This window comes from Bradyrhizobium sp. BWA-3-5, from assembly GCF_032917985.1.
Classification (GTDB): Bacteria; Pseudomonadota; Alphaproteobacteria; order Rhizobiales; family Xanthobacteraceae; genus Bradyrhizobium.
Genome location: NZ_CP136626.1, coordinates 3722997 through 3835204, shown reverse-complemented (window position 1 = coordinate 3835204; position 112208 = coordinate 3722997). Strand labels below are relative to the sequence as shown.

Here is a 112208-nt window from a genome sequence, read left to right as displayed (position 1 = left end):
GCGGGCGGTGTTTTCCGACGACGCCCTGCTCAGCGCCTATGTGCAGGCCGAAGTGGCGCTTGCGGTGGCCCAGGGCGAAACCGGCGTCATTCCGCGCGAAGCCGCCGAGGCGATTGCGCGACAGGCCCCGGCGATCGTGCTCGATCGCGGGCAGCTGAAGAGCGACACCGAAAATGTCGGCTATCCCATTGTCGGCCTGGTCCGTCAGCTCTCGCAGGCGCTCGGCGAGCCCGGCCGCTACCTGCATTGGGGCGCGACCACCCAGGACATCATGGATACCGCGACCGTGCTGCAACTGCGCGAGGCGGTCACCCTAATCGAGGCCCAGTTCGCCGAGGTCATGGATACGCTCGCCGGTCTCGCCCGCCTACATCGCGATACGCCGATGGCGGGACGGACTCATCTGCAGCAGGCCCTGCCTGTTACCTTCGGCCACAAGGCGGCGATCTGGCTGTCGGCGCTGCAGCGCTCGGCTGATCGGCTCGCGCAGGCCAAGCCGCGTGCGCTGCAGGCGCAGCTCGGCGGGGCGGCGGGCACGCTGGCCTCGCTCGGCGATCGCGGACTGGATGTGCGTGCGGCCTACGCCCGCGCGCTCGGCCTCACCGAGCCCGACATCACCTGGCACGTCGCCCGCGACGGGCTGGTCGAGATGGTGCAGACGCTGGCAGTGATCTGCGGCGCGCTCGGCAAGATCGGCTACGACGTCATGATTTTGATGGCGACCGAGATCGGCGAGGTGTTCGAGCCGTTCTCCTCGCATCGCGGCGCGTCCTCGACCATGCCGCAGAAGCGCAATCCGATCTCCTCGGAGATCCTGCTGGCCAACGCCAAGGCTTCGCGCGACGCCGCTTCGCTGATGCTGGATGCAATGGTGCAGGATCTCGAGCGCGCTACCGGACCCTGGCATTGCGAATGGCTCTCTTTACCCCAGGCCTGCATGCTGACCGCCGGCTCGCTGGCGCAGGCGCAGTTCATGCTGTCAGGCCTGATCGTCGAGCCGGCGGCGATGAAGAAGAACCTTAATTCCACGCGCGGTCTGATCGTCGCCGAGGCCGTCATGATGGGGCTCGCGCCCGCGCTCGGCCGCCAGAACGCCCATGACGAGGTCTACGCCGCCTGCCGCGACGCCTTCGAGCATGGTGACGGACTGCTCGATGCGCTGCTGCGGCGTCCTGCCATCGCATCCGCGCTGCCGCGCGACCAGCTCGCCGCGCTGTGCGAACCATCCAACTATCTCGGAACGGCCGCGGAGATGGTCGACCGCGTGCTGGCCCGTCAGGCCAAGCGGTAAGTCAACGAGATTTCCCGGATATCTCTCCGCTCATCCGGGCTTCTCGCTTTGTCATCCCGGCTTCAACGCGCGCGCCCCCCCGAAACCGCGGCACGACCGCCCACGGGACGCCATTTTCCCGTTGCTGGCTTAGGCCGATGCGATAGCTTATCGGCGACTTGGGGCAGGCAATGAAAGCTGGCGACAGACCAACCAGATCGAAGAGCCGTGCGACGGCCACGGCAAAGCGCCGCCGTTTGTCCAAGGCCGCGCCCGCCTCCAGCCCTGCGAAAAAGAAGGCGGCAAAAGCCGAAACGTCCGGCACATCGGAGGTTGAACAGCTTAGGCTCGAACTGCAGGAAGCCAGGGAGCGGCAGGCCGCAACCGCCGAGGTTTTGAGCCTGATTTCGGACTCGCCGACCGGCATCCAGCCGGTGTTCGACAGGATCATCAAGAACGCCGCCCGGCTTTGCCACAGCGTGCTCAGCGCCATCTATCGCCGGGAGGGCGATCATGTTCATCTGGTCGCATACGACCAGTTCTCCCCGGAATCGATCGCCGCGGTGGAGAAGGCCTACCCTGCTCCGCTCACCAGCGGCAACCTGATTTCGGTCGCCATCCGCGAGCGCCGCGTCGTGCACGAGCCGGATGTGCTCGTCTCCGGCGGGTATAGCGAGCTGCAGAGAACATCGGGCTATCGCAGCATCCTCGTCGTGCCGATGCTGCGCGACGACGTCGCGATCGGTGCCATCGCCGTGATGCGCCTCGAGCCGAAACTGTTTCCCAAGGCGCAGGTCGAGCTTCTGAAGACCTTTGCCGGCCAGGCGGTGATTGCCATCGAAAACACGCGGCTGTTCACCGAGCTGCAGGCGCGCACGACGCAGCTGTCGCAATCGCTCGAAGATCTCCGCGCCGCTCAGGACGGCCTCATACAAACCGAGAAGCTCGCCGCGCTGGGAAGGCTGGTGGCCGGCGTCGCTCACGAGCTCAACACCCCCGTCGGCACCAGCCTGACGGTCGCCTCCGCCTTCATCAACAAGGCGGACCGGTTCGAAGCCGATGTCGCGAGCGGTGGCGTGCGCCGTTCGAGCCTGACCGAGTTCATTGCGTCAAGCCGGGAGGCGGCATCGCAGGTCATGATCAACCTCAATCACGCAATCGACCTGATCCAGTCGTTCAAGCAGGTTGCGACCGATCGCAACATTTCGGACCGGCGCGGCTTCGATCTGGCAGAGGTGACCGAACAGGTCGTGAAGGGATTGCGGTTCGGGCTGCGCCGCAATCTCGTGGTCAACGTCGCATGCGAGCCTGATCTGGCCATGAACAGCTATCCCGGTCCCTACGGCCAGGTGCTCACGAACCTGGTGATCAATTCCGCGGTGCATGCCTATCCCGACGGTGCGCATGGCGCCGTCCACATTGCGGCCCAGGCGTCGGGCAAGCACAATGTCGAAGTGCTGTTTTCAGACGACGGCTGCGGCATGAGCCCGGAGGTCAGGCGCCAGGTCTTCGATCCGTTTTTCACCACAAGGCGCGACCAGGGCAGCACCGGCCTTGGGCTGCACATCGTCCACAACATCGTGACCAATCGCCTGGGCGGCCGGATCAATCTGGAAACCAGGCCAGGCTCGGGAACGAAATTCCGCATCGTCATGCCCCGCGAAGCGCCGCTGGCGGCTACGGAGTGATATCCGCGCTACGGCGGCCTTAGCCGCCGTTCCCGTTCTCGCCGTTCTCGTCTTCCGAGATATGCTCGACCGACACGACGTGCTCGTCATCGGCGGTATCGAACACGATGACGCCCTGTGTCGAGCGGCCGGCGATGCGGATGTCCTCGACCGGGCAGCGGATCAGCTGGCCCTTGTCGGTGACCAGCATGATCTGGTCGCTGTGCTCGACTGGGAATGACGCCACCAGCTTGCCGTTGCGGTTGTTGACGCTCATCGCCACGATGCCTTTGCCGCCGCGGCCGGTGGTGCGGTACTCGTACGACGAGGTGCGCTTGCCGTAGCCGTTGACGGACACCGTCAGCACCACTTGCTCCTGCGCCGACATCTCCGCGTAGCGTTCCTGCGAGAGCTGCAGCGAGCCCGTGCTCTCCTCGCCCTCACCCTCGACCGGCTCTTCCGCCGCGGTCTCGCCGGCCACCGCGCGGCGCATCTTGAAGTAAGCCGCCCGCTCGTCGGAGGAGGTCTCGACATGGCGCAGGATCGCCAGCGAGATCAGCCTGTCGTTTTCCGCCAAGGCGATGCCGCGCACGCCCATCGAAGTGCGGCCGGTGAAGACGCGCACGTCGGTGACGGGGAAGCGGATGCACTGGCCGCCGGCCGCCGTCAGCAGCACGTCGTCGCGCTCGGTGCAGATCTGCACGTCGACGATCGCCTCGCCCTCGCCGAGCTTCATGGCAATGATGCCGGAGCGGCGCACATCGACGAAGTCGGACAGCTTGTTGCGGCGGACCGTGCCGCCGGTGGTGGCGAACATGACGTCGAGATTGGCCCAGGAGGATTCATCCTCCGGCAGCGGCATGATGGTGGTGATGCGCTCGCCCTGCTCCAGTGGCAGGATGTTGATCATCGCCTTGCCGCGCGCGTTCGGCGCCGCCATCGGCAGCCGCCAGACCTTTTCCTTGTAGACTTGGCCCTTCGAGGAGAAGAACAGCACCGGCGTATGCGTCGAGGCGACGAACAGCCGCGAGACAAAATCCTCGTCGCGGGTCTGCATCCCCGCGCGGCCCTTGCCGCCGCGCCGTTGGGCGCGATAGGCCGAGAGCGGCACGCGCTTGACGTAGCCGGCATGCGAGACGGTGACCACCATGTCCTCGCGCTGGATCAGGTCCTCGTCCTCGACTTCGCCTTCCTGCTCGATGATGACGGTCCTGCGCGGGGTGGCGAACTTCTGTTTCACCTCGGCCAGTTCGGTCTTCACGATCGCCTGAACGCGGGCGCGTGACCGCAGGATGTCGAGATAATCGGCGATCTCTGCCGCGAGCTTGTCGAGGTCATCGGAAATCTCATCCCGCCCCAGTGCGGTCAGCCGCTGGAGCCGCAGGTCGAGGATGGCCTTGGCCTGCTCCATCGACAGCCGGATCGTACCATCGGCGTTGATGCGGTGCCTCGGATCGTCGATCAGCGTGATCATCGCCTCGACGTCCCGCGCCGGCCAGTCGCGCGACATCAGCGTATCGCGCGCGGTGTTCGGATCTGGCGAGGTTCTGATAACGCGGATCATTTCGTCGATATTGGCGACCGCGATCGCAAGGCCGACCAGGATATGGGCGCGGTCACGCGCCTTGTTGAGCCGGAACTTGGTCCGCCGGGTCACCACCTGCTCGCGGAAGGCGACGAAGATGGTGAGTAGGTCCTTCAGGGTCATCGTCTGCGGACGACCGGAATCCAACGCCAGCATGTTGGCGGGGAAATTCGCCTGCAACGGCGTGAACCGATAGAGCTGGTTGAGCACTACATCGGGCACGGTTTCGCGCTTCAGCTCGATGACGACGCGATAGCCGTCGCGGTCGGACTCATCGCGGAGGTCGCCAATGCCCTCGATCTTTTTCTCTTTCACCAGATCGGCAATGCGCTCGACCATCGTCGCCTTGTTCACCTGGTAGGGAATTTCGGTGATGATGATCGCTTCGCGGTCCTTGCGGACCGTATCGATCGTGACCTTTCCGCGCATCACGATCGAGCCACGGCCGAGATGATAGGCGGAACGGATGCCCTGACGGCCGAGAATAATGCCGCCGGTCGGGAAATCCGGGCCGGGCACGATGTTGATGAGATCGTCGATCGTGAGCGCTGGATTGTCGATCAGCGCGACGCAGGCATCGATGACCTCGCCGAGATTGTGCGGCGGGATGTTGGTTGCCATGCCGACCGCGATGCCGCCGGCGCCATTGACCAGAAGATTCGGGAACTTGGCGGGTAGAACCGACGGTTCCTTCTCGGAATTGTCATAGTTCGGCTGGAAGTCGACCGTCTCTTCGTTGATATCGCCGATCACTTCCTGCGCCGACCGGGTCAGGCGCGCTTCGGTATATCGATAAGCCGCCGGAGGATCGCCGTCGATCGAGCCGAAATTGCCCTGCCCGTCGATCAGCGGTACGCGCATGGAAAAATCCTGCGCCATCCGCACCATCGCGTCGTAGATCGATTGATCGCCGTGCGGATGATATTTACCGATCACATCACCGACGACGCGCGCGGACTTGACGTATTTCTTGTCCGGCGTGTGTCCCTGCTCATGCATCGAATAGAGAATGCGGCGGTGCACGGGCTTGAGGCCGTCGCGCGCATCCGGCAGCGCGCGCGCCACGATCACGCTCATGGCGTAATCGAGGTAGGAGCGCTTCATCTCGTCGAGGATGGAAACGGGACGGATGTCGGAGGGCTCCGGCGGCTCGCCGGGCTTGTCGTCTTCGTTATCGGCCAAAGGGGGAATCCAGTCAGTTCTCAGTCGGGAATCATATAGCGCATCGAAGGCCCGATCACCACCCCGGAGCCTTCGGGCGAAGCTGTTTTTCCGCTCGTTTTTTCATGGACTTAACGCATCGCGAGACGATTTTCCGGAGGCTGCCGAGATAGCCATTTCCGGACCGCAATAACCGGATCGGAACGGTGTCTCATTACCTCCATCTCAGGAGCCGAAAACTACCGCATGCATGATCCGCCCGGGCAGGAAGGTGAACGCGCCGGCGATGATCAGCGCGCCGAAGAAGATCGACGTCATCGCCTTCTTGTGGCCGCTGACATTGTGCCGGCGCGCATGTAGCACCGCCAGCGCCAGCATGACCGGCACGAAGACCGACAGGATATGGATCGGACTGAACGGCCCGACCAGGCGGATCTCGTGGATCCAGAGCGAACTGATCGCAACCGCTGCCATCAGCATCACCCAGATCCAGGCCGAGCGTCCTGTGCGGCAGCGTTCCCTTTGGGGCGGCGAACTGCACAATGCCGAGCGCGAACGCCGCGATGGCGGCGAAGGCGTGCAGCGGGATCGTTCCGGGGGCCTCCAGCAGCGGTGCGAGGCTCATGGCGGCGCTCCATCTCGAGTTGGCGATCGAGACGGGGCGCAGTTAATCACTGGCGCGCGGCAGATCGCAGCGCGCCTGCATCCTTCAAGACGCCGCTTCGCGGCGCCTCGGATGATGCTGTTCAGCGCGGTAAACAGCGATAGATTTAGAATGGGATGTCGTCGTCCATGTCGCTGTTGCGGCTGCCCGCCGCGACGGCCCGCCGGGGCGCGGAGCTAGCCGGGCCGCTGGAGCCGAAATCGCCGGCATCGTCGGAGCCGAAGCCGCCTCCCCCACCGCCGCCGCGGCCGTCGAGCATGGTCAGCGTCGAGTTGAAGCCCTGCAGCACGACCTCGGTCGAGTATTTCTCGACGCCGCTCTGGTCGGTCCATTTGCGCGTCTGCAGCGCGCCCTCGATGTAAACCTTGGCGCCCTTTTTCAGATACTGCTCGGCGACCTTGCAGAGGCCCTCATTGAAGATCACGACGCGGTGCCACTCGGTCTTTTCCTTGCGCTCGCCGGTCGCCTTGTCGCGCCAGGTCTCGGACGTTGCAATGCTCAGATTGGCGACCGGCCGCCCGTCCTGGGTCCGCCGGATTTCCGGATCCTTGCCGAGGTTGCCGACCAGAATCACCTTGTTCACACTTCCCGCCATCACAGCTCTCCACTCGATATCGCCGGCAAAAATCACTGCTCCGGCCGCGGCCGTTTCAATTTCTTGACCTGTCGCTTGTCTGACTTCCGCGTCCGCTTCTCGGACCTTTCGGGCCGACCCTATACGCTCGCAGGCCCCGCTGACCCCGCGATCCCTTCGCAAGCCGGCGGTTATCCACATATAGCATCGGCCACGCGAATGTTCCAGCTTTGTTCCACTTGTCCGTTCGGAACACAACGACGCAACCTCGGAGCGAACCACGGGAACCCACGGGGAACCGAAATGAACTCGAAATGGAACCCCGAAAGTTCCCGCCAAAGTTCCAATTTTCTCTAACAAATCATTATCTTGGTTCCATTACACTTGGTTTTCCTGTGTGTCATTTCGGAGACGCCATTTCTGAGCGAGTCACGATAAATACAACCCACCGGCGCGGCGCTCGCGCCCTTGGGGAAACGCTTCGGGACCAACGGAAGCGTGCAATCTGGAGATAGCCATGAAGAAGGTTTGGTTAGGTACAGTTGCTCTTATCGCGTTCGCTGCGCCCGCAGCGGCCGCCGACCTGGCTGCGCGCCCTTACACCAAGGCGCCGCCGCCTGCGATCGCCGCGGTCTATGACTGGAGCGGCTTCTACATCGGTGCCAACGGCGGCTGGGGCTCGAGCCGCAAGTGCTGGGATCTCACCGACGCCGGCCTGGGCCCCATCGTTGCCTTCCCCGAAGGCTGCCACGATGCAACCGGCGGCACCGCCGGCGGCCAGCTCGGTTATCGCTGGCAGACCGGCACCTGGGTGTTCGGTCTGGAAGGCCAGGGCAACTGGGCCGACTTCAGGGGCAGCAATGTCAGCCTGTTCGATCCGACACTCCGCAACGAGTCGCGCATCGACGCCTTCGGCCTGATCACGGGCCAGATCGGTTGGGCCGCGAATAACGTTTTGTTCTACGTCAAGGGCGGTGCGGCCGTTACAGCGGATCGCTTCCGCATCCGTGATGCTGCCACGGGTTTCGTGGTTGCCACCACTGGTGACGACACCCGCTGGGGTGCAGCGGTCGGTGCGGGCCTCGAATTCGGCTTTGCCCCCAACTGGTCGGCCGGCGTTGAATACAACCACCTGTTCATGCAGGACCGCAGCCACGACTTCACCACAGCGGCTGGCGTCTTCTTCGGCACTGACCGCATCCGCCAGGATGTCGATCTCGTCACAGTTCGTGTGAACTACCGCTGGGGTGGCCCTGTTATCGCGAAATACTGACCTGCTGCAGTACTCGGGAATACGAAAAGGCCGGCGTTACGCCGGCCTTTTTGCTTGGTTGTAATTGGGTTCCATCACTACCCGCAACGGTTGCATATTACCTACATTTGCCGCGGATGTGGTTTTTGGGAGACAGGAATCCGGCGCGGCCTCGGCTATACGCAGGAGCAACCTCAAATTGACGGCTGAGGGAGTTGCGTTCGAGAGCCGCGAAAGGAAAAGAAAAGTGAAAAAGATTCTGCTGACGACCACTGGCTTGATCGCGCTTGGGATGGCGCCCGCGATCGCCGCCGATCTTGCCGCGCGGCCCTACACCAAAGCGCCACCGATGGCAGTTGCAGCGTATAACTGGAGCGGCTTCTACATCGGCGCGAACGGCGGATGGGGCACGAGCCACAACTGTTCGACCAACACCGCAGTCCTCGGCATTCCGGTGGCACCGACTTCCTTGGGCTGCCATGACGCCGATGGCGGCACGGTCGGTGGTCAGATCGGCTATCGATGGCAGACCGGAAACTGGGTGTTCGGCATCGAAGCGCAGGGCAACTGGGCCGACTTCAACGGTTCGAACACCTTTGCGCCGCTCTCCAGCAACCACACCAAGATCGACGCATTCGGTCTGTTCACCGGCCAGGTTGGCTACGCCGCCAACAACGTCCTGTTCTACGTCAAGGGTGGTGCTGCGGTCACCGACAACCGCTACGAAGGTGTGTTCGCCGGCGTCGTGATCGACCGCGCCGAGGAGACCCGCTGGGGTGGCACGGTTGGTGCCGGCGTCGAATACGCCTTCGCGCCGAACTGGTCATTCGGCGTCGAGTATAACCACCTGTTCATGGGCACCAACAACTACAACTTCCGCAGCGTTATCGGTGGCATCAACACCCGCAACGATGACATCAAGCAGGACGCTGACCTCCTCACCGCTCGCATCAACTACAAGTTCGGCAGCTACTGATCTCTGCATCAGGAGAGTTCCCGACTGGGAAAAGGCCGGCCTTGCGCCGGCCTTTTTTATGCGTTCCTGCTGACGACTGCTGCCAAAATATTGATGGCACAAAACAATCCGTTGATGATTCGCGCGCGGCACTGGAAATTTCTTACCGTTCTTCCTATGTTCCGACTTTCAATCATCGGCGCCTGATCCCGGTTTCCTGCCTGGCCATGCGCGCCCAACTTGGTGCGCGACCTGCGCGCCTGGAAATGCCGATATGGATGAAGTGCTAAGGGCGAAGCGCCAACAGACCGCCGGCTCCGCATCGCGTGCGATCACCATTCGCGGAGCGCGCGAGCATAATCTCAAGAACGTCGATCTCGAGATTCCCCGCGACAAGCTCGTCGTGTTCACCGGCCTCTCAGGCTCCGGCAAATCTTCGCTCGCCTTCGATACCATCTATGCCGAGGGCCAGCGCCGCTATGTCGAATCGCTCTCGGCTTATGCGCGCCAGTTCCTGGAGATGATGCAGAAGCCGGACGTCGACCAGATCGACGGCCTGTCGCCAGCGATCTCGATCGAACAGAAGACGACGTCGAAGAATCCGCGCTCCACTGTCGGTACCGTCACCGAGATCTACGACTATATGCGCCTCTTATGGGCGCGCGTCGGCGTGCCCTATTCGCCAGCCACGGGACTGCCGATCGAAAGCCAGGTGGTCTCGCAGATGGTCGACCGCGTGCTGGCGCTGCCCGAAGGCACCCGCCTCTATCTGCTGGCGCCCGTCGTGCGCGGCCGCAAGGGCGAGTACAAGAAGGAGCTCGCCGAATGGCTCAAGAAGGGCTTTCAGCGCGTCAAGATCGACGGCACTTTTCATGAGCTGTCGGACGCGCCCGTTCTCGACAAGAAATTCCCGCACGACATCGATGTGGTCGTCGACCGCATCGTGGTGCGTCCCGATCTCGGCCAGCGTCTTGCCGAAAGCTTTGAGACCGCGCTGAAGCTCGCCGAAGGTCTTGCAGTGATCGAATATGCCGACGCGCCGGCGGCGACGGAAGAGAAGAAGTCCGACAAGAAGACCGCCAAGATCCACGACAAGAGCGGGCCCGAGCGCATCCTGTTCTCGGAGAAATTCGCCTGTCCGGTATCGGGCTTCACGATCCCCGAGATCGAGCCGCGGCTGTTCTCGTTCAACAATCCCTATGGCGCCTGCCCGGCCTGCGGCGGCCTCGGCGTCGAGCAGCATATCGACGAGGACCTCGTCATCCCCGACAAGGAGGTGACCTTGCGCAAGGGCGCGATCGCGCCCTGGGCCAAATCGTCCTCGCCCTATTACATCCAGACGCTGACCGCGCTGGGAAAATTCTACAAGTTCACGCTCGACACCAAGTGGAAGGACCTGCCGAAGAAGACGCAAGCCGCGCTGCTGCATGGCTCCGGCGACGACGAGATCAAGTTCTCCTACGAGGACGGCGTCCGCTCCTACGACACCAAAAAACCGTTCGAGGGCGTCATTACCAATCTCGAGCGCCGCTACCGCGAGACCGAGAGCGAGTGGGCGCGCGAGGAGCTCGCCAAATATTTCTCCGACATTCCCTGCGCGGCGTGCTGTGGCCACCGCCTCAAGCCGGAGGCGCTCTGCGTCAAGATCGGCGGCAAGCATATCGGCGAGATTTCCGAACTGTCGGTGAAGCGTGCCGGCGAATGGTTCGAGAGCGTGCCGAAGGCGTTAAACGCGCAGCAGAACGAGATCGCCGGGCGCGTCTTGAAGGAGATCCGCGAGCGGCTGTCCTTCCTGCTCGACGTCGGGCTGAACTATCTGACGCTCTCGCGCTCCTCCGGTACCCTCTCCGGCGGCGAAAGCCAGCGCATCCGCCTGGCCTCTCAGATCGGCTCGGGGCTGACGGGCGTGCTCTACGTGCTGGACGAGCCCTCGATCGGCCTGCACCAGCGCGACAATGCGCGGCTATTGGAGACGCTGAAGCGGCTGCGCGACCTCGGCAACACCGTGATCGTGGTCGAGCATGACGAGGACGCCATTCGCCTCGCCGACTACGTGCTCGACATCGGCCCCGGCGCCGGCATGCATGGCGGCCACATCGTCGCGCAGGGCACGCCCGCCGATATCATGAAGAATCCGAAATCGCTGACCGGCAAATACCTCACCGGCGAATTGTCGGTGCCGATTCCCGAGCGCCGGCCGCCGAACCACCGGCGGACCATCAAAGTCGTCAACGCCCGCGGCAACAATCTGAAAAACGTCTCGGCGGAAATTCCGCTCGGGCTGTTTACCTGCGTCACCGGCGTTTCCGGCGGCGGCAAGTCGACGCTCTTGATCGATACGCTCTACCGCGCCATCGCCCGCAAGCTCAACAATGCCAGCGAAGGCGCCGCGCCGCACGATCGCATCGAGGGGCTGGAGCACATCGACAAGATCATCGACATCGACCAGTCGCCGATCGGCCGCACTCCGCGCTCGAACCCGGCGACCTACACCGGCGCCTTCACGCCGATCCGCGAATGGTTCGCCGGCCTGCCGGAAGCCAAGGCGCGCGGCTACGAGCCCGGCCGCTTCTCCTTCAACGTCAAGGGCGGCCGCTGCGAGGCCTGCCAGGGCGACGGTGTCATCAAGATCGAGATGCACTTTCTGCCCGATGTCTACGTCACTTGCGACACCTGCAAGGGCAAGCGCTACAACCGCGAGACGCTGGAAGTCCTGTTCAAGGGCAAGTCGATATCAGATGTGCTCGACATGACGGTGGAAGAAGCCGCCGAATTCTTCAAGGCCGTTCCCCGCGTCCGCGAAACCTTCAAGACGCTGCACCGCGTCGGCCTGGATTACATCCATGTCGGCCAGCAGGCGACGACCCTCTCCGGCGGCGAAGCCCAGCGCGTCAAGCTCGCCAAGGAGCTCTCAAAGCGCGCCACCGGCCGCACGCTCTACATCCTCGACGAGCCGACCACCGGCCTGCACTTCCACGACGTCGCCAAACTCTTGGAGGTGCTGCACGAGCTGGTCGCCCAGGGCAACACAGTCGTCGTCATCGAGCACAACCTCGAAGTCATCAAGACCGCCGACTGGGTCATCGATCTCGGCCCCGAAGGCGGCGACGGCGGCGGCGAAATCGTTGCGTGGGGCCCGCCGGAGGATATCGTGAAAGCGCCGCGTAGCTACACCGGCAAATTCCTGGCGCCGGTGCTGAAGAAGGCGGATGGCAAGCCAAGGAAGAGCGCGGGGGCGAGTGAGGCGGCGGAGTGAGAACGCACGCTCCAAAGGAACGTCGGGCGGATTAGCGACACGTAATCCGCCACTTATCCTACACCCCCCAATAATGCGGATGCGGCCGCGACCGGTCGCCCCAGTCGAACGCGTCATCGTCCAGCTCGGACGGCCCTGCCCGCAGGTCCTCCACCGTCACGTCAGTCTGGTACGCCTGCCGCGCGGCATCGAACCGCAGCGCGTCCCACCGGATCGGACAATGATGGTGGCTGCCGAGCAGCCCGCCGGTCTTGATGACGGCGTAGGCGACCGTTCCGCTGGTCTTGTCGAGCATCAGGCGTTCGATCGAGCCGAGCCTTGTGTCGCGGCAGTAGACGCTGACATGCTCGACGCGGTCACTGGGCACCAGGGTATGCGGCATGGCGACCTCCCTGTCTTCCGTTGTTCGCCGATATCTTATCACAGTCGGCCCCGGCGTGGTTCGCTCGCCGTGCGACAACTTGCCGGACCCGTTGGCTCCACCAAGGGTCCCCCGCGGCTCACTCCGCGATCGCTGCGTCCACGAATCCCTTCGGGTCCTCGCAAAACTCCCGCATGACCTTGTAATGGTCGGTATCCTTCAGCGTCACCGGCTCCAGCCCGTATTTCGTCAGCCGCAGCAGCGTCGCGTTCGGATAGGCCATCAGCATGGGCGAATGCGTGGCCATGATGATCTGGCAATGGCCGATGTCCTCCATCCCGCCGCATCAGCTTCAGAAACTCGATCTGGCGTCCCGGCGACAGCGCGGACTCCGGTTCGTCGAAGATGAAGATGCCCTGGCGTTGGCAGCGTTCCTCGAAGAAACGCAAAAAGCCTTCGCCGTGAGAATGCGATAGGAAGTCGGGTGGCGGGCCGCCTCCCGCCGGATATTGCTGGGCCATCTGGTCCAGGTAGCGGGCGACTGAGAAAAAGCTTTCGGCGCGGAAAAACCAGCCATTAGTGATTTTGGGCAGCCAGCTCGCCCGCAACGCGCTCGACAATTGGCCCCCCATTTTTTCCAGCGCCCATGAGTGATCGACCGGCATGTAGCCCTTGCCACCCCCGGCCTCGTCATAGCCCGCCAGCGCCGCGATGCCCTCCAGCAGGGTCGATTTGCCGGTGCCGTTCTCGCCGACGATGATGGTAATGGCGCGCTCGAAGCGCAGGTCGAAATCGTCGCGCAGTAGCGGCAGGCAGAACGGGTAGGTCTCGCGGTCGATGATGCGCGAAGACTCGAGCCAGACGCGCTTGAGATAGGGCGCCGGCATATTGATCGGCCGATTGCGTTTGAAAGCCATGTGTCAGATCTCTGGGTCAGATCTCCGGGTCAAATCTCACGGAAACAAAGCCGTTCGTTCTGGTTATACAGGGAATACCATACAATCCTAAATCGTACGCGCCAATGCCGAGCGATACCTACACCCTCTTCCGCAACGCCGTCCTCGGCGCGCAGCAGGTGGTCTGCCTCTATGACGGCCGCCGGCGCGAGCTGTGTCCCCACATCATCGGCACCAGCAAGAGCGGCGAAGAGGTCGTGCTGGCCTGGCAGTTCGCCGGCGAAAGCTCAGGCCCCTTGCCGCAATGGCGCTGCCTGAAGCTGGCGGGCGTCAGCGAGGCATTTGCGCGCGAGGGCCGCTGGCACGAGGGCCGATCGCATCGCTCGGCGCAGACCTGCGTCAGCAATATCGATCTCGACATGAATATTCACGTTCGCAAGCGGCGGTGATCGGTCAATGCGCGTTCACGCGACCCGTTGGCTCGCACTGACACGGATCGGCCGCAGCACGTCAAACAGCTCACATCGACGACGACAAACAGCGATCAACGAAACGCAATCGCCTCTCCTCTCGCGCATATCGCGAACGCGTTTCACGCCACAGCTCGCCGCACTGCCGTCGAAATAGCAACCTGCCGACGTCAATCAGCGGACGCGCTTCGGTCCAATTTTTGCCGGCATGGATGTCGTATAGTTAATCAGCGAACGACGTTGTCACACCCACGCAAATGTCGCTTGCAGACCAGTCTTTTGGGCGCGTTCGCGTCCGCTTCCAAGAACGTTACGTCACCATGCCGGCTCAATCGGTCCATGATGGGGCTCGCAGGGGATCAAACGAGTATTCAACTACAGGGGATAAAATATGAAACAACTACTTCTAGCTGGTGTGGCCCTTTCGGTCGCGACCGCTGCCTCGGCTGCCGACCTGCCGGCGCGGCCCTACGCCAAGGCGCCCCCGGCAGCGGTGGTTGCGGCGTACAATTGGTCCGGCTTCTATCTCGGCGCGATGGGCGGCTATGGTTGGGAGACCGGCGCTGGCAGCGGCGGCTTTGGCGGCGGCACGGTCGGCTACAACTGGCAGCTTCCTGGCAGTCAGTTCGTGTTTGGTGTCGAAGTCGACGCCGCAGGTGCCAGCATCAAGGACAGCTTCACCGAGGACGTCGGCGGCGGCCTCCTGGTCGCGCAGGAAACCAAGATCAATTCATTCGGCAGCGTGACCGGCCGCGCCGGCTTCGCCATCGATGCCGCCCTCCTCTACGCCAAGGGCGGTTATGCGTGGGCCAACAGAAAATGGTCCATCTCGGACGGCGTCGTGACGTTCTCGGACAGCCAGACTCATTCCGGCTACACCATCGGCGGCGGCCTCGAGTACATGTTCGCGCCGAACTGGTCGGCCAAGGGCGAATACATGTTCACCAGCCTCGGCAGCGAGGCCTACAATTTCGGCGGCCCTCCGCTGGTAGACTCCGGCACCATCGACTTTCACACCATCAAGGTCGGCGTGAACTATCACTTCAGGTGAGAATGGTAGCTGCATAGGATGGGCAAGGCGCAAGCCTGCCCACCCTTCAACAGCCAACGATAAAGTGGGCGGGCACGACGCGTTGCGCCGTTGCCCGCCCACTGATTCATAACACCTCCAGCACCAGCTCCATCGTCATTAGCACCGGATTATCGCCGCGCATCAGCCGCCCTTCGGCGATGCCGCCGAGATAATCGACCAGCGCGATATCGAGCTCCGCCCGCAGCGTGCCGTCGGCACCGGGCGCGATGCGGCCAGCCTTGATCGCCAGTTCGGTCGCAAACGGCACCACGGTCCGGCCGTCGGTGAAATGCGCGCCAATGGTGGAGCCGACCCCGCCGTGAATCCGCGCGCGCAGGATTCCATGCTGCCGGCAGAAGGTCTCCAGCGCGGCCGCAAAATCCTGATTCGGCCGCAGCCGCAGCGCAAAGGCCCGATGGTCGGCCTTCACATCCGTCGCGGCGCGCGCGACAGGCCCGAACAATTTGAAATTGGTCTCGCTATCAGGCTCCGCGACAAACATCGCGCCGTCGATGCCGAACGCCTCCACCGCAAACGATTCGGCGACGATGCTCTCCTCGGGCAGAATGTGGCCGCCATGCAGATGGCCATCGGTCTCGGTCCACAGCCCATGGCAGTGGAAGAACGGCGCGCCGTCGCGCTCGCCGAGCGTCATCGCGCCACACGTCAGCCGCGTGATGCCGGCCGGCCGGAAGGTGTCGCTGTAGAACGCCGCATTCGCGCCGGTCTTCGACAGCGCGGGCATCACGTAGGCAAGCGGCCCCAGCGCCCCTCCCCGCATGCTTAAGACGCCGCCCGAGAAACCGGCTTCGGCAAAGCCGCGGCGCGCAGCTTCCAAGAGCGGCAGGCCGGCCTGCAGCGTGAATGAGAACGCGCGGCCGCGCGCCTTGACCCATTGAATGCGTTCGGGCACGGGCGCGCCCGGCTGCGCGATGCTGCGCATCGGCTCAGCTACCCGATTTGGAAATGAGCTCAAGCTGCCCTCGCGCTTCCAGTTCATCGCGGACCAGCCGCTTCGGAATCTTGCCATAGCCGGACTTCGGCAGCGCCTCCCAGAAGAAGAAGCGCTTTGGCATCTTGTAACGCGGCACCTTCGGCGCCAGGAACGCGGCGAGCTCCGCTTCGCTCACCGCGGCAGCGCCTTCGCGCGCGACGCAGACGGCGACGCCGACCTCGCCCCAGAACGGGTCGGGCACGCCGAGAACGGCGACCTCGCCGATCGCCGGATGGGTGAGAATCTTCTCCTCGACCTCGCGCGGATAAATGTTGGAGCCGCCGGAGATATACATGTCGGAGGCGCGGCCGGTGATGTAGACAAACCCTTCCTCATCCATGTGGCCGAGATCTCCGGTCCGGAACCAGCCGTCGCGAAACGCTTTCGCGTTGGCCTCGGGATTGTCGTAATAGCCGGCGAACACGGCGGGCCCGATCACGCAGATCTCGCCGGTCTCGAACGGTTTCAGTTCGCGCCCGTCGTCGCCCTGGATCGAGACCTGCATGCCCGTGCGTTCGAAGCCGCAGGTCCCGATGCGCGCCTGCGGGCCATCCTCCGTGTCGTGCAGGATGGCCGGCATCACCGTGATGTTGCCGGTGACTTCGCCGAGCCCGAAATACTGCACCAGCACCTTGCCGAGCTTGTTCAACGCCGCCTTCTGATCCTCGCGGTACATCGGCGCGCCGGCATATATCACGAAGCGCAGCGAGGAGTGGTCGTATTTGTCGACCGCCGGATGCTCGACCATCATCTTCAAGATGGTCGGGACTGTGAACAGGTTGCTGACGCGATGCGTCTCGATCAGCCGGAACGCTTCGGCGATGTCGAACTTTTCCGTCGGCAGCAGGATGGTCGGCACACCGCGCGCCGCCTGCACGAGCTGGTGCACGCCGGCGCCGTGCGACAGCGGTGCGACCACGAGCGAAGCATCAGTCTCCATCGTGCCCGGCATCAAATCGGCGAGATGATTGGTCACCACAAAAGCCATCTGGCCGTGGGTGAGCACCGCCGCCTTGGAGCGGCCCGTGGTGCCCGAAGTAAAGAAGAACCAGCAGGGGTCGTCATAGTCGACCGCCGCATTCTCGACCCTGACGCCGGCTTGCGCCGCGATGACATCGCTCACCGCGCGCTCGCCGAGCGAGCCGTCGCCGATCCGCCAGGTGAATTCGAGCGCCGGATTGGCGGCTGCCGCGGCATGATCGGGAAAATCGCCGTGACACAAAAACGCCTTGGCGCCGGAGGCGCTGGCAAGATAGGCGACCTCGTCCGGCATCAGGCGGAAATTGGTCGGCACCCACACCGCGCCGAGACGAAAGGCCGCGAACATCGACCAGAACATTTCGTCGCAATTCTTGGAATGAACCAGGATGCGGTCGCCCTTGACCACCCCACGCGCGGCGAGGCCGGCCGCCAGCGCCGAGACGGCGGCATCGATCTCGCGCCAGGTCCAGGATTTGTCGCTCCAGATGAAGCCGGTGCGGTCACCATGACGGCGGGCATTCTGGGTTAGTAGATGGCCTAAGTTCATCACCCGGCGCGACATCCGCGCCAGGCCGCCGCGCGGAATCGGAATAGTCACGGTTTCAGTCACAGGGAGCCAACCATTACGCTTGAAAGACAGACACCCAATGACGATAGCAGAAAGCGCCACGCCTGCTCAAATCCGTAAGCCGGGCGTTTTCCGTCATGATAATTGTGCGGCTGCTACAACCCAACTGACCCGCTTGCGTAAGCCCTCACGCAAAACGATTTGAAGGAAGCCAAATGATTGCCCGCCGAATGCTGATTTTATCAGGCGCAGCCGCCGTGCTGGCCGCGATCCTGCCGCGTCACACCGGCGCAGCGGATGATCCCACCGCCATCCTGACCGCAATCTATACCCGCGTGATCAAGGGCAAGGGCGATGGTGGCGGAACGTTTGTGATCGAGAACAAGGCGGCGCGGGCAAAATACCTGTCGCACGCGCTGGTCACACTCTGGAACAAGGCGGATGCCCGCACGCGCAAGGGCGATGGCGGGCCGATCGGCTTCGACCCCGTCACGAACTCGCAGGATCCCGACGTCAAATCGTACAAGATCGCTGCCGAGAAGCAGACGGCCGCCAAAGCGACCATGGCCGTCACCATCGAGGCTCGCCAACCGGATGCGCGCGCCAACGCGGCCGACAAGACCATCCGCTACGATTTCGTCCTCGAAGGCGGCCAATGGAAGATCGACGACATCAAGGGTGCCGTCGACGGCAGCCCATGGTCGGTCCGGGCCCTGCTCGTCGATTCCTTCAAATACTAGGCACAGGTCCTTGGTAGTTGGCCCCCGCCGGCCACGCTGCGTGGGCCGGCGGGAAACCCACCGCTATTGTGGATGGTTGGCCAGATCCTGATCGCTCAGGCGCCAATCCTGCCAGAGCTGAAGCGCACCCAGGAGAGCGACGATTGCGCCGAGGGCGATGTGCCAGGCGCGGAGCATCTCGTCGCCCGCATAACCGAGGACGAATGGCGAAGCCATCAGCCAGAGACCGAGCGCGATCTCGCCCACCTCTTCCCAGCGCTGCAATGCTACATATTCAAGCTGGGCCAGACCGAACACCAGCATGCCAACCACGAACGTGTTGAGGATCATGGTGCTGCGCTCGGCGTCCATGACGTCGTGACTGGAAAAGGGAAACCACGGCGATACCACGATCAGCACGCCCAGCAGCATGCCGAACCAGTCTTCCCATGTGCGATGCTTACTGAAGAAATTAAAGCCGGACATTGTAGACCTCCCCTCGAAAAAGAAGGCATACGTCGGCGGCCGCGATCACTGCATTTCCGATATCGAGCCAGACCCGGCCGCCTCGGCGGCGTATGTCATCCCAAAGACGTAGGAACCCTGCATCGCCTTGCAAGGCCAGCCGTAAAGAGATCGCGAGGAGAAATTCCCGTGGGCGCCCTATTGCGCCGCACCACGCCGCTGCAGGGCTCCGCGCGCGGTCGACAGGTCTGGATTGAGTTCCTGCGCCCTGCGGAAATCGGCAATCGCGCCCGCCTTGTCGCCGGCCTGCATCCTGCCCAGGCCGCGGTTATTCCAGGAATAGGCATCGGCCGGATCGTATTGCAGCGCCTTGTCGTAATCGGCGAGGCCGCCCTTGATGTCATCCTGATAGAACCGGATGAGGGCGCGGTTGCGATAGCCCCGTGCATCTGATGGGCGCGATCCGCGATCCGGATCGCTTCGCCATAGTCCGCCGCAGCGTGGGCAAGCTGTTCGCCGTGGCGATAGACGGTGCCGCGGTTGATATAGGCCGGCACATGGTCAGCCAGGTCGGGACATGCATGGCCAATCCCCGGCATTCAAGTTCCCCATTCGTCGCCGGTTTGCATCGAGGGGTTCATGTCCCTACATGAGAGGGTGAATCATCCGGGAATCGCCGCATGGCCGCCGTTCGCGACAACAAGGCTCAAAACCGCTTCGAACTCGACGTCGAGGGCACCGTCGCGTTTGCAAACTACCGTGTGACGCCGTCGGCGGTGATCATCACCCATACCGAGACGCCCCGCGCGCTGCGCGGCCGCGGCATCGCTTCCGAACTGATCAAAGGGGCGCTCGAGCTGATCCGCGCCGACGGACGCAAAGTCATCGCCGGCTGCGGGTTCGTCGTGGATTACCTGCACCGGAATCCGGAGTTTGCTGATCTGACGGCGTGAGTTGACAAACCGTCATTCCGGGCGCGCGTTAGCGCGAACTACGATGCGCAATTGCGCATCGGAGAATCTCGAGATTGTCAGGTGCGCAACTGCGCACCATAGTTCGACGCTTTGCGTCGCCCCGGAATGACGTGCGTAGCTGAACGGCAGATCTTACGTAATCCGGATCGACATATCCGGCAGACCCTCGATCTTGCACAGGATCACGTCACCCTTCACGACCGGGCCAACATTCTCCGGCGTTCCCGAATAGATGATGTCGCCCGCCTTGAGCTCGAAGGCTTCCGACAATTTGGAAATCTGCTCGGCCACGCTCCAGATCATGTTTTGCAGGTTGGAGTTCTGCTTGACCGTGCCGTTCACCGCCAGCGAGATCGCGCCCTTGGTGAAATGTCCGGTCTTGACTGCCGGATGGATCGGCCCGAGCACGGCGGAGCGATCAAAGCTCTTGCCGATCTCCCACGGCTTCTTCTCGTCGCCCATCGCCCGCTGTAGATCGCGCCGCGTCATGTCGAGGCCGAGCGCGTAGCCGTAGACATGATCGAGCGCCTGCTCCGGCGAGATGCTGGTGCCGCCCGATTTCAGCGCCGCCACCAGCTCCACCTCGTAATGATAGTTCTTGGTCAGCGAAGGATACGGATGATCCGCGACGGTGCCGATCGCGACATTCTGGATCGCATCGGTCGGCTTCTGAAAGAAGAACGGTGGCTCGCGGTTCGGATCCGATCCCATTTCGCGCGCATGGGCGGCATAGTTGCGGCCGATGCAATAGATGCGCCGCACCGGAAACACGTCGGTCTCGCCGACGATTGGTATGGTCGTCGTGCCAACCGGGAAAATCGATTTCGGGCCGGCCTGTGCCGCGGCCGTCTCGCTTTGGACGGCCGTCCCGGCCAGCGCCAGCGCGCCCGTGGCCAGAATGGTCCTGCGATCGACGTTGCTCATGGGTATCCTCCTCAAGTCTTCTTGCCGGCCCGTATCTACAGCGTTTTTCCTGTGAAGGGGATAGCGTTTGACGTTGCTGCATTGCAATCCGCAAAGAAAAAGCCCGCATCGCTGCGGGCCTTCGCAAGTGAGAGCCGAGGCAAGCGTCAGTGCTTGATGTCAGGCGGCAGCTTGCCGCCATTGGCGGCCAGCTTGGTCATGACTTGCTTGTGCAGCCAGATGTTCATACTCGCGGAATCATTGGTGTCGCCGGTATAGCCGAGCTCCTTCGCCAGATCCTTGCGCGCGCCCAGGCTGGAATCGATGTCGAGCGCCTTCATCAGGTCGACGATCGAGGTGCGCCACGCCAGCTTCTCGCCCTTGGCGGCCACGGCCTTGTCGAGAATCGGCGCGACGTCGACCGTCGCGGCGGCCGGCGCAGCGGCAGCTCCCCCGGATGCTTCTCCCCCTGCGGCTGTCCCGCCGCCGGCCGGCGCGGCATCCGCCTTGCTGCCGAAGATCGCGCTCATGATTTTTCCGAAAATGCTCATCGATCGCTCCCAATAACCTGAGGATGGAGTTAAGTCCCGGCGGCACTGTTTGTTCACAGCACCACGGTCCGCATCGCCTGCAAGTCTAACCAGCCAAGCGAATCTTGCCAATGAAACATTCACCGAAGCGTGAGTGCGTTTGGCGCTGTTGTGGGGTGCTGTTTGGGAGTACGCTGCTGTCACAGTTCGCGACATGGCCAGTTCCGATTCCCTGTCTTCGCGTCTGGCCCGATCGTGATCGTTTTATGAAAGGTCGCATCAGCGTCTTTCAATAGGGGCGCAATGCGGCCGCGAGGGAGACAGCGACCATGGCCACCTATCACGGCAATGTCACATCGATGGCGCAGAGCGGACCTGATGCCGCTCACGCCCCAGTTATCCGAACCATTGGCTTGTCAGAGCTCCATCGGGCACTGCAGCGCGGCTGGGAAGATTTCAAGGCGGTGCCCACCCACGCGATTATCTTGTGCATCATTTATCCCGTGCTCGGATTGATGCTGGCGCGTGCCGTACTTGGCTATTCAGTAATACCGCTGCTGTTTCCGCTGGCCGCCGGCTTTGCCCTGATCGGCCCGTTTGCTGCGGTCGGCCTCTACGAGATGAGCCGGCGCCGTGAGCGCGGCGAACCGGCAACCGCCTGGGACGCGCTCGAAGTCGTGCGCTCGCCGTCGTTCAGCGCCATGCTCGGGCTCGGCGCACTGCTGCTGGCGCTGTTCGTGACCTGGGTGGCTACCGCGCAAGCACTTTACATCGCCGCGTTCGGCTATGAGGGCGCCACCGGCATTTACAATTTCGCCGAACGCGTGCTGACGACGTCGCAGGGTTGGTGGCTGATCGTGGTCGGCTGTGGCGTGGGCTTCGTGTTTGCGCTCGTCGCGCTCTGCATCAGCGTCGTTTCGTTCCCGCTGATGCTCGACCGTCATGCCGGCGTCGGTGATGCAATGGTCACGTCACTGCGCGCGGTCGCAAGCAATCCCGTACCGATGGCAGCCTGGGGTCTGATCGTCGCCGTCCTGCTGGCCGTCGGAACGCTGCCGTTCTTCCTCGGCCTTGCCGTGGTCATCCCCCTGCTCGGGCATGCCACCTGGCACCTCTATCGGGAAACGATCGAGCCAGAACTCAATCCGCGGCCGCTTCCGCCCCGGCCGCACCGTGAGCGCAAGCCGGCCGCCGATTTCCCGGCCAACTTGTTCCCGTGGCGGCAAAAAGATAGCGCATAGGCGCATGGAACCCTGATCGCTCAGCCGCCGGTTCGAAGTCCGACCGGCGGCTTTGCTGTTCACTGCTCACTAACGATGAATTGAGCATGTTCGGCGGAATGCTACCTAGCGCGACGAAATCAGCCTTGTTTTGGCCGATCTTGCTTCGAACATTCGACGCAGCGTTGACACTAACGTTGGACATATCGATTGTGGAGCGAACGGCACGATGACTTCTCGCCTATCCTTGCGCGCTCTGGCTGTGGGCGCCCTGCTGTTGACCTCCGCAGCACCTGCGCTCGCCGCGCCCTGCGGCACGGGTCCGTTCGAAACGTGGCTGGAAGATTTCAAGAAGGAAGCCGCCGCCAAGGGAATTTCGGCCTCCGCGATCCAGGCTGGCCTCTCCGGCGTCACGCTCGACAAGAGCGTGCTGGCCCGCGATCAATCGCAAAAGGTTTTCAGCCAGAGCTTTGAGGAATTCTCCGGTCGTATGGTGCCGCCAAGGATGACGCGCGGCTCCAACATGCTCAAGCAGTACGGCTCCGTGCTCGGCCGCATCGAGCAGACCTACGGCGTGCCGGGTGAGGTGCTGGTGGCGATCTGGGGCCTGGAAACCGATTTCGGCGTCAACATCGGAAAATTCTCGACGCTGCGTGCGCTGGCGACGCTGGCCTATGATTGCCGCCGCGGCGACATGTTCAAGGCCGAGCTGATGGATGCGCTGCGCATCGTCGAGCGCGGCGATATCGCGCCGCAGGATTTGCGCGGCGCATGGGCCGGCGAAATCGGCCAGACCCAGTTCATGCCTTCCTCCTACGTCAAATTCGCGGTCGACTTCGACGGTAACGGCCGCCGCGATCTATTGCGCAGCGCGCCGGACGTGCTGGCCTCGACCGCCAACTTCCTCGCCAGCCACGGCTGGCAACGCGGCAAGGACTGGGAGCCCGGCAGCCCCAATTTTGCGGTGATCAAGGAGTGGAACAAGAGCGAGGTCTACGCCAGGACGATCGCCTCCTTCGCCACGCAGCTTGCGCGAGCCCCTTAAGCCGCGACGCAAGGGGCCGGCCGCTGCGACCGGCCCCTTGTCACCATATCTATTTCGTCGCGCTCGCCTGCATCGCCTTGCTCAGATGCGCCGCGCAGGCGCCGGCCTTGCCGCTCAGCATCGCGTCCTGGGCCGCCGCGATTTCCTTTTGCGCGGCGATCTTGCCCTCGCCATCCGCCATGGTCTCGATCATCGTTTCCGTCTTGCTCAGATTATCGCCGCTGCAGGCCGCTTTGACTCGCGCGGCGTCGGCGGGAGAAACGGTATACGCCAGGGCTGCGATGGCAGCAGCTGCGAGTAATTTGTTGAGCATGGGTAACTCCCTTTTTGTTTTTTGCGCAGACGGCGCCATTGCCGCTGCAGCGACGATTGTTCGCCGAAGCGGAGGAACTTTGAGAATGAACTTCGCGCGAGGTTGGCAGCGTGGCGCGCAACGCCCTTATGCGGAATCTCGTTTTTTCATTACGGTCCCGTAAGGAGGCGCGCGAGGCCCATCGCCATCACTGTCACGTGCGGGCAAATTCATTCGACGCAGCAACAACTCGGCGATCAACGCGCCGTGCTTCGACGCAGCGAAGATTGACCAGCCTGCGATCAAAAGCGTCTCGCCGCCACACATTCGCTCGCGGTCGATTCAGAGCCCGACATGCCTGTTCGTCTCGCCGCGCGGGCACGCGATGCAGCGGCCACTAAGTGGGTGCGGCCATTACCGCTAGGGTCGATCCAGCAGAATCCGAAATTGCCACACCTCCTAATGATGAATACATGTTCATTTTTATTGGATTAAGTGCATGCGATTCGCGCATAAGAAAGTTCCAAAACGGCACCCCCCTGAGCACGTTTTGCCTTCGACGGGTGGCTCCGGTCCTAGGCGGAACCATTCTGAAGCATGACCTATGGAATCCACGGTTAATCGGAGACTTACGTCTAACCCCACAATATTACGGCATTATTTCCGTCACCTGAATGGTTCATGGGATTCGAGCCCGCTTATAGGTGGACGGCGCCAAAACGTTAATCGCATCTTACCATCGCCATGCATTCAAGGCTTAGCTGCATCGCAACATCGGAACTTCTGCACTGCAAAATCTAAGCTATATTCATTTCAACGATGACGCCGTCCTCCAAAGGCTGAATCGTAACTACAAGGAGACTACCATGTTGCTCTCGCTCATCCGCATGATCCAGGCGTTCCGGGATTATCAGCGCAATGTCAGCGAACTTTCGCAGCTCAGCGATCGCGAGCTGGCCGATATCGGCCTCGATCGTTCGGACATTCCGCGCGTTGCCGCAGGAACCTATAACGGCTGACCCTGTTCAGCCGCCTGATGAACGGATAACGCCCGCTCCGTAGCGGGCGTTCTCGTTTGTGCGCATCAAATCCAAAGCGCGCTTCTTGAAATCGTCATGGCAGGTGCGCTTGGTGCGAAAACGCGCTAAACGCTGCGCACATGATTTCCTCCACACCCCAAACTGATACCGTCCATGTGATTGGCGGCGGCCTCGCCGGCTCGGAAGCGGCCTGGCAGGTCGCCAATGCGGGCGTTCGCGTCGTCCTGCATGAGATGCGCCCGCTCCGGATGACCGAAGCGCACCGCACCGAAGGTCTCGCCGAACTGGTTTGCTCCAACTCGTTCCGCTCGGACGATGCCGCCAACAACGCCGTAGGGCTGCTGCATGCCGAGATGCGCCGGCTCGGTTCGCTGATCATGCGCTCGGCCGATGCCAACCAGGTGCCCGCCGGCGGGGCGCTGGCGGTCGACCGCGACGGATTCTCCGCCGCCGTCACCAAGGCGCTCCACGACCATCCCCGGATCGAGATCGACCGCAGCGAGATCGCCGGGCTTCCCCCCGCCGAATGGGGCAATGTCATCGTCGCGACCGGTCCCCTCACCTCGGCCCCGCTGGCCGAGGCCATCCGCGGGCTGACGGATGAGAACGCGCTCGCCTTTTTCGATGCGATCGCGCCGATCGTGCACAAGGACTCCATCGACATGTCGGTGGCGTGGTTTCAGTCGCGCTACGACAAGGTTGGGCCCGGCGGCACCGGTGCCGATTATATCAACTGCCCGATGATGAAAGAGCAGTATGACGCGTTCGTCGCGGCGCTCTTGGCCGGCGACAAGGTCGACTTCAAGGAGTGGGAGACCAACACGCCCTATTTCGACGGCTGCCTGCCGGTCGAGGTGATGGCCGAGCGCGGCCCCGAGACGCTGCGCCACGGGCCGATGAAGCCAGTCGGGCTGACCAACCCCCACAACCCAACTGTGAAGCCCTACGCCATCGTCCAGCTGCGGCAGGACAACAAGCTTGGCACGCTCTACAACATGGTCGGATTCCAGACCAAGCTGAACTACGGCGCGCAGCAGCGCGTGTTTCGCACCATCCCGGGCCTGGAGAGCGCCGAATTCGCCCGGCTCGGCGGCCTGCATCGCAACACCTTCCTGAACTCGCCAAAGCTCCTCGATGGGCAGTTGCGCCTGCGCGCGCAGCCGCGGCTGCGCTTTGCCGGCCAGATGACCGGCTGCGAGGGCTATGTGGAATCCGCCAGCGTCGGCCTGATCGCCGGGCTCTATGCCGCGGCCAATGCGCGGACGCAGTCGCTCGAACCGCCGCCGGTCACCACCGCGCTGGGCTCGCTGCTCGGCCACATCACCGGCGGCCATATCGAAATGATCGAGGCCGGCACGCGTTCGTTCCAGCCGATGAACATCAATTTCGGCCTATTTCCGCCGCTTGCCAGCGCGCCGACCAAAAAGGCCGACGGCACGCGGCTGCGTGGCAACGAGAAATCGGTCGCGAAGAAACAGGCGCTCAGCGCCCGCGCGCTTTCCGATCTCGATCGCTGGATCGCGGATCATCTGCGCGTCGCGGCGGCGGCGTAATCCCATGGGCTTGCCGAAAGACGACGCCGCCACGCTGTCGGCGCGATGGACCGAAGGCGTACTGCTCAAGCGTGACGTGTTCTCGACCGTCGAGCGCGGCCGTTTTCGCGATGAGACCGGCGAGGTCGACGCGGTGCTGCGCCGGCTCGACCAGGTGCCGGTCTGGTCCTATCCGCTGGCGCGTCATCTGTTTGCCCGCGAGCGCCGCGCGCTGACGCTGGCGCGCGATCTCGATGCCGGCCCGAAACTGCTGTGGGCGGGGCAACGAGCGCTGGTGCGCGGCTTCATCGATGGAGTCGCGCTGCACCTGGCAAAGCCGCATGGCGACCTCGCCTATTTCCGCTCCGCCAAGGCGGCGCTGCGCAGGCTGCACCGCGCCGGCATCTGCCACAACGATCTCGCCAAGGAGCAGAACTGGCTGGTAGGCCGCGACGGCCGAGCCTATGTGACCGACTTTCAACTCGCCGCCTGCTTCAAGACCCGCAGCCACCTGTTCCGGATCGCGGCCTATGAGGATCTGCGGCACCTCTTGAAGCACAAGCGCAGCTATGCGCCACAGGCGCTGACGCCGATGGAGCGCAAGATCCTGGCACGCAAATCCTTTGTCGCCAGCCTCTGGCTCAAGACCGGCAAGAAGGTCTATCAGGCTATCACCCGCGGCCTGTTCAATTTCACCGATCGCGAAGGCGGTGGCCGCCGGTTGGTCAACGACGCGCCGGTCCTGATCGAACTGATCCGGAAAAATCCCGAGGTGCGCGACACCGCCATCGTGGCTTTCGCCGACCGCCGGACAGGCGTGGGATTGTATGCTTTTGTCGAGGCCGACGATGTCGCATTGGAAAAGCAGTTGCGCAGCGAGCTTGGCGCAGCCAAGGGCACCAGAGCGCCGGAGCACATCCAGGTGGTGCACGCGCTGCCGCGCGACGCCGCCGGCAAGCCGCGCACGGAGATATTGCAGCTCGTTGCGATGAACCAGGTCGACCTGATCGAGCCGCTGATCACCAGCGACCTCGATCGCGCGTTCATGAAGGACATTCTGGAGAGCCGCAAGAATTTGCGGGACCGCTTCAATTTCGAGAGCAGCGAGTTGAACTCGCAGTCAAACTGACTTTCGTGTCCGGGGCGCGACGCAGCGCCCTTCGCGCTGCGTCGCAGAACCGGGATCCATCTCACGACAACGTGGACCCCGGATCAGCAGCGCACTACGTCGCAAGTGCGACGCGCTGCGCAGCATCCGGGGAACGCCAGAAACATCGCTTACCCGCCAAACACTTTCGTGCGCGAGGCGCGCCACAGCGTCCACAGGATCCGCAGCCGCGACGTTGCATGCGGCACGAACGGGTCGGCATCGGCGCGCGACATGCGCTTCAGATCGCGATCGACCAGCGCCAGCGGCAGGAATACCGGCCGCACCTGCGGCGGCACATGCGCGAGCAGCTCGAAGGCCGTGCGGAGATGGTTTCGTGCCTCGCTGATCAGCTGGTCGACCGCGGCGCGTGTGTTCGGCGTCTGCTTGCCCGAATAGACCTGCTCGACCCCACTGCCATGCTGTTGCAGCAATTGCAGCGGCAGGAATAGCTGACGCCGCGCGGCGTCCAGCGGCAGCGTCGCGACCACCTGCGCAATGCCCTGGGCGAGGCCGGCATGGCGGGCGAGATGGTCGATCGCGACCGAGGGTGGTGCCGCGATCCGCGCGCCGAGCGAGAACAGCGCAGCAGCGGTATCGGTGATATAACCCTCCAGCGCCGCCATTGACGGCATCGGGTCGTTGTAGAGGTCGAACTGATGCTCCTCGATCAGCCGCGATAGCGGCGCGACTGGGAGGCGGAATTCGCCGATCGTCTGTAGCAATTCGGCCGCGACCGGATTGCCCTCGACGCCGCCATGGCCGGCGCCATCAAGCATGTCGGTCCACCATTGCAGCCGCATCTCGCCCGGCAGCGGCTGGCTGACCTGCTCGCGCACCCGCGAGATCTCGACGTTGAAGGCGTAGACCGACAGCAGCGCGCGGCGCTGGGCTGCCGGCAGAAACAGCGTCGACGCATAGCGGATGAAGTCGTGCGTCCGCACCAGATCGGCGCAGAATGTGGCGGAAGCTTTCGACGTCGCGGTCATGGCACCGCGATCAATGCCGCCGCAACGCGCCGCCGCTCGCCCAGCATGATGTTATAGGTGCGGATCGCAGGCCCGGTCTGCATCGCATCGAGCACCACGCGCACAGCGCGCAGCGCCTCACGCAGGCCGCGCGGCGGCACCCAGACCTCGGTGCCGGTGCCGACGATCAGTGTGTCGATGGCGTTGGCTGCCTTGAACACCTGCGAGAGCGAATATTCGTCGATCTCGGCGGGCCTCGTCACCGGCCAGGCCCAGATGCCGTCCGGCAGGCACATCAGCGAGCCGCGATGCGACATGTCGGCGAAGGCGAAGCCGCCCTTGCCGTAGGCTTCGATCGGCGCCGACCTCGGAAGATGGGGAGCGTCCGAGGAACTGGCCATGATGAACTACTTCTTCGCAGGCGTATCCGGGGCATCGCGGTGCTCGCCGACGCCGAGATAGATCAGGATCGGCGCGGCAATGAAGATCGAGGTGTAGGTGCCGACCAGCACCACGCCGAACATCATGACCGCCGTGAAGCTGTGAATCGCATGGCCGCCGAACACGAGCAGCGCAAGCAAGGCCAGCGTCACCGTGACGTGGGTGATGATCGAGCGCGAAAGCGTCGAATTGATGGATTCGTTGAGAAGCTGCGGCATCGGCATCTTCTTGTAGCGCCGCAGCATTTCCCGGATGCGGTCATAGATCACGACCGTGTCGTTCAGCGAGTAGCCGAGAATCGTGAGCAGCGCCGCGATACTGGTGAGGTCGAAATCGACCTGCGAGATCGACATGAAGCCGATCGTCAGCACGATGTCGTGGACGTTGGCGATCATGGCGCCAAGCGCAAACTGCCACTCGAACCGGAACCAGAGATAGATCAGGATCGCGATGATCGCCAGCATCAGGCCGAGCATGCCAAACGCCAGCAGTTCGCCGGAAACGCGCGGACCCACCACTTCGACGCGGCGGTAGTCGACGCTGTCGCCGAGCGCGCCGCGAACCTTGGTCACCGCTTCCTGCTGCGCCTTGTCGCCGCCGGGCTGTTCGGCCACGCGGATCAGCACGTTGCTCGCGTCACCGAACTGCTGAAGCTGAACCTCGCCGAGGCCGAGCGTACTGAGCTTGGCCCGCATCGCGGCAATGTCGGCCGGTCCGGACTTGGACTGCACTTCCAGCAGCGTGCCGCCGCGGAAGTCGATGCCGAAATTCAGCCCGTGGGTGAAGAACAGCACGATCGCGACGATCGACAGCGCGGCCGAGATCGGGAAGCTGATGCGGCGGAAGCGCGTGAAATCGAAATGCGTGTCGTCGGGCACGATGCGCAGCGGCGGCAGCAGGTCGAAGATCGCCACCACGGTGAGCACGGCGATAAGAACGCCCAGCCCGATGAGAACGTATTGTGTCAAAGCCGGCTCCGCATTCTCAAATTGGCACGGTCTTCGGCCGCTTCCATCGTACCCAGCCGGCGACGATCAGGCTGGTCAGCGTAAACGCGGTGAACACTGTGGTGATGATGCCGATGCCGAGCGTGACGGCGAAGCCGCGAACCGGCCCGGTGCCGATATAGAACAGCACAGCGGCGGCAATGAAGGTGGTGATGTTGGAGTCCAGGATGGTCGCCAGCGCGCGCCGGAAGCCGGCGTCGATCGCCGAAATCGCGTTGCGGCCGTGGCGGAGTTCCTCGCGGATGCGCTCGTAGATCAGCACGTTGGAGTCGACGGCGATGCCGACCGTCAGCACGATGCCTGCGATGCCGGGCAGCGTCAGCGTCGCGTTGAGCAGCGACAGCAGGCCGAAAATCATGGCCACGTTGATGGCGACCGCAATGTTGGCGAACACGCCGAACAGGCGATAGGTCACCAGCATGAACACGATGACCATGATCGAGCCGACATAGGCGGCGAGTTCGCCCTTCTCGATCGAGTCCTGGCCGAGGCCGGGACCAACCGTGCGTTCTTCCACCACGGTCAGCGGCGCCGGCAGCGCGCCGGCGCGGAGCAGGATCGCCAGGTCGTTGGCCTGCTGGACCGTGAAGTTGCCGGAAATCTGCCCCGAGCCGCCGGTGATCGGCTCGCGGATCACGGGCGCCGAAATCACTTCATTGTCGAGCACGATCGCAAAAGGCACGCCGACGTTTTCCGAGGTCGCCTGGGCAAACTTGCGCGAGCCCGAACTGTTGAACTTGAAGCTGACGATCGGCTCGTTGGTGCGCTGGTCGAAGCCCGGCTGCGCGTCAATGAGGTCACCGCCCGACACCAGCACCTGCCGCTTGATGACATAGGGGACCTTCGGCGCGGTCGAGCTCATCAGCACTTCGGATTCCGCCGGCACCCGGCCCGCCTGGGCCTGGTCGGGCGGCACCGAGGTGTCGACCATGCGGAATTCCATCTTGGCGGTCTTGCCGAGCAGTTCCTTGAGGTGGGTCGGATCCTGCAGGCCTGGCACCTGCACCAGAATGCGGTCGGTGCCCTGGCGCTGGATGATCGGCTCGACGGTACCGAGCTCGTTGACGCGCTTCTCGACGATCTGGATCGATTGCTCGATGGTCTTGCGCATGCGGTCGAGCATCGCCGGCTGCGGGATCGTGATGCGGATCAGCCCGTTGCCGGCATCGCTCACTTCGAGATCGCGCTGCCCGCTCCCGCCCAGAAGTCCGCCGATCGGTTGCGAGAGGTCTCGGAGCTTGGGCAGCGCTGTCGCCACATCAGCCTCGCGGCTGATCCGGACTTCGACCGCGTCGTTACGGACCGCAAGCCCGGTATAGGCCACCTTGGCGTCGGCCCGCAGCACGCGCCGCACCTCGTCGCGCACCTGCTCGAGCTTCTCCTTCTTCACGTAATTGGCGTCGACTTCTAGCAACAGGTATGAGCCGCCCTGCAGGTCGAGACCGAGCACGATGTGACGCTGCGCCCAGACGGGCCAGGTCTTCACCCTCTCCTGGGAGAAGAAGTTGGGCACCGCGAACAGGCAGACGATCAGCGCGGTCAGAATGATCGCCAGCGCCTTCCACCGCGAGAAATACAGCATCGAGTTGACCCGTCACTTCCAGGAAAATGCACCGCGCAAGCGGCGCGCAAAACTCAGCTCGCGGAGTCGTCCTTGGCCTCACTCTTTTCCTTGGCCGGCTCGCCCTTGGCGCGGACGCCCGAGATCATCTGCCGCATCTGGCGGACACGGACGCCGTCCGAGATTTCGAACTCGATCTGGTCGTCGTCGACCACCTTGGTCACCTTGCCGACCAGCCCGCCGGAGGTCACCACGGTGTCGCCACGGCGGATGTTTTTGACCAGTTCCTGGTGATCCTTCACCTTCTTCTGCTGCGGCCGCAGAATCAGGAAGTACATGATCACGAAGATCAGTGCGAACGGCAGCAGCGACATCAACATGCTGTTGGCATCGCCTCCGGCGGCAGCCTGGGCGTATGCAGGGGTTATCAGCATTCGAACAATCCTCGCTAAGACGGAAAGAACCGGCCATGCCTGGGCGCAGCGGCCTGGGCATGTCGCCGGTCCGGGCAAATTCGCGCGGACTATAGCGGCGGCGGGCCCAATTGCAACGCTGGCTGCCCCCTCATTTAGGCCGCTTGCGGGAGCTTCCAAGGCCCGTTAAGGCTGCGCGGTCAGGAACTCCGTAAATGTCGAAAAAACCCAAGAAATCAGCGCCGCGCGCCGCTCCCAAGGCCGCTTCGCGAGCGCCGGCAAAAACCGCGACAAAACGTCCGGCAAACGCGCTCGACGGCGCTGCCGCCGAGCGGATCGCGATCGCCCTGGAAGCCATCGCGGGCCACCTCTCAGCGGCCGCTCCGGCCACCAATCCTCAGTCATTCGGAGCCGCCGATGCCTTCGTCTGGCACCCGGATGGCCGCCTGTCGCCGGTGCCGCGCGTCAGCCGAGTCGAGCTTGGCCTGCTCAAGGGCATCGACCGGATGCGCGACATCCTGATCGAGAATACCGAGCGCTTTGCCGACGGCCTGCCCGCCAACAACGCGCTGTTGTGGGGCGCGCGCGGCATGGGCAAGTCCTCGCTGGTGAAGGCGGCGCATGCCAGCATCAATATCGACCGCAAGCCGGCCGACCGCCTCAAGCTGATCGAGATTCACCGCGAGGACATCGAGAGCCTGCCCGGCCTGATGGATCTCCTGCGCAGCTCCGATTTCCGCTTCATCGTATTCTGCGATGACCTTTCCTTTGACGGCAATGACGCGTCGTACAAGTCGCTGAAGGCGGTGCTGGAAGGCGGCATCGAGGGCCGCCCCGACAATGTCATCCTCTATGCCACCTCGAACCGCCGCCACCTCTTGGCGCGCGAGATGATCGAGAACGAACGCTCGACCGCGATCAACCCCGGCGAAGCCGTCGAGGAGAAGGTGTCGCTGTCCGACCGCTTCGGCCTCTGGCTCGGCTTCCACCGCTGCAGCCAGGACGAGTACCTCGCAATGGTCCGCGGCTATTGCGGCCATTTCGGCATCGGGATGTCAGATGAGGAGCTGGAGCGCGAGGCACTGGAATGGTCGACCACGCGCGGCTCCCGCTCGGGACGCGTTGCCTGGCAGTTCACGCAGGAGCTCGCCGGGCGGCTGGGTGTGCGGCTTTCGGGGAAGTAGATCTCTCGCGTTCCCCGGGCGCTGCACACCGCGTAGCGGTGCGCTGCAGAACGGGGTCCAACTTTCAGAGCAGTCGCGATGGGTCCCGGCTCTGCGGCGCAGCGTTCCGCTGCACCGCGTCTGGGACACGAGACCTCACGCCCCGTTGAGGAATTGCAGCGGGTCAACCGGTGACGAACCCTTGCGGATTTCGAAGTGGAGCTGCGGCGACCCCACCTCGCCCGATTGACCCGACTTGGCAATGATCTGGCCGCGCTTGATCGTATCGCCGCGCTTCACCATCAGTTCACTCGCATGGGCATATGCGGTGACGTAACCGTTGGAGTGCCGCACCAGAACCAGATTGCCGTAACCCTTGAGCTCGTTGCCGGAATAGGCGACGACGCCGTCCTCGGCCGCCTTCACCGGCGTGCCTTCCGGCACTGCCAGGTTGATGCCGTCATTCGACTTGCCGTTGGTCTTGGCGCCATAGCTCGTGATCACCTTGCCGCGGACCGGCCAGCGGAAGGTCGGCAGCGCGCCGGTGGCTTCGCTGGGCTTGACCGGCGCAGCTTCCACGACGGGCTTCTCTTCCGCGATATTGGTTGTCGCAGAGGCAAGCCGCGCGCTCTGCGGCGGGCCGCCGACCGAGGCGACCTTGCTGGTCGCGGGCGCTGCAACCGGCGCTGCGGGCTGGGCGGGAGCTGCGGCCACGGGCTGCGCCAGCGGAGCAGCCGCAGCCGATTTAGACCCTGGCACCGTGAGCTTCATGCCGAGGCTGAGCTTGGCGGACTGGTCGAGATTGTTGGCCCTGGCGAGCTCGGCCACCGGGACGTGGTTGCGGCGCGCAATGCTCATGAGCGTATCGCCGCGATTGACGACGTGGATGCTCGGCGCGGCTGCCGAAACGGCGATCGGCTTGCTGGCCGCTGGCGTGGGAGTCGCAGCCACGGCGCTCTGGCGCGGAATGATCAGCTGCTGGCCGGGCGACAACACCCGTGGGCCCTTGTAGCCATTGGCCTGCAGGATCGCGGCGGGCGAAACGTTGTAGCGCTTGGCAATAATGTCGAGGGTGTCGCTGGTGCCGACGATGATCGTGGTGCCGCCCGGCGCGGCCGGACGCGCCGCCGCGACCGAACGCGGCGGCACTGTCGCAGTGGTCTCGATCGGCGAACGGGTCGGCGGCGCATAGGACGAAACCCCGCGCCCGCCTCCGGAAATCCCACCGGAGCTGGCGGGATAGGCGCTAGGCGCGGCGACAGCAGGTGGCGGCAGGGATTGGGACTGGAATTGCGGCGCCTGCTGGGGCTGCGGACGGGCGTATTGCGGCAGCTCGCGGCGTTCGGCGGCGGGAGCGCGCACCGTGCCGGTGGCTTCGGGCTGGGAGGCAAAGGGATTGGAGAACGAGCTGTCGGAAAAGCGCGTCTGCATATCGGCGCTGCAACCGGCAAAGCCGACCGACATCAGCGCCAGCACCGCGACCTGCGGCACCCGACGCGAGCGAAGCAACTCGGCGACACGGGACATGGTTACTCACTCGTACGCAACAAAATACTGTTTTGAGTAAACACGTACCGAGTAAATAACGGCTTAACCCTTGGAATAAGATGTTGGCGGGAACCGCCAATCCGGGCTTTTACAGCTCGCGCGCGATTCCCGGCAGCGCCGGGACGAAGCGGACGTCGACCAATTCCTTGCGCTCGAAACCGCTCTCCGTCCTGGTGAAACGGACCAGTGTCTGGGTGCCATGATGCGGGCCGACGGGCGCGATCAGGATGCCGCCCGGTTGCAGCCGCTGCAGCAGTTTTTCCGGGATTTGCTCCATCGCGGCGGTGACGATGATGCGGTCGAAGTCGCCGGCCCCGGGCGGGATGTCGAAGCCGTCGCCCAGCAGCACCTCGATGTTGTAGTAACCGAGGCCTTCAAGCTTGGCGCGAGCGGCATCGGCCAGCGTCCGGTAGCGTTCGACAGTCAGGACATGGGCACATAGCCGCGACAGCACCGCCGCCTGATAGCCGGAGCCGGTCCCGATCTCGAGCACCTTGTGGCCCTTCTGCAGCTGCAGCTGCTCGGTCATGTAGGCGACCACGAAAGGCTGGCTGATGGTCTGGCCGCAGGCGATGCCGAGCGCGCTGTCGCGGTAGGCATGGCCGCGATCGCCTGATGCCACGAACGCCTCGCGCGGCACCTCCTCCATGGTCCGAAGCACCGCCTGGTCGCTGATTCCGCGCCGCCGCAGGGTCAGCTGAAACATCATCTTCTCGGGCGGTTCTTGCGACATTGCGGTCTCGTGGCAGGCGCTGCCGCCAATCGAATGCGTGGGCTCGCCGAGATGTAATAGCGTATGCGCGTTTAAGGAAGAATTTCCTCAACATTTTGGTTCCGCGTTTGGGAACTGCGGCCGCGCCCCGGCGTTGGGGGCCGGGAAAATCCCGCGCGGGTGGTGAACCGCCTCAAGCGTGCCGGCGCATGGCCAGTTCATGTCGAGATTGCACCAAGGGACGTTTTTTGCGAACCTCCACGCTCGGAAGGGCAAGGAATCCATCATGGTAGCGACACGGCCGGCGGGCTGTTCTGTTTTCCTCGTTGAAGACGAGGTCATGATCCGCATGATGGTCGCCGACATGCTGGAAGAGCTGGGCCACAGCGTCGCTGCCGAGGCCGGGGAGATCGGCGAAGCGGTCAAGCTGGTGCAATCGACCGAGTTCGATCTCGCCATTCTCGACGTCAACGTCAACGGCAAGGTCATCACGCCGGTGGCCGAGCTGATTACGGCGCGCAACCGCCCCTTCATTTTTGCGACCGGCTATGGCTCCTCCGGCCTGCCCCAGGAATATCGCGACCGCCCCGCTTTGCAGAAGCCATTCCAGCTCGAAACGCTGGCGCAAGTGATCGCATCGACGCTGAAGAGCGCACCGGTTTAGGCCAGCCACCCACAAACTCAGCCGTCATCATCCGCGCAGGCGGATGATCCAGTATCCCAGAGACCTGCGATAGAATCGAGAAGCCGCGGCGTACTGGATACCGCCTTCGCGGGTATGACGAGCAGGGCTGCCCTCGATTTATTTCAACGTCGTCGTCAGCGCTTCCGAGAACGCCTCGTCGGTGCGGTCGAGCCGCAGCGGCGTCACCGACACGTAGCGCGCCGCCAGCGCGGCAAGATCGGTGCCTTCGGCCGGCGTATCCATCATCGCGGCACGCTCAAAGCCGATCCAGAAATAGGGATTGCCACGGCCGTCGTGGCGCTTGTCGACTTTCAGGAAGCCGAGATTGCGCTTGCCCTGCCGCGTCACGCTGATGCCCTTGACCTGATCGGGCGTGCAGGCGGGAAAATTGACGTTGATCACGGTGTTCTTCGGCACGCCGGCATCGATCACCTTGCGCACGATCTCAGGACCGAATTTCAGCGCCGTTTCCCACAGCGGCGCGTGACGGGTCTCGATGGAAAATTCCTGGCTCAGCGCAAACGACGGGATCCCCAAGATCGTGCCCTCGAGCGCGCCGGCGATGGTGCCGGAATAGACGACATCCTCCGCGACGTTGCGGCCCCGGTTGACGCCCGACAGCACGAGGTCCGGCATCTTCTCGCCGAGGATGTGGCGCGAGCCCATGATTACGCAATCGGTCGGCGTGCCCCGCACCGCGAAATGGCGCGGGCCGACTTCGCGCAGCCGCAGCGGATCGTTGAGCGACAGCGAATGCGAGACGCCGGACTGGTCGAGCTCGGGCGCCACGATCCAGACGTCGTCGGACAGCGCACGGGCGATCTCCTCAACGATCTTCAGGCCCGGCGCATGGATGCCGTCGTCGTTGGTGCAGAGGATGCGCATCCGTCAATGTGCCTTCTGTTTCAGGAATGGTCGGCCTGGCCGGGGGGTCGTCTTATCGCCCTATCGCCGTCGAGGCAAACCGGCCGATTCGCTCATGTTTTCTTCATCCAGACGCGCCAGGGCCGCACGAATTTGGCGCCGCCGTCGATTTCCATCTGCAGGTCCGGCGAGGCCTTCTCCGCCGATTCGGCGGGTGGAGGCGGCGGCGGGGGCGTGGCGATGGCGTCGGCCGCCGGAATGGTCGCGGCCACCGGCTCCGCTCCCGCCTCCGGCGGCTTGTGGCGCGCCCGCGCCACCGCGAGCCCCTTGTCGAAATCCACGGCGTTGAGCCATGCCTTGGCGTGCATGCGTGCGATCAGATCGTCGTCCCAGAGGTGGGCGACCTCGATATCGAACGCGCCCATCAGTCGCTGATCGACCAATTGCATCCCGTAGCCGGTAACAGCCCATTGCTTCCCGATCCAAAGGACGTCGCGATGCAGGGCCATTTTCGCTCTTGCTATTTGTCGTGCTCGATCACTTTGAGGCCGCCCATGTAGGGCTGCAGCACATCAGGCACAGCGATCGAACCGTCTTGCTGCTGATAGGTTTCCATGACCGCAATCAGGGCGCGGCCGACCGCGGTGCCGGAGCCGTTCAGCGTGTGCACGAAACGCGGCTTGCCGTCGGGCCCGCGCGAGCGCGCATCCATCCGCCGCGCCTGGAAGTCGCCGCACACCGAGCAGCTGGAAATTTCCCTGAAGGCACCGCCGTCGCCCTGCCCGGGCATCCAGACCTCGATGTCGTAGGTCTTCTGTGCGGAAAAGCCCATGTCGCCGGAGCACAGCGTCATCACACGATAATGCAGCCCGAGCCGGCGCAGCACTTCCTCGGCGCAGGACAGCATGCGCTCGTGCTCGTCGCGGCTGGTTTCGGGCGTTGCGATCGACACCAGTTCGACTTTGGTGAATTGATGCTGCCGGATCATGCCGCGGGTGTCACGCCCCGCCGCACCCGCTTCGGCCCGGAAGCACGGCGTCAGCGCGGTCAAGCGCATCGGCAGCTCTTTTTCGTCGACGATGGATTCACGGACGAGGTTGGTTAGCGAGACTTCGGCGGTGGGGATGAGGCCGAGACGTTCGGTCTTCAACCGATCGTCGGGAGCGGCCAGCAGCTCGCCCTTGATGGCCCAGAACTGATCGTCCTCGAATTTCGGCAATTGGCCGGTGCCGAACATCACGTCGTTGCGCACAAGCAGTGGCGGATTGATCTCGGTGTAGCCGTGCTCGTTCGTATGCAGGTCGAGCATGAACTGCCCGATCGCGCGTTCGAGCCGTGCAAGCCCCTTCTTCAACACGACGAAGCGTGCGCCGCTCAATTTGGCTGCGGCCTCGAAATCCATGTACCCCAGCGCGCCACCGAGATCGTCATGCGGCTTCGGCGTGAAAGCGTAGTTGCGGATATTGCCGTAGATGTGCCGCTGCACATTGCCGTGCTCGTCCACGCCTTCGGGCACGTCGGCGAGCGGCAGATTGGGAATTGCGGCAAGCTCTTTCGCCAGCTCCTCGTCAGCCGCGTTCGCTGCCGCCTCAAGGTCCGGCATCGTGGTCTTGAGTTCAGCGACTTCGGCCATCAGCCTGCCGGCGCGCGCGTCGTCCTTGGCCTTCTTGGCCTCGCCGATTTCCTTCGAAGCCGCATTGCGCCGCGCCTGCGCCTGTTCTGACGCCAGGATGGCCGCGCGACGCCTTTCGTCGATCGCCAGCAGCGAGGCCGACAACGGCGCCAGTCCGCGGCGCTTCAGTCCGGCGTCGAAGGCTTGCGGGTTGTCGCGGATCGATTTGATGTCGTGCATGCGGGTTCGGTCCTGAGGTCATCACTCTGCGAACATTCAACATTTATGTTGACTGTTTACAGTCCGCCCCAAGTACCACACTCGTCATCACCCGCGAAAGCGGGTGATCCAATATTCCAGAGCCGTTCGAGATAAATCCGCCAAGCCGCGGCGTACTGGATTGCATGATGTGGTCCCCATCCTGGGATGGGGACGCCAGCGGACCCTCGAGTACTGGTCGGGTCCTGCAAGACCGTGGGAATCTTGGGACCGCCGGCGTTACGGTCTGACACGCGTACGGTAGAGAGGGCCTAAGCCCGCATTGCAATCCGGCGTGCCGACCAAGATCCATTGCAGGCCCTGCTCCATGCCGAGACCTGCCGGTGCGACGTGGCGGACAGCGCCATCGTGAGCAAGAGCCTGCGGGCGGTCATGGCCGCCCTCGAGCGTTCGCTGGCTGCCGTCGATAGGGCTATTGCCGAGCGTATTGCGCGCTCAGCGCATGCCGAAAACAGCCGTCGGCTGCAAACCTTCTGCGGTGTCGGCCCTGCCATCGCCGAAACGTTGATCGCGGACCTGCCGGAACTCGGACATCTGTCAGGCAAGAAAATCGCGGCGCTGTGTGGCCTCGCACCGCACACGCGTGACAGCGGCAAGCAGCGCGGGCATGCGTCCACCGGTCATGGCCGCCCAGGCGTGCGCAAGGTGCTCTTCAACGGCGCGCGCAGCGCCATCCAGCATCCGGTTATGAAGGCCTTCTACCGGCGCCTGGTTGACCAGAATCACCGCTTGGGCAAGGTGGCGCTCACTGCCGTCATGCGCAAAATGCTTGTGATACTCAACGCCATGATCCGTGATGGTTCCGATTGGAAGCACGCAGCCAGACCTGCAGCATGATGAGCCTTCGATCATGGCAAGCCGACGCGGCAGCGCGCGCAGCCGGTCAAGGCCGGCTTCGCCGCCGCGCAGCGGTTGCCTTGACGGGCGAGCACGATGCCGCACGCTCGCCCAGGATCGAACCCTTGACGAACATCACGGTAGATTCCGCGCTTCCGCGGGGAATACACCAATCGCGGAGCGCGCTGAGTGCCCTATTCCGCCGGATTGGTTTCCGCCGGCGGGCTGGCGGACGGCGGTGTCGTCGAGGTCTGCGCGGCGGCCTTCTTTTCCACCATGGCGACAGCGATGATGGCGCCCTCATAAAGGGCCAACAGGGGGATCGCGAGCGAAGCCTGGCTGATAACGTCAGGGGGCGTCAGCACGGCGGCGATAACGAAGGCGATGACGATGAAATAGCGCCGCTTCTCCCGCAGCATTTTCGAGGTGACGATACCGATCCGCCCGAGCAGCGTCAGGATGACAGGCAGCTGAAACGCGATGCCGAAGGCGAAGATCAGCGACATCATCAGCGAGAGATATTCGCCGACCTTCGGCAATAACTCGATTTTTGCGGTCTCGTCTCCGCCGAGCTGCTGCATGCCGAGCGAGAAACGCGCCAGCATCGGGAACACAACGAAATAGACCAACGCCGCGCCCAGCACGAAGAAAAGAGGCGTTGCGACCAAGTACGGCAGGAAGGCGTTACGCTCGTGCTTGTAGAGCCCAGGCGCCACAAACATGTAGACCTGCCCCGCCACGATCGGGAACGAGATGAAGGCCGCGCCGAACATCGCCAGCTTCAATTGGGTCAGGAAATATTCCAGGAATGCGGTGTAGATCAGCTTGGCGTTTCCGGGGTCGCCGACGGCCAAAACATATGGCCACACCAACACGTTGAATATTTGCTTGGCGAAGAAGAAACAGAAGATAAAGGCAATCCCGAACGCGAGCAGCGCCTTGATCAGCCGCGAGCGCAGCTCGATCAGGTGATCCATCAGCGGCGCCTTGCTGGCCTCGATGTCTTCGATGGTCATGACGCTTTGGCGTCCTTGAGAACGTCAGGTGAAGCCGGGGCAATATCCTGCTGAACCGGCGCAGTAGCCTCGCGGGTGATCGCCAGCGGCTCGGCAGCGGCCGAATGGGCCTCGGCCTCGACAAACGTCTCCGGCGTCGGTGCGGCCGGTGTCGTCGGGGTGACGGGTTCGCCGATGGCGCCTGCCACCTGGGCATCGCTCGCTTCCGCCGTGGCCGGCTTGTCCGGCTCGCTGATCTGCAGGGCGCTGTCGACGTCCTTTTGCAGGGAGGTCATGAGGTTACCTGAGGACAGCGCGGTGGCGGTCTCCTTGACCTCGTCAAAGCTCTTTTTGAGGTCGGCCATTTCGGCCTCGCGCATGGCTTCCTGGAACTGGCCCTGGAATTCGGCGGCCATCTTGCGCGCCTTGCCCATCCATTGCCCGACCATGCGCAGCACGCCCGGCAGTTCTTTCGGGCCGATGGCGATCAGCGCGACAACCGCGATGACAACCAGTTCACTCCACCCGATGTCGAACATGAATTCTTCCGCTCGCGCGAGACATCCGCGCCCCAATCCATCATAGCCAAGATTTGGGGCCGGCCGCGCCTTTTCTAAAGCCGGCGACGCTCAATTGGCGCCGGGTCCAAGATGCCTGGTTCAGACGGCCTTGCTGCCGACATCCGTGCGCGCCGCCGTCGGCGCCGCGTTGTGTTCGATCGTCTTCGCCGGTTCGGCGGGCTTTTCGGGCTCCTTGGTGTCGTCCTGCATGCCCTTCTTGAAGGCCTTGATGCCCTGGGCGACGTCACCCATCAGATCCGAAATCTTGCCGCGGCCGAACAGCAGCAGGACCACTGCGATCACGACGATCCAGTGCCAAATGCTAAGCGAACCCATCCTGCAACCCTCCAAAAGAGATGGCCGGCTTCCGGCCTAAGCTTGGGCGGAAGGTAGGCCCGAGAGGTATCAAAAACAAGGACCCCCGCCGCGGCAAATCGCTGTCGCGGCTACGTATTATGGCTATCATTAACCCCGCCTGAGTAAGCGGCCGGCGCGCTTCGGAACTAGCTTTCGCTGCTTCCGCTGCCTTCTTCAGGCTCTGCCGCCGGTGCCAGCAGCAGTTCCAGATTGTCCCCGGCCTCGAGTGGGTCCTCGTCCTCACGCAGCGCAACATCGTCGGACGGCGTCGGAACGGAAAAGCCAGACGGCAGCCGCGAGTCCAGTAGCCCCGTACCCTTCAGCTCTTCCAGGCCCGGCAGGTCGCCCAGCGCTTCCAGGCTGAATTGCGAGAGGAAGGCTTCCGTGGTGCCAAAGGTCAGCGGCCGGCCCGGCGTCTTGCGGCGGCCGCGCGGGCGGATCCAGCCGGTTTCAAGCAGCACGTCCAGCGTTCCCTTCGACGTGACCACCCCGCGGATTTCTTCGATCTCGGCACGCGTCACCGGCTGGTGATAGGCGATGATTGCGAGCACCTCGATCGCCGCGCGCGACAGGCGCCGCGTTTCCGTGCTTTCGCGTGTCATCAGCCACGACAGGTCGCCCGCGGTGCGGAACGTCCATTTGTTGGCGACGCGCACCAGGTTGACGCCGCGTGGGGCATATTCCGCCTGCAACTGCGCCAGCGCCGCCTTGATGTCGACGCCATCGGGCATGCGCTTGGCGAGCGCGGCCTGGTCGATCGGCTCGGCGGAAGCAAACAGCAAGGCTTCGAGCAGCCGCAACTCCTCCGGTCGCGCGGCTTGCTCGATATTCTGATTCTGGTCGATGGGATGATCCTCGGCATCTTCCATGCGTTTTTCCGCCAGGCTTGCCATGGCTGGGTCTCCTTCCACTTACTCGACCGTCAGATCCGGCGCGGGCTGTGCTGCCTGCGGCGGGCGCTTGCGAAAATACAGCGGCGCGAACGCCTCTTTCTGGTTCAATTCCATCTCGCCCTCGCGCACCAGTTCGAGCGCCGCAGCAAAGCTCGATGCGAACACGGTTGCTTTCTGCGAGGGATCAACAACGTAGCTCAGCAGGTAATCGTCGAGGCAGCTCCAGTCCTCGGATTCGGTCATGCCGACCAGCCGCTCCAGCGAGGCGCGCGCCTCGGCGAGCGACCACACCGTGCGCTTGGCCAGATGCACGGTTGCCAGCACGCGCTGCTGGCGTTGCGTGGCATAGGCGGTGAGCAGGTCGAACAGCGTCGCTGTGAACTTGGGGTGCTTGATCTCGGCGATCGATTCCGGATTGCCGCGCGGGAAAATATCGCGCTGAAACTGCGGCCGGTTCATCAACCGGTTGGCGGCCTCACGGATCGCCTCAAGCCGGCGCAGGCGGTTGGCCAGCGCGGTCGCCATTTCCTCGGCGCTCGGCCCGTCCGGCGTCGCCGGCTCGGGCAGCAGCAGCCGCGATTTGAGGAACGCGAGCCAAGCGGCCATCACGAGGTAGTCGGCCGCCAGTTCGAGGCGGATCTTTCGCGCCGCCTCGATGAAGCTCAGATACTGGTCGGCCAGCGCCAGGATCGAAATCTTGGCGAGGTCGACCTTCTGCTGCCGCGCGAGCGTGAGCAGCAGGTCGAGCGGGCCCTCATAGCCCTCAACGTCAACCACCAGCGCCGGCTCGCCGTCGGTGATTTCGGCGGGCCGTCCGGTCTCAAACGATAGAATCTCAGCCGTCATGCCGTACCTACCCGATCCATCAACGCTTCAAGTTCGGCCCGCCCCGCCTGCCGGTCGAACGGCTCGGGCGGCTTCCGCGAGGCCAGCGCCCGCCTGGCGCGTTCCAGAGGCTCGCCTGCCAGCTCCGGCGTCTCGCGCGCCACATCGCGCATCTCGTCGAGCTTGCCGTTGCAGTGAAGGACCATGTCGCAGCCGGCATGGACGATGGCGCGGGTCCGCTCGGCGATCGATCCCGCCAGGGCATTCATCGACACGTCATCACTCATCAACAAGCCTTGGAAACCAATTACGCCACGAATCACTTGGCGGATGATTGTCGCAGATGTCGTCGCGGGTTGGACCGGGTCAATCGCGCTAAACACAACATGTGCGGTCATGGCCATCGGCAGGTTCGAGAGCGGTTGAAACGCCGCGAAATCAGTCCGTTCCAGTTCCTCCCCCGGGGTATCAACGGTCGGGAGGCGAAAATGGCTATCCGCCGTGGCCCGGCCGTGGCCGGGAATGTGCTTGAGGACCGGCAGCACGCCGCCTTGCTCCAGACCCCCGGTGACCGCCCGGGCGATCGCTGCAACCTTGGCCGGTTCGGTTCCATAGGCCCGGTTGCCGATCACGGCGTCGGCGCCGGCGACCGGGACGTCCGCCAACGGCAGGCAGTCGACTGATATCCCGAGATCGATCAGATCGGCCGCAATCAGGCGCGAGCTGAGCCAGGCGGCCCGCAGCCCCAGCGCCTTGTCGAGGTCGTAGAGCGCGCCGAAGGTGGCGCCGGGCGGATAGACCGGCCAATGCGGCGGGGTCAGCCGCGCCACCCGCCCGCCTTCCTGGTCGATCAGAACAGGGGCATCCGCCCCGCCCACGAGACTTCGAAATTCTTCAACGAGCGCGGATACTTGATCCGGCGTCTCGACATTGCGTTTGAACAGGATCAGGCCCCATGGCAGTTCGCCACGGAGGAACTCGCGCTCCGCCGCGGTCAGCTCCAGTCCTGATACGCCCGTGATGAATGCGCGGCTTGCCATGGGGGCCGATTAGGCCCCTCACAGCCCTTGGGTCAAGGAATCGGGCGATAATTCTACGGGATAAAGCACTGCCCGCCGGCGGCTTTCAGCTCGGTGCAGAACTGGACCGCCTCCTGCCGGGTCCGGTAGGGCCCGACCATGGCGCGATATTTGGTTTTCCCATCAGCCAGGTTGACCTGCTTGATAACAGGCGAACGGGAACCGAGCACTGACGAGTACTTGCCTTGCACCACGCGGAACGCCTCTCTGGCCGCGGACTCGCTGTCCTGCGATGACACCGACACCAGGAAGCCAGGTGCCGCCTCGGAAGCGGCCGGTGCGGCTTGCGTCGGATTGGTCGCGGCCATCCGGGTCGGAGGCGGCTCCGGATCGCCCGCCTGCGGCGCGATCGACATCGGCGTGTTGGCACTGGCATTGGCCGAGGCCGGATTACGCGTGGGAGCGGCCGGTGCAGGTGCTGCGGCGCTTCGCGTCGGCGGCCTTTGCGTCGGCGCGCTCGCGCCGGCCGGAACGCCGCCATTCTCCGCGGGATCGCCCTTCACCGCGAGTGTCCTGATCCGGCGCGGCTCGTTGTTCGGCATCGTGCCATTGGCACTCGCTGGAGCCATCGGCGCTGACGGCGACACGCTCGCCACCGGCGGCGGGCTGCTGTTCTGGTTCAGCGGCGGAAACACCACGCGCGGACCGACCGACCGTGAATTGACGTCGACTGGCGTCTCTTCGCGCGACACCAGCTTCTCGCCGCCATCGCCTGACAGCAGGCGGTCGGGCGTCTTGGCGGCGCCGCCATCGGCAGGTGCCGGCACCACCTTGGTCGGGCTGTTGTCGGCCCTGATGATCGGCGGCTCGCCCGAGCGGGGCGAACCGACAAAGGTGCGATAGGCAAAGGCAGCGCCCGTCCCCACCACGGCCAGCGCCAGCACGGCGGCAACCGTCACCAGCCCTTTGGAGCGCTTCTTCGGCTCGGGCTCTTCCTCGTACTCGCCCTGATAGGCATAGGGATCATCCGGATAGGCCGGATCGCGCTGATAGTCCTGCTCGCCGTTTTCCAGCCGTCCGTACAGCGCGTCGTCGTAGCGCGACGGGTCGTGCTCCGGCTCGTCGTCATATTGGTGGCGGCCATCGTCATATTGCTGGCGGCTATCGCCATAGTGCTGCGGAGCGTCAGCATATTGCTGACGGCTGTCGGCATATTGCTGCGGGGCTTCGTAATAGTCCTGCGCGGGCAGCGGGGGCGGAGACTGCTGCGCCGAATAGCGATGCAACGGATGCACCGGCGCCGGCTGGTAATCCGGCTCGTCCTCGTACTCCGGCTCCTGTGGCACGGGCGGCGGCACCGGCGGCAGCGGGGTTTCGTGGCGCGCACGCTGCATCCAGCTCGGTGGGCTCCGCGGCGCATCGAGATCTTCCGGCGGCGGAGGATCGTATTGCTGTGGGCGCACATTGGCGCGCGACTGCAGCGGGTGCGGCGCCGGCTTGGCGCCGGCGGCCCCGTAGGGGTCGTTCTGTCCGATCAGCCGCGCGAGCTCGGCAAGCGGATCGTTCTCGCCGCGAGCCTGGTCGGCCGCGGAGTGAAACTGTTGGTTCTGATATCGATCAGCCATCGTGATGATGCATCCCCTACGGGACAGCGCCAACCCGCCATGTCAAACGAACCATGACGACCGGCCCCTGCCAGACACCCCCACGAACCCCCATTCGTGAAGGCCTTCGCCCCTGCCTACCGCATCTCGGTCGGAGCGTGGACGCCGAGAACGGCTAAGCCCGATGCCAGAACCGAGACGACGCCCTGTACCATCGCCAGTCGCGCCCTCGTGATCTCTGCATCATTAGTCATAATGAAGCGTAAATAGGGCAAATCCCGCCCCTTGGTCCACAATGCATGAAATTCACTGGCCAAATCATATAGATAAAAAGCGATTCGGTGTGGCTCATGTGCGACTGCGGCCCCCTCGATAATACGGGGGTAGAGCGCCAGGCGCTTCAATAGGTCCAATTCGGCCGGATCTGTCAGTCGTTCGACCGGGGCGGAGCCCAGCCAGGCGCGCCGCTCCGCGTCGTCCTCCGGCAGTTCGGGAACCACTTCGCGCGCGTTTTTGAAAATCGAATGGCCGCGGGCGTGACCGTACTGCACGTAGAAGACGGGATTGTCCTTCGACTGCTCAAGTACCTTTGCGAGATCGAAATCGAGCACGGCGTCGTTCTTGCGGAACAGCATCATGAAGCGCACGGCGTCGGAGCCGACTTCATCGACCACCTCGCGTAGCGTGACGAAATCGCCAGAGCGTTTCGACATTCGCACCTGCTCGCCGTTGCGGAGCAGGCGCACGAGCTGCACGACCTTGATGTCGAGCGCGGCCTTGCTATCGCTGACGCCCTTCACGGCCGCCTGCATGCGCTTGATGTAGCCGCCGTGATCGGCGCCAAACACGTCGATCATGTCGAGGAAGCCGCGATCGACCTTGTTCTTGTGATAGGCGATGTCGGAAGCGAAATAGGTGTACGAGCCGTCGGACTTGATCAGCGGGCGATCGACGTCGTCGCCATAGGCGGTCGCACGGAACAGCGTCTGGACGCGGTCCTCATAATCCTCGACCGGCTTGCCTTTCGGCGGCGGCAGGCGACCTTCGTAGATGTCGCCCTTGGCACGCAGGAAATCGATGGTTTCGGTGACCTTGTTGTTGCCGGTCTCGACCAGCGAGCGTTCCGAGAAGAACACGTCATGCTTGATGTTGAGCGCGGCCAGATCGCCCTTGATCATGTCCATCATCATGGCGATCGCCTTGGCGCGCACGATCGGCAGCCACGCCGTATCGGCCATCGCCTTTAATTTGTCGCCATGCTCGGCGGCGAGCGCCTGCCCGACCGGAACGAGATAATCACCCGGATACAGCCCTTCCGGAATCTCGCCGATGACCTCGCCAAGCGCTTCGAGGTAACGCAGATAGGCCGAGCGCGCGAGCACATCGACCTGCGCGCCGGCATCGTTGATATAATATTCGCGCGTGACGTCGTAGCCCGCGAACTGCAGCAGGCCGCACAGCGCGTCGCCGAACACCGCGCCCCGACAATGGCCGACGTGCATCGGCCCGGTCGGATTGGCCGAGACGTATTCGACATTGACCTTGTCGCCATGCCCGACCGCGCTTTTGCCGTAGGCCGCGCCCTCGCGCAGCATGGTGCGCAGCTCGTCCGCCCACACCTCCGGCTTCAGGGTCAGATTGATGAAGCCGGGGCCGGCGACCTCGACGGCAGCGACGAGGTCGTCGGCGCGCAATTTTTCCGCGATTTTGTCGGCGAGATCGCGTGGCTTTACCTTGGCGTCCTTGGCCAGCACCATCGCCGCATTGGTCGCCATGTCGCCATGACTGGCATCGCGCGGCGGCTCGACCACGACGCGGGAGAAATCGATGCCGGCGGGCCATTGGCCCTCGGCCGCGAGCTCGGCGCAGATCGCCTGCACGCGCGCCAGCGCGTCGGCAAACAGGTGTTGGGAAGCGGACTTGTCGGACATGGGCCGCCGCCTAACGCAAATCCGGGGTCGAGTCAAAAAGCCTTTGGTGCTCGATCAACGCAAAACGGTCGGTCATTCCGGCGATGAAATTGCCGATCCGTCTGATACGCGCTCCCTCGCTTTCACGCTCGGTGCCCTCGATCCATTCCGGCGGCAGGTCGCCCGGGGAGGCCTGGTAGCGCGCGAACAGATCGAACAGGATGCCTTCCGCCTCGCCCATCACCCGCATGACGCGGTGGTGGCGGTACATGTGCACTTTCAAGAAAGCCTTGATGGCGGCCTCGTGCTCGGCGACCTCTGGCGGAAAGGCGACCAGCGGCTGATGGTGGTGGCGGACGTCATGCGCCGATTGCGGCCTCGCCGCTTCCAGCCGCCTGCCCGCCTCCGCCATGACGGCCGAGATCATGTAGGAGATCAGCTCGCGCACCAGTTCCGCGCCGCGCCTGGCGTCGTCGAGATTGGGATAGTGGCGGTCGATCTCGGCAATGATCGCCGCCGTGAGCGGCATTACCTTGAGATCATCGACGGCAAACAGGCCGGCGCGCAGGCCGTCGTCGATGTCGTGGGCGTCATAGGCGATGTCGTCGGCGAAGGCGGCGACCTGCGCCTCCAGCGAGGCGTAGCTCCACAGTTCCAGATCGAATTTTGCGTTGAAGTCGGCGATACCGACCGGAATGCCGCCGCCCTGATAGGGCCCGGCGGGCGTCCCGCTCCGCTCCGTGAGCGGGCCGTTATGCTTGACGATGCCTTCGAGCGATTCCCAGGTCAGGTTCAGCCCGTCGAACTCGGGATAGCGGTGCTCCAGCGCGGTCACCACCCGCAGCGCCTGCGCGTTATGGTCGAAGCCTCCATGGGCCTTCAGGCATTTGTCGAGTGCCCGCTCACCGGCATGGCCGAACGGCGGATGGCCGAGGTCATGGGCCAGCGCCAGCGTTTCCGTGAGGTCCTCATCAAGGCCAAGCTGGCGGGCCAGCGCGCGGGCGATCTGCGCCACTTCCAACGAATGGGTCAGCCGCGTCCGATAGTGGTCGCCCTCGTGGAACACGAAAACTTGCGTCTTGTGCTTCAGCCGCCGGAAGGCGGTGGAATGGATCACCCGGTCGCAATCGCGCCGGAACGGGCTGCGGGTCCGGCTCGGCGGCTCCGCAAACAGCCGGCCGCGGCTGGAATCGGGGTCGCAGCCATAAGGCGCACGGGGGGCAGCCATTCCGACCGACACGATTTTTTAGTCCTTATCCATTTGATTCCGCAACATTACGCACTTAACTATGCTTGACGCCCTATACCAAATGAATTGGGTACGACGGGGCCGGAGACCGATTGTCATGACCACTGCCATCACCGTCAGCGAGCGGGCTGCCCGCCGCATCGGCGAAATCCTCAAGAGCGAAGGCGACGGCGCCATGCTGCGCATCTCGGTCGAGGGCGGCGGCTGCTCCGGCTTCCAGTACAAGTTCGACGTCGACCACGCCAAGGCGGAAGACGACCTCGTCATCGCCCGCGAGGGCGCGGTGGTGCTGGTCGACCCGGCCTCGGTGCCGTTCCTCGCCGGCTCCGAGGTCGATTTCGTCGACGATCTGATCGGCGCCTCGTTCCGCGTGGTCAACCCGAACGCCACGGCGTCCTGCGGCTGCGGGACAAGCTTTTCGATTTAAGCCGCGATCATGTACCTATCCACGCCAATACGCGTGCGTGTGACGTGCCACGGATTGCTGGTCGTGCCGTAGATCGGCTTGTAAGCCTGGTGGTCTGCGAGCGCGACCGGCACATCGGGTTTGCCGAAAAGCGTGGCATCCGTCTCTAACATCCGCTGCGCCGCGACAGATATCGTCTCGGTGACATTGTCCTTCATCCCATGTTGTGGGCGAGCCCGCCACCTGATAGCTTTTCTTGTCATCGGCACGCCGCGCAGCGGTCCGAGGCGCTTGCCTTTCCTCAGTACACCGTCGGCTGCTTTCGCGCGCTTCCGCGCCTTGTCGCGATCCATCCAGACGATGGCGTTGAGCTTCGGATTGTATTTATCGACGCGAGGAAATGGTCGAGCAGTTCGAGCGCGCTCACTTCTTTCGGCGGATGAGCGAAGCAAGCTCGATCGCCGACTGTGGTGCATTTGGCAAGCGGATCGACGCTGGGGTCCGTGCCCGCATATTGAGATTCCAGCGTGGAAAAATCGTGGTTACAGGATAGACAACACGTCCGCTGAAGACACGTTTTCACAATTGGGACAGTGGCAGTGTCCCTTATGTCATCGTGACCAGGTTCCGCGGCGCAACGCGCCCACCCTAGACGCACTGGCTAGGCGCTTGCGACGCGGCAACTTGGCCACTACAGGCCAAACGATTATTACGCGCTAGGTCGATGACATTAGCATCGGCTCCGAGCGTCACAGGCCAGCGGCGTCGCGCCGGTCAGTATTGATATCCGCCCGGGCAGACCCAGTTGCCGTAGCTGTCGTAGCCGCAGCCGCCGCGGTAATACGCGCCCGCTGCAGCCGCACCGACCGCAGCCGCGCCGACCGCCGCTGCACCGGCGCCGTAGCGGTAGCCACGGTAGGCCGCGCCGCGATAGCCGTAGCGCCCGCCACGCACAGCAACCGCACCGCCCCGGTATCCGCGAGCTGCGACCGCGCCGCCGCGATAGCCTCCTGCGCGCACAGCGCCGCCGTGGAATCCCCCGGCACGCATGCCGCCACCACGGCCGCCGCGGGCGAACGCATCGTCGGGAGCAAAGGTGACCAGCAGCATGGCCGCGGCCGCGGAAGCAATGAGAATTCGACGCAACATTGGCGTACTCCTTCTTACGGAAGCCGCGGACCAACACATCGCTCTGACCGCGGGTCTCTCCGAAGACTCCTGCACTTCCGCTTCGTGCCCTTGACCTGGATCAAGCCTTTACGTTCATCCATGTGAACGGTCGTTCCATCACCCCGCTCCATCGATCGCGTTCACGCTGAGGCAATTCTCGTAACACTGGCCGTCACTATTGTTCGCACAGTCGATTGATTTGTCTCAAGACTTTCCCCGGAGCGTGGCCCAGCCTGACGCGGAAGGCCGCGACGTGTCCAGACAATCGGCAGGTAAGACACGTCTCGGCATATTCTCATTCCGAACAGATGGGTCGGAGCTCGCGGCCAGCGCATCACCTAGTGGTTTGGAGCGTTCCTCGGGCCTAATACGCGAAGCCGCTCGGCAATGGTGACGAGTTGAGGCACCGTTCGAACCTGCATCTTTTCCATGATCAGTTGCCGATGAGCCTTGATCGTTCGCTCGGTGCACCCAAGTTCGCGAGCAGCATGCTTGTTTGTCTTGCCGCGCACGACCATTTCAAACACTTGCCGTTGGCGCGGTGTCAGGCTCGACAGCCGGGCCCGCAGCGCTTCCAGTTCGCCTTTGAACGCGCGCTCCCTATCGTGCCGTGCGATTGCCTTTTCCACTGCGCTCAGTAGCTCATTCGAACTTACCGGCTTGATCAAGAAGTTGTCTGCTCCCGACTTGATCGCCCTGACCGTGGTGCTGATGTCCGGGTAACCCGTCAGAAAGATGATGGGCAGGGTTGAGCCGAGTTCGGTCAAACGCGTCTGCAGCTCTGGCCCGCTCAAGCCGGGAAGCCGCACGTCCAGGAGAATGCATCCCCCGGCGTTTTCGTTCGGCCGTTGATCCAATAATTGCTGAGCCGATGGATAAGTGATGACAGTGTAGCCGGCCACCTGCAGCAGTCGCTGGATGGCTGTTCGGAACGACGCGTCGTCATCCACGACATGGACGATGCCGGGCAAAATGTTCTCCTGAGACGAAAAGTAGCGCTGCGCTTGCTTTTCTTGGTTGATTGATGCAGCGCCTTCTCGCCCGGCCATTGCCAGTCGCGTCGCTCTTGGATGGCAACTATCGATTTAGAATTGGCGAGACAAATTAAATTCCATCCACGGCCCGCAACGGAGACCGGTGTGTACCGTTTTGATCGCAAATGCCTCGCAAATGCAGGCGGTAGTGCGGAACTGGATCAGCGCGCTCCCCGAAAATTACATTCGCCTTGCGGTTGGGCCAGGAGGACTCCGCCGCGGAGCAAGGAAGCACGCGTGCTCGGCACCCCTCGGTCTCTAACAAATGTTGCGGGGTCGATGATTACGTGAAAGTGATAGTGTGCCCACCATCGAGCCGGGCGCGCGATGGTGATTCGTGGGCACGTGGTTTGCGCCGCTTTGCCCACCCTGCGCAGCTCGCGATATGCTACGCTTCGCGGGCGTAGCGCGGCAGGTCGGCTTCCAGCATTTGCAGCACGTCATCCCGCACCGGATCGCGCGTGGCGCGGGTGAAGGCGGCGGCGAGCGGCAGCTTGTTCATGTCGGAGGCGGCAAGGCGGATGAAGCGGACGCCGCGCGTTGCCATCCGCGAGGTCCAGCGCGGGACGATGGCAACGCCGAGGCCGGCGGAGACGAGGTTGACGATGGTCTGCTTCTCGTCGGCGATCTGGGCGACGCGCGCCTCACACCCGGCCTCCGCGAACAGCTTCATCGTGAGATCGTGGCTGTGCGGGCGCGCGCGGCGTTCCGGCACGATTAACGGCTCATCCTCGAGGTCTGCAATAGTCACGCGCTTGCGCTGCGACAGCGGATGACGCTCGGCGACGGCGACGACGGCGGTCTCGTGCAGCAGGAACAGAAACTGGAGCCGCCTGTCGGGCCGCTGCGGCGGGCGGACGAAGGCGAGATCGAGCCGGCCGGACAACAGCCGCGGCAACAGGCGCACGGTCTTGTCCTCGACCAGTTGCACGGTGACATCGGGCCGCACTTTTCGGAAATCATGCAGCAGGTGCGGCAACAGCCCCGCGGCGGCGCTATCGATCGCGCCGACGCGAATGATCGCCGCGCGCTTGCGCCCACGGGTGCGGAACTTGCCGGCGAGCGCGTCCGCCTGCGCCAGCAGCGCCCGCGCCTCCTTGAGCAGCACCGCGCCCTCCTCCGTCAGCGCAACGCTTCGCGTTGTCCGCGTCATCAGGCGCGTGCCGAGATCGTCTTCGAGCAGGCGGATGAAACGTCCGAGCGCCGACGGCAGCATGTCGAGCCGCTGCGCCGCCCGGCCGAAATGTAGTTCCTCGGCCGCCGCCACGAAGCAGCGCAAGTGATGAAGGTCCATTGCTCCTCCCGGACGGGATTATATCAATTTTTTGTATAAACGCGAGGCGGTTGCCTCGCCTTATCGGCAGCCGCAGGATGGCCTGAGAGTTAGGCTCGGCGAGCCGCCTCCGTCATTGCGAGCGCAGCGAAGCAATCCATTTCTCTGCTTGCGGCGCTATGGATTGCTCGCTGCGCTCGCAATGACGGGGATAGAGCGGGGCCAAGGTCATTCCCCGAGGAGACTTCGATGCGTGAATATTCAATCGCCGCCATCCCGGCCGACGGCATCGGCCCCGAGGTAATCGCCGCCGGCGTACAGACGCTGGAAGCGCTGCAGAAGCGCCTCGGCGACGTCAAGTTCAACGTCGAAACCTTCGATTGGGGCTCCGACTACTACCGCAAGCACGGCGCGATGATGCCGGCCGACGCGCTCGCCCGGCTCAAGAAATTCGATGCGATCTATTTCGGCGCGGTCGGCGCGCCCGATGTCCCCGATCACATCACGCTGTGGGGCCTGCGCCTGCCGATCTGCCAGGGCTTTGATCAATACGCCAACGTGCGGCCAACCCGAATCCTGCCGGGCATCATCTCGCCGCTGCGCCATGCCGGCCCAGGCGATCTCGACTGGGTAATCGTTCGCGAAAATTCCGAAGGCGAATATGCCGGCTGCGGCGGGCGCGTGCATCGCGGGCTGCCGGAGGAAGTCGGCACCGAAGTAGCGGTATTCACCCGTGTCGGCGTCCAGCGCATCATGCGCTATGCGTTCAAGCTAGCGCAGTCGCGTCCGCGAAAACTCCTCACCGTCGTCACCAAGTCGAACGCGCAGCGGCACGGCATGGTGATGTGGGACGAGATCGCGGACGAGGTCTCGAAGGAATTCCCAGATGTCAACTGGGACAAGATGCTGGTCGACGCAATGACGGTCAGGATGACGCTGAAACCGCAGAGCCTCGATACCATCGTCGCGACCAACCTCCACGCCGATATCCTGTCCGACCTCGCTGGCGCGCTGGCCGGCAGCCTCGGCGTGGCGCCGACCGCCAACATCGACCCCGAGCGGCGCTTTCCCTCGATGTTCGAGCCGATTCACGGCTCGGCCTTCGATATCACTGGCAAGGGCATCGCCAACCCGGTCGCGAGCTTCTGGACCGCGTCGCAGATGCTCGATCATCTCGGCGAGACGGAAGCCTCAGCGCGACTGATGCGCGCGGTGGAGAAAGTGACGGGCGCCGGGATCACCACGCCCGACGTCGGCGGTACCGCGACAACGAAGGACGTCACTGCCGCGGTCGTGGATGCCATCCATAGCTCCAACGTGTGACTATCGTTCACTGGCACGGAAGATCAGCGCGAGGCAAAAATGCCCGCGCGGCAAATCAGAACAAGATCAGAGGGAAACGTCCATGCACATGAAGGCAACAGCCGTTATTGCGCTCGCGTTCACAACAATCAGCTCGGCAAGCCCGGCGCAGAACTACCCGAACCGGCCGATCACGCTGCTGGTTCCCTTTGCGGCAGGCGGCGCTACCGACACGGTAGCGCGGGTGACCGCGCAGTCGATGTCGAAGATTCTGAACCAGACGATCGTCGTCGAGAACGCCACCGGCGCCGGAGGCACCATCGCCGCGACCCGCGCCTCGCGCGCCGTGCCCGACGGCTACACGATCCTGATCCATCACATCGGCATCTCCACGGCGGCGACGCTATACCGCAAGCTGGCCTACGACACCAAGTCGGCGTTCGCCCCGATCGGCCTCGTCACCAACGCGCCAATGACCATCATCGGCCGTCCGGATCTGCCGCCGAACACGCTCGCCGAGCTCGTCGCCTACATCAAGGCGAACGGCGACAAGATGACGTTCGGCAATGCCGGCTTAGGGGCCGCGTCCCATCTCTGCGGCATGCTGTTCATGACCGCCGTCGGCAAGGAAATCCTCACCGTGCCCTACAAGGGCAACGCGCCCGTGATGAACGACCTGATCGCCAAGCAGATCGACCTCTCCTGCGACCAGACCACCAACACGACGAGCCCGATCGCGTCCAAACTGGTCAAAGCCTACGCCATCACGACGAAGACACGATTGGCGTCGATGCCCGATCTTCCGGCCGCCGACGAGGCCGGCCTGAAGGGTTTTGAAGTCGGCGCTTGGCACGGCATCTATGCACCAAAAGGAACGCCCGACGACATCGTGCAGAAGCTATCCAGGACTCTGCAGGAGGCGCTGCGGGATCCCGATCTGGTGAAGCGGTTCAACGATATCAACACCGAGCCCGTTCCGCAGAACGAAGCAACGCCGGAAGCTCTGAAGGCCAAGCTGATCAGCGAGGTCGATCGCTGGGCGCCGATCATCAAGGCGGCGGGGCAGTTCGCGGATTGACAACGTTGGACTGACGGAAGCTTGAACGGAAATCGGCGGTCGTGATTTTGTTGCGCTAACGCAATTTCGGCGCACCGTTAAAAAATTTGCGTTGCGTTTACTTCTGGACAGACGCTCGGATTTGGTGCCCACTATCATCAAACCTTACATTTTGGTTTTCACTGCCAAACCGGGCTGGGGCGGATGAAGAATTCGTCAGACGAGGCGATGACGCCTCTCAAGAGGCATGCCGTCGATGCACTGCGGCGGGCGCGCAAATTGCCGATCGGCCCGCATCGCAATGACCTGAGGCAGCTCGCCATCGGCCTGCGCCGCCTTGATCGTGACGGAATCGGAGCGGACTTCCACGATCCGGAGATCGGCCTGCAACTGATTACCGCGGCGGCATATCAAGGCTGACGTTCGCAATACGCCAATACCGCTGATTGAAAACTCAGCGCTCGTCGCCAAACAGCACCCGGGCATTGCCGTTCGCGATCTGCGCCGCGATGTTCGGCGGTAGCTGCGCGAGCCACGCGCGATAGCCGGCCATGATCTGTCCGTAGCTGTCCCAGCGCTCGTTGATCCAGGTATCGGAGCCGAGCAGGAAGCGGTCTGGGAAGCGCTCGAACAGTGCGCGCCATTCCACCGTCAGCTTGCCGCTGCTGTCGGTGATGCCGCCGCGGTAAGACAGTTCGCCCCACAGCTTTGGATATTTTGTCAGCATCTCGGCAACACGATCGGCCGGGAGCGAGAAGCCGGTATGGGCCCAGATGATGCGGGCGCGCGGATTGTGCCGCATCAGGATTTCGACGGCGACGTCATCGGCATGGGCGTGCAGATAGAGGTCGTGCTCGACGGCGAAATCAACCGTCTTCTTCACCCATTCGGTATCGGCCGCCTTGCCCGAAATGTGGAATTCGCCGATGCCGCGGTAATAGCCGCGCTTGAACTCGTCTTGTACGAGGTCGAAGATGAAGGGATCGCCGAACCAGGTCTGGATATCGGCGCGGACCCGGTAGGGGCGGATGAACGGGACGATCTGCAGGTCTTTCGGCTTCGCGTCCATCAGCGCGTGCGTGCCGGTATTCGGGCGGCTGGTGGCAAGGATGCCGGTCACGCGGTGCTTCTTGAAGAGTGACAGCACCTCATCGACGCTGAAATGGGGCTTCGGCTCCCAATTGTAGTGTAGATGGGCGTCGAAGATCTCGATCGGCTCGTCCGCGCGTACCGGGCTGGCGAAGCCGATGGCGCCGGCGAGTGCGACCAGCAGCGCAGCGCCCTGCGCAGCCGACCGCATCGCACGTCCAATGGCCGTCATTCGGCAGCGACCACGTGCGGTCGATCCTCGCCTGCTTCCTCGAACTGCGGCTCGAGCTTGCGGCGCAGGCGGCGGTCGATGCGGTCGAGATAGATGTAAATCACCGGCGTGATGTACAGCGTCAGGAGCTGCGACAGGCAGAGGCCGCCGACCACCGCGATGCCGAGCGGCTGGCGCAGCTCGGCGCCGGCGCCGGCACCGAGCGCGATCGGCAGCGTGCCGAAGATCGCGGCGAACGTCGTCATCATGATCGGGCGGAAGCGCAGCAGTGCCGCCTCGCGAATCGCATGCTCGGCGCTGAGACCGACGCGGCGGCGCTCCAGTGCAAAGTCCACCATCATGATGGCGTTCTTCTTGACGATGCCGACCAGCATCACGATGCCGATCATCGCGATAACCGACAACTCCATCCCGAACAGCATCAAGGTCAGGATCGCGCCGATGCCGGCCGAGGGCAGGCCCGAGATGATGGTGATCGGGTGGATGAAGCTCTCGTAGAGAATGCCGAGGATGACGAAGGCGGCGAACACAGCGGCGAGGATCAATACGCCCTGACCGCGCAGCGATTCCTGGAATACTTGCGCGGTGCCGGAGAAGCCGGTCGCGATCGTCGCCGGCAGGTTCGAGGCCTGCTCGAGCTCGGTGATCTTGTCGACCGCATAGCCAAGCGAAACGCCCGGCTGGAGGTTGAAGGAGATCGTCACCGCCGGCTGCTGGGCCTGGTGGTTGATCTGCAACGGACCGACGGTCGGAACCAGACTTGCCACCGCCGACAGCGGGATGGTGACGTTGTTCTGCGTCTTCATGTAGAGCTTGGAGAGGTCAGACGGGTCGACCTTGAACTGCGGCTGCACCTCCAGGATGATCTGGTAGTCGTTCGACGGCATGTAGATGGTGCCGACCTGCCGCGCGCCATAGGCGTTGTAGAGCTGGTTGCGGACTTGATCGACGGTGATGCCGTAGACCGCGGCCTTCTCGCGGTCGATATCGACCGTCATCTGCGGGTTCTTGATGTAGAGGTCGGTGGTGACGTCGAGCAGGCCGGGCAACTTCTCGATCTTGTCACGCATCTCCGGCGCCAGGCGGTACAGCGACTCGGTGTCGCCGCTCTGCATCACATACTGATACTGGCTCTTGGAGATCCTGCCGCCGATATTGAGGTTCTGGATCGGCTGGAAGAACGACTGGATGCCGGGGATCTGGCGCGACTTGGCGCGCAGCCGTGCGATCACGACATTGAGGCTGTCGCGGTCTTTTTTCGGCTTCAGCGCCAGGAACAGGCGGCCGTAATTCGCGGTCGGATTGGGTCCGCCGGAGCCGACGGTGGAGTTGAGATATTCGATCGCCGGATCGGACTTCAGCACATCGGCCAGCGCCTGCTGCCGTTCCTTCATCGCCTCGAACGAGGTGTCGGTCGCGGCCTCGGTGACGCCGATCAGAAAGCCGGTGTCTTCCTGCGGGAAGAAGCCCTTCGGCACGATCATGTAGAGATAGACCGTGCCGCCCAGCGTCGCGAACGTCACCAGCAGCATCACGAATTTCCGCGCCAGCACCCGGTCGAGCGTCCATTCATAGGCGCGCAGCCAGGAATCGAACATCCGCTCGAAGCTGCGAAGCAGGATGTTCGGCCGCTTGGCCGCGTCATGGGCCCGCAGCACGCGTGCGCACAGCATCGGCGTCAGCGTCAGCGAGACGAAGCCGGATACGATGATCGCGACCGACACCGTGACCGCGAATTCGCGGAACACGCGGCCAACGATGCCGCCCATCAAGAGCACCGGGATGAACACGGCGATCAGCGAGAAGGTGATCGAAATGATGGTGAAGCCGATCTCGCGCGCGCCCTTTAGCGCCGCCTCGAACGGCCGCATCCCGTGCTCGATGTGGCGGACGATGTTTTCCAGCATGACGATGGCATCGTCGACCACGAAGCCGACCGAGAGCGTCAGCGCCAGCAGCGTCATGTTGTTGATGGAATAATCGAGCGCATACATCGCCGCGCAGGTGCCGACCAGCGAGATCGGAACCGCTAGCGCCGGAATGAAGGTGGCGGAGGCCGAGCGCAGGAACAGGAAGATGACGAGGATCACGAGGCCGACCGCGATCAGCAGGGTCTCCTCGACGTCGGCGACCGCCTGGCGGATCGAGACCGAGCGGTCCATCATGACCTGCATCGTCACCGATTGCGGAATCTGCGCCCGCAGCGTCGGCAGCTTTGCCAATACTGAATCGACCACCGCCACGGTGTTGGCGTCCGGCTGCTTCTGGATCGCAAGCACCACCGCCCGCTCGCCGTTCAGCCAGGTCGCGATTTTGTCGTTCTCGACGCTCTCATAGATGCGGGCGACCTCGTCGAGCTTGACCGGCGCGCCGTTGCGCCAGGCCACCACGATCTTGCTGTAATCGGCCGCCTTGTCCATCTGGCCGGAGGCCTGCAGGGCGACGTCCTGCTTCGGCCCGTTCAGCGTGCCGACCGGCGTCGACGAGTTGGCGCGCGAGACCGCGGTCCTGATGTCGTCAAGCGACAGGCCGCGTGCCGCGGCAGCTTCCGGATCGGCCTGGACGCGGATGGCGAATTTCTGCGCGCCGTAGATCAGGACCTGCGCGACGCCTGGAATTTGCGACAGCGTCTGGCCGATGGTGATGTCGCCATACTCGTTGACCGCTGACAGGGGCAGCGTCGCCGAGCCGAGCGAGACGAACAGCACCGGGAAGTCGGCCGGGTTCACCTTCCGGAAGCTCGGCGGAATCGTCATTTCGATCGGCAGCCGGCGCTGCGCGATGGTCAGCGCGGTCTGCACGTCGAGGGCGGCGGCGTCGATGTTGCGGTTGAGATCGAACTGGATGGTGATGACGCTGGTGCCCTGCGAGGAACTCGAGGACATCGAGGAGATGCCGGCGATCGTGGATAGCTGGCGCTCGATGATGCCGGCCACCGAGGCCGCCATGGTATCCGCGCTGGCGCCGGGCAACGTCGCGGTCACCGCGATGGTCGGGAAGTCGACCCGCGGCAGCGCCGAGACCGGCAGCAGGCGGAAACCGAAGATGCCGAACGCGATGATCGACGCCGTGATCAGCGTCGTCATGACCGGGCGGCGGATGCAGAGTTCGGACAGCGTCATCGGTCAGGCTCCGGCCTTCTTGGCCCGCGGCTCGACCCGCGTTCCGTCCGACAACAGAAGCTGCCCGTCAACGACGACGCTTTCGCCGCCGGCCAGCCCTTCCGAAATCACCGACATGCCCTGCGCGGTGCGGTCGACCTTGACCGGCTGCACCTTGGCCGCGCCGTCCTTGACCACGAAGACGAAATTGCCGCTCTGGCTTCGCTGCACAGCGACCGTCGGCACCACGATCGAGTCCTCGGTCCGGATGATCAGCTTGGTCGCCACCAGCGTTCCCGGCCACAGCGTCTCGTTCGCGTTGGCCATGATGCCGCGCACGGTGACCATGCCGGTGGTCTGGTCGACGGTGTTCTCGACCATCGCGACCTTGCCGCTCTCGGAATGCTGCGAATTCGGGATGGTGGCGGTGACGCCGGAAACGCCCTTGGCCATCGCCTCGCGCAGCTCCACCAGCACACGCTGCGGAACCGAGAAGGTCACATAGACCGGCGCCATCTGGTTGATCACCGCCAGCGGGGTGGTATCGGCCGGACGCACGAAATTGCCGACCTTCACATTGGCGACGCTAATGCGCCCGGTGAACGGCGCACGGATCGTGGTGTAGCTCTTCTGGACCCGGAGATTGTCGAGCGCGGCCTGGTCGGCCTTGATCGTGCCGGTCAGGATGTCAGACTGCGTCCTGGCGTTGTCGACATTGACCTGCGTTGTGGCGCCTTTGCCGACGAGGTCGTTGTAGCGGCGCAGGTCGCGCTGCGCGCCCTCGAGCTGCGCCTGGTCCTTGGCGAGCACGCCCTCGGCCTGCTCGATCTGCGCGTCGATCTGGCGGCTGTCCAGCGTGAACAGCAGATCGCCTTCGTTGACCTTGGCGCCGTCCTCGAAATGAACCGCGACGATCGTGGTCTCCAGCCGCGACTTCAGCGCGACGCTCGAGATCGGCGTCACCATCCCGATCGCGTCGACATCGACAGGCATGGACTTGCGCTCCGCCTTGGCGAGCTCCACGGACACCATCCGCGGTCGCTGCGGACCCTGCGCGTTACTGCTGCCGCCCATCCACGAAGAGCGGGTGATGAAGCCGGCCGCCGTGGCAATGGCGATAGCGCCGACAAGAAGGATCAAGCTACGCTTTTTCATAATTTTTTTCACGCTCGCCGTCCCCCAAAGGACGGGACGAACTTCTCCGGCCCCTTGACGGCGACTTTTGCGCCTTATTTCTAAACGATTACCACAGCGTTCCTGCACATGGTATGCCACTGCCGGAAAATGTGTAGTTACAGTTCTCTTTCCAGCATGAAACACCGGAAATGCCCGGATCATGCGCCAGCCCGGGTCCCTTTTTCATGCGTGTTGCCACCTGGAACGTCAATTCAATCCGGCAGCGGCTCGAGCACCTCCTGACCTGGCTCAAGGAGGGCTCGCCGGACATCGTCTGCCTGCAGGAAATCAAATGCACGGACGAAGCATTCCCGCGGCTCGAAATCGAGGCGCTCGGCTATAACGTCGTCACCCACGGCCAAAAAACCTTCAACGGCGTGGCGCTTTTGTCCAAACTGCCGTTCGACGAGACCAAGTCGGGGCTGGCCGGCGACGACGAGGACGCCCACGCCAGGTTCCTCGAAGGCGTGGTGACGCTGAAGACCGGCGTGATGCGCATCGCCTGCCTCTATCTGCCCAACGGAAATCCTCCCAATACAGACAAATACCCTTATAAACTCAAATGGATGTCGCGGCTTCTTGAGTATTCGAAGGAGCGCCTTAAAGGGGAAGAGCCGCTGGTCCTTGCCGGCGACTTCAACGTCATCCCGTCTGCTTCGGACGTCTATAACCCCGCCGCCTGGACCAATGACGCGCTATTCCGGCCCGAGACCCGCGAGGCCTTTCAGGCGCTGCTTGGGCTTGGGCTGACGGACGCGCTGCGCGCGGTGACTGATGAACCGAAGCTCTACACGTTCTGGGACTATCAGGCCGGCGCTTGGCAGAAGAACTGGGGGCTGCGCATCGATCATCTCCTGCTGTCGCCGCAGGCCAGCGACCGCCTCGCCAATGTCGGCATCGACAGCTACGTCCGCGCCTGGGAGAAGCCGTCCGACCACGTCCCGGTGTGGGCGGATTTCGATCTGGAAACGGCATAGAGAGCGGACGCGCGGTGCCTGTCCTCGCGCAGAATCGTAGGTGCGCAAAGCACGAGCGTGCCCACCATTCATGTCAGCGATTCGGAGAGATGGTGGGCACGGCGCATTGCGCCTTTGCCCACCCAAAGACAGCGCAGCGTCAATCGCGCTTGCCCTGGACCCAGTGCTCGAGCATCTGCAGCGCGGTGGCGCGGTCGTCGTCGGAGGCCTTGGCGAAGGCGCGATTGTAGCTTTCGCGGATCCAGGTCTCGTCCGGGGCCGCGTTGTCGCGCGCCAGCGTCAGCCACATCAAGCCGCGGGCGGCCTGCCGCGGTAGGCGGTCGCCGTTGAACAGCATCTGGCCAAGCATCGCCTGCGCCTGGTGCTGGCCCTTCTGGGCCGCCAGACCCAGCCAGCGCGCGCCGTAGCGGAAATCGTCCCGCGAGGCGTCGGGCGTCTTCAGGTAGAGCCGCGCCAGATCGTATTGCGCATCCGCATTGCCGAAATAGGACGCGGCATAGGAGAACATCTCCCGGGCGCGATCGGTATCCGGCTTGATCTTCGAATTCGGAATGCCGTTCAAATAGTAGCGGCCGAGCGCCACGAAGGCGTTGGCGACGATCGTCGCCTGCGGCGCCGACGGGCTGTCCTCGGCATGCGCATTGGCGATGCGGCTGAAATATTCGAAGGCGCGCAGATCGTCCTGAACGACGCCGTCGCCATCCGCATACATCCGCCCAAGCTTCCACTGCGCGACCGGATGGCCGCCCTCGGCAGCATACTGCAGCGACGTCAGCGAAGGCGCGTTGACCGACGTTGCCGTCGGAGGTGCCGGCGGAACCTTCTTCAGGGCCTGGGCCGTGACGGCCTGCGCCGCCGCCGGCTGATTCATCACCGGCAGCGTGGCATCGGGCTTCACCGGTGCGCCGTCGAACGCGAATCCGGGGGCTGCCACTGGCGCGGCGCCCAGCATCAACGCAAGAATGATACGCCTAGATGTCCGCATAACATTGTTTCTCGTGCGCACCGCCAGGATGGGTCACAGCCCCATCCACCGCCGGCCCAACCTGTTGGGCATATTTCCACAGCGCACCCGACGTATGGTTTGTCTGTCGGGGCGCCCATTTGGTTTTACGTTCGGCGAGTTCGGCGTCGGTCAATTTTACGTTAAGGGTACCGGCCTCGGCGTCGATCTCGATAATGTCACCATTCTGCAACAGGGCGATCGGACCACCCACCGCCGCCTCCGGCCCGACATGGCCGATGCAGAACCCGCGGGTGGCGCCGGAGAACCGGCCGTCGGTGATCAGGGCGATCTTGCCGCCCATCCCCTGCCCGGTCAGCGCCGCCGTGGTCGAGAGCATCTCACGCATGCCGGGACCTCCGCGCGGACCCTCATAGCGAATCACGATGACCTCGCCCTCTTGGTAGGTTTTCTTCTGGACCGAATCGAAGGCGTCTTCCTCGCGGTCAAAGCACCGGGCAGGACCAGTGAACTTCAGCTTCGACATGCCCGCGACCTTCACGATCGCACCCTCCGGCGCCAGATTACCCTTCAGCCCGACAACCCCACCCGTGACGGTGATCGGGTTGTCGGCGGACCGCACCACATCCTGGTGCGGATTCCATTTCACGCTCTTGAGGTTTTCGGCGATCGTCCGGCCCGTGACGGTTATGCAATCCCCGTGTAGGTAGCCATTGTCGAGCAGCGTCTTCATCAGAAGCGGAATGCCACCAACCTCGAACATGTCTTTGGCAACATAACGGCCCCCTGGCTTCAAATCCGCGACATATGGTGTCTTTTTGAAGATTTCGGCGACATCGAATAAGTCAAACTTAATCCCGCACTCATGCGCGATGGCCGGCAGGTGCAGCGCAGCATTGGTCGATCCGCCCGACGCGGCGACGACGGCGGCAGCGTTCTCCAGCGAGCGGCGGGTGACGATGTCGCGCGGCCGGATGTTGGCCGAGATCAACTCCAGGATCTTCTCGCCGGCGGCGGCGCAAAACGCGTCACGAATCTCGTACGGCGCCGGCGCGCCGGCCGAATAGGGCAGCGCCAGGCCGATTGCCTCGGACACCGTCGCCATGGTGTTGGCGGTGAATTGTGCGCCGCACGCGCCGGCCGACGGGCAAGCCACCCGCTCGATTTCATCGAGATCGGCATCCGACATGTCGCCGACCGAGTGCTTGCCGACCGCCTCGAACATGTCCTGCACCGTGACCTGCTGGCCACGGAAATTGCCAGGCAGAATCGAGCCGCCGTAAATGAAGATCGAAGGTACGTTGAGCCGAACCATGGCCATCATCATGCCCGGCAGCGACTTATCGCAGCCAGCGAGCCCGACCAGGGCGTCGTAGGCATGGCCGCGGACCGTCAGCTCGACCGAATCGGCGATGCATTCCCGCGAAGGCAGCGACGAGCGCATGCCGTCATGGCCCATCGCGATGCCGTCGGTCACGGTGATGGTGCAGAATTCGCGCGGGGTGCCGCCGGCGGCTGCCACCCCCTTCTTGACCGCCTGCGCCTGGCGCATCAGCGAGATGTTGCAGGGGGCTGCCTCGTTCCAGCACGAGGCGACGCCGACGAATGGCTGGTGGATCTGCTGGGTGGTCAGCCCCATCGCATAGAGGTACGACCGGTGCGGGGCACGCTCCGGCCCCTCCGTCACGTGACGGCTCGGCAACCTCTTCTTGATGTCGGCCTTGGCGTCCATCCGCACGAACCTAGTTTCCCTGGCCATTTCCCTGTCGGGTCTCGGGAGCAATTTCCCGTCGCCTCACTGGCGCTGTGGCTAATCAGCTTGAGAAAGAAATGGTTTCATTGAGGGGTGTGGCTAAATAGCGGCGCAAGCAAGAGGCCGCCGGTTCCATTAACCAAATGTTCGATTACTGTTGCGATCACGCAACAATCGTGGCGCGGCGGCAACCATTATTCAGCCTTATTGAGGCCGCCCTGCCAGGTTGCAGCGACGATGGCGGGCCTCGCGCAAGCGACTTCAACAACCTTGAGGTGATCGATCCGCAAGCTACGCCGGCGTGAGTTCGCCGTCGCGCGGGCGAGCGACTCTGGCAAACGTGCGAGAGGCATCACGAATCGCAAACCGGGATTCGGGCTGCCGCATCTGATTGTTCTGCATTCCGTCGCAGTTGCGGATCCAGAAATCGCGGCGCGCGACCTCTCCGTTCGAAAGTGATCGCGACATTTTTGTGCGGCCGGCACTTTTTGCGCCAGTTTTCGTCGCGATGATGTGGCCCAGACCCGTGCGCGGCATCGACATTGTCATTCATAGCCGAGCGAGAATAACGCGGTGCGCGATTTGTCGCAGCGCTTTCGCGCATGGCCGCAAATGAGGCGCAAACGCGAAGCTTGGCCGCACGAGCGCCTTTCGCGTCACCATATTGCCCCCACGAAGCGCAAAACCGCCGCGCACACGTCCAGCCACTGGCCCGTTTTGCTGGTCTTCCTTCGCTGTGGGTGAAGGATCCTGCCTCACGTCCTTTCCCACGCATCACGCGAGGCTTTCCCAGAGTCAGTAGTGATTTTTCTAGTTCGTGGGGCCTCTGAGTAAGAGGTTAGAGTAATGGCACGCTTCAATCTGAACGGATTGTTCAACAACGACCGTTTCGAGGATTTCTTCGCCAGGTTCGGCGGCGGCACTTCGGACCATGATCATCTGAACGGGACCACGGCCAACAACACGTTGTTCGGCGGTGCCAAGGAAGACACGCTTGCGGGCATGGCCGGCAACGACACGCTGAACGGCGGCTCCGGCGCCGACAAGATGTGGGGAGGCTCGGGCAACGACAATCTGTCGGGCGGTTCGGGTAACGATCTTCTGGTCGGCGGCTTCGGCGCCGACCGGATGGATGGCGGCAGCGGCAACGACGTGCTGCTCAGCCGTTCGGATGCCGGCGAGATGGTCGCGGCCCAGGACGGCAAGACGCAGATCTTCGCGGCTGAAACGGCGGCGTTCAAGCAGGTCAACGACACCCTCACCGGTGGCGCGGGCGGCGACACGTTCCGCTTCGAAGGCATGGTCAACGCCAAGGACGAGATCGTCGCCAAGCACGTCAATGCCGACGGCACCATCGACTGGGTCGGCGTCACCGGCGAGAACGGCGCGGTTCACGATCACTGGGTCGACGGCTTCGGCAACGACGTGATCCGCGACTTCAACCGCGCCCAGGGCGACAAGATCGAAATTTCGGCCCACACCGCCGAGGTCAAGTCGATCGAATACAAGGACAGCAATGGCGACGGCAAGAACGACTACAGCGTGATCACCGTCATCAGCCAGCAGGGCAACGCCGGCGCGCATGACGAGGATCTGCTCGGCACCATCACCGTCTACGGCAACCTCGTGAAGCAAAGCGATATCACCGTGACCCAGACGGTGTATGGCGCTTACGAGAAGGTCGGCGAGCTCAACGGCGCGCACTTCGAGCTGGAGGACGACGGCGTGCTGCCCAATGGCGGCACCGACGGCGGCCACCACAACGAAGCCACCGCCATGGCCGGCATGCACATGTAAAACGAGAACAACGAGACACGATCTCGGGCAAGGGCCGCCTCCCGGCCCTTGCTCTCCAGCGTCGGGTTTCGATTCCGCGTCACCGGGCGCTGGACTACGTTTGCGTCGCGGCATGTAGCCGGACTCGGCCACCGGGTCACGCGGACGTGCGCCGAGCGACGAGCACAATTGCGCCCGCGCAGCGGTGATAGGCTCCGGGCATGCGGAAGATCTCGTGAGGCCCCGGATATCGCTTCGCCCATGCTGGGGCTACGACTGCTTGCACGCGGCCTGATCGCGGTCGCGGCATTTGGCCCGGCATACCCGCTCGGCCGAAGTCGATTCGCACGCCGCCAGGTAGGAACTCTTAGGTTTCGCCTTATTTGCGCGCGTTTGTTGCGCTGACGTAACAGTTCCCGCTTCGCGTTGAGGTACGCTTTCGGGCGGTTGGCGCCACGCGCATCATGCGATCTCGTGGTTTGGACGGTGTTTGTGACGTGGCTTTTGCAGGGGGACCATGGAATGAACCGATGCTTGCGTTCGCTGTCTTGTTTTTTCACGCTGGCCGGACTCGCCCTCTTCTCGACGGATGCGACCGCGCGGGCCAACCCTAAGCCCCACGTCCAGAAGGCGCACGAAGCGACCAAGAACGCGGCGAAGGAGGCTCGTTCCCTTCGTAGCGCCGCGCGCGGTAAAAATCGGCCCGCCAAACACGCCTCCGCACAACGCAAGGCGAAGCGGCCGGAGCCTTTGTCTACTCCCAAGGAGGCCGTCGCTCCGCTGACGGGCGATCTTGCGCTGGTGAAAGAAGCCATCGATCTCGCGCGCAAGGCAAAGACCGAAGAGGCAACGGACCTCAGGAACAGGATCGCGGATCCGGCGGCGCAGAAGCTCGTCGAGTGGTTCATCCTGCGCCACCCCGCCACCACAGCGCCTTTCAGCCGTTACGCGGCCTTCATCGCTGCTAATCCGGAATGGCCGAGCGCGGCGTTTCTGCGGCGTCGCGCGGAGGCGCGGCTATGGGAGCAACGCAGCGACGCGGCGACGGTTCGCAGCTTCACTGGCGACAGGCCCGCCAGCGCCAAGGGCAAGTTGGCGCTGGCGCGCGTGCTGCTCGCAGACGGCGATCGGGACGGCGCGGCCAAGCTGGCGCGCGACGCATGGCGGTCGGACGAATTGTCGGAACGCCTGGAGACGGATGTGCTCGAAACGTTCCGCGACCTTCTCGATCGCGACGATCACCGTGCGCGCATGGACCGGCGCATCGGCGCCAAGGATCTTGCCGGCGCGAAGCGCGCCGCAAAGCGCCTTGGCGACGACGAGCTTGCGATCGTGAAGGCTTGTGCCGCGGTCAAGGGAAAAGCGGACAAGGCGAAGGAGTCGCTCGACGATGTCGCCGTCGAGGCGCGGCAGGATCTTGGCTACACCCTTTGTCGCATCCAGTGGATGCTCGCCCAGAATCGCATTGACGATGCAGCCCGCCTGATGCTGGCAGCGGCTCCCGAGACCATGGCGTCGCAGGACACCGATCAATGGTGGCGCGAGCGACGCTCTCTCGCCCGCAAGCTGCTCGATGACGGCAAGTTCCAGACGGCCTACGATGTGATCCGTCCGGCCGTGCTGCCGGCCAATGAATACTACCGGTCCGACTTCCACTTCATGTGCGGCTGGATTGCCCTGCGCTACCTCGACGACCCCGCCACCGCGGCTCGGCATTTCGCCCACATCGATGAGGGACAGGTCAATCCGACCGTTCTGGCGCGGGCGCACTATTGGCGCGGGCGCGCCGCCGAAGCCCTCGGCGAGAAAGATTCGATGCGCTCGAGCTATGAAGCGGCCGCACGCCATCAGACCGCCTATTACGGGCAGCTCGCGCGCGCCAGGCTTGGCCGCGGCCAGATCGAATTGCGCGCGCCTTCACCCGTTCTCGCCTCCGCCGATGCGCTCGACGAACGCCTGCGCGCCGCCGAGATGCTCTACGAGATCGGTGAACGCGATGTCGTCCTCTATTTTGCCGCCGATCTCGGCGAACAAAGCTCCGATGTAACCTTGCTCGAAGCGCTCGGCGAGCTCACCGGCCGACGCGACGACGCCCGGACCATGCTGCAGATCGGAAAGCGCTCGCTCGGCCGTGGACTGCCACTCGACCATTACGCGTTTCCCACCATCGGGATCCCGTCGCACCGCCAGGTCGCTCCTGAGATCGAGCGCAGCATCATCTATTCGGTAGCACGCACCGAGAGCGCGTTCGACCAGCGCGACAAGTCCGCGGCAAATGCGGTCGGCCTGATGCAGGTGACACCGGAAGCGGGACGCGACACCGCCAAGCGCTTTGGCGTCAGCTATGACTGGGACCGGATGGTTTCCGATCCCGTCTACAACACGCAAATGGGCGCCGCCGAACTGAGCGCGCTGCTAAGCGAATACAAGGGCGATCACATCATGACCTTTGCCGGCTACAATGCCGGCCGTGGCCGGGTGCGGGACTGGATCAAGGCCTATGGCGATCCGCGCGACCCCAAGGTCGACGCGGTCGACTGGGTCGAGCGCATCCCGTTTTCAGAGACGCGAAATTATGTCCAGCGCGTTCTCGAGAATCTAGCGGTCTACCGCGTGCGGTTTGAAAGCGACACCGCGGTGGCGTCGAAGACCGACCAGCGTGCCAATACGCAGGAAGTGAATGCGGCGCCTGCGACGAGCTCGCAGTGAGCGGACCTGGATAGAAGAGTGTGCGGCGCGTAATCCACCGCGTCACGCCGAATAACCGCGAATTCCGCCTTCCGCCGTCGAGACGCGCTACGTCCGCCGACCAAAAGCGCCGATTTATCGAGGTGACGTCAATCCACCTTCACATTGGCGGCCTTGATCATCGGCCACCATTTTTCGATCTCGGCCTTCTGCCAGGCGCCGAGCGCTTCGGGCGTGAGCTTGTCCCTGGGCGGCATCTGCAAGCCCAAATTTTCGAGCTGCTTGCGCACCGCCGGATCGTTCAACGCCTCCACAGTCGCCGCATTCAGCTTTGCGACGACGTCCTTCGGCGTATCCTTGGGCACCCAGAGACCCGACCACAGCGTCATGTGGAATCCGGGCAGCCCCGCCTCGTCCACGGTGGGAATGTCGGCGACCGATTCGACGCGCTTGGAATCGGTGATGGCATAGGCGCGGATGTTGCCGGCGCGAACCTGCGGAATCGAATTCGAGGTCTGGTCGACGATCATGTCGATCTGTCCCGCGACAAGATCGTTCATCGCGGGTCCGGTGCCGCGATACGGCACATATTGCAGCTTGATGCCGCTGACGTTCTCGAAATAGAGCCCAGCGATGTGACTGCCGGATCCGGCGCCGGCAGTGCCCGCGGTCGGCGCGGCCGGCTGCGCCTTCAGCCATGCCAGAAACTCCTTCAGCGAGGTGGCGGGAACCGCCTTCTTGCTGACGATGATCATCGGATTGCTCGGTAGCAGCGCGACCGGCTCGAGGTCGGTGACGAGGTCGTAGCCGAGCTTGTAGATCGCGCCATTGGCAACGTGGGTGCCGAGATGGCCAAAGCTGATCGTGTAGCCGTCGGCGGGTGAACGCACCGCGCGGCCGACGCCGACAGATCCGCCCGCCCCCGTCACATTCTCTACCAGCACGGTTTCGCCAAGCGTGAGCTTCATGCGCTCGGCGAGAATCCGCGCCATCGCATCTGATGGCCCGCCGGCGGAGAACGGCACGATGATGGTGATGGGGCGCGAGGGGAAATTTTGAGCGTGTGCAACGCTGGAAAATGCGAGAGCAGCGAGTACAGCCAAAACCATTCTACGCATCGTGACCTCCCCAAGCGCCCACTCCCGTCATTGCGAGGAGTGTGGCGACGAAGCAATCCATATTTCCGTTGGAGCGAGGTGGATTGCTTCGCTGCGCTCGCAATGACGGCCGCTACAGTTTCGCGTAGTCGATCGGTTTGTGACGATCGAGCGTGCGCGTGACCGGCGGCAGCGGGTATTTAAGCCCTGTCGCGCAATTAAACAGCATGACGCGATCGGTCTTGGCAACCCGACCTTCGGCGAGGCTTTGCTGGTAGGCGGCGTAGGTCGCCGCGCCTTCCGGGCACAGCAAGAACCCCTCCTCGCGCGCGACTTCGCTGAGCGCAGCGGAAATCTTCTCGTCCGGCACCGCAATCGCAAATCCCTTGCTCTCGCGGACCGCGCGCAGGATCAGAAAATCTCCGACTGCCTGGGGCACGCGGATGCCCGAGGCGATGGTGTGGGCATCCTCCCAGCGCGGCGCGTGCTCGGTGCCTGCTTCAAAAGCACGCACCATCGGCGCGCAGCCGGAGGCCTGCACCGCCACCATCCGCGGCCGTTTCGAGCCGATGAAGCCGATGGCTTCGAGCTCGGCGAACGCCTTCCACATGCCGATCAGGCCGGTGCCGCCGCCGGTCGGATAGAAGATCACGTCGGGCATCTCCCAGCCGAGCTGCTCGGCGAGCTCCAGCCCCATCGTCTTCTTGCCCTCGATGCGGTACGGCTCCTTCAGCGTGGAGGTGTCGAACCAGCCGACTTTTGCTTTTCCTTCGCCGACAATCTTGCCGCAATCGTCGATCAGGCCATTGACGCGGTAGACGGTGGCCCCCTGCAGCTCGATCTCGCTGACATTCACTTCCGGCGTATCGGCCGGGCAGAAGATCGTGGTCTTGATGCCGCAGGAGGTGGCATAGGCGGCGAGCGCCGCGCCGGCATTGCCGTTGGTCGGCATCGCCATGTGCCTGATGCCGAGCGCCTTGCCCATCGACACCGCCATTACGAGGCCGCGCGCCTTGAACGAGCCGGTCGGCAGCCGGCCCTCGTCCTTGACGATGATCTCAGCCCCGCCGAGCTTCTTTGCGAGCTTTGGCAGGCGGATCAGCGGTGTCGTGACCTCGCCGAGGCTGACGATGTCGGAAACCTTCCGCACCGGCAGCAGTTCGCGGTAGCGCCACATGTCGGCGGGGCGCTGTGCGAGCGCGTCCTTGGTCAGCGCCTTCTTCACGCCTGCGAGGTCGTAGCGCACCAGCAGCGGCTTGCCGGCCTTGGAGAGGTTATGAATCTGGTCGGCGGGATAATGGTCCCCCTCCATCGCGCATTCCAGATGGGTGACGAAGGTCGGGCGTTCGATGGTGAGGTTGTCGTTGTCTTTCACGCTTGGTTTTCTTTCTTGTTTACGTGGCCTCTGAATTCGTCATTGCGAGCGAAGCGAAGCAATCCATCTATCGGCTCGCGGCGCTATGGATTGCTTCGTCGCTTTGCTCCTCGCAATGACGGCAGCGTCAGATGTTGAGCACCCGCCCGTACGCATCGAGCACGGCTTCCTTCATCATCTCCGACAGCGTCGGATGTGGGAAGACGGTGTGCATCAGCTCTTCTTCCGTCGTCTCCAGGTTCATGGCGACGACATAGCCCTGGATCAGTTCGGTCACTTCCGCGCCGATCATGTGGGCGCCGAGGAGCTGCCCGGTCTTCTTGTCGAAGATCACCTTGACGAGGCCCTGGTCCTCGCCGAGCGCGATGGCCTTGCCGTTGCCGACGAAGGGGAAGCGACCGACGCGAATCTCGCGGCCGCCCTCTTTGGCTTTGGCTTCCGTCAATCCCACGGAGGCGATCTGCGGGTGGCAATAGGTGCAGCCGGGAATGAGGTTCTTGTCCATGGGGTGCGGATGCAGGCCCTTGATGGCTTCGATGCAGACCACGCCCTCGTGCTCAGCCTTGTGGGCCAGCATCGGCGGCCCTGCAACGTCGCCGATCGCGTAGATGCCTGGCACGTTGGTCTTGCCATAGCCGTCGATGACGACGACGCCACGGTCGGTCTTGACGCCGAGCTTCTCCAGCCCGAGGCCTTCGACATTACCGACCACGCCGACCGCCGAGATGACGCGCTCGAACTCGACCGTCTGCGGCTTCTTGCCGTCGTCGATGGTGGCGACGACGCTGTCGGCCTTCTTCTCCAGTTTTGTCACCTTGGTGTTGGAGAGGATCTTGATACCCTGCTTCTCAAATCGCTTGCGCGCCAGGCCCGCGATCTCGGCATCCTCGACGGGCAGGATCTGCGGCAGCACTTCGACCACGGTGACGTCGGCACCCATGGTGTGGAAGAACGAGGCGAACTCGATGCCGATCGCGCCCGAACCGACCACCAGCAGCGACTTCGGCATCCGATCCGGCACCATGGCCTCGAAATAAGTCCAGACCAGCTTCTTGTCGGGCTCGAGCCCCGGCAGCACGCGAGGCCGCGCGCCGGTCGCGAGGATGATGTGTTTTGCTTGATACGCGCCCTCACCCAGCGCGCCTTTCGGCGCCTCGACCGCGGACTTTTTCACCGTGACCTTGCCGGGCGCGTCGATCGACGCCTCGCCCCAGATCACCGTGACCTTGTTCTTCTTCATCAGGAAGCCGACGCCGTCGTTTAGCCGCTTGGAGACGCCGCGCGAGCGTTGCACCACGGCCTTCGGATCGAACGACACCTTCTCGGCGGAAAGCCCGTAATCCTTGGCATGCTGCATGTAGTGGTAGATTTCGGCGGAGCGCAAAAGCGCCTTGGTCGGAATGCAGCCCCAGTTCAGGCAGATGCCGCCGAGATAGGATTTTTCGATGATCGCGGTCTTGAAACCGAGCTGCGCGGCGCGGATCGCCGTGACGTAGCCGCCGGGGCCGGAGCCGATGATGATGACGTCGAAGGATGTGTCGGCCATGGCGGCTCCCGTTCAACTCACATAGTTGTTCCGCCGCGCGTGCGGCGATTGATCATAAATACCCTGACCAGCCATTCGAGCGCGCCGATCAGGCCGAGCATCGCCATCGCGGTCAGAACGATCGGCTGGGCGATATTCCGCGCCAGTTGTTCGCCGGCGAAGAAGGCGGAGCGAAGAAAATCGAGCCCGATCGGGTTGAGCGCGATAGCGGCCGTGAGCAGCATCGATATCCAAGGCCAGCGTGTCCGGACATTCAATGCAGCCCCCTACCGACGCGGCGCTCACACCATCATCATCACGGGGTTTTCGATCAGCCGCCTGAACGCGCCGATCAACTCGGCGCCGAGCGCGCCGTCGATGGCGCGGTGATCGCAGGACAATGTCGCGCTCATGATGTGCGCGACCTCGATCTTGCCGTTGCGAACCACCGCCCGCTCCTCGCTGGCGCCGACCGCGAGGATGGTCGACTGCGGCGGGTTGATAACCGCCGTGAAATGGCTGATGCCGTACATGCCGAGGTTGGAGACCGACGACGTGCCGCCCTGATATTCCTGCGGCTTGAGTTTTCGCGTCCGCGCCCGGGCCGCGAGATCCTTCATCTCGTTGGAAATGGTCGACAGCGACTTGCTCTCGGCATTGCGGATGATCGGCGTGATCAGTCCGCCGGGCATCGCGACGGCGACGCCGACGTCCGAATGCTTGTGCTTGACCATGCCGGCCTCGGTCCAGCTTACATTGCAGTCGGGCACCTGCTGCAGCGCGACCGCAAGCGCCTTGATGACGAAGTCGTTGACCGAGAGCTTGTAGAGCGGCTTCTTCTCCTTGTCCTTCGGCGCGGCCGCGTTGATCTGCTCGCGCGCATCGAGCAGACGGCCGATGTCGCAGTCGATCGTGAGATAGAAGGTCGGAATGCTCTGCGTCGCCGCGGTCAGGCGCTGCGCGATGGTGCGGCGCATGCCGTCATGCGGGACGATATCGTAGGAGCCGGGCTCGAACAGCGCCAGGATCTGCTGGTCGCTCATCGCCGGCGCGATGCTTGGCGCTGCGCCAGGCGCAGCGGCCGGCGCCTTCAGGCCCTTGCCGGATTTCGCATCCTCAACGTCGCGCGCGATGACGCGGCCATGCGGACCGGAGCCGATGATACGGGCCAGGTCAATGCCGGCGTCCTTGGCGAGACGACGCGCCAGCGGCGACGAGAAGATGCGGGCGTGCCCGTTGCCCTTCGCGGCGACGGGCGCCGGTGCGACCGGAGCTGGTGCAGGCGCGGCAGCCGGCGCAGCGGCAGCAGGCTTGGGAGCTTCCTTCGTTGCCTCCTTGGGAGCCTCGGCGGGTTTTGCTGCAGGCGCAGCCCCGGCACTTGCCGCCTTCACGTCCTCGCCGTCACCGGCGAGCACCGCGATTACGTCGTTGACCGGCACGTCCTGCGTACCCTCGGGCACCAGGATCTTGGCGAGGGTACCTTCGTCCACCGCCTCGACTTCCATGGTCGCCTTGTCGGTCTCGATCTCGGCGATGACGTCGCCGGACTTGACCTTGTCGCCCTCTTTCTTGAGCCACTTGGCAAGGTTGCCCTTTTCCATCGTGGGCGACAGCGCGGGCATCAAAATGTTGATCGGCATCGTCAGTGACCTTGTTTTGACCGCGGCGTGGTGGAGCCCATGTCGGTCGGCCGGTTGATCTCGGCTTCGAACATATCGACGATGCGCGCCAGCGCCTCGTCCTCGGTGTAACCGCTCTCGCGCGCATAGGCGCGGGAGGCGTGGCGGGCGATATCGACGAGCAGGAGACCCCACATGTCGGGCTCCTCAAAGGCGCGCTGGAACGCGATCGAGAGCCCGCCGTCTACGACGAAGGCACGCAGGACTTCCACGGCATCATCGCGGCCGATGACGTCGGGCGGCAGCGGCTGTTCGTTGGGACCGGCCATCTGAGAAACCTACCGGTAGCAAACGGCCTTGGCGGCCGCGACCACCTCGCCCACTGACGGCAGAGCGAGCTTTTCGAGGTTGGCCGCGTAAGGCATTGGCACGTCCTTACCGGAGATGCGCGCCACCGGCGCGTCGAGATAGTCGAACGCGTTTTCCATGATGCGGGCGGCGACTTCCGCGCCAACGCCGGACTGCTGCCAGCCCTCTTCCACCGTCACCGCGCGGCCGGTCTTCTGCACGGAGGCGATGACGGTGTCGGTATCCATCGGCCGCAGCGTGCGCAGGTCGATCACCTCGGCCTCGATGCCTTCCTTGGCGAGCTCTTCGGCGGCCTTGAGCGCATAGGTCATGCCCATCGACCAGGAGACGATGGTGACGTCCTTGCCCTTGCGCACCACGCGCGCCTTGCCGATCGGCACGACGTAGTCGTCGAGCTTCGGCACCTCGCCGGTGTGGCCGTAGAGCACCTCGTTCTCGAGGAAGATGATGGGGTTGGGATCGCGGATCGCGGCCTTGAGCAGCCCCTTGTAGTCGGCGGCCGAGAATGGCGCGATCACCTTCAGCCCGGGGATCTGCGAGTACCAGGCCGAATAGTCCTGGCTGTGCTGGGCGGCGACGCGGGCGGCGGCGCCGTTCGGGCCGCGGAATACGATCGAGCAGCCCATCTGCCCGCCGGACATGTAGAGCGTCTTGGCCGCGGAGTTGATGATCTGGTCGATCGCCTGCATGGCGAAGTTGAAGGTCATGAACTCGACGATCGGCTTCAACCCCGTCATCGCGGCGCCAACGCCGACGCCGGCAAAGCCGTGCTCGGTGATCGGGGTATCGATCACCCGGCGCGCGCCGAATTCCTGCAAGAGGCCCTGCGTCACCTTGTAGGCGCCCTGATATTCGGCGACCTCCTCACCCATGATGAAGACATCGGGGTCTCTGCGCATCTCTTCGGCCATCGCATCGCGCAGCGCCTCGCGGATGGTCTGGGTGATGAACTCCGTTCCGGCGGGCACTTCCGGCTCGGGCTCGCTGACGGAAGTTGGCGCAGTCGGATGAGCGGCGGCCTTCGGCTGCGGCGCTTCCGCCTTCGCTTCGGCAGGCGGCGCGGACTCCGCCGCCTTGGCGGCAGGCGCCGGCGCCTTGGCGAGATCGGCGGCATTCTCGCCGTCGGCGAGGATCATCGCGATCGGCGTGTTGACGGCAACGTCGGCGGTGCCTTCCGGGATCAGGATCTTGCCGAGCGTGCCCTCGTCGGTCGCCTCGACTTCCATCGTCGCCTTGTCGGTCTCGATCTCGGCGATGACGTCGCCGGACTTGATCGGCTCGCCTTCCTTTTTCAGCCATTTGGCGAGGTTGCCCTTTTCCATCGTGGGCGACAGCGCAGGCATCAGAACTTGAATCGGCATGGTAGCTCCGGAAACTAAAATACTGCGCTTCAGCGATAGACGTCGGTCCAGAGTTCGGACGGATCGGGCTCGGGATCATGCTGGGCGAAATCGGCCGACGCGTTGACGATCTCGCGGACCTCGGCGTCGATCTTCTTCAACTCGTCCTCGCTGACCTTGGCGGCCAGCAGGCGATTGCGCACCTGCTCGATCGGGTCGGACTCGTGGCGGACTTTTTCCACCTCATCACGGGTGCGGTACTTCGCCGGATCCGACATCGAGTGACCACGGTAGCGGTAAGTCTGCATCTCCAGGATAAAGGGGCCGTTGCCGGCGCGGCACCAGGCGACCGCCTCGTCGCCGGCGGCCTTGACCGCGCGCACATCCATGCCATCGACCTGCTTGCCCGGGATGTTGAAGGACGCGCCGCGCTTGGAGAAGTCCGACTGTGCGGAGGCGCGGCTCACCGAGGTGCCCATGGCGTAGCGATTGTTCTCGATGACGTAGACGACGGGCAGTTTCCACAGCTCCGCCATATTGAAGCTTTCGTAGACCTGGCCCTGGTTGGCGGCACCATCGCCGAAATAGGCCAGCGCGACATTGTCATTGCCGCGGTAGCGGTTGGCGAACGCTAGGCCCGTGCCGAGCGAGACCTGGGCGCCGACGATGCCGTGGCCGCCGTAGAAGTTCTTTTCCATGCTGAACATGTGCATGGAGCCACCCTTGCCCTTGGAGTAGCCGCCGCGGCGGCCGGTCAATTCGGCCATGACGCCATTGGCGGACATGCCTGTGGCCAGCATATGCCCGTGGTCTCGGTATCCCGTTATGACCTGATCGCCCGGCTTGAGGGCCATCTGCATGCCGACCACGACGGCTTCCTGGCCGATATAGAGATGGCAGAAACCGCCGATCGCGCCCATGCCATAGAGCTGGCCGGCCTTTTCCTCGAAGCGGCGGATCAGCAGCATGTCGCGCAGCGCGGCCAGTTCCTGCGCCTTGGTGAATTCCGGTGGCGATCCGTTTGCCTTCTCCAGCCCTGATTCCTTCGCGACGACGCTTTTCTTGGGTGCAGCCATGGCATTTCCGGGGGTGAGAAAGAAAGACGGGATCAGCCCTCTCTATCCCAACTCAAACCGCCGTGAAAGGATTGCGTGCGCTTGAGAAAATATTGCTATGCCGCACTGCAACGAGACACGACATTTTCGAAACCGATTTTGCGGTTTTTTGAAATTTGCAGAACCGGTGCCGCCAGCATCGGCCCCGACGCCGGCGTTCGTCACATCGTCGCCAGACAGTCAGTTCGGCTTGTTGATCCGGACGAGGTCGCGCGGACTAGCGTAGTCAAGCTGGAAGCGCGCGCGCTCGTCCAGCATGTCGGGGTCGACCCGGTCGGAGCGCAGCAGCGATACCCGCTGCTCACCCTGCGCCCGCTCGCGCTTCAGCCGCGCCAGCTCGGAAGTGAGGGCGATGATTTCCTGATCCAGCTCCTGGCGTGCGTTCAGCCCGTATTTGCCGGTATAGGCGTTGACGCCGAAATAGCCGACCATCAGCGCCGCCATCGTATAGAGGGCGAGCCCGGTCAAGATGGATTTTAATCGGGTGCGGGAGACCATGGCCCAAGATGCGATGGCCGGGTTAACGGATTCCTAAAACAACGGACACGAACGCGCGCCCCGTCATTGCGAGGAGCGAAAGCGACGAAGCAATCCATCTGTCCGTTATGCCGAGCTATGGGTTGCTTCGCTGCGCTCGCAATGACGGGAGAGCGCGTATTATCCGTTTTGCTTCTCAATGAACGCCGCGAACGCGCCGAGATACTGCTGTAGCACCTTCTGCACAGCTTCCTTCACAAGCTCGCCCTTTTCGTTAAATGCGTCGCCGACGCCGTTCAGGTAGACCTCGGGCTGGCCGAGGATCGGCCCGGAAATGCCTGGCAGGATGTTCTGCAGATGCTTGACCGCGGCCATGCCGCCGAGCGCGCCCGGCGAATTTCCGACGATGCCGACCGGCTTGCCGAGGAAGGAGCTCTTGCCGTAGGGGCGGGAGGCGACGTCGATCGCGTTCTTGAGCACGCCGGGGATCGAGCGATTGTATTCCGGCGTCACGAACAGGACGCCGTTCGACTTCTGCAGCTTTTCGCGCAAGCCCAGCCAGTCGGCTGGGGGCGCAGCTTCGAGGTCCTGATTGAAGAAGGAAATGTTTTCCAGCGTGGTCACGTCGAGCTTGAGCGAAGCCGGCGCCAGTTTGGCGAGCGCATTGGCGATCTTGAGTGAAAAGCTCTCCTTGCGAAGACTGCCGACGATCGTGACGATGGTGTAGGTGGCCATTTGGATTTCCCTGTTGCAGCGAAAGCGCCGACCCTCCCTTAGCCAGATCGTCAGGTAGATGCAAGTGCATGAAAGGCGCGAGCCGGCGCCTTTGATCCGAATTCCGCCGATCCCCGACCGCGGGCCGCGCTGTGGCCGCATGAAGCCCAGCCCCAACGCGTCACAGCTTAAGATAGCGTGATGCCTCCCAGTAAATCCCTGGTAACAATGCGGGATTCCACTAGTTCCGGTTGTGGAACCAGTCCTTCTACGTCTTAGAGCGTACAGACGAAATGCAACAGAGGGTTTAGCCTCGAGCTCTCTACGGAAGGGGCTCACATGCGACAACGATTATCAGCGGAGACGCCAAAGACTCGGTTTGACGTTGCAAAGGCCTATTTCGAATTGCAGCAGATCAGACGCGCTGTCGAACGCGAGGAAGCTAACGTGCATCCCACGCGCGTGCTTTACCAAAAAAGAAAGCCAAAGAACGCCGGATCGAAATCGCACCGATAAATTCAACATTCCTTCTATCTCAGTGTGATTTTCAGCGTTCGAGATGCTTCCATGACATCGAGCAGGCCGCCCGTCCGGACGGCCTGTTTTATTTTGTGCCAGATCAAACGATCCAGCCTTAGCCCTTGCTCGGATTGATCAGAAATTTCTCGCCGGTCGAGCGTTTGTTGTAGACCGCGATATTTTCGAGCTGCAGCGTCTCCTGCAACGACACCACCTTGGTGTAGTGGCTGGCGAAGGTGGTCTTGAGCTCGGACGCCACGCGCTGGCGCAACCGGCCGATTTCGGCGGGGCCGATCTTCTGCAGGAACGGCGTCAGCAGCCAGCCGCCGACGCCCCAGGTCAGGCCGAACGCCCGGCTCAGTTCGGTCGGCCGGTTGTCGAGGCTGCCATAGATATAGACCTGCTTGTACACGTTGGAGCCGTAGCGGCTATATTCCTTGGCGGTCTTGTTGGCCGCGACCTCCATGGCCGTGAGGATCTGCCCCGCGAGCTTGCCGCCGCCAATCGCATCGAAGGCGATGGTCGCGCCGGTTTCCACCAGCGCGTTGGTGAGGTCTTCCATGAAGGTCGCCGCGGTGGAATCGACGACATATTTGGCGCCGATCTTGTGCAGGATGTCGGCCTGCTCCTTGCTGCGCACGATGTTGACGAGGCCGATGCCGTCCTTGATGCAGATCTTGTTGAGCATCTGGCCGAGGTTGGAGGCTGCGGCGGTATGCACCAGCGCCTTGTGATTTTCACGCCGCATGGTTTCGGTCATGCCGAGCGCGGTCAGGGGATTGACGAACCATGACGCGCCGTCGGCCGCCGTGGTGCCCTCGGGCAGTTCCATCACATCCCGCACCTTGATGGTGCGGTACTGAGTGTACATGGCGCCGCCGATCATCGACACGGTCTTGCCCATCAGCGCCTTCGCCGCGTCAGACGATCCGGTCCGGATCACGACGCCGGCGCCTTCGTTGCCGACCGGCATCGACTGATCGAGGCGCGCGCCCATCATCCGTATTGCCGCATCCGGCATCTTCGCGGTGACGACCGGCGCTTCGGCCGTACCCGACACCTTGGCGGTCGACATGTCGGCCGGCCCGATCAGGAGCCCGAGATCGGACGGGTTGATCGGCGACGCCTCGACCCGGACCACGACTTCGTCGTCCCCCGGCTCCGGCGTCGGGACCTCCACCAGCGACAGTTCGAGTTCGCCGCTCTTTTTGAGCAGCGAACGCAGTTGCAGACCGCTTTTGCCGTCGCTCATCTCAATGCCTCCCCTTTGTGTTCGTGTTATCTGGATGCGCCGGCGCGTTACGCCAAGGCCTTCAGCGCCGCCTTCCCTGCATATTTCGCCTGCGTGCCGAGCTGCTGCTCGATGCGCAGGAGCTGATTGTACTTGGCGGTACGGTCGGAGCGCGCCAGTGAGCCGGTCTTGATCTGCCCGCAATTGGTGGCGACCGCGAGATCGGCGATGGTGGAATCCTCGGTTTCGCCGGAGCGGTGCGACATCACGGAGGTGTAGCCGTATTTGTGCGCCAGCTCGACCGCGGCGAGCGTCTCGGTCAGCGTGCCGATCTGGTTGACCTTGATCAGGATCGAATTGGCGCGGCCGTTCTTGATGCCGTCGGCCAGCCGGGTGACGTTGGTGACGAACAAATCGTCGCCGACGAGCTGGCACTTCTTGCCGATCAGATCGGTCAGTTCCTTCCAGCCCTCCATGTCGTCTTCCGACATGCCGTCCTCGATGGTGACGATCGGATAGCGCGCGACGAGGTCGGCGAGATACTTTGCCTGCTCGGAGCGTGAGCGCGTCTTGTTCTCGCCGCCATAGACGTAAGCCCCGTCCTTGAAGAACTCGGTCGCCGCGCAATCAAGGCCGAGCATCACGTCGCTGCCGGCCTTGTAGCCGGCCTTGCCGATCGCCCCCATGACGAACTCGAGCGCGGCATCGGCCGACGGCAGGTTCGGCGCAAAGCCGCCCTCGTCGCCGACATTGGTATTGTGGCCGGCCTTCTTCAGTTCGCCCTTCAACGTGTGGAAGATCTCCGCGCCACAGCGCAGCGCCTCGGCGAAGCTCGCCGCACCCACGGGGAGGATCATGAATTCCTGGAAGTCGATGGGATTGTCGGCATGCACGCCGCCATTGATGATGTTCATCATCGGCACGGGAAGCGTCCGCGCCGAGGTGCCGCCGACATAGCGATAGAGCGGCATGTCGAAGGATTCGGCCGCCGCCTTGGCGCAGGCGAGCGAAACGCCGAGGATGGCGTTGGCCCCTAACCGGCTCTTATTCGGCGTGCCGTCGAGATCGATCATGATCTGGTCGATCTGGACCTGGTCCTCGACCGCGTGGTCGCTCAGCGCCTCGTAGATTTCGCCATTGACGGCCTCGACCGCCTTCTGCACGCCCTTGCCGAGATAGCGCTTCTTGTCGCCGTCCCGCAGTTCGACCGCCTCATGCGCGCCAGTGGAGGCGCCGGAGGGTACGGCGGCGCGGCCGATCGAGCCGTCTTCCAGCACCACATCGACCTCGACGGTCGGATTGCCCCGGCTATCGAGAATTTCGCGGCCAATGATGTCGACGATGGCGGTCATGTCAGAGCTTTCCTGCAAATGGTGGGGTCAGGTTTCGGAGGCGTCTTACACGGCAAGCAAGCAAATGTGAACGCTTGGGCGGCGGCCTTTTCCGCAACGTGGGACCGGGTCAGGATAGACTGGCTACAAGGTTGATCTCAGCGCCCAAACCTTCACATTGATAGAACGGGGTAACGCAATGAATCGCCGCCAGTTTCTTCGGAACTCCGCCGCCGGAATCCTCGCCGCCCCCGTCCTGCTGCGCCACGCGAATGCCCAGGAAGGGCCTTTCCGCGTGAAATATTATCCGATCGAGACCGGCGTGGGCCTGCACGACGTGACGGCCGCTCGCGACGGCGCGATCTGGTTCACCGGTCAGCGCAGCGGAACGCTTGGGCGATTAAACCCAGCGGACGGCACGTTCAAGCTGATCAATCTCGGCAAGGGCGCGGCGCCTCACGGCGTCGTCATAGGCCCCGACGGCGCGCCGTGGGTGACCGAGGGCGGACAGAACGCGATTGCGCGCGTCGACCCCGGCGATCACAAGGTGACACTGTTCCGCCTGCCCGAAAAAGAGGCGTACGCCAACCTCAACACCGGCGTGTTCGACAAGAGCGGCATCTACTGGTTCACCGGCCAATCCGGCATCTATGGCCGGCTCGATCCGAAATCGGGCGACATGAAGGTTTTCAAGGCGCCGCGCGGCGTGGGCCCCTACGGGATCACGGCGACGGCGAAAGGCGAAGTCTGGTATGCCTCGCTCGCTGGCAATCACATTGCCAAGATCGACCTGGCGAGCGGCCAGGCGACGGTGGTCGAACCATCAACGCCAAAGCAGGGCGCACGACGGGTGTGGTCAGACTCGAAGGGCCGGATCTGGGTCAGCGAGTGGAACAGCGGCAACGTATCGGTGCACGATCCCGCCAACGGCTCCTGGAATGCATGGAAGCTGCCCGGGAGCAATCCGCGCGCCTATGCGGTGTACGTCGACGACAAGGACAAGGTTTGGCTTACCGATTTCGGCGCCAACGCCATCGTGCGTTTCGATCCCGTCACGGAAAAATTCAACGCGTTGCCGAGCGACAAATCGGGCGCGAATGTGCGTCAGCTCGACGGCCGGCCCGGCGAGACCTGGGGCGCCGAATCCGGCAATGACCGCCTGGTCGTGATACAGACGCTCGCGTGAAGTTCGTCGCCGTCCTCCTGCTGTTGTTTTTCCTGCCCGCTGCCGCCTTCGCGGAAGAAGAAGGCCCGCGGGCGTTCACGCCCTGCCGCGCCTGTCACAGCCTCGATCCTGCCGACCGCGGCCTGCCCGGCCCCAACCTCGCGGGCCTGATCGGCCGCACGGTCGCCGGCGACGCCGAGTTCGATTATTCGCCGGCGCTGCGCAAGGCGCGCGACGATGGGCTGCGCTGGGACGAAAAGCGCCTCGATACCTTTCTGGCGGATCCCGCCGCGATGTTTCCGGGATTGTGGATGTCGATGCGCGGGATCGAGGATGCGACTGAGCGGCAGGCATTGGTGAAGCTTCTCGCCGCCCCGTTTCCCGGACGCGGCGCAGCACGCCAGTGATGCGACGCAGAGCCGGGATCCATCGGGTGCGTCCCGGCTCTGCGGCGCCGCGTTCACGCAGCACCGCGTCCGGGACACGGCATCACCCCCAGTTGACGAGCGCACCCTGTTGCGGCCATGTCGGCGCGCAAAGGACGATCATGATGGCCAAGAAATCATCCCAGAAATCGTTGCCGCAATCATTGCAGCTAGGCCGCGCCGTGGAATGGCCCGACAGCCCCGAGAAAGCCAGGCTCGACCGCGTGCCCAATCCGCAAGCCGGCACCAATTATCTGGTCCGTTTTACCGCACCGGAATTTACCTCGATCTGCCCGGTGACGGGCCAGCCGGATTTCGCGCATCTGGTGATCGACTACGTGCCGGGCCAATGGCTCTTGGAATCCAAATCGCTAAAACTCTTCGTGGCAAGCTTCCGCAATCACGGCGCCTTCCATGAGGACTGCACCGTCATGATCGGCAAGCGCATCGCCGCTGAGATCAAGCCAAAGTGGCTGCGCATCGGCGGCTACTGGTATCCGCGGGGCGGCATCCCGATCGACGTGTTCTGGCAGACCGGCAAGCTGCCGAAGGACGTGTGGGTGCCGGACCAGGGCGTCGCACCATATCGCGGGCGGGGTTGATGCATCATATGTCCCTGCGTTCGGATCTGTCGGCACTTCGCAAGAGCGCCGCTGGCGGATCAAAGGTCGGTATCGAACCGGAAGTCGTCAGGGTAGCCGAACAATCATTCACGCATGATGGTGGTCCGCGTGAACACGATCTATGGAGAGCGACGTGCCATCGGACGTCCGGTCAGGTCATAGAGTGGAATCCGACGACGTTGCCGTCGGGGTCGGACACCAGCGCGATGTTTCCGTAGGCGCCGATCGAGAATTTGTCCTTTACTATCTTTCCGCCAGCTTCCTTCGCGCGCTTTGCGGTCTGGCCGCAATCGTCGCACACGAAGTAGATGATCGTACCGCCCGCGCCGACCGGGGCGCCATCCATCTTGGCGAGCGCGCCGGTCGCGCCGCTGCCGTCGCGGTTCATCGGAAAGGCCCACATATTCTCTAGACTACCGCCCGACTGCTCTAATCGCGTCAGTGAGATACCCAGAACTTTCTCGTAGAATGCTTTCGCCCGCTCCATATCGCGAACGTAGAGTTCGAACCAGCCAACAGGATTTCTATCGCTCATTCTTTGACTCCACCTTTAATGCTGGACTCAGATCAACGTCACGTCTGCGTGTGGGTTCCAGGCTTATGGCTTAGCTGGCGCCCATCGCTCGGGGTACGGCGCCGTCTCGGGCGGGTGGCTTTCTCTCACTTGAGCTCGATACCGGTTACGTCACGGCTGCATCCGCCGGCTTGGTCTGGCGCAGCAATTTGGCACAGGCAAAACCGAGCACGATCATCACCGTGCCCGCGGCGAGCAAGGTCGGGACCTTGCCGGCGTGCTGGATGCCGAAACCGTAGGCGATCGGGCCGACGGTCTGGCCCATGAAGAAGAAGAATGCGTGCAGCGAAAGCGCAGTGGCGCGCGCTTCCGCCGAGAGTTCGCTGGCGAACACCTGCAGGCTGCCATGGATCATGTAAAAGCCCCAGCCCATGAAGACGAGGCCGAGTAGCTGCAGCCGCCATTCCGGCCCCAGCGCGACCGCCATGAGTTGCACGCCGACCAGCGCTGCGCCGCCGATGATCATGCCGTTGACGCCGATGACAGGCAAAAGTCGCGATACCGTCATGGTGTAGAAGAGACCGCCAACCGCGAAGCCCGCAATGACGATGCCCGCGATCGACAGCGAGGTTTGTCCGAGGTCGAACAAGAAAGAGGCGATGAACGGAAACAGGCCGAGCACGCAGCAGCCCTCGATGAAGACCGCCGCGTAACATATGTACGCGTTCCGGTTGGAGAAGATCGTGCGGTAGCCCTGCTTGAGGGCCGACAGGCTGGTGCGCGGCGGGTGCGTCAGGGCGGCGCCGCGAAACCCGATCGCAACCACGATCGAAGCGACGACGACAATCGCGCCGAGAAAAGCCAGCACGCCGCGCCAGCCGAGGAAGTCGCCGATCAGGCCGGATACCGTCGCGCCCAGCAAATTGCCGGTCATGGCGCCGGCCAGCGTGCGGCTGATCGCGATCTGGCGCTTGTCGGGGCCGACGAGATCGCTGGTCAGCCCAAGCGAAATCGGAAACACGCCGCCCGATCCGATGCCGGCCAGGATGCGGCTCACATACAGCAGCGGAATCGACGTCGCCATCGCGCCGAGAATGTTGGCGAAGCCGAGCAGCGCCAGGGCGACGATCATCAGCCGCGCCTTGCCAAAGATGTCGGCGAAGGCGCCGAGCACCGGCTGGATGATGGCAAAGGTGAAGGCGAAGGCGGCGGCGAAGCTGGCGGCGGTCGCGATGCTGACCGAAAAATCCTCGGCCACATGCGGCAGCACCGGATCGAGGGCGCGGGCGGACAGGGCTGCGGAGAAGGTCGCGAGCGCGATAATGTTGAGCGCCGGCGGCAGGCCTTTGGCGGCGGTCACGGCGCCACCAGCATCATTGCCGACTTCCGCGCTTGGAAAGCGCGTCGAACTCCATCAGCGTTTTCACCAGCGCCTCGAACTCGCGCAGCGGCACCATGTTGGGTCCATCGGACGGCGCCGAATCGGGATCCGGATGGGTCTCGATGAACACGCCGGCGATGCCGACCGCCACCGCCGCCCGCGCCAGCACGGGGACGAATTCGCGCTGGCCGCCGGATGAGGTGCCCTTCCCGCCCGGCTGCTGCACCGAATGAGTGGCGTCGAAAATCACCGGGGCGCCGGTCGTCTGCGCCATGATCGGCAGCGCGCGCATGTCGGAGACGAGCGTGTTGTAGCCGAACGAGGCGCCGCGTTCCGTCACCATCACGTTGGGATTGCCGCCGCCGGTGACCTTGCCGACGACATTGGTCATTTCCCAGGGCGCGAGGAACTGGCCTTTCTTGACGTTGACAACTTTGCCGGTCGCCGCGGCCGCCAGCAGCAGGTCGGTCTGCCGGCACAGGAATGCCGGGATCTGCAGCACGTCCACCGCCTGCGCGGCCTCGGCGCATTGTGCGGGCTCGTGCACATCAGTGAGCACGGGAAGACCGAGCGAAGCACGGATCTCGGCAAAGATCGGCAAGGCCTGCGCCAGCCCGATGCCGCGTCCGGCCGAGACGGAGGTTCGGTTCGCCTTGTCAAAGGAGGTCTTGTAGACGAGCCCGATGCCGAGCCGGCCGGCGATCTCCTTCAGGGCGCCGGCGACTTCGAGCGCATGCGCGCGGCTCTCCAGCGCGCAAGGGCCGGCGATGATCGACATCGGCAGATTATTGCCGAATTTGACTTTGCCGACCGAGACGACCGGGGCTGCGTCGAGTTTCACGTTCAAGGGATGTTCCTTCTGTTGGCGCGGACCATGCCGGTCCGCGACCTCAGGATCAACCCCGTTTAAACCCCGAATGTCAGGGTTGCGCGCGCGGCTATTTTACCGCGGAGAACGCGGTCGGCACCAGGAGCTGGCTGACAATGTTGTCGATGATCTGGCCGTCCTCTTCGCTCTTGGCGCGGCCGGCGATCCAGTCGGGATCGGACTGGAATGCGGTCCATTTCTTCTCGCGGTCGGCGAGCGAGTCCCAGGCGATGAAATAGGTCAGTTCCTGATTGGAGGTGCCGATCAGCGTGGTGTAGAAGCCGGCCTGCTTGATGCCGTGCTTGTCCCACAGTTTCAGCGTCAGCGTATCGAATCGCTTCATCAGCGCCGGCAGGCGGCCCGGCAGGCAGCGATAGACGCGCATTTCCATGATCATTGATGGTCCTCCCACATGATTTCGCGGGCGGTTATAGCGGTTGCCCCGGAAGCTGTCTTGAGCCGATCCCGCGCACCATGCGGCGCACGGCGCATGGCTGGTCGTTGCCCCATGCCAGCCGCCGAGCGCAATCTGGGTCTCCCCTTTAACCCGTTCCCGCAATGCTGCCGCAATGATACTGGCGCTAATTCGGGCCGGTCAGGATATCCAGAGTGCAGGGAATGCGGATATTGCTCGTTGAAGACGAAGTGGAAATGGCGGCGGCGCTCGCTTCGGCCCTGAAGCGCTATGACATGGTGGTAGACCATGTGCCGACGCTTGCCGAGGCCGAAGAGGCCATTGCCGCCGACGTTCACGGCGCGGTGCTGCTCGACCGCCAACTGCCTGACGGCGATGGCCTGGCGCTGATCCCTAAACTGAGGGCGCGGGTCGACGGCGTGCCCATCATCGTGCTTACGGCGCGCGGCGAGCTCACCGATCGGATTGAGGGCCTCGACAGCGGCGCGGACGATTACCTGGCAAAACCCTTCGCGGTCGAGGAATTGCTGGCACGGCTGCGCGCCGTGCTGCGGCGGCCTGCCGGCATGCAGCCGGACATCGTGAAGGCCGGACGGCTTGCTTTTGACTTCAGCCATCGCGAGGCCAGCGTTGACGGGCGGCCGCTTGACCTTCCACGGCGCGAGTTGCTGGTACTGGAAACGCTGGTGCGGCGCCTCGGCCGAACCGTGCTGCGGGCCGCACTGGAGGAATCCGTCTACAGCTTCGATGACGCGGTGCAGTCGAACGCTCTGGATACCCATGTGTCGCGGCTGCGCCGCAAGCTTGCCGACGTGGATGCCTTGGTCGAAATCCACGGCATTCGCGGCGTCGGCTACCTGTTGAGACCGATACCGTGACCGATCAGGCCGAACCCTATTGCCTGCGCTCGCGGCTGAGCTGGCAACTGATCTCGATGCAGGCGGTGCTGCTAGTCACGCTCGTCGTACTCCTGATCGCCGCGTTGTGCGTCTCCGGCATCCTGCTCGTTCCGCGGGACGAGGATCATGTCATCGGCATCGTGCAGCGCGCGCTCGTGCGCGACGCGCAAGGCGGGCTGATGCTGCGGCCGACCGCGGACCTGGAGGATCTCCGCGACAGGACACCGGACCTTTGGTTCCTGGTGCGCGACCGGCAGGGCCATTCGCTGTCCGAAGGCAAGGTACCATCCGAATTCGCCGGGATCGGCGGCGCACTCGATAAGATCAGCCAGGCACGGCTCGGTTGGCAATTGCTCGAGGATGATCCGCGCAAGCCACCGGCGCGCTTGAAGCGTGTTAATAGTGACGCCGGTCCCGTACAGGTGCTCACGGCCACCCAGGAGCCATTATCCAGCGCCAGGACGGTGTTCGCCACGGCGCTGGCGTTTCTCGGCGTCGCGCTGCCCGGCCTTGCCATGATGGCGATTGCGACTTTCATTGCGACGCCGATGGTGGTGCGGCGGGCCTTCGCCGCGCTGGATACGGCGGCAGCGCAGGCACGCCAGATTGATATCCATCAGCGTGGCGCCCGGCTTTCTGCGCACCACATCCCGCTCGAGGTAACGCCGCTTGTTACCGCCATCAACGATGCGCTGGCGCGGCTGGATCAAGGTTATCAGCGCCACCAGCGCTTTGTTGCGGACGCCGCGCATGAACTGCGCACGCCGATTGCGATCCTGACCACCCGGCTGGAATCGCTGCCGGCGGGAGCCGACAAGACGCGATTGCTCGAGGACACCGCACGGCTATCGACGCTGGCCGAACAACTGCTCGATATCCAACGCCTCGATCAATGCCGGCAACCCTTCAGCCGCGTCGATCTCGCGGCTGTCGCGCAAGGAGTCGTCGCCGACCTCGCGCCGCTCGCGATCGCTGGCGGTTACGAACTGGCGCTCGACACGGCAGCCGAACGCGTCGAGATCATCGGCGATCGTTCCGCGCTGGAGCGTGCGCTGACCAACCTCGTGCAGAACGCGATCCAGCATGGAGGCCGGCGCGGAACCATCAGTATTCACGTCGGTTTGCCCGCGACCATCGACGTCGGTGACGAAGGCGACGGCGTTCCGCCGGAACAGCGCACGCTGATATTCGAGCCGTTCTATCGCCTCACGCCGCTCGATCGCGGTGCCGGTCTCGGACTCAACATGGTGCGCGAGATCGCCCGGCTGCATGGCGGTCACGTATCGGTATTCGATGGCCCGAGTGGCGGCGCATGCTTTCGTCTCGCGCTGCCGCCCGCTCCTTCCCTGAATTAGAACTTCGCCTGCCGGTCGCCGCGCAATGCTGTCGCAATGCAGGCAGCGGACATTGGATTACGCCTCGTCATCGAATTGAGAGGCGATCACTTTGTCTGCCGGAGTGCGCATGTCACATGACTTCTTCTCTTTCTTCCTCGCCTGGATGTCGGCGCCTGGCCGCGTTGGCGCGATTGCCCCATCCAGCCCGGCGCTCGCCGAACTCATTACCAGCGAGATAACAGCATCGAATGGCCCGGTCCTCGAGCTCGGCCCAGGCACCGGAGCCTTCACCTACCAACTGCTCAGGCGCGGGGTCCGCCAGCAAGATCTGACGCTGGTCGAATATGGCTCAGACTTCATGAAGTTGTTGCAGGTGCGCTTTCCCGGCGCGCGCGTCGTCTGGATGGACGCAGCGAGACTGGCGACGGAGCGCCTGTTCGACGGCGCACCGGTGGGCGCCGTCGTCAGCGGCCTTCCGCTGCTCAACATGTCAACCCGCAAAATCATCTCGGTGGTCGGCGGCGCGTTCAGCTATATGCGACCCGGTGCTGCGTTTTATCAGTTCACCTACGGCCTTCGCTGTCCGGTGCCGCGTCCTGTCCTCGACCGGCTTGGACTGAAAGCCAAGCTGGTCGACCGTGCCATGCTGAATGTACCGCCCGCGGCGGTCTATCGATTGACGCGCAGGCCGCAGAACAAGCTCGTCACACAGAGCACGGTGATGTCGACTTCTGCGCTGGCGCAAACAAAAACGGTTTAAGCCATGGCCAGAAGTCAGACCAGCCGGCTCTGCTTTGCCGCCGCCTCAATGAACGACGCAAACAGCGGGTGCGGCTCGAACGGACGCGATTTCAGCTCGGGGTGGAATTGCACGCCGATGAACCAGGGATGGTCCTCATATTCGACGATCTCCGGCAGCACGCCGTCGGGCGACAGGCCCGAAAAGCGCAGGCCGTGCTGCTCGAGGCGGTCCTTGTACGCGGTGTTGACCTCGTAGCGATGGCGGTGGCGCTCGGAAATCTCCAGCGCGCCGCCATAGACTTCCGAGACGCGGCTGCCGCGCTTCAGCGTCGCCGGATACGCGCCGAGCCGCATCGTGCCGCCGAGGTCGCCCGACTGCGAACGCTTCTCCAATTCGTTGCCGCGCAACCATTCCGTCATCAGGCCGACCAGCGGCTCTTTGGTCGGGCCGAACTCGGTCGAGTTCGCGTCCTCGATGCCGACCAGATTGCGCGCCGCCTCGATCACCGCCATCTGCATGCCGAAGCAGATGCCGAAATACGGCACGTCGCGCTCCCGCGCGAACTGCGCCGCGCGAATCTTGCCCTCGGCGCCGCGCTGGCCGAAGCCGCCGGGCACGAGGATGCCGTTGACATGTTCGAGGAACGGCGCCGGGTCCTCGTTCTCGAACACCTCGCTCTCGATCCAGTCGAGATTGACCTTCACCTTGTTGGCGATGCCGCCATGGGAAAGCGCCTCGATCAGCGATTTGTAGGCGTCCTTCATGCCGGTGTACTTGCCGACGATGGCAATGGTCACTGCGCCTTCGGGATTGCGCACGCGCTCGTTGATCACGTTCCAGCTCTGCAGCGCCGGCGGAATTTTCGGACTGATGCCGAACGCGGCCAGCACTTCATCGTCGAGACCGGCGGCGTGATAGGCCTCCGGCACTGCGTAGATATTGTCGACGTCGCGCGCCTCGATCACGGCGCTTTCGCGCACGTTGCAGAACAGGCCGAGCTTGCGGCGCTCTTCCTTCGGAATTTCGCGATCAGTGCGGCAGAGCAGGATGTCCGGCTGGATACCGATCGAGCGCAGCTCCTTCACAGAGTGCTGGGTCGGTTTTGTCTTGAGTTCGCCGGCGCTTGGAATGTAGGGCAGCAGCGTCAGGTGAATGTAGACCGCATGGTCGCGCGGCAGCTCGTTCTTGAGTTGACGGATCGCCTCGAAGAACGGCAGGCCCTCGATGTCGCCGACGGTGCCGCCGATCTCCACCAGCACGAAATCAAATTCATCGTTGCCGGAGAGGACGAATTCCTTGATCGCGTTGGTCACGTGCGGCACGACCTGGATGGTCGCACCGAGATAATCGCCGCGACGCTCCTTGCTGATGATGTCCTGATAGATACGCCCAGTGGTGATGTTGTCGGCCTTGGTGGCCGGACGCCCGGTGAAGCGCTCGTAATGGCCGAGATCGAGATCGGTCTCGGCGCCGTCGTCGGTGACGAACACCTCGCCGTGCTGATACGGCGACATCGTTCCGGGATCGAGGTTGAGATAGGGGTCGAGCTTGCGGAGACGGACCTTGTACCCGCGGGCCTGCAGCAGGGCACCGAGTGCCGCCGAAGCCAGACCCTTTCCGAGCGAAGAAACCACGCCGCCGGTGATGAATATGTACCGCGCCATGGGACCCTACCTTTAAGGCCACAGACCCGATTCGCCAAAACGAATCGCGTGCGCGGGCAAACTAATCGCCGGCCTGTGGGTGACGTTAAAATTGAAACGATTTCAGAGGCTTGATGGGAAGTTCTGATGCAGGACGGTAGAGGCCGTCCTGCATAGCCACCCTGCGTTATTGCGAACGCGGTGCCTGCGGGCCCGACGGGGCCTGCTGTTCATCAACTTTCTTGAGCGTGTCGAGCACACCGCCGGAGGTCGGCGGAGCGACCGGCATCGCGCCACCCGGCTGCGACTGCGTCGTCGGCGCACCGAGGATCGAGGCCGGCTTGCGATCGACACCCGCGAGCCAGGCCAGCGCCATGCTGGTCAGGAAGAAAAGTCCGGCCAGGATCGCCGTTGTCCGCGTCAGCAGATTGGCGGTGCCGCGGCTCGACATGAAGCCGGCGCCGCCGCCCATGCCGAGGCCGCCGCCTTCGGATTTCTGCAGCAGCACCGCACCGATCAGCACGGTGACGATCATGAGGTGAACGACGATGATGACGGTCTGCATCTCAAAACCTTCCGTCACAAGCCAAGGGCGCCGGGCTTCGGCTGCAGCAAGCGCTTGCGGGTTTTCCTGAAGTTGCGCGGTGTTACACGATCGGACGGGGCATTGTCACCCCCATCGGCCGCCCCTGAGATAATTGCCGCAGGCGCGGCGACAAGGATATGCATACCCCCTCGCCCATGCGCTCGGCTCGGGACTTGTGGTCGCGGATATTTCTCATATAATAGACGAATGGATACTTTAGTAGACGACCTCAGCACCCGCCTCGCCCATCGCCTCCGGCTGGAACGCGACAGCCGCGGCTGGTCGCTGGCCGACCTTGCTGAACGCTCCGGGGTTTCCAAGGCAACCATCAGCAAGGTCGAGCGGGCCGAGGTCTCACCGACCGCGGTGGTGCTGGTCCGCCTCGCCAGCGCCTTCGACCTCACCCTGGCCGGCTTGATGCTGCGCGCCGAAGGCCAGGGCGACCGCCTGTCGCGGGCCGCCGACCAGGCGGTGTGGCGCGACCCTGAGACCGGCTACCTGCGCCGGCAGGTGTTCAACCGGCCGGATCACCCGATCGAGATCATCAAGGTCGAGATGCCGCCAAAGCAGCGCGTGACGCTGCCGGCCTCGTCCTACGCCCACATCCGCCAGGTGCTCTGGGTGCTGTCGGGTGCGCTCGTGCTGACCGACGGCGGGCAGCGCTATGAGCTGCATGCCGGCGACTGTCTCGGCTTCGGTCCGCCGGCGGAGGCTACATTTGCCAATGAGAGCTCCGCGCCCTGTACCTATGTCGTGGCACTGGTCCGGAGCTGACGCCGATGCGGAATCTCACGCCCATGTCTGATGTCACGATCAAAGCCCTGACGCCCTCGGCCGAAATCTGCGCAGCGCTTAGTGAGATCTTGATCGAGACGGTGGCTAATGGCGGATCGGTCAGCTTCATGCATCCGCTGTCGCGGGAAGCGGCCGAGGCGTTCTGGTCGAAGTCGCTGAGCGCAGCGGAGCGCGGCGAACGCGTCATCCTCGGCGCCTTTGACGGCGACGAGCTAATCGGAACGGTGACGCTGCTGCTCGATCTGCCGCCGAACCAGCCGCACCGCGCCGAGATCGCGAAGATGATGACGCGCGTCAGTCACCGCCACCGCGGCATCGCCACCGCGCTGTTGCGCGAAGCCGAGCGTTTGGCGATCACGCATCAACGCTGGCTCCTGGTGCTCGACACCGCCGAGGATGAAGGCGCGGCCGGCCTCTATGAGCGGGTCGGTTTCAAGCTGACCGGTGTCATTCCCAACTACGCGTTCAAGCCCCATGGCGGGCTGACGGGCACGCTGATCTATTGGAAGCGGCTGGCGGAAAGCGCGCCCGCGTAAGTCAGCAGGCCTCCGCAATCGCCAGGAAATCGGTGGCCTTCAGGCTGGCGCCGCCAACCAGCGCGCCATTGACGTCGGCGACCGCCATCAATTCCGCCGCGTTGGAGGGCTTGACCGAGCCGCCGTAAAGAATCCGGATCTTTCTGCCTTCTGCCTTAAACCGGCTGGTGAGAACGCCGCGAATAAAGCGATGAACCTGCTCGACATCGGCGGGCGTCGGCGTCAGCCCGGTACCGATCGCCCAGACCGGCTCATAGGCCACCACCAGATTGGCCGACGTCGCACCGTCCGGGAGCGAACCCGCAAGCTGGGTGCCGCAGACGTCGAGTGTCTGGCCGGCGTCGCGCTGCTTCTGGGTCTCGCCGATGCAGACGATGGCGGTCAGCCCTGCCCGCCACCCCGCTTCCGCCTTCGCCCGGACCACCACATCGGTCTCGCCATGGTCGGCGCGGCGCTCCGAATGCCCGACGATGACGGCGCTAGCGCCGGCATCGGCGAGCATTTCCGCCGAGAGATCGCCGGTATGGGCGCCCGAGGCCTTGGCGTGGCAATCCTGGGCCCCGACAGCAAGTCTCGAGCCGAGCGCCTTATCGGCGAAAGGCGCGATCAAGGTCGCGGGCGGGCAGACCAGGAGGTCGGCCTTGCCGGCCAGCGCGCCCGCGCCGGCGATCATGGCTTCGAATTCACTCAAGGAAGCCTTCAGGCCGTTCATTTTCCAGTTGCCGGCGATCAGCGGCCGGATGACGTCGGTCATGTCGATTATCCCGCAAAATCAGCGTTGCAGATGCGCTAGCAGAGGCGCGCGGCCAGTTCCAGATACCGGGCGGGCAATATCGGCGCCATTAACCGCTTCAATTCGCCCATTTGGTCGAGGTTGCGGGGGGCCTTTTGCCACTTTATGATGCGTTTTCAACTTGGTGATGCCTTGTTGTGGATTCGGTCCTGAACCGAATTCCCGCAGGTACGACCCGGTTCCCCTCTCCTTAAAAAACAAGTTGGACCCATGCTTCGAGGAATGCGGAAAGCCTCATCAAACTGGCTCGGCAAGATTGTCATGGCCACCGTGATGGGCGTCTTGATTGTCAGTTTCGCAGTGTGGGGCATTGCCGACATCTTCAAGGGATTCGGCCAGTCGTCGCTTGCCAAGGTCGGCAAGATCGAGATTTCGACGGATCAATTCCGCCAGATCTACACCGAGAAGCTGCAGCAACTCGGCCGCAGCTTCGGCCGTCCCCTGACCTCCGAACAGGCCCGCGCCTTCGGGCTTGATCGGCAGGTGCTGCGGCAGACGATTGCCGAAGCGGCACTCGACGAGGAAGCCCGGCGCATGGGGCTGGCGCAGTCGCAGGAAGAGATCATGCGGCTGATCTACAACGATCCGAATTTCCAGGGGCTGGGCGGCAAGTTTGACCCGCAGCGCTTCCAGGCCACGATCCGGCAGTTTGGCTACACCGAGCAGCGCTATCTGAGCGAGCAGCGGCGCGTCGGGCTACGGCGCCAGATCGCCGGCACCGTCTCGGCCGGGCTCGAGCCGCCGAAGGTGCTGGTCGATGCCCTGACGCGCTTCCAGAACGAGCAGCGCTCCATGGAATACGTCAAGCTCGACGCCGCGCAGGCCGGGACGATCGACCCGCCCTCGCCCGAGGCGCTGGCCGCCTATTTCGAGGATCGCAAGACCCAGTTCCGCGCGCCCGAATACCGCAAATTGTCGTTCGTCGTGATCAGCCCCGAAGAGCTCGGCAAATCGATCGAGGTCTCCGACGAGGACGCGAAGAAAGTTTTCGAGCAACGCCGCGATCGGTTCGGCACGCCGGAAAAGCGCGAAGTCTCGCAGATGTTCTTCCAGAACGAGAGCGAAGCGCAGGCCGCGCGCGGCCGCATCACCTCAGGAACGTCGTTCGACGACGTCGCTAAGGAGCGCAACCTCAACCTCGCCGACGTCGATCTCGGCCTGATCGCCAAGAACGCGATCATCGATCCGGCGATTGCGGATGCGGCGTTCTCGCTGGCTTCGGGCGAAGTCAGCCAGCCGGTGCAGGGCCGCTTCGGCGTCGCCCTGGTCAAGGTCGGCAAGATCGAGCCGGGCGTGACACCGACCTATGAAAGCCTCGCCGCCCAGATCAAGAAGGAGATCTCGACCGAACGCGCCCGCGCCAACGTCAACGAGATGCAGAATAAGATGGAAGACGAGCGCAGCGGCGGCGCCAATCTGGTCGAGTCCGCGCAAAAGCTCGGCCTGACCCCGGTCACGATCGAAGCCGTCGACCGCTCGGGCCGCAATCCCGACGGCCAGCCTGTCGCCAACATCCCGCGCGGCCTCGACGTGGTCTCGCAGGCCTTCAACAGCGATGTCGGCGTCGACAACGAGCCAATTCAGTTCGCCGGCGGCTATGCCTGGTACGACGTGCTCGGCATCACGCCCTCGCGCGAGCGGCCGCTCGACGAGGTCCGCGCGCAGGTCGAGGCGAAGTGGCGCGAAGACCAGATCTCGAACAAGCTCCGCGCGAAGGCCACCGAGATGGTGCAGAAGGTCGAGCAAGGCAGCAGCCTTGCCACCGAAGCGGCCGCAGCCGGCGCCAAGGTCGAGACCGCGACCGGCTTCCGCCGCGACGCCTCGCTTTCGGGTGTGCCGAGCGCTGCCGTCACGGCGGCGTTCCGCACCCCGAAGGACGGCGTCGGCCAGACGCCGGGCGCCGGCGGCAGCGAGTGGATCGTCTTCCGCATCACCGACGTGACGGTGCCGCCGGTCGACACCGCCTCCGAGGAATTCAAGCGGCTGAAGGACACGCTGCAGCGCAGCCTGAGCGACGAACAGCTCGCGCAATATGTGGCGAAGATCGAGTCCGAGATCGGCACCTCGATCAACCAGGCCGCCTTCGCGCAGGTGACGGGCGCCAACAATTGAGCATAATGACACGCCTCTCATACCAAGGGGCGGCCACCTGGCCGCCCCTCGCAGGATGAGGCCGCGATTTTGAAAGCCAAGCGATGGACGACCTGAAATCTATCATCGGAAAAGTCGCCACGGGCGCGACGTTGTCGCGTGAAGAATCGGCCACCGCCTTCGATGCCATGATGTCCGGCGAGGCGACGCCCTCGCAGATGGGCGGCCTGCTGATGGCGCTCCGCGTTCGCGGCGAAACCGTCGACGAGATCACCGGGGCGGTGTCGGCGATGCGCGGCAAGATGTTGCGGGTCAAGGCGCCTGACGATGCCGTCGACGTGGTCGGCACCGGCGGCGACGGCTCGGGGTCGGTCAACGTCTCGACCTGCGCCGCCTTCATCGTTGCCGGCGCCGGCGTGCCGGTCGCCAAGCATGGCAACCGCGCTCTGTCCTCGCGCTCCGGCGCGGCGGACGTGCTGGCCTCGCTCGGCGTCAAGATCGACCTCACCCCCGAGCAGGTCGGTCGCTGCGTGGCCGAGGCCGGCATCGGCTTCATGTTCGCGCCGGCGCATCATCCGGCGATGAAGAATGTCGGCCCGACCCGCGTCGAGCTCGCCACCCGCACCATCTTCAACCTGCTCGGCCCGCTCTCCAATCCCGCCGGCGTCAGGCGGCAGATGGTCGGGGTGTTCTCCCGGCACTGGGTGCAGCCGCTGGCGCAGGTTTTGAAAAATCTCGGCTCCGAATCCGTCTGGGTCGTGCATGGCTCCGATGGGCTCGACGAAATCACCCTCACCGGCCCGAGCTTCGTCGCCAGCCTTGATGGCGGCAAGATCACCACGTTCGAGGTGAAGCCGGAGGACGCCGGCCTCACCTGCTGCAATGTCGATGCGCTCAGGGGCGGCGATGCCGACGCCAACGCGCTCGCCCTGCAAAGCGTGCTCAACGGCCATCCGAGCCCCTACCGCGACGTCGCGCTGCTCAACGCCGCGGCGGCGCTGATCGTGGCCGGCCGCGCCAAGACCCTCAGGGACGGCGTTGCGATCGGCGCGAAGTCGCTCGACAGTGGGGCCGCGGCCGCACGGCTGAAGCACCTGATCGCGGTCTCCCGCGGCTGATCCGAAAGGCGTCAGATGTCCGATATCCTGACCAAGATCGAGACCTACAAGCGAGAGGAAATCGCGGCCGCCAAGAAGGCGCATCCGCTTTCCGACGTCGAAGCGCGCGCCAAGGCGGCCTCGCCGCCGCGCGGCTTTGTGCGCGCGATCCGGGAAAAGCTCGCCCGTGGCGATTACGCGCTGATCGCGGAGGTGAAGAAGGCCTCGCCGTCCAAGGGGCTGATCCGCGCCGATTTCGATCCGCCTGTTCTTGCAAAAGCCTACGAGGCCGGCGGCGCGGCGTGCCTTTCCGTATTGACCGACGCGCCCTCGTTCCAGGGCCATCTCGATTTCATGGTGGCGGCGCGCGCGGCGACCAATCTGCCGGTGCTGCGCAAGGACTTTCTGTTCGACACCTATCAGGTGGTGGAAGCCCGCGCGTTTGGCGCGGACTGCATCCTGATCATCATGGCCGCGCTCGACGACGCCACTGCCAAGGATATCGAGGACGCCGCGATGGCGCTCGGCATGGACGTGCTGATCGAGATTCATGACCGCGCCGAACTCGACCGCGCGCTAAAACTTCGCTCGCCGATGATCGGCGTCAACAACCGCAACCTGCGCACCTTCGAGACGACGCTCGCGACCAGCGAGGCACTGGCGCCGCTGATCCCCCACGATCGCCTGATGGTCGGCGAAAGCGGCATCTTCACGCCTGATGATCTCGCCCGCCTTGAACGCGTCGGCATGTCGACCTTCCTGGTCGGCGAAAGCTTGATGCGGCAGGCCGACGTGACGGCGGCGACCCGCGCGCTGCTGGCGCGCGCTCCGGCGCCGCGCGCTACCGGAACCGGCTAGCAGATGGCGCGCAAGGCTTCCAAAGGCGGCGCCGCCCTCACCCATATCGACACATCAGGTGAAGCGCGGATGGTCGACGTCTCCCAGAAGCCGGCGACCGAGCGCACCGCCGTCGCCGAGGGCCGCGTCGTCATGACAAAGGCGACGCTCGACCTGATCATCTCAGGCAATGCCAAGAAGGGAGACGTGCTCGGCACCGCGCGGATCGCCGGCATTATGGCGGCCAAGCGCACGTCCGAATTGATCCCGCTGTGCCATCCGCTGGCGCTTTCCAAAGTGACCGTCGACATCACGCCTGAGAAGAAGCTTCCCGGCTGCCTCGTCCGCGCCACCGTCAAGGTCACCGGGCCGACCGGGGTCGAGATGGAAGCACTGACCGCGGTGTCGGTCGCGTGCCTGACGATCTACGACATGATCAAGGCGGTCGAACGCGGCGTTCGCATCGAAGGCATTCACCTCGTCGAGAAGCTCGGTGGCAAGTCCGGCCATTATCGCGCCAAGCCTTGAACGGGGCCAATGACCTGAGCAGGCTCGGCAGCATTCACACTGGCGTGACCCCGGCAGCGATGAATGAACTCATGTTGCCGGGGTTGCTTGTTGCGAGACGCTCACAAGGAGCAATGCAATGGCGATGTACAGGCTTCTTGGTGCGGCGGCGGCGCTGGCGCTGATCGCGGGGCCTGCGACGGCACAGCACGTCATTGAGGAACCCGGCTATTGCGCCTTCTTTTATCCCAACGCCAATTGCACGAACGAGGGCCCGGGGAACCCCTACAGCGGGGACGCCTGGCTGCGCCTCAAGCAAGACCACGCCAAGCAGGACGGCTTTCAGGCGCCCGGCGTTGTCGCGAAGAAGCGGGCACGCACATCCGCAACGCGCGTCCGCTGATCAGTCCGCAGTGACCGGTGCATCTACCCGGTCCGCTGTCTTCAAGCGTACCGGCCTGTCGCCGGGCTCCGTCGTCGGGCGGCACGCAGCCTTGCCGTTTGCGGCGTTCACGCTTGCGTGACACTGGCCGCGAGGAATGAGCCCACAATGCTGGGGTTGCTTCTTGCGAGACCCTCACAAGGAGCAAAGCGATGGCGATGTACAGGCTTCTTGGTACAGCGGTGGCGTTGGCGTTGGCGTTGATCACGGGACCCGCGACAGCACAGCAGGTCATGAGCGAACCCGGCTATTGCGCCTTCTTCTATCCCAACGCCAATTGCACGAACAAAGGCCCGGGCAATCCCTACACCGGAGACTCCTGGCTGCGCCTCAAGCAGGGCTACGCCGGGCCGGACGGCTCTCAGACGGCCGGCGTTGGCCCGAAGAAGCGGGCACGCACGTCCGCAACGCGCGTCCATTAATCAGTTCGGATTGGGTCGGCATCTGCAATACCCGGTCCGCTGGTCTTGAAGCGCAACGGCCTCTCGCCGGTTTCCATCGCCGGTCGGCGCGCGTCCTTGCGGTTGCCGACGGAAACTCCCACCACCAGGCAACCATTCATTAACCACGCTTCCTAACGCCAATTCCATCTCGGCACGGTATCGAAGTGGAGGCCGGCTTGGGAGAACGCCGCTTCCGGCGATTCAATTCCCGGCAACGATCGCATTCATGGCTTCGACCGGTGTCAGTTCATTGAGGATCGCGTCCGCCTTTCGCGGCGGCCCGATCCGCTGGTTGATCCTGGGAGGCACCCTCCTGATCGCCATGATCGCGATCGGCGCGACGATCCTGGCTGGCAATTTCCGTGAGCGCGCGCTGCGCAACAGCGAGCGCGAACTGGAAAACACCGTCCTGCTGCTCGCTCGTCATTTCGACCAGCAGCTCGAAGATTTCCAGGTCGTCCAGAAGGATCTGATCGCATTCATGCGATCCAACGGGATCGCGACGGTCGAGAACTACAAGCGCCGGATGTCCAGCCATGACATCCATCTGATGCTGAGATCCAAGCTCGAAGCATTGTCCTATGTCGGCGGCATCAACATCTTCGATGCGGACGGCAACCTGATCAATGCGTCCGCCGCCTGGCCAACGCCGGTCGTCAGCGCCACTGACCGCACCTACTTCCGAACCTTCAAGTCCAGCCCGCACTCGCCGGAAATGCTGGTCGATCCGGTCTACAGCCGCATTACCGGCGCCTGGACCACGGTGATCGCACGCAAGGTCACGAGCCCCAAGGGCGAATTCCTTGGCATCATCGGACGGGGCATCGAACCCGCCAATTTCGAAAAATTCTTCGCCACCGTCGCACTCGGCCCCGGCGCCACCATCGCCATGCATCACAGCGACGGCACGCTGCTGGCCCGTTACCCGCATGTGGCCGACCTGATCGGCAAGAACTTCAGGAACGGACCGGCCGCCCAGCGGCAGATCTTCGAGCTGCCGCGCAGCACCTCACGCCTCAAAAGCCCGATCGACGGCGAGGACCGGCTGATCGCCTCGCGCGCGCTGACGAATTTCCCGATCGTGATCATTGCCTCGACCACGACGTCGGCAGCGCTCGCCGACTGGCGCGAGCAGATCGCAATCCTGGTCGCCGTCACCGGGCTTGCGGTGGTGGCGATCGCCGCGTTGCTGTTTCTCGTCGTCCGCAAGCTTTCGCATCAGCATCGCGCGTCGAAACAGCGGCTGACCCTGGAAAAGCAGCGTCTCGATACCGCCGTCAACAACATGACGCAGGGCCTGCTGCTGTTCGATTCAAAGCAGCAACTGATCATCTGCAACAAGCGATATCTGGAAATGTACGGCCTGTCGGCCGACGTGGTGAAGCCGGGCTGCAGCTTCCGCGAGGTGATCGCCCACCGCAAGGAGACCGGCTCCTTCGTTGGCGACATCGATCATTACCTCGACACGGTGCTGCGCGACGTCACGCACCGCAACGTCATGGTGATCTCGACACCGGACGGACGCTCGATCCAGGTCGTCAACGAGCCGGTGGCGGACGGGGGCTGGCTGGCGACCCATGAAGACATCACCGAGCGGCGCCGCGCCGAGGAACGCATCACCCACCTCGCCCATTACGATGCGCTGACCGACCTGCCCAACCGCACGCTATTCCATGAACGGCTCAAGCGCGAATTGTCCCACCTCGCCCCCGGCCGGCAGCTCGCCGTGCTCTACATCGACATCGACGAATTCAAGAGCGTCAACGATTCGCTCGGGCACATGATCGGCGACGAACTCCTGAAATCGGTCGCAGCCAGCCTCGCGGCTTGCACGCGCAAGAGCGATTTCGTGGCCCGGCTCGGCGGCGACGAGTTCGCCATCGTGCAGACCGGCATCGAGGACACCGACGACGTGATGATGCTGGTCAGCCGCATCTTCGAGGCGATCCGCTCGCCCTACCAGTGCCTCGGCCATCAGGTCACCACCGACGCCAGCATCGGCATCGCGCTGGCGCCGCAGGACGGCACCGACATTGACCAGATCCTGAAGAACGCGGATCTGGCGATGTATGCCGCCAAGGCCGCCGGCCGCCGCACCTATCGCTTCTTCGAAGCCGACATGGAAGCCGAAGTCCGCGCCCGCCGCAGCCTGGAGATGGACCTCCGGCAGGCGCTCGTCGACGGCGGCTTCGAGGTCTACTACCAGCCTTGTCTTGGCCTTCAGACCAACACGATCACCGGCTGCGAGGCCCTGGTGCGCTGGCGTCATCCGCAGCGCGGCATGATCTCGCCGGCCGAGTTCATCCCGCTCGCCGAGGATACTGGCCTGATCAACCAGCTTGGCGAATGGGTGCTGACCACGGCCTGCAAGGAAGCGGCGAGCTGGCCCGGCAATATCAGGCTCGCGGTCAACGTTTCTCCGATCCAGTTCAGGAGCGGCACGCTGGCGCTCAAGGTGATGGCGGCGCTCGCCGAATCCGGCCTCGCCTCCAGCCGACTCGAGCTCGAGATCACCGAGGCGGTTCTGATCCGCGACGACGAAGCGGCGCTTGCGGTGCTGCACGACCTTCGCGCCATCGGCGTCCGCATCGCGCTCGACGATTTCGGCACCGGCTACTCCTCGCTGAGCTATCTGCAGCGTTTCCCGTTCGACAAGATCAAGATCGACCGCTGCTTCATATCAGACATCGCCGAGCCGGAAGGCTCGTCCTGCATCGTGCAGGCAGTGGTCAACATCGCCGCCGAACGCCACATGACGACGACGGCCGAAGGCGTCGAGACCGAACAGCAGCGCGAATTGCTGCGCGAGCTCGGCTGCTCGGAAATCCAGGGCTATCTGTTCAGCCCGCCGAAACCGGCGGCCGAGATCAGACGGATGTTTTCCAAGTACTTGCCGCACCCCGAGGCGGCCGCCCAGGTCCGCCCACGCAAGCGGAAGAGCGAGGCGCGTTCGGCTTAGCCGTTACGCTGTGTAACAGCGCTAGAGCCGCGCCTTCTGTGCGAGCGCAATAGTGCTCCGAAGTCGGCCATGTCTGACCGTCGATTTCGATCGGAACGCCGCGAAGTTCGAAAATTCCCGTAAGCGTCCTTGGTGGAGTAGAAGAGGATAACGTGCCCGCTCAGTAACTTGCATTCCATACTTCACCAGGCCGTGTACTCATAACCGGCGGCGAAGTCCGCTTCTCCGATACCGACCTCTTTTACGCAAGCGCAGCAAATGTCCGCGATGGGGCCCAGAAGCGGACCTTGAAGGATGCCGATGGTAGTCAATGAAGGGGTAGAATCTCGCCTAAAAACTTCCTGGTCCGCTCGTTCTGCGGGGCCTTGAAGAAAGTCTCCGGCTCCGCCTCTTCCACGATCCGGCCGTCCGCCATGAAGATCACGCGGTCGGCGACCTGGCGGGCGAATCCCATTTCATGGGTGACGCAGATCATCGTCATGCCGTCAGTTGCGAGGCCGATCATGGTGTCGAGCACCTCCTTGACCATTTCCGGGTCGAGCGCCGAGGTCGGCTCGTCGAAAAGCATCACTTTCGGCTCCAGGCAGAGCGCCCGCGCAATCGCCGCGCGCTGCTGCTGGCCGCCGGACAATTGCGCTGGGTATTTGTCTGCCTGATTGAGGATCTTGACGCGGTCGAGCAGCCGTCGCGCGGTCTCCTCGGCTTGCGCGCGCGGCGTGCCGCGGGAACGGATCGGCGCCAGCGTGCAGTTCTCCACCACCGTCATGTGCGGAAACAGGTTGAACTGCTGGAACACCATGCCGACCTCGCGGCGCACCGCATCGATCGCCTTGCCCTGCGCGCCGAGATGGACGCCGTCGACGACGATCTCGCCCTTCTGACAGGTTTCGAGCGCGTTGATGCAGCGGATCAACGTAGACTTACCCGATCCGGACGGCCCGCACAGAACGATTTTCTCGCCGGCACGGACCGCCAGATTGACGTCTGTCAGCACCTGGTAGGTGCCGTACCATTTGTTGACACCGCGCATTGCAATCATCGGCTCTGCCGAGGCTGCGACCGGCATGGTGATCTCCATTAGCTGGCGGTGAAGGGGATGCCGGGGATGCTGTCGGGGAATGTCGGCAGCGGGTTGTTCATCCACTTTGGATAGATCCTGGCCCATTCGCCGCTAGCGATGATCTTGTCGATGAAGCCATTGACGAAGGCGTTGATGTCCTTCTCGCCGAGCCGCGTGCAGGCGCCGTTGTAGAGCTTCGTGAATTCCAGCTTGTTCTCGTAAACGCCGGGCTTGGATTCGTTGAGACGCGGAACGTAGAAGATGTTGCCGCCGACCGCCTGCACCTGGCCGGACAACAGCGCCTGCATCGTCGGCGCATCGCCGTCGAAGCGGCGGATGATGGTGCCGGGAGGCGCCGCCTTGGTCACGTCGGTGTCCTGCACGCTACCGCGCGCGACGCCGATAACGTATTTGCCCATGTCGGCCGGCGACTTGATCTCCATCTCCTTCGGCGCGATGAAAGTGATGATGTTGGCGCCATAGGGTTTTGAGAATTGCACCGCTTTTGCTCGCTCGGGCAGCATCGCCATGGTCGCAAACAGAATATCGACGCGCCCGGAGGTCAGCGCCGGGATGCGATTGGCGACCGCCAATGGCGTGAACTCCGCTTGTACACCAAGCTCCTTCGCGAACAGCTCGGAGAGGTCGGCATCCAGCCCTTCCTGTTTGCCCGATGAATTGACAAAGCCCCAGGGCGGGTTATCGCCCTGGATTCCGATCAGCACCTTGCCGCGTGCCTTGATCTCCTCCGGCGTCACGGCATAGGCGGCCCGCGGCAGCACGAAGGGTGCGGCGATCGCGCCGGCTCCGAGTGCCAGCATGTGGCGGCGATTGAATTGCGTCGTTCTTGTCATGTTTTCCTCCTCTGGTGTGTTGAAATTCTCAGCGTGAAGCCGTGACGAGCCGCCGCTCGAGCCACGCGCCGTAGAGCGAAAGCGGCCAGCACAGCGCGAAGTAGAGCGCGCAGACCAAGCCGAGCACGAGCAGCGGCTTGAAGTTCTGATTGGAGACGATCGTGCCGGCGCGCATCAGCTCGGTGAAGCCGATGATGGCGGCAAGCGAGGTCCCCTTGATCAACTGTACCAGGAACCCGATCGTCGCCGGCAGCGAGATGCGGATCGCCTGCGGCAGCACAACGTCCTTCATCCGGTCGACGTAGTTGAGGCTGAGCGCCTTGGCCGCCTCGACCTGGCCACGCGGCACGGCTTCGATCGAGCCGCGCCAGATTTCGCCGAGGAAGGCGCTGGCATGCAGCGTGAAGCCGATCGCGACGGAGACCCAGGGATCGAGCTTCAGCCCGGCGAGCGCCAGGCCGTAATAGACGACGAAGAGCTGCATCAGCAGCGGCGTGCCCTGGAAAAGCGCGATGTAGGCGGCGGTGGCGCGTTCGAGCCAGCGCCGTGGCGAGGTTCGCGCGAGCGCGACGCCGAGGCCTGCGACCGAGCCGAGCACGAAGCCGATGGCGGACAGCGCGAGCGTCCATTTGAGACCGCCGAGCAGGAACAGGAGCTGGTTCTTGTCCATGGCCGGCCTCACTTCAGGGGATAGCTGAGGAAGCGCGCGTTGATCCGCGCGAACATCTGCATCAGCATCCAGGACATCGCGAGATAGAGCAGTGTGACGACGCCGTAGACCTCGAAGCTGCGGAACGTGTTGGTCTCGATCGCCTGTCCGACCGAGGTCAGCTCATAGGCCGATATCGCGGAAGCGATGCTCGTGGTCAGCGTCAGCATGATGAATTGGCTGGTCAGCGAGGGATAGATCGCGCGCAACGCCGGCTTCAGGATGATCAGGCGGAATATCAAAGGCCTGCTCAGGCCGAGCGCGAGGCCCGCCTCGATCTGCCCCTTGTTGATCGACTGCACGCCGCCGCGGATGATCTCGATCGCATAGGCGCCGCCGTTGACGCCGAGCGCGATGATCGCGGTCAGCGTCGGATCGAGCCGGATGCCTACCATCGGCAGGGCGAAGAAGATGAAGTAGATCTGGCCGAGGAACGGCGTGTTCCTGATAGCTTCGACGAACGATATGACGAGCCAGCGTAGCACAGGCACGCGGGAATCGCGCAGCAGCACGCCGCTGATGCCGATGACGAGTGCCAGCGCCATGCCTGAAAGCGCGAGGCCAAGCGTGCCGGCGCAGCCCCACAGCAGGTCAGGCAGACCCTCGAATACGGGTCCGAAGTCGAACCGGTAGTTCATCTGGCTCCTCCCTCCGGACCGCCCTCTTGGTGGGGCTTGGTCCGTTCACGTTTGATCGCCGATAGCGAAAGCGTTTCTACGTCCCTTGCTTACTGCCTTGTTCCGTCGCGAGCGCCGCATAGCGTTCGCGTAGATCGATGCGCCGCCCCGAATTGGCGGCTTCTGCAATCGCGAGCGTCACCAGCAGGCTTCGCGCGCCGTCCTCGACCGTTTGTAGCGAGGGCGTGACGTCGCGGATGACATCGCGGAAATGATCGAGTTGGGCGACGTAGGGATCGATCGACGCCGTATGGTTGGCCTGCGCCTGGATCGGCCTGTTCCAGTCCTGCGCACCGCCCTCCTGCGTCCACTGTGTGAGACTCGGATATTCCATCGCGCCGCGGCGGCCCATGATGCGGTAGCTGCTCTGTCCGCTGAACGGGAATTCCGGCGCCTCGCCGAGGCCCTGCTCGGTCGTCCAGGGAGTCACCGCGCAGTCGCTGAGGAAGAAGGTACCAAGCGCCCCGCTCTCGAACGCGATCAGCGCAACGGCGGTGTCCTCGATCGCGAAGCCGCGCTGGCGATTGGCGGCGATGGCCTCCACTGCCGTGACCTCGCCGAGCGTGAAGCGCAAGAAGTCGATCTCGTGGATCAGGTTGATCAGGATCGGCCCGCCACCGGCCTGCGACCGCCACGGCGCGATCTTGAAATAGTTTTCCGGCTTGTGCGTGGCCCAGATGGCGGAGACGCCGACGACGTCGCCAATGCGGCCCTCGGACAGCAGCGCCTTCAGCGTCTTCACCTGCATATGATGGCGGCGATGGTGCCCGACCACCGATTTGACGCCGGCCTTGCGCACTTCCGCGATCAGGCTGCCGGCGGTCTCCAGCGTGTCGGTGACCGGCTTTTCGATCAGGATGTGGATGCCGGCGCGTGCGCAGGCGATGCCGTTTTCGGCGTGAAGCTGGTTGGGCGAGGCAATGATCACCGCCTCCGGCCGCGCCTCGTCGAGCATCTTGCGGTAATCCGCGAAGACGCGCGCGCCGGGCTGTTCGGCTGCGACCTGATCGGCATTGACGTCGGCGATGCCGACGAGCTCGCAGTCGCCGTGCTCGGCGATCTTGCGCAGATGCTTGCGTCCGATCAACCCCGCGCCGATCACGCCAATCCTGATTTTCGTCATGTCATGCATTTCCTGGTCAGGCCCAGCCGCTGCAGTCGCGGCGACGTGTGGCGCGCGGCCGTCCTTCGAGCAGGTGCCTGGTTGCGTTAAAAGCCATTGCGATCCGTTCTCTTGCGTCAAGCGCCGGCATCGGCATCTCGACGCTGAGGTTGGTGTCGGCGGGAAGCGCCTCCAGGAGCGCGCCGAGCGGCAAGGCGCCGTCGCCCGGCGGCAGCCGTCCCTCGCGCGCCTCAGCGATGATGGCGCGCTCCGTCGCCGGCGATTCTGCGGTGGCGTCGCAGAGCTGCGCGCTGCGCAGCCACTGGTCGGGAAGCACAAGCAGTTCGGCAGCCGCGCCGCCCGAGCGCGTCAGATGCAATGCGTCGACCAGGATACCGCCGTTCGATTGATCTGCGTCGCGCACAATGGCAGCGGCTTGCCACAGGTTGCCGATCGCGCGCCAGCGCATGAATTCAAGTTCGACGCGCAGGCCGAAGGACGCGGCGAGCTGACAGAGTTTTGCAAAACGGGCAGTGAGCCGCGCCTGATCCGGGTCGTCGCCCGAAGCGATGACGGAGGCAGCGCCGAGATCGGCTCCCGCCTCCAGACGGTCCGCAAGCGCAGCGATGTCGATGTCGGGTGTGAGCTGAACCAGCTCGATATCGCTGACCCGCACGCCTTCGCCAGCCAGCAAGCGTTTGAGCGTGCGGTGGGCCTCGGTGCCGACCGCGGTTGGATAGGCCGGCCCATCGCTCGTTGCCGGGATGTAGCGCAATCCCACCGCGGCGAAGCCGGCACGCGCAGCTTCCCTGACAAGCGACGATGGCGCGAGCTCCAATGCGGTGAGATGGGCAAGGCCGAGCCGGATCATTGTCGCCTGGCTAATTAATCTATAGGTTAATTATTAATTACCCGGCAGGATAATTGATGTCAAGTGCCTCCGGATGGGCTATAGATGGTTTGAGGCGGCCTGCGGCCGCCAGCGAAGGACCGAACGGCCAGATGCCAAGCGTAAAAAAGCAGCCCGCAAGGGCCGCAAAACCTGCGCCGATCAAGCGGCGCGACCGCGAGCGAACGCGGCAGGAGATCCTCGACATCGCGTTCGAGGAATTTGCCGAGAACGGCCTGTCCGGCGGCAACACCGATGCCATCGCCGCCCGCGCCAACATCACCAAGCGGCTGATCTTCTACTACTTCAACTCAAAGGAAGAGCTTTTCACCGCCGTGCTCGAAATGGCCTATGCCAAGATGCGCGCTGCAGAAGAGGACCTTCATCTCGAGGCACTGACGCCTGAAGCCGCGATCCGCAGGCTTGCCGAATTCACCTTCGACTTCCACCACGCGAATCCCGAATTCGTCCGCCTTGTCTCCATCGAGAACATCCATCGCGGCCGCCATATCGGCGTCAGCCAGAGACTGAAGGAGATGACGCAGCCGAGCATCAACCAGATCGCAAAACTGCTCGCGCACGGCGTTGCAGGCGGCGTGATCCGTCCCGAGATCGACCCGGTCGAACTGCACATGACGCTCAACGCCCTGAGCTTCTTCTCGGTCGCCAACCGCCATACCTTCGAGGCGCAATTTGCCTGGGACATGTCATCGTCAAAAGCAAGGACGCGACGCCGGGCCGAGATCGCCGACCTGCTCTGGCGCTATGTGCGCAAGGCCTGAACGGCGTAGGTGATAGAGCGCCGTGGCTCAAGCCGACATCCGGTCATTCGCAAGTCTGAATCGGGATAGAAGCCGGAGGCAGTCTAGGCCGACTCCATGTCGGCTTTGGGTTATTTTCGACGGTTTCAGCAGGGGTAGTCGTGAGGTTGATGTCCGCTTCTGCCCGTAAGCGCTGGCCGGAGTTGAGCCGGAAGCGTTGCGATTGGGCAGACCCCTGTGATTTACGCTCCTAAACTGGGGCTCGAATCATGCGCGTCTTGATTTCGCGTCGACCGGATGGAGCGTACACATATCAAAGGCAGTGGCTCTCCGCCCTGCTACCCAATGACGATCCGGATAGCCCCATCGGGGAAGCGAGCGAGGAACAAGATGGCGCATGGGGGCCGTCAGGTCCCGATTGCTGAATCTATGACTCCGCGGAGACTGAGGCGCGACTATGCGTGCCGTGGTTAAGGCAGCAATTCAATTGATATAAACATTAGAGCCGCGCCTTCTGTGCGAGCGGAACGCGGAACGTTCTGAAGCCCGCGATATCGGGAAACCATTCGGCGGCCTGCGGCGAGGCCAGTGTCAGCACCGCAGCAGGCACTTCGCCGCGGATCAAGCGGTCGACGGCCCCTTGCTGGCCTTCGCTGAACTGGACCTCGGGGGCGCCTGCCGCCATGAGGGCGGCGCTGACACGGCCGCTCGATGCGGATTGCTTCTCCTCGATCGCGATGTTGCGGTTGTTGAGGTCGGACAGCGAATTGATTTCGGGACGCGCCAGCACAAGCGCCACCAGGTTGTCGGCGTCCTCAGACGATGCGGCTGCCGCCTTGCCGGCATCCTTGATCTCACCGGACGCAGTTTCCGGATTGGCCGATTTGTCGGCCGGCGCCTGTCCCGTCCCGATCGCGGTGACGAGATCGGCCATACCGGTCGCTTCAACGACCTGCTGCTGGATGGTCCGCGGCGCCGGTGCGGGAGCCTCATTGCTGGTGGTGGCCGCAGGCGTCGCCCGCGCGGCAATCTCGAGCGTAGCGGGTGGCGGCAAGGCGAGCTCGGGCGTTACGGTCTCCTTGACGCTCTCCTTGGAAACTTCCGCGGATCGCGGCAGCGTAACGGCCGCGGTCTGGCTCGGCTCCGGCTTGCTGATGCCTTCCGGTCTACCCTCTGGCGCCTCGCTTTGCGCGATCGGCTTGGCTGCGGCCGCGGCCGAGGCGGCCTGAACGCCCTTGCGGGCGGCCGGAGGATTGGGAGCTGCGGCCTTCCTGGTATTCGACGTCCTCGCTTTCGACGCGGCAGCAGCCGCGCGCGGCGCTGCACGAGAGACCCGCGCCGGCTGTCTTCCGACGCGTGCCGGACCAGCATGCCGCGGTCGTTCTATTTCCGCGTCGGCGGGAACCGCAACATTTGTCTCGTGCTGCTCGCGGTATCGGCCGGACAAGGACTGTGCCGACCACGCCATGTAGGATTGGCAGGCGCTGTTGCACGGCTTCCCGTCGATATAGACGATGCCGGGCGAATCCAGCGGATTGGCTTGCAGGGCGCCGGTCGAACCGAGGGACAGGATCAGGGTGAGCAAAATCCGTTTCTTCGACATGGCAACTCCGTTTGAACACGCAATCGGGCGGGAACCGGCGCGATGAAAATCACGCCGTGCCGAAGTACGGCCCGAACGGAGATCAGGTTTCAAACGAAGTGACGCTTTTCGGTTCGCCAGACGCCCTTGCTGATGCAATAACCAGAGCAGGGAATCAGACCAGCGATCGCGTCGATCCCGCGATTGCTGATCGTTTATTGACCGTTCCGCTAATCGACCTACAGATCGGAACTTTAGCTAGCGTGGACTGCTGGTCTCAGAGCCCGGGCCGGTGCCCGCACCTGTCGTGGTCTGGCTGCTCGGATTGGGTTGCCCGGGCGCATGCGCTGCAGACCCCGGCTTTTGCTGCTCTCCCACAAATCCGGATTCGCCGGAGGCGCGGGTCTTGATGCCCTTGTCCGCTTCCTCCTGCATTTGCTTCTGGGATTGAATCTGCTGCTGGCCGGGCGTTGTCGATTGCTGGGCCAGTGCCGGCATGGCGCCAGCGGCTCCGAAAGCGATCATGATGGCGAAAATTGAGGTTCGCATGCGCTATCCTCCCATGGCTTGTCCTCGGCACAACGCGCGAGATCGCGATGGTTTCCAGACCGAATTATGAAGAAGGAAGCGCGCAGGAACCGTGCGGCAGCTCAGAAAAGCAGACCCATTCTACTGTGCATGGGGTTGTTTTCGAGATTTTGTGTCCGCGCCTTGCGGCAAGTCACCGAAACGCATCCGCCGCCCGTCAGTTCGGCACCGCGCGCTTGGCCATCGCCGGACCGTTCGCATTCACGGTGACGCCGCGCAGCAGGTTGAAGGCCGCGGTCAGCGCCTTGTCATCCTTCTCGTTCGGCGGAACATAGGCCTGCGAGCCGGTCTGCTCGGTGCCCTCGGCGGCAAGATGGCCGCGCATCGAGGCTTCGCCCTTCAGATCGGCGCGGCCCTTGAATTCATCGGGCACGTCCTGCAGCACCTCGATGTCGGGCGCGATGCCCTGGGCCTGGATCGAGCGGCCTGATGGGGTGAAGTAACGGGCCGTGGTCAGCGCCAGCGCGCCGTTGCCCGGCCCGAGCGGAATGATGGTCTGTACCGAGCCCTTGCCGAAGGTGCGCGTGCCGATCAGGGTGGCGCGCTTGTGATCGCGCAGCGCGCCAGCGACGATCTCGGACGCCGAGGCCGAGCCGCCGTTGATCAGCACGACGAGCGGCTTGCCCTTGGTGATGTCGCCGCCGCGGGCGGTGAAGCGCTGGGTTTCCTCCGCGGTGCGGCCGCGGGTGGAAACCACCTCGCCCCGGTTCATGAAGGCGCTCGACACCGACACCGCCTGGTCGAGCAGTCCGCCGGGATTGTTGCGGAGGTCGATGACGTAGCCCGCCAGCTTGTCGGCCGGGATCTCCTTGGAGATGTTGGCCAGCGCCTTTTTCAGGCCGTCGGTGGTCTGCTCGTTGAAACGGGTGATCCTGATGTAGCCGATATCGCCGCCGTCGGTGCGGAATTTGACCGGACGCACCCGGATGATCTCGCGCACGATCGCAACCTCGATCGGCGCGGCGCCCTTGCGCACGACCTTCAGCCGGATCTTGCTGTTAGCCGGGCCCTTCATCCGGCTCACCGCCTGTTCGAGGCTCATACCCTGAATCGCCTCGTCGTCGATCTGGGTGATAACGTCGC

General features: G+C 63.7%; 106 protein-coding genes and 4 pseudogenes (2 of these 110 cut by a window edge). 41 read left to right on the top strand and 69 right to left on the bottom strand.

Annotated elements, in window-relative coordinates:
- From pcaB to RX331_RS18505, 3 genes and pseudogenes are all read left to right on the top strand, one after another.
- A protein-coding gene (gene pcaB / locus RX331_RS18515) for a 3-carboxy-cis,cis-muconate cycloisomerase (protein ID WP_317257876.1) crosses the window boundary here: on the top strand, positions 1-1291 show its 3' portion. It extends 68 nt beyond the left edge of the window; only the last 1291 of its 1359 coding nucleotides appear in the window; its start codon lies off the left edge, out of view; its stop codon occupies positions 1289-1291.
- 170 nt (positions 1292-1461) lie between these two features.
- Positions 1462-2055: pseudogene (locus RX331_RS18510) on the top strand (GAF domain-containing protein); the annotation flags it as partial.
- Positions 2056-2130: 75 nt separating this feature from the next.
- A pseudogene (locus tag RX331_RS18505) lies at positions 2131-2958 on the top strand (sensor histidine kinase); the annotation flags it as partial.
- Positions 2959-2977: 19 nt separating this feature from the next.
- Here the strand turns inward: RX331_RS18505 and gyrA are convergent.
- The 3 genes and pseudogenes from gyrA to RX331_RS18490 form a co-directional block, all read right to left on the bottom strand.
- Positions 2978-5704 carry a DNA gyrase subunit A gene (gene gyrA, locus RX331_RS18500; RefSeq protein ID WP_317257875.1) on the bottom strand — a complete coding sequence of 909 codons (2727 nt, stop codon included), beginning with the start codon at positions 5702-5704 and terminating at the stop codon, positions 2978-2980.
- Between the two features lie 204 nt (positions 5705-5908).
- Positions 5909-6308, bottom strand: a pseudogene (locus RX331_RS18495) (DUF2306 domain-containing protein).
- Between the two features lie 145 nt (positions 6309-6453).
- Positions 6454-6942, bottom strand: coding sequence for a single-stranded DNA-binding protein (locus RX331_RS18490; protein WP_317257874.1), 489 nt, complete (start codon positions 6940-6942; stop codon positions 6454-6456).
- Between the two features lie 496 nt (positions 6943-7438).
- Here RX331_RS18490 and RX331_RS18485 point away from each other — a divergent pair, with 496 nt between their 5' ends.
- From RX331_RS18485 to uvrA, 3 genes are all read left to right on the top strand, one after another.
- Positions 7439-8194: an outer membrane protein gene (locus tag RX331_RS18485; protein WP_317257873.1), complete on the top strand. Its 756-nt coding sequence runs from the start codon at positions 7439-7441 to the stop codon at positions 8192-8194.
- Positions 8195-8420: 226 nt separating this feature from the next.
- Positions 8421-9149 (top strand): outer membrane protein, encoded by a 729-nt coding sequence (locus RX331_RS18480; protein WP_317257872.1) that lies wholly within the window; start codon positions 8421-8423, stop codon positions 9147-9149.
- A gap of 253 nt (positions 9150-9402) precedes the next feature.
- The gene (uvrA, locus tag RX331_RS18475; protein WP_317257871.1) at positions 9403-12384 is read left to right on the top strand and encodes an excinuclease ABC subunit UvrA; all 2982 of its coding nucleotides are present in this window, start codon (positions 9403-9405) and stop codon (positions 12382-12384) included.
- 58 nt (positions 12385-12442) lie between these two features.
- Here the strand turns inward: uvrA and RX331_RS18470 are convergent, their stop codons facing one another.
- Positions 12443-12766, bottom strand: a complete 324-nt coding sequence (locus tag RX331_RS18470; RefSeq protein ID WP_317257870.1) for a PRC-barrel domain-containing protein — start codon at positions 12764-12766, stop codon at positions 12443-12445.
- A gap of 118 nt (positions 12767-12884) precedes the next feature.
- A pseudogene (locus tag RX331_RS18465) lies at positions 12885-13662 on the bottom strand (AAA family ATPase).
- A 104-nt stretch (positions 13663-13766) separates the two neighbouring features.
- On the opposite strand from RX331_RS18465, the gene RX331_RS18460 reads away from it, so the two are divergent.
- Complete coding sequence (locus tag RX331_RS18460; protein ID WP_317257869.1) at positions 13767-14090, top strand: hypothetical protein; 324 nt, start codon at positions 13767-13769, stop codon at positions 14088-14090.
- 412 nt (positions 14091-14502) lie between these two features.
- Positions 14503-15162 carry a porin family protein gene (locus RX331_RS18455; RefSeq protein ID WP_317257868.1) on the top strand — a complete coding sequence of 220 codons (660 nt, stop codon included), beginning with the start codon at positions 14503-14505 and terminating at the stop codon, positions 15160-15162.
- 106 nt (positions 15163-15268) lie between these two features.
- Here RX331_RS18455 and RX331_RS18450 read toward each other — a convergent pair whose 3' ends face one another.
- Together RX331_RS18450 and RX331_RS18445 are read right to left on the bottom strand one after the other, a co-directional pair.
- A complete protein-coding gene (locus tag RX331_RS18450) occupies positions 15269-16126 on the bottom strand; it encodes a PCC domain-containing protein (RefSeq protein WP_317258173.1) in 858 nt (285 codons plus the stop codon).
- Positions 16127-16130: 4 nt separating this feature from the next.
- Positions 16131-17720 (bottom strand): acyl-CoA synthetase, encoded by a 1590-nt coding sequence (locus tag RX331_RS18445; RefSeq protein ID WP_317258172.1) that lies wholly within the window; start codon positions 17718-17720, stop codon positions 16131-16133.
- Positions 17721-17941: 221 nt separating this feature from the next.
- On the opposite strand from RX331_RS18445, the gene RX331_RS18440 reads away from it, so the two are divergent.
- Entirely contained in the window at positions 17942-18466 is a 525-nt protein-coding gene (locus RX331_RS18440) for a DUF3828 domain-containing protein (protein WP_317257867.1), read from the top strand.
- A 63-nt stretch (positions 18467-18529) separates the two neighbouring features.
- Here the strand turns inward: RX331_RS18440 and RX331_RS18435 are convergent, their stop codons facing one another.
- Complete coding sequence (locus RX331_RS18435) at positions 18530-18931, bottom strand: SPW repeat protein (protein ID WP_317257866.1); 402 nt, start codon at positions 18929-18931, stop codon at positions 18530-18532.
- Positions 18932-19108: 177 nt separating this feature from the next.
- A complete protein-coding gene (locus RX331_RS18430; RefSeq protein WP_317257865.1) occupies positions 19109-19222 on the bottom strand; it encodes a hypothetical protein in 114 nt (37 codons plus the stop codon).
- Between the two features lie 368 nt (positions 19223-19590).
- Here RX331_RS18430 and RX331_RS18425 point away from each other — a divergent pair, with 368 nt between their 5' ends.
- A complete protein-coding gene (locus RX331_RS18425; RefSeq protein ID WP_317257864.1) occupies positions 19591-19863 on the top strand; it encodes a GNAT family N-acetyltransferase in 273 nt (90 codons plus the stop codon).
- A 153-nt stretch (positions 19864-20016) separates the two neighbouring features.
- Here RX331_RS18425 and RX331_RS18420 read toward each other — a convergent pair whose 3' ends face one another.
- Both RX331_RS18420 and RX331_RS18415 read right to left on the bottom strand, forming a co-directional pair.
- Positions 20017-20808 (bottom strand): fumarylacetoacetate hydrolase family protein, encoded by a 792-nt coding sequence (locus RX331_RS18420; RefSeq protein ID WP_317257863.1) that lies wholly within the window; start codon positions 20806-20808, stop codon positions 20017-20019.
- A gap of 146 nt (positions 20809-20954) precedes the next feature.
- Positions 20955-21338: a DUF3597 domain-containing protein gene (locus RX331_RS18415; protein ID WP_317257862.1), complete on the bottom strand. Its 384-nt coding sequence runs from the start codon at positions 21336-21338 to the stop codon at positions 20955-20957.
- Between the two features lie 308 nt (positions 21339-21646).
- Between RX331_RS18415 and RX331_RS18410 the strand changes: the two genes are divergently transcribed.
- Complete coding sequence (locus tag RX331_RS18410) at positions 21647-22558, top strand: DUF2189 domain-containing protein (protein ID WP_317257861.1); 912 nt, start codon at positions 21647-21649, stop codon at positions 22556-22558.
- Between the two features lie 208 nt (positions 22559-22766).
- Complete coding sequence (locus tag RX331_RS18405; protein WP_317257860.1) at positions 22767-23582, top strand: lytic murein transglycosylase; 816 nt, start codon at positions 22767-22769, stop codon at positions 23580-23582.
- Positions 23583-23631: 49 nt separating this feature from the next.
- Here the strand turns inward: RX331_RS18405 and RX331_RS18400 are convergent, their stop codons facing one another.
- Positions 23632-23934, bottom strand: a complete 303-nt coding sequence (locus tag RX331_RS18400; RefSeq protein ID WP_317257859.1) for a hypothetical protein — start codon at positions 23932-23934, stop codon at positions 23632-23634.
- Between the two features lie 806 nt (positions 23935-24740).
- Here RX331_RS18400 and RX331_RS18395 point away from each other — a divergent pair.
- From RX331_RS18395 to RX331_RS18385, 3 genes are all read left to right on the top strand, one after another.
- Positions 24741-24893: a DUF1127 domain-containing protein gene (locus RX331_RS18395; RefSeq protein ID WP_016846063.1), complete on the top strand. Its 153-nt coding sequence runs from the start codon at positions 24741-24743 to the stop codon at positions 24891-24893.
- Between the two features lie 140 nt (positions 24894-25033).
- On the top strand, positions 25034-26467 hold the full coding sequence (gene trmFO / locus RX331_RS18390) for a methylenetetrahydrofolate--tRNA-(uracil(54)-C(5))-methyltransferase (FADH(2)-oxidizing) TrmFO (protein WP_317257858.1): 1434 nt from the start codon (positions 25034-25036) through the stop codon (positions 26465-26467).
- A 4-nt stretch (positions 26468-26471) separates the two neighbouring features.
- Positions 26472-27575, top strand: coding sequence for a serine/threonine protein kinase (locus tag RX331_RS18385; RefSeq protein ID WP_317257857.1), 1104 nt, complete (start codon positions 26472-26474; stop codon positions 27573-27575).
- A 149-nt stretch (positions 27576-27724) separates the two neighbouring features.
- On the opposite strand, the gene RX331_RS18380 is transcribed toward RX331_RS18385, so the two are convergent.
- From RX331_RS18380 to yajC, 5 genes are read right to left on the bottom strand one after another with little or no spacing between them, the layout of a single operon-like run.
- A complete protein-coding gene (locus tag RX331_RS18380) occupies positions 27725-28582 on the bottom strand; it encodes a phytoene/squalene synthase family protein (RefSeq protein ID WP_317257856.1) in 858 nt (285 codons plus the stop codon).
- Positions 28579-28962, bottom strand: coding sequence for an Mth938-like domain-containing protein (locus RX331_RS18375; RefSeq protein ID WP_317257855.1), 384 nt, complete (start codon positions 28960-28962; stop codon positions 28579-28581). Before RX331_RS18375 ends, RX331_RS18380 begins: the two co-directional genes overlap by 4 nt.
- Positions 28963-28968: 6 nt before the next feature.
- Positions 28969-29970: a protein translocase subunit SecF gene (gene secF / locus RX331_RS18370; RefSeq protein WP_317257854.1), complete on the bottom strand. Its 1002-nt coding sequence runs from the start codon at positions 29968-29970 to the stop codon at positions 28969-28971.
- Between the two features lie 16 nt (positions 29971-29986).
- Entirely contained in the window at positions 29987-31591 is a 1605-nt protein-coding gene (gene secD / locus RX331_RS18365) for a protein translocase subunit SecD (protein WP_317257853.1), read from the bottom strand.
- A 53-nt stretch (positions 31592-31644) separates the two neighbouring features.
- The gene (yajC, locus tag RX331_RS18360) at positions 31645-32004 is read right to left on the bottom strand and encodes a preprotein translocase subunit YajC (RefSeq protein WP_317257852.1); all 360 of its coding nucleotides are present in this window, start codon (positions 32002-32004) and stop codon (positions 31645-31647) included.
- Positions 32005-32198: 194 nt separating this feature from the next.
- On the opposite strand from yajC, the gene RX331_RS18355 reads away from it, so the two are divergent.
- On the top strand, positions 32199-33167 hold the full coding sequence (locus RX331_RS18355; protein WP_317257851.1) for an ATP-binding protein: 969 nt from the start codon (positions 32199-32201) through the stop codon (positions 33165-33167).
- A gap of 135 nt (positions 33168-33302) precedes the next feature.
- Here RX331_RS18355 and RX331_RS18350 read toward each other — a convergent pair whose 3' ends face one another.
- Both RX331_RS18350 and RX331_RS18345 read right to left on the bottom strand, forming a co-directional pair.
- On the bottom strand, positions 33303-34673 hold the full coding sequence (locus tag RX331_RS18350; RefSeq protein ID WP_317257850.1) for a peptidoglycan DD-metalloendopeptidase family protein: 1371 nt from the start codon (positions 34671-34673) through the stop codon (positions 33303-33305).
- 109 nt (positions 34674-34782) lie between these two features.
- Positions 34783-35427, bottom strand: coding sequence for a protein-L-isoaspartate(D-aspartate) O-methyltransferase (locus RX331_RS18345; protein ID WP_410708238.1), 645 nt, complete (start codon positions 35425-35427; stop codon positions 34783-34785).
- Between the two features lie 265 nt (positions 35428-35692).
- On the opposite strand from RX331_RS18345, the gene RX331_RS18340 reads away from it, so the two are divergent.
- On the top strand, positions 35693-36070 hold the full coding sequence (locus RX331_RS18340) for a response regulator (protein ID WP_082637436.1): 378 nt from the start codon (positions 35693-35695) through the stop codon (positions 36068-36070).
- A gap of 138 nt (positions 36071-36208) precedes the next feature.
- Here RX331_RS18340 and surE read toward each other — a convergent pair whose 3' ends face one another.
- The 3 genes from surE to serS form a co-directional block, all read right to left on the bottom strand.
- Entirely contained in the window at positions 36209-36976 is a 768-nt protein-coding gene (gene surE, locus RX331_RS18335; RefSeq protein ID WP_317257849.1) for a 5'/3'-nucleotidase SurE, read from the bottom strand.
- Positions 36977-37068: 92 nt separating this feature from the next.
- On the bottom strand, positions 37069-37464 hold the full coding sequence (locus RX331_RS18330) for a hypothetical protein (protein ID WP_317257848.1): 396 nt from the start codon (positions 37462-37464) through the stop codon (positions 37069-37071).
- Positions 37465-37475: 11 nt separating this feature from the next.
- Positions 37476-38807 carry a serine--tRNA ligase gene (gene serS, locus RX331_RS18325; protein WP_317257847.1) on the bottom strand — a complete coding sequence of 444 codons (1332 nt, stop codon included), beginning with the start codon at positions 38805-38807 and terminating at the stop codon, positions 37476-37478.
- Between the two features lie 330 nt (positions 38808-39137).
- Here serS and RX331_RS18320 point away from each other — a divergent pair, with 330 nt between their 5' ends.
- Positions 39138-39683: a transposase gene (locus tag RX331_RS18320; RefSeq protein WP_317257846.1), complete on the top strand. Its 546-nt coding sequence runs from the start codon at positions 39138-39140 to the stop codon at positions 39681-39683.
- 194 nt (positions 39684-39877) lie between these two features.
- On the opposite strand, the gene tatC is transcribed toward RX331_RS18320, so the two are convergent.
- From tatC to RX331_RS18275, 9 genes are all read right to left on the bottom strand, one after another.
- The gene (tatC, locus tag RX331_RS18315) at positions 39878-40699 is read right to left on the bottom strand and encodes a twin-arginine translocase subunit TatC (RefSeq protein ID WP_317257845.1); all 822 of its coding nucleotides are present in this window, start codon (positions 40697-40699) and stop codon (positions 39878-39880) included.
- Positions 40696-41217: a Sec-independent protein translocase protein TatB gene (tatB, locus tag RX331_RS18310; protein ID WP_317257844.1), complete on the bottom strand. Its 522-nt coding sequence runs from the start codon at positions 41215-41217 to the stop codon at positions 40696-40698. The genes tatC and tatB overlap by 4 nt, the downstream gene beginning before the upstream one ends.
- Positions 41218-41337: 120 nt before the next feature.
- Positions 41338-41574, bottom strand: a complete 237-nt coding sequence (locus RX331_RS18305; protein WP_283027538.1) for a twin-arginine translocase TatA/TatE family subunit — start codon at positions 41572-41574, stop codon at positions 41338-41340.
- A gap of 167 nt (positions 41575-41741) precedes the next feature.
- On the bottom strand, positions 41742-42488 hold the full coding sequence (gene scpB / locus RX331_RS18300; protein WP_317257843.1) for an SMC-Scp complex subunit ScpB: 747 nt from the start codon (positions 42486-42488) through the stop codon (positions 41742-41744).
- A gap of 18 nt (positions 42489-42506) precedes the next feature.
- A complete protein-coding gene (locus tag RX331_RS18295; protein WP_317257842.1) occupies positions 42507-43334 on the bottom strand; it encodes a ScpA family protein in 828 nt (275 codons plus the stop codon).
- Positions 43331-44353, bottom strand: coding sequence for a beta-N-acetylhexosaminidase (gene nagZ, locus RX331_RS18290; RefSeq protein ID WP_317257841.1), 1023 nt, complete (start codon positions 44351-44353; stop codon positions 43331-43333). Before nagZ ends, RX331_RS18295 begins: the two co-directional genes overlap by 4 nt.
- A 53-nt stretch (positions 44354-44406) precedes the next feature.
- A complete protein-coding gene (locus RX331_RS18285) occupies positions 44407-45957 on the bottom strand; it encodes an SPOR domain-containing protein (protein ID WP_317257840.1) in 1551 nt (516 codons plus the stop codon).
- A gap of 116 nt (positions 45958-46073) precedes the next feature.
- Positions 46074-47867, bottom strand: a complete 1794-nt coding sequence (argS, locus tag RX331_RS18280) for an arginine--tRNA ligase (RefSeq protein ID WP_317257839.1) — start codon at positions 47865-47867, stop codon at positions 46074-46076.
- A gap of 10 nt (positions 47868-47877) precedes the next feature.
- Positions 47878-49086 carry a deoxyguanosinetriphosphate triphosphohydrolase gene (locus RX331_RS18275; RefSeq protein WP_317257838.1) on the bottom strand — a complete coding sequence of 403 codons (1209 nt, stop codon included), beginning with the start codon at positions 49084-49086 and terminating at the stop codon, positions 47878-47880.
- A 106-nt stretch (positions 49087-49192) separates the two neighbouring features.
- Here RX331_RS18275 and erpA point away from each other — a divergent pair, with 106 nt between their 5' ends.
- Positions 49193-49522, top strand: a complete 330-nt coding sequence (gene erpA / locus RX331_RS18270) for an iron-sulfur cluster insertion protein ErpA (RefSeq protein ID WP_171582398.1) — start codon at positions 49193-49195, stop codon at positions 49520-49522.
- Here the strand turns inward: erpA and RX331_RS18265 are convergent.
- The 4 genes from RX331_RS18265 to RX331_RS18250 form a co-directional block, all read right to left on the bottom strand.
- Complete coding sequence (locus RX331_RS18265) at positions 49519-49953, bottom strand: amidase family protein (RefSeq protein WP_317257837.1); 435 nt, start codon at positions 49951-49953, stop codon at positions 49519-49521. The two genes, erpA and RX331_RS18265, sit on opposite strands and share 4 nt — an antisense overlap.
- 322 nt (positions 49954-50275) lie before the next feature.
- Entirely contained in the window at positions 50276-50650 is a 375-nt protein-coding gene (locus RX331_RS18260; RefSeq protein ID WP_317257836.1) for a hypothetical protein, read from the bottom strand.
- 359 nt (positions 50651-51009) lie between these two features.
- The gene (locus tag RX331_RS18255; RefSeq protein WP_317258170.1) at positions 51010-51642 is read right to left on the bottom strand and encodes a response regulator transcription factor; all 633 of its coding nucleotides are present in this window, start codon (positions 51640-51642) and stop codon (positions 51010-51012) included.
- 451 nt (positions 51643-52093) lie between these two features.
- The gene (locus RX331_RS18250) at positions 52094-52999 is read right to left on the bottom strand and encodes a LysR family transcriptional regulator (RefSeq protein WP_317257835.1); all 906 of its coding nucleotides are present in this window, start codon (positions 52997-52999) and stop codon (positions 52094-52096) included.
- Between the two features lie 228 nt (positions 53000-53227).
- On the opposite strand from RX331_RS18250, the gene RX331_RS18245 reads away from it, so the two are divergent.
- The 3 genes from RX331_RS18245 to RX331_RS18235 all read left to right on the top strand — a co-directional run bounded on the left by RX331_RS18245 (position 53228) and on the right by RX331_RS18235 (position 55757).
- Positions 53228-54301 (top strand): tartrate dehydrogenase, encoded by a 1074-nt coding sequence (locus RX331_RS18245; RefSeq protein WP_317257834.1) that lies wholly within the window; start codon positions 53228-53230, stop codon positions 54299-54301.
- Between the two features lie 82 nt (positions 54302-54383).
- Positions 54384-55358, top strand: a complete 975-nt coding sequence (locus tag RX331_RS18240; protein ID WP_410708237.1) for a tripartite tricarboxylate transporter substrate binding protein BugD — start codon at positions 54384-54386, stop codon at positions 55356-55358.
- A 183-nt stretch (positions 55359-55541) separates the two neighbouring features.
- A complete protein-coding gene (locus tag RX331_RS18235; RefSeq protein ID WP_317257833.1) occupies positions 55542-55757 on the top strand; it encodes a hypothetical protein in 216 nt (71 codons plus the stop codon).
- Positions 55758-55791: 34 nt separating this feature from the next.
- On the opposite strand, the gene RX331_RS18230 is transcribed toward RX331_RS18235, so the two are convergent.
- From RX331_RS18230 to RX331_RS18220, 3 genes are read right to left on the bottom strand one after another with little or no spacing between them, the layout of a single operon-like run.
- Entirely contained in the window at positions 55792-56637 is an 846-nt protein-coding gene (locus RX331_RS18230) for an amidohydrolase family protein (RefSeq protein WP_317257832.1), read from the bottom strand.
- A 17-nt stretch (positions 56638-56654) separates the two neighbouring features.
- On the bottom strand, positions 56655-59780 hold the full coding sequence (locus RX331_RS18225; RefSeq protein WP_317257831.1) for an efflux RND transporter permease subunit: 3126 nt from the start codon (positions 59778-59780) through the stop codon (positions 56655-56657).
- A gap of 3 nt (positions 59781-59783) precedes the next feature.
- Entirely contained in the window at positions 59784-60833 is a 1050-nt protein-coding gene (locus RX331_RS18220) for an efflux RND transporter periplasmic adaptor subunit (protein WP_410708289.1), read from the bottom strand.
- A 287-nt stretch (positions 60834-61120) separates the two neighbouring features.
- On the opposite strand from RX331_RS18220, the gene xth reads away from it, so the two are divergent.
- Positions 61121-61912, top strand: coding sequence for an exodeoxyribonuclease III (gene xth, locus RX331_RS18215; protein ID WP_317257829.1), 792 nt, complete (start codon positions 61121-61123; stop codon positions 61910-61912).
- Between the two features lie 139 nt (positions 61913-62051).
- Here xth and RX331_RS18210 read toward each other — a convergent pair whose 3' ends face one another.
- From RX331_RS18210 to RX331_RS18200, 3 genes are all read right to left on the bottom strand, one after another.
- Positions 62052-62897, bottom strand: a complete 846-nt coding sequence (locus tag RX331_RS18210) for a tetratricopeptide repeat protein (protein ID WP_317257828.1) — start codon at positions 62895-62897, stop codon at positions 62052-62054.
- Positions 62884-64608 carry a dihydroxy-acid dehydratase gene (gene ilvD, locus RX331_RS18205; protein WP_317257827.1) on the bottom strand — a complete coding sequence of 575 codons (1725 nt, stop codon included), beginning with the start codon at positions 64606-64608 and terminating at the stop codon, positions 62884-62886. The genes RX331_RS18210 and ilvD overlap by 14 nt, the downstream gene beginning before the upstream one ends.
- A 312-nt stretch (positions 64609-64920) precedes the next feature.
- Entirely contained in the window at positions 64921-65172 is a 252-nt protein-coding gene (locus RX331_RS18200; protein ID WP_317257826.1) for a hypothetical protein, read from the bottom strand.
- A 303-nt stretch (positions 65173-65475) separates the two neighbouring features.
- On the opposite strand from RX331_RS18200, the gene RX331_RS18195 reads away from it, so the two are divergent.
- Positions 65476-66426 carry a hypothetical protein gene (locus RX331_RS18195; protein ID WP_317257825.1) on the top strand — a complete coding sequence of 317 codons (951 nt, stop codon included), beginning with the start codon at positions 65476-65478 and terminating at the stop codon, positions 66424-66426.
- Positions 66427-66927: 501 nt separating this feature from the next.
- The gene (locus RX331_RS18190; protein ID WP_317257824.1) at positions 66928-69114 is read left to right on the top strand and encodes a lytic transglycosylase domain-containing protein; all 2187 of its coding nucleotides are present in this window, start codon (positions 66928-66930) and stop codon (positions 69112-69114) included.
- A gap of 128 nt (positions 69115-69242) precedes the next feature.
- Here RX331_RS18190 and RX331_RS18185 read toward each other — a convergent pair whose 3' ends face one another.
- From RX331_RS18185 to eno, 12 genes are all read right to left on the bottom strand, one after another.
- Complete coding sequence (locus RX331_RS18185) at positions 69243-70211, bottom strand: tripartite tricarboxylate transporter substrate binding protein BugD (protein ID WP_317257823.1); 969 nt, start codon at positions 70209-70211, stop codon at positions 69243-69245.
- Positions 70212-70323: 112 nt separating this feature from the next.
- Entirely contained in the window at positions 70324-71565 is a 1242-nt protein-coding gene (locus tag RX331_RS18180) for a threonine synthase (protein ID WP_317257822.1), read from the bottom strand.
- Positions 71566-71692: 127 nt separating this feature from the next.
- Positions 71693-73111, bottom strand: a complete 1419-nt coding sequence (lpdA, locus tag RX331_RS18175; RefSeq protein WP_317257821.1) for a dihydrolipoyl dehydrogenase — start codon at positions 73109-73111, stop codon at positions 71693-71695.
- A gap of 17 nt (positions 73112-73128) precedes the next feature.
- A complete protein-coding gene (locus RX331_RS18170) occupies positions 73129-73335 on the bottom strand; it encodes a hypothetical protein (protein ID WP_317257820.1) in 207 nt (68 codons plus the stop codon).
- Positions 73336-73392: 57 nt separating this feature from the next.
- Positions 73393-74730, bottom strand: a complete 1338-nt coding sequence (locus RX331_RS18165; RefSeq protein WP_317257819.1) for a pyruvate dehydrogenase complex dihydrolipoamide acetyltransferase — start codon at positions 74728-74730, stop codon at positions 73393-73395.
- A gap of 2 nt (positions 74731-74732) precedes the next feature.
- Complete coding sequence (locus RX331_RS18160; RefSeq protein WP_317257818.1) at positions 74733-75038, bottom strand: DUF5076 domain-containing protein; 306 nt, start codon at positions 75036-75038, stop codon at positions 74733-74735.
- A 9-nt stretch (positions 75039-75047) separates the two neighbouring features.
- Positions 75048-76439, bottom strand: coding sequence for a pyruvate dehydrogenase complex E1 component subunit beta (locus RX331_RS18155; protein WP_317257817.1), 1392 nt, complete (start codon positions 76437-76439; stop codon positions 75048-75050).
- Between the two features lie 29 nt (positions 76440-76468).
- Positions 76469-77494 carry a pyruvate dehydrogenase (acetyl-transferring) E1 component subunit alpha gene (gene pdhA, locus RX331_RS18150; RefSeq protein ID WP_317257816.1) on the bottom strand — a complete coding sequence of 342 codons (1026 nt, stop codon included), beginning with the start codon at positions 77492-77494 and terminating at the stop codon, positions 76469-76471.
- A 219-nt stretch (positions 77495-77713) separates the two neighbouring features.
- Positions 77714-78031, bottom strand: coding sequence for a septum formation initiator family protein (locus RX331_RS18145; RefSeq protein ID WP_317257815.1), 318 nt, complete (start codon positions 78029-78031; stop codon positions 77714-77716).
- A 159-nt stretch (positions 78032-78190) separates the two neighbouring features.
- Entirely contained in the window at positions 78191-78745 is a 555-nt protein-coding gene (locus RX331_RS18140; RefSeq protein ID WP_317257813.1) for an NAD(P)H-dependent oxidoreductase, read from the bottom strand.
- A 613-nt stretch (positions 78746-79358) separates the two neighbouring features.
- Positions 79359-80495 (bottom strand): zinc-binding dehydrogenase, encoded by a 1137-nt coding sequence (locus RX331_RS18135; RefSeq protein WP_317257812.1) that lies wholly within the window; start codon positions 80493-80495, stop codon positions 79359-79361.
- 47 nt (positions 80496-80542) lie between these two features.
- Entirely contained in the window at positions 80543-81826 is a 1284-nt protein-coding gene (gene eno, locus RX331_RS18130) for a phosphopyruvate hydratase (RefSeq protein WP_317257811.1), read from the bottom strand.
- Between the two features lie 178 nt (positions 81827-82004).
- Here eno and RX331_RS18125 point away from each other — a divergent pair, with 178 nt between their 5' ends.
- The 3 genes from RX331_RS18125 (at position 82005) to queF (ending at position 83997) form a co-directional block, all read left to right on the top strand.
- Positions 82005-82991, top strand: a complete 987-nt coding sequence (locus RX331_RS18125; RefSeq protein WP_317257810.1) for a lyase — start codon at positions 82005-82007, stop codon at positions 82989-82991.
- Complete coding sequence (locus RX331_RS18120; protein WP_317257809.1) at positions 82988-83377, top strand: hypothetical protein; 390 nt, start codon at positions 82988-82990, stop codon at positions 83375-83377. Before RX331_RS18125 ends, RX331_RS18120 begins: the two co-directional genes overlap by 4 nt.
- A gap of 143 nt (positions 83378-83520) precedes the next feature.
- The gene (queF, locus tag RX331_RS18115; protein WP_317257808.1) at positions 83521-83997 is read left to right on the top strand and encodes a preQ(1) synthase; all 477 of its coding nucleotides are present in this window, start codon (positions 83521-83523) and stop codon (positions 83995-83997) included.
- Positions 83998-84169: 172 nt separating this feature from the next.
- On the opposite strand, the gene RX331_RS18110 is transcribed toward queF, so the two are convergent.
- The 4 genes from RX331_RS18110 to RX331_RS18095 all read right to left on the bottom strand — a co-directional run bounded on the left by RX331_RS18110 (position 84170) and on the right by RX331_RS18095 (position 87178).
- Positions 84170-84553, bottom strand: a complete 384-nt coding sequence (locus RX331_RS18110) for a VOC family protein (RefSeq protein ID WP_317257807.1) — start codon at positions 84551-84553, stop codon at positions 84170-84172.
- Positions 84554-84698: 145 nt separating this feature from the next.
- Positions 84699-85892 carry an MFS transporter gene (locus RX331_RS18105; protein WP_317257806.1) on the bottom strand — a complete coding sequence of 398 codons (1194 nt, stop codon included), beginning with the start codon at positions 85890-85892 and terminating at the stop codon, positions 84699-84701.
- Positions 85893-85905: 13 nt separating this feature from the next.
- On the bottom strand, positions 85906-86760 hold the full coding sequence (gene kdsA, locus RX331_RS18100) for a 3-deoxy-8-phosphooctulonate synthase (protein WP_317257805.1): 855 nt from the start codon (positions 86758-86760) through the stop codon (positions 85906-85908).
- A gap of 91 nt (positions 86761-86851) precedes the next feature.
- Positions 86852-87178 carry an NIPSNAP family protein gene (locus RX331_RS18095; RefSeq protein ID WP_317257804.1) on the bottom strand — a complete coding sequence of 109 codons (327 nt, stop codon included), beginning with the start codon at positions 87176-87178 and terminating at the stop codon, positions 86852-86854.
- A gap of 221 nt (positions 87179-87399) precedes the next feature.
- Between RX331_RS18095 and RX331_RS18090 the strand changes: the two genes are divergently transcribed.
- The 3 genes from RX331_RS18090 to RX331_RS18080 all read left to right on the top strand — a co-directional run bounded on the left by RX331_RS18090 (position 87400) and on the right by RX331_RS18080 (position 90192).
- Positions 87400-88074 (top strand): response regulator transcription factor, encoded by a 675-nt coding sequence (locus tag RX331_RS18090; protein ID WP_317258168.1) that lies wholly within the window; start codon positions 87400-87402, stop codon positions 88072-88074.
- The gene (locus RX331_RS18085) at positions 88071-89450 is read left to right on the top strand and encodes a HAMP domain-containing sensor histidine kinase (protein ID WP_317257803.1); all 1380 of its coding nucleotides are present in this window, start codon (positions 88071-88073) and stop codon (positions 89448-89450) included. The genes RX331_RS18090 and RX331_RS18085 overlap by 4 nt, the downstream gene beginning before the upstream one ends.
- A gap of 109 nt (positions 89451-89559) precedes the next feature.
- Positions 89560-90192, top strand: coding sequence for an SAM-dependent methyltransferase (locus tag RX331_RS18080; RefSeq protein ID WP_317257802.1), 633 nt, complete (start codon positions 89560-89562; stop codon positions 90190-90192).
- 14 nt (positions 90193-90206) lie between these two features.
- Here RX331_RS18080 and RX331_RS18075 read toward each other — a convergent pair whose 3' ends face one another.
- A complete protein-coding gene (locus RX331_RS18075; RefSeq protein ID WP_317257801.1) occupies positions 90207-91838 on the bottom strand; it encodes a CTP synthase in 1632 nt (543 codons plus the stop codon).
- Between the two features lie 166 nt (positions 91839-92004).
- On the bottom strand, positions 92005-92382 hold the full coding sequence (gene secG / locus RX331_RS18070) for a preprotein translocase subunit SecG (protein ID WP_317257800.1): 378 nt from the start codon (positions 92380-92382) through the stop codon (positions 92005-92007).
- Between the two features lie 228 nt (positions 92383-92610).
- Between secG and RX331_RS18065 the strand changes: the two genes are divergently transcribed.
- Both RX331_RS18065 and RX331_RS18060 read left to right on the top strand, forming a co-directional pair.
- Entirely contained in the window at positions 92611-93177 is a 567-nt protein-coding gene (locus RX331_RS18065) for an XRE family transcriptional regulator (RefSeq protein WP_317257799.1), read from the top strand.
- A gap of 23 nt (positions 93178-93200) precedes the next feature.
- The gene (locus RX331_RS18060) at positions 93201-93734 is read left to right on the top strand and encodes a GNAT family N-acetyltransferase (protein WP_317257798.1); all 534 of its coding nucleotides are present in this window, start codon (positions 93201-93203) and stop codon (positions 93732-93734) included.
- Between the two features lies 1 nt (position 93735).
- On the opposite strand, the gene tpiA is transcribed toward RX331_RS18060, so the two are convergent.
- The gene (gene tpiA, locus RX331_RS18055) at positions 93736-94488 is read right to left on the bottom strand and encodes a triose-phosphate isomerase (RefSeq protein ID WP_317257797.1); all 753 of its coding nucleotides are present in this window, start codon (positions 94486-94488) and stop codon (positions 93736-93738) included.
- A gap of 249 nt (positions 94489-94737) precedes the next feature.
- Between tpiA and RX331_RS18050 the strand changes: the two genes are divergently transcribed.
- The 7 genes from RX331_RS18050 (at position 94738) to RX331_RS18020 (ending at position 102903) form a co-directional block, all read left to right on the top strand.
- Positions 94738-96639, top strand: a complete 1902-nt coding sequence (locus tag RX331_RS18050; protein WP_317257796.1) for a peptidylprolyl isomerase — start codon at positions 94738-94740, stop codon at positions 96637-96639.
- Positions 96640-96722: 83 nt separating this feature from the next.
- Positions 96723-97736 carry an anthranilate phosphoribosyltransferase gene (gene trpD / locus RX331_RS18045; RefSeq protein WP_317257795.1) on the top strand — a complete coding sequence of 338 codons (1014 nt, stop codon included), beginning with the start codon at positions 96723-96725 and terminating at the stop codon, positions 97734-97736.
- A 15-nt stretch (positions 97737-97751) separates the two neighbouring features.
- Positions 97752-98573 (top strand): indole-3-glycerol phosphate synthase TrpC, encoded by an 822-nt coding sequence (gene trpC / locus RX331_RS18040; protein WP_317257794.1) that lies wholly within the window; start codon positions 97752-97754, stop codon positions 98571-98573.
- A 3-nt stretch (positions 98574-98576) separates the two neighbouring features.
- A complete protein-coding gene (gene moaC / locus RX331_RS18035) occupies positions 98577-99080 on the top strand; it encodes a cyclic pyranopterin monophosphate synthase MoaC (protein WP_317257793.1) in 504 nt (167 codons plus the stop codon).
- Between the two features lie 118 nt (positions 99081-99198).
- Entirely contained in the window at positions 99199-99462 is a 264-nt protein-coding gene (locus tag RX331_RS18030) for a hypothetical protein (RefSeq protein WP_317257792.1), read from the top strand.
- 191 nt (positions 99463-99653) lie between these two features.
- Positions 99654-99923 carry a hypothetical protein gene (locus RX331_RS18025; protein ID WP_317257791.1) on the top strand — a complete coding sequence of 90 codons (270 nt, stop codon included), beginning with the start codon at positions 99654-99656 and terminating at the stop codon, positions 99921-99923.
- Between the two features lie 247 nt (positions 99924-100170).
- Complete coding sequence (locus RX331_RS18020; RefSeq protein ID WP_317257790.1) at positions 100171-102903, top strand: EAL domain-containing protein; 2733 nt, start codon at positions 100171-100173, stop codon at positions 102901-102903.
- A 307-nt stretch (positions 102904-103210) separates the two neighbouring features.
- On the opposite strand, the gene RX331_RS18015 is transcribed toward RX331_RS18020, so the two are convergent.
- The 6 genes from RX331_RS18015 to RX331_RS17990 form a co-directional block, all read right to left on the bottom strand.
- A complete protein-coding gene (locus RX331_RS18015; protein ID WP_317257789.1) occupies positions 103211-103969 on the bottom strand; it encodes an amino acid ABC transporter ATP-binding protein in 759 nt (252 codons plus the stop codon).
- A gap of 11 nt (positions 103970-103980) precedes the next feature.
- Positions 103981-104817, bottom strand: a complete 837-nt coding sequence (locus RX331_RS18010; RefSeq protein WP_317257788.1) for a transporter substrate-binding domain-containing protein — start codon at positions 104815-104817, stop codon at positions 103981-103983.
- A gap of 28 nt (positions 104818-104845) precedes the next feature.
- Positions 104846-105487, bottom strand: a complete 642-nt coding sequence (locus RX331_RS18005) for an amino acid ABC transporter permease (RefSeq protein WP_317257787.1) — start codon at positions 105485-105487, stop codon at positions 104846-104848.
- An 8-nt stretch (positions 105488-105495) separates the two neighbouring features.
- The gene (locus RX331_RS18000) at positions 105496-106164 is read right to left on the bottom strand and encodes an amino acid ABC transporter permease (RefSeq protein WP_317257786.1); all 669 of its coding nucleotides are present in this window, start codon (positions 106162-106164) and stop codon (positions 105496-105498) included.
- A 76-nt stretch (positions 106165-106240) separates the two neighbouring features.
- Entirely contained in the window at positions 106241-107326 is a 1086-nt protein-coding gene (locus RX331_RS17995) for a Gfo/Idh/MocA family oxidoreductase (protein ID WP_317257785.1), read from the bottom strand.
- A gap of 16 nt (positions 107327-107342) precedes the next feature.
- Positions 107343-108176 (bottom strand): sugar phosphate isomerase/epimerase family protein, encoded by an 834-nt coding sequence (locus RX331_RS17990; protein WP_317257784.1) that lies wholly within the window; start codon positions 108174-108176, stop codon positions 107343-107345.
- Between the two features lie 131 nt (positions 108177-108307).
- Here RX331_RS17990 and RX331_RS17985 point away from each other — a divergent pair, with 131 nt between their 5' ends.
- Entirely contained in the window at positions 108308-108976 is a 669-nt protein-coding gene (locus tag RX331_RS17985; RefSeq protein WP_317257783.1) for a TetR/AcrR family transcriptional regulator, read from the top strand.
- A gap of 478 nt (positions 108977-109454) precedes the next feature.
- Here the strand turns inward: RX331_RS17985 and RX331_RS17980 are convergent, their stop codons facing one another.
- From RX331_RS17980 to RX331_RS17970, 3 genes are all read right to left on the bottom strand, one after another.
- Positions 109455-110558 carry a hypothetical protein gene (locus RX331_RS17980; protein WP_317257782.1) on the bottom strand — a complete coding sequence of 368 codons (1104 nt, stop codon included), beginning with the start codon at positions 110556-110558 and terminating at the stop codon, positions 109455-109457.
- 237 nt (positions 110559-110795) lie between these two features.
- Entirely contained in the window at positions 110796-111086 is a 291-nt protein-coding gene (locus RX331_RS17975) for a hypothetical protein (protein ID WP_317257781.1), read from the bottom strand.
- A gap of 196 nt (positions 111087-111282) precedes the next feature.
- Positions 111283-112208 carry the 3' portion of a S41 family peptidase gene (locus RX331_RS17970; RefSeq protein WP_317257780.1) on the bottom strand. Its footprint extends 406 nt past the window's final position, so the window shows 926 of its 1332 coding nt (coding positions 407-1332); the start codon falls outside the window, past its right edge; it ends in the stop codon at positions 111283-111285.

What these genes read in the sequence shown, in the direction of transcription:
- RX331_RS18160 (WP_317257818.1), bottom strand. Translation starts at nt 75,038, where the DNA reads ATGGCCGGTCCCAACGAACAGCCGCTGCCGCCCGACGTCATCGGCCGC.
- RX331_RS18050 (WP_317257796.1), top strand. Translation starts at nt 94,738, where the DNA reads ATGCTTCGAGGAATGCGGAAAGCCTCATCAAACTGGCTCGGCAAGATT.
- RX331_RS18430 (WP_317257865.1), bottom strand. Translation starts at nt 19,222, where the DNA reads ATGCAGGCCGGCGACAAGGCGGGCGCGATTGCCGATTTCCGCAGGGCG.
- RX331_RS18185 (WP_317257823.1), bottom strand. Translation starts at nt 70,211, where the DNA reads ATGCGTAGAATGGTTTTGGCTGTACTCGCTGCTCTCGCATTTTCCAGC.
- RX331_RS18450 (WP_317258173.1), bottom strand. Translation starts at nt 16,126, where the DNA reads ATGCGCAGCATCGCGCAGCCGGGCGCGCCCGTGCCCGAACGCATTCAA.
- scpB (WP_317257843.1), bottom strand. Translation starts at nt 42,488, where the DNA reads ATGGCAAGCCTGGCGGAAAAACGCATGGAAGATGCCGAGGATCATCCC.
- RX331_RS18220 (WP_410708289.1), bottom strand. Translation starts at nt 60,833, where the DNA reads ATGGGCGGCAGCAGTAACGCGCAGGGTCCGCAGCGACCGCGGATGGTG.
- RX331_RS18445 (WP_317258172.1), bottom strand. Translation starts at nt 17,720, where the DNA reads ATGTCGCGCCGGGTGATGAACTTAGGCCATCTACTAACCCAGAATGCC.
- RX331_RS18110 (WP_317257807.1), bottom strand. Translation starts at nt 84,553, where the DNA reads ATGAGCGATAGAAATCCTGTTGGCTGGTTCGAACTCTACGTTCGCGAT.
- RX331_RS18410 (WP_317257861.1), top strand. Translation starts at nt 21,647, where the DNA reads ATGGCCACCTATCACGGCAATGTCACATCGATGGCGCAGAGCGGACCT.
- RX331_RS18155 (WP_317257817.1), bottom strand. Translation starts at nt 76,439, where the DNA reads ATGCCGATTCAAGTTCTGATGCCTGCGCTGTCGCCCACGATGGAAAAG.
- secD (WP_317257853.1), bottom strand. Translation starts at nt 31,591, where the DNA reads ATGCTGTATTTCTCGCGGTGGAAGGCGCTGGCGATCATTCTGACCGCG.
- RX331_RS18090 (WP_317258168.1), top strand. Translation starts at nt 87,400, where the DNA reads ATGCGGATATTGCTCGTTGAAGACGAAGTGGAAATGGCGGCGGCGCTC.
- RX331_RS18075 (WP_317257801.1), bottom strand. Translation starts at nt 91,838, where the DNA reads ATGGCGCGGTACATATTCATCACCGGCGGCGTGGTTTCTTCGCTCGGA.
- RX331_RS18350 (WP_317257850.1), bottom strand. Translation starts at nt 34,673, where the DNA reads ATGTCCCGTGTCGCCGAGTTGCTTCGCTCGCGTCGGGTGCCGCAGGTC.
- RX331_RS17995 (WP_317257785.1), bottom strand. Translation starts at nt 107,326, where the DNA reads ATGACGAAAATCAGGATTGGCGTGATCGGCGCGGGGTTGATCGGACGC.
- RX331_RS18095 (WP_317257804.1), bottom strand. Translation starts at nt 87,178, where the DNA reads ATGATCATGGAAATGCGCGTCTATCGCTGCCTGCCGGGCCGCCTGCCG.
- queF (WP_317257808.1), top strand. Translation starts at nt 83,521, where the DNA reads ATGGCCAAGAAATCATCCCAGAAATCGTTGCCGCAATCATTGCAGCTA.
- xth (WP_317257829.1), top strand. Translation starts at nt 61,121, where the DNA reads ATGCGTGTTGCCACCTGGAACGTCAATTCAATCCGGCAGCGGCTCGAG.
- RX331_RS18190 (WP_317257824.1), top strand. Translation starts at nt 66,928, where the DNA reads ATGAACCGATGCTTGCGTTCGCTGTCTTGTTTTTTCACGCTGGCCGGA.
- RX331_RS18355 (WP_317257851.1), top strand. Translation starts at nt 32,199, where the DNA reads ATGTCGAAAAAACCCAAGAAATCAGCGCCGCGCGCCGCTCCCAAGGCC.
- serS (WP_317257847.1), bottom strand. Translation starts at nt 38,807, where the DNA reads ATGCACGACATCAAATCGATCCGCGACAACCCGCAAGCCTTCGACGCC.
- RX331_RS18200 (WP_317257826.1), bottom strand. Translation starts at nt 65,172, where the DNA reads ATGTCGATGCCGCGCACGGGTCTGGGCCACATCATCGCGACGAAAACT.
- RX331_RS18195 (WP_317257825.1), top strand. Translation starts at nt 65,476, where the DNA reads ATGGCACGCTTCAATCTGAACGGATTGTTCAACAACGACCGTTTCGAG.
- RX331_RS18230 (WP_317257832.1), bottom strand. Translation starts at nt 56,637, where the DNA reads ATGCGGTCGGCTGCGCAGGGCGCTGCGCTGCTGGTCGCACTCGCCGGC.
- RX331_RS18225 (WP_317257831.1), bottom strand. Translation starts at nt 59,780, where the DNA reads ATGACGCTGTCCGAACTCTGCATCCGCCGCCCGGTCATGACGACGCTG.
- surE (WP_317257849.1), bottom strand. Translation starts at nt 36,976, where the DNA reads ATGCGCATCCTCTGCACCAACGACGACGGCATCCATGCGCCGGGCCTG.
- RX331_RS18170 (WP_317257820.1), bottom strand. Translation starts at nt 73,335, where the DNA reads ATGCTGCTCACGGCCGCTATCGCGCTCAACCCGATCGGGCTCGATTTT.
- RX331_RS18020 (WP_317257790.1), top strand. Translation starts at nt 100,171, where the DNA reads ATGGCTTCGACCGGTGTCAGTTCATTGAGGATCGCGTCCGCCTTTCGC.
- RX331_RS18135 (WP_317257812.1), bottom strand. Translation starts at nt 80,495, where the DNA reads ATGAGCGACGGCAAAAGCGGTCTGCAACTGCGTTCGCTGCTCAAAAAG.
- RX331_RS18490 (WP_317257874.1), bottom strand. Translation starts at nt 6,942, where the DNA reads ATGGCGGGAAGTGTGAACAAGGTGATTCTGGTCGGCAACCTCGGCAAG.
- RX331_RS18245 (WP_317257834.1), top strand. Translation starts at nt 53,228, where the DNA reads ATGCGTGAATATTCAATCGCCGCCATCCCGGCCGACGGCATCGGCCCC.
- RX331_RS18285 (WP_317257840.1), bottom strand. Translation starts at nt 45,957, where the DNA reads ATGGCTGATCGATATCAGAACCAACAGTTTCACTCCGCGGCCGACCAG.
- RX331_RS18250 (WP_317257835.1), bottom strand. Translation starts at nt 52,999, where the DNA reads ATGGACCTTCATCACTTGCGCTGCTTCGTGGCGGCGGCCGAGGAACTA.
- RX331_RS17980 (WP_317257782.1), bottom strand. Translation starts at nt 110,558, where the DNA reads ATGTCGAAGAAACGGATTTTGCTCACCCTGATCCTGTCCCTCGGTTCG.
- RX331_RS17975 (WP_317257781.1), bottom strand. Translation starts at nt 111,086, where the DNA reads ATGCGAACCTCAATTTTCGCCATCATGATCGCTTTCGGAGCCGCTGGC.
- RX331_RS18065 (WP_317257799.1), top strand. Translation starts at nt 92,611, where the DNA reads ATGGATACTTTAGTAGACGACCTCAGCACCCGCCTCGCCCATCGCCTC.
- erpA (WP_171582398.1), top strand. Translation starts at nt 49,193, where the DNA reads ATGACCACTGCCATCACCGTCAGCGAGCGGGCTGCCCGCCGCATCGGC.
- RX331_RS18395 (WP_016846063.1), top strand. Translation starts at nt 24,741, where the DNA reads ATGTTGCTCTCGCTCATCCGCATGATCCAGGCGTTCCGGGATTATCAG.
- RX331_RS17990 (WP_317257784.1), bottom strand. Translation starts at nt 108,176, where the DNA reads ATGATCCGGCTCGGCCTTGCCCATCTCACCGCATTGGAGCTCGCGCCA.
- ilvD (WP_317257827.1), bottom strand. Translation starts at nt 64,608, where the DNA reads ATGGACGCCAAGGCCGACATCAAGAAGAGGTTGCCGAGCCGTCACGTG.
- uvrA (WP_317257871.1), top strand. Translation starts at nt 9,403, where the DNA reads ATGGATGAAGTGCTAAGGGCGAAGCGCCAACAGACCGCCGGCTCCGCA.
- RX331_RS18010 (WP_317257788.1), bottom strand. Translation starts at nt 104,817, where the DNA reads ATGACAAGAACGACGCAATTCAATCGCCGCCACATGCTGGCACTCGGA.
- RX331_RS18260 (WP_317257836.1), bottom strand. Translation starts at nt 50,650, where the DNA reads ATGTTGCGTCGAATTCTCATTGCTTCCGCGGCCGCGGCCATGCTGCTG.
- lpdA (WP_317257821.1), bottom strand. Translation starts at nt 73,111, where the DNA reads ATGGCCGACACATCCTTCGACGTCATCATCATCGGCTCCGGCCCCGGC.
- RX331_RS18030 (WP_317257792.1), top strand. Translation starts at nt 99,199, where the DNA reads ATGGCGATGTACAGGCTTCTTGGTGCGGCGGCGGCGCTGGCGCTGATC.
- RX331_RS18145 (WP_317257815.1), bottom strand. Translation starts at nt 78,031, where the DNA reads ATGGTCTCCCGCACCCGATTAAAATCCATCTTGACCGGGCTCGCCCTC.
- secG (WP_317257800.1), bottom strand. Translation starts at nt 92,382, where the DNA reads ATGCAGACCGTCATCATCGTCGTTCACCTCATGATCGTCACCGTGCTG.
- trpD (WP_317257795.1), top strand. Translation starts at nt 96,723, where the DNA reads ATGGACGACCTGAAATCTATCATCGGAAAAGTCGCCACGGGCGCGACG.
- RX331_RS18210 (WP_317257828.1), bottom strand. Translation starts at nt 62,897, where the DNA reads ATGCGGACATCTAGGCGTATCATTCTTGCGTTGATGCTGGGCGCCGCG.
- argS (WP_317257839.1), bottom strand. Translation starts at nt 47,867, where the DNA reads ATGTCCGACAAGTCCGCTTCCCAACACCTGTTTGCCGACGCGCTGGCG.
- RX331_RS18460 (WP_317257869.1), top strand. Translation starts at nt 13,767, where the DNA reads ATGCCGAGCGATACCTACACCCTCTTCCGCAACGCCGTCCTCGGCGCG.
- RX331_RS18420 (WP_317257863.1), bottom strand. Translation starts at nt 20,808, where the DNA reads ATGAGCAACGTCGATCGCAGGACCATTCTGGCCACGGGCGCGCTGGCG.
- RX331_RS18455 (WP_317257868.1), top strand. Translation starts at nt 14,503, where the DNA reads ATGAAACAACTACTTCTAGCTGGTGTGGCCCTTTCGGTCGCGACCGCT.
- RX331_RS18340 (WP_082637436.1), top strand. Translation starts at nt 35,693, where the DNA reads ATGGTAGCGACACGGCCGGCGGGCTGTTCTGTTTTCCTCGTTGAAGAC.
- RX331_RS17985 (WP_317257783.1), top strand. Translation starts at nt 108,308, where the DNA reads ATGCCAAGCGTAAAAAAGCAGCCCGCAAGGGCCGCAAAACCTGCGCCG.
- RX331_RS18405 (WP_317257860.1), top strand. Translation starts at nt 22,767, where the DNA reads ATGACTTCTCGCCTATCCTTGCGCGCTCTGGCTGTGGGCGCCCTGCTG.
- RX331_RS18295 (WP_317257842.1), bottom strand. Translation starts at nt 43,334, where the DNA reads ATGACGGCTGAGATTCTATCGTTTGAGACCGGACGGCCCGCCGAAATC.
- RX331_RS18425 (WP_317257864.1), top strand. Translation starts at nt 19,591, where the DNA reads ATGGCCGCCGTTCGCGACAACAAGGCTCAAAACCGCTTCGAACTCGAC.
- RX331_RS18125 (WP_317257810.1), top strand. Translation starts at nt 82,005, where the DNA reads ATGAATCGCCGCCAGTTTCTTCGGAACTCCGCCGCCGGAATCCTCGCC.
- trmFO (WP_317257858.1), top strand. Translation starts at nt 25,034, where the DNA reads ATGATTTCCTCCACACCCCAAACTGATACCGTCCATGTGATTGGCGGC.
- eno (WP_317257811.1), bottom strand. Translation starts at nt 81,826, where the DNA reads ATGACCGCCATCGTCGACATCATTGGCCGCGAAATTCTCGATAGCCGG.
- RX331_RS18080 (WP_317257802.1), top strand. Translation starts at nt 89,560, where the DNA reads ATGTCACATGACTTCTTCTCTTTCTTCCTCGCCTGGATGTCGGCGCCT.
- RX331_RS18470 (WP_317257870.1), bottom strand. Translation starts at nt 12,766, where the DNA reads ATGCCGCATACCCTGGTGCCCAGTGACCGCGTCGAGCATGTCAGCGTC.
- RX331_RS18375 (WP_317257855.1), bottom strand. Translation starts at nt 28,962, where the DNA reads ATGGCCAGTTCCTCGGACGCTCCCCATCTTCCGAGGTCGGCGCCGATC.
- moaC (WP_317257793.1), top strand. Translation starts at nt 98,577, where the DNA reads ATGGCGCGCAAGGCTTCCAAAGGCGGCGCCGCCCTCACCCATATCGAC.
- RX331_RS18415 (WP_317257862.1), bottom strand. Translation starts at nt 21,338, where the DNA reads ATGAGCATTTTCGGAAAAATCATGAGCGCGATCTTCGGCAGCAAGGCG.
- RX331_RS18000 (WP_317257786.1), bottom strand. Translation starts at nt 106,164, where the DNA reads ATGAACTACCGGTTCGACTTCGGACCCGTATTCGAGGGTCTGCCTGAC.
- RX331_RS18235 (WP_317257833.1), top strand. Translation starts at nt 55,542, where the DNA reads ATGAAGAATTCGTCAGACGAGGCGATGACGCCTCTCAAGAGGCATGCC.
- yajC (WP_317257852.1), bottom strand. Translation starts at nt 32,004, where the DNA reads ATGCTGATAACCCCTGCATACGCCCAGGCTGCCGCCGGAGGCGATGCC.
- trpC (WP_317257794.1), top strand. Translation starts at nt 97,752, where the DNA reads ATGTCCGATATCCTGACCAAGATCGAGACCTACAAGCGAGAGGAAATC.
- RX331_RS18435 (WP_317257866.1), bottom strand. Translation starts at nt 18,931, where the DNA reads ATGTCCGGCTTTAATTTCTTCAGTAAGCATCGCACATGGGAAGACTGG.
- tatB (WP_317257844.1), bottom strand. Translation starts at nt 41,217, where the DNA reads ATGTTCGACATCGGGTGGAGTGAACTGGTTGTCATCGCGGTTGTCGCG.
- RX331_RS18005 (WP_317257787.1), bottom strand. Translation starts at nt 105,487, where the DNA reads ATGGACAAGAACCAGCTCCTGTTCCTGCTCGGCGGTCTCAAATGGACG.
- RX331_RS18380 (WP_317257856.1), bottom strand. Translation starts at nt 28,582, where the DNA reads ATGACCGCGACGTCGAAAGCTTCCGCCACATTCTGCGCCGATCTGGTG.
- RX331_RS18330 (WP_317257848.1), bottom strand. Translation starts at nt 37,464, where the DNA reads ATGGCCCTGCATCGCGACGTCCTTTGGATCGGGAAGCAATGGGCTGTT.
- tpiA (WP_317257797.1), bottom strand. Translation starts at nt 94,488, where the DNA reads ATGACCGACGTCATCCGGCCGCTGATCGCCGGCAACTGGAAAATGAAC.
- RX331_RS18385 (WP_317257857.1), top strand. Translation starts at nt 26,472, where the DNA reads ATGGGCTTGCCGAAAGACGACGCCGCCACGCTGTCGGCGCGATGGACC.
- pdhA (WP_317257816.1), bottom strand. Translation starts at nt 77,494, where the DNA reads ATGGCTGCACCCAAGAAAAGCGTCGTCGCGAAGGAATCAGGGCTGGAG.
- RX331_RS18015 (WP_317257789.1), bottom strand. Translation starts at nt 103,969, where the DNA reads ATGCCGGTCGCAGCCTCGGCAGAGCCGATGATTGCAATGCGCGGTGTC.
- RX331_RS18140 (WP_317257813.1), bottom strand. Translation starts at nt 78,745, where the DNA reads ATGGCCACCTACACCATCGTCACGATCGTCGGCAGTCTTCGCAAGGAG.
- RX331_RS18440 (WP_317257867.1), top strand. Translation starts at nt 17,942, where the DNA reads ATGATTGCCCGCCGAATGCTGATTTTATCAGGCGCAGCCGCCGTGCTG.
- RX331_RS18240 (WP_410708237.1), top strand. Translation starts at nt 54,384, where the DNA reads ATGCACATGAAGGCAACAGCCGTTATTGCGCTCGCGTTCACAACAATC.
- RX331_RS18060 (WP_317257798.1), top strand. Translation starts at nt 93,201, where the DNA reads ATGTCTGATGTCACGATCAAAGCCCTGACGCCCTCGGCCGAAATCTGC.
- RX331_RS18345 (WP_410708238.1), bottom strand. Translation starts at nt 35,427, where the DNA reads ATGTCGCAAGAACCGCCCGAGAAGATGATGTTTCAGCTGACCCTGCGG.
- nagZ (WP_317257841.1), bottom strand. Translation starts at nt 44,353, where the DNA reads ATGGCAAGCCGCGCATTCATCACGGGCGTATCAGGACTGGAGCTGACC.
- RX331_RS18400 (WP_317257859.1), bottom strand. Translation starts at nt 23,934, where the DNA reads ATGGCGCCGTCTGCGCAAAAAACAAAAAGGGAGTTACCCATGCTCAAC.
- RX331_RS18485 (WP_317257873.1), top strand. Translation starts at nt 7,439, where the DNA reads ATGAAGAAGGTTTGGTTAGGTACAGTTGCTCTTATCGCGTTCGCTGCG.
- RX331_RS18025 (WP_317257791.1), top strand. Translation starts at nt 99,654, where the DNA reads ATGGCGATGTACAGGCTTCTTGGTACAGCGGTGGCGTTGGCGTTGGCG.
- RX331_RS18165 (WP_317257819.1), bottom strand. Translation starts at nt 74,730, where the DNA reads ATGCCGATCAACATTTTGATGCCCGCGCTGTCGCCCACGATGGAAAAG.
- tatC (WP_317257845.1), bottom strand. Translation starts at nt 40,699, where the DNA reads ATGACCATCGAAGACATCGAGGCCAGCAAGGCGCCGCTGATGGATCAC.
- RX331_RS18305 (WP_283027538.1), bottom strand. Translation starts at nt 41,574, where the DNA reads ATGGGTTCGCTTAGCATTTGGCACTGGATCGTCGTGATCGCAGTGGTC.